The sequence below is a fragment of the Methylobacterium sp. Leaf113 genome, assembly GCF_001423325.1.
GTDB lineage: Bacteria > Pseudomonadota > Alphaproteobacteria > Rhizobiales > Beijerinckiaceae > Methylobacterium.
This window is the reverse complement of the sequence record NZ_LMNJ01000052.1, coordinates 1-113,126: the sequence shown is the minus strand read 5'-3', so window position 1 is coordinate 113,126 and position 113,126 is coordinate 1. Positions and strand designations below refer to the sequence as shown.

Annotated in this window: 102 protein-coding genes, 1 tRNA gene and 2 pseudogenes (1 of these 105 running past the window's edge); 51 read left to right on the top strand and 54 right to left on the bottom strand. The window is 66.7% G+C overall.

The features are described from left to right. The 3 genes from rpoD to ASF60_RS21280 all read right to left on the bottom strand — a co-directional run. On the bottom strand, nt 1-1,806 hold the 5' portion of the coding sequence (gene rpoD, locus ASF60_RS21290; protein WP_056189947.1) for an RNA polymerase sigma factor RpoD. Its footprint begins 189 nt before the window's first position; 1,806 of the gene's 1,995 nt are visible here — the first part of the coding sequence; it begins with the start codon at nt 1,804-1,806; its stop codon lies beyond the left edge, outside the window. 198 nt (nt 1,807-2,004) lie between these two features. Continuing rightward, nucleotides 2,005-3,927, bottom strand: a complete 1,923-nt coding sequence (gene dnaG, locus ASF60_RS21285) for a DNA primase (protein ID WP_056189943.1) — start codon at nt 3,925-3,927, stop codon at nt 2,005-2,007. 89 nt (nt 3,928-4,016) lie between these two features. Further along, a complete protein-coding gene (locus ASF60_RS21280) occupies nt 4,017-4,478 on the bottom strand; it encodes a GatB/YqeY domain-containing protein (RefSeq protein ID WP_056189940.1) in 462 nt (153 codons plus the stop codon). A 208-nt stretch (nt 4,479-4,686) separates the two neighbouring features. On the opposite strand from ASF60_RS21280, the gene carA reads away from it, so the two are divergent. From carA to ASF60_RS21240, 8 genes are all read left to right on the top strand, one after another. After that, entirely contained in the window at nt 4,687-5,928 is a 1,242-nt protein-coding gene (gene carA / locus ASF60_RS21275) for a glutamine-hydrolyzing carbamoyl-phosphate synthase small subunit (protein ID WP_056189939.1), read from the top strand. Between the two features lie 216 nt (nt 5,929-6,144). Continuing rightward, on the top strand, nt 6,145-6,522 hold the full coding sequence (locus ASF60_RS21270) for a hypothetical protein (protein WP_056189936.1): 378 nt from the start codon (nt 6,145-6,147) through the stop codon (nt 6,520-6,522). Nucleotides 6,523-6,685: 163 nt separating this feature from the next. Further along, on the top strand, nt 6,686-10,171 hold the full coding sequence (gene carB, locus ASF60_RS21265) for a carbamoyl-phosphate synthase large subunit (protein ID WP_056189934.1): 3,486 nt from the start codon (nt 6,686-6,688) through the stop codon (nt 10,169-10,171). Nucleotides 10,172-10,297: 126 nt separating this feature from the next. Continuing rightward, complete coding sequence (gene greA / locus ASF60_RS21260) at nt 10,298-10,774, top strand: transcription elongation factor GreA (RefSeq protein WP_200935803.1); 477 nt, start codon at nt 10,298-10,300, stop codon at nt 10,772-10,774. Between the two features lie 7 nt (nt 10,775-10,781). Further along, nucleotides 10,782-11,306, top strand: coding sequence for a hypothetical protein (locus ASF60_RS21255; RefSeq protein WP_056189928.1), 525 nt, complete (start codon nt 10,782-10,784; stop codon nt 11,304-11,306). Between the two features lie 49 nt (nt 11,307-11,355). Further along, nucleotides 11,356-12,381 carry a mitochondrial fission ELM1 family protein gene (locus ASF60_RS21250; protein ID WP_056189925.1) on the top strand — a complete coding sequence of 342 codons (1,026 nt, stop codon included), beginning with the start codon at nt 11,356-11,358 and terminating at the stop codon, nt 12,379-12,381. 14 nt (nt 12,382-12,395) lie between these two features. Beyond that, nucleotides 12,396-13,370: a thioredoxin-disulfide reductase gene (gene trxB / locus ASF60_RS21245; RefSeq protein WP_056189922.1), complete on the top strand. Its 975-nt coding sequence runs from the start codon at nt 12,396-12,398 to the stop codon at nt 13,368-13,370. A 258-nt stretch (nt 13,371-13,628) separates the two neighbouring features. After that, nucleotides 13,629-14,519: a LysR family transcriptional regulator gene (locus ASF60_RS21240; protein ID WP_056190100.1), complete on the top strand. Its 891-nt coding sequence runs from the start codon at nt 13,629-13,631 to the stop codon at nt 14,517-14,519. A 58-nt stretch (nt 14,520-14,577) separates the two neighbouring features. On the opposite strand, the gene msrP is transcribed toward ASF60_RS21240, so the two are convergent. The 4 genes from msrP to ASF60_RS21220 all read right to left on the bottom strand — a co-directional run bounded on the left by msrP (nt 14,578) and on the right by ASF60_RS21220 (nt 19,696). Beyond that, nucleotides 14,578-15,534, bottom strand: coding sequence for a protein-methionine-sulfoxide reductase catalytic subunit MsrP (msrP, locus tag ASF60_RS21235; RefSeq protein WP_056189920.1), 957 nt, complete (start codon nt 15,532-15,534; stop codon nt 14,578-14,580). Between the two features lie 193 nt (nt 15,535-15,727). Then, complete coding sequence (locus ASF60_RS21230; protein WP_056189915.1) at nt 15,728-17,422, bottom strand: AMP-binding protein; 1,695 nt, start codon at nt 17,420-17,422, stop codon at nt 15,728-15,730. 85 nt (nt 17,423-17,507) lie between these two features. Beyond that, nucleotides 17,508-18,194, bottom strand: coding sequence for a hypothetical protein (locus ASF60_RS21225; RefSeq protein WP_200941011.1), 687 nt, complete (start codon nt 18,192-18,194; stop codon nt 17,508-17,510). A 5-nt stretch (nt 18,195-18,199) separates the two neighbouring features. Next, nucleotides 18,200-19,696 (bottom strand): leucyl aminopeptidase, encoded by a 1,497-nt coding sequence (locus ASF60_RS21220; protein WP_056189913.1) that lies wholly within the window; start codon nt 19,694-19,696, stop codon nt 18,200-18,202. 309 nt (nt 19,697-20,005) lie between these two features. Between ASF60_RS21220 and lptF the strand changes: the two genes are divergently transcribed. The 5 genes from lptF to rsmA are packed head-to-tail and all read left to right on the top strand — an operon-like array spanning nt 20,006 to nt 26,860. Continuing rightward, a complete protein-coding gene (gene lptF / locus ASF60_RS21215; protein WP_056189911.1) occupies nt 20,006-21,178 on the top strand; it encodes an LPS export ABC transporter permease LptF in 1,173 nt (390 codons plus the stop codon). 13 nt (nt 21,179-21,191) lie between these two features. Then, nucleotides 21,192-22,280, top strand: coding sequence for an LPS export ABC transporter permease LptG (gene lptG, locus ASF60_RS21210; RefSeq protein WP_056190096.1), 1,089 nt, complete (start codon nt 21,192-21,194; stop codon nt 22,278-22,280). 56 nt (nt 22,281-22,336) lie between these two features. Next, nucleotides 22,337-24,946, top strand: coding sequence for an LPS-assembly protein LptD (locus tag ASF60_RS21205; protein ID WP_156375935.1), 2,610 nt, complete (start codon nt 22,337-22,339; stop codon nt 24,944-24,946). A 34-nt stretch (nt 24,947-24,980) separates the two neighbouring features. Continuing rightward, nucleotides 24,981-26,003 carry a 4-hydroxythreonine-4-phosphate dehydrogenase PdxA gene (pdxA, locus tag ASF60_RS21200; protein WP_056189908.1) on the top strand — a complete coding sequence of 341 codons (1,023 nt, stop codon included), beginning with the start codon at nt 24,981-24,983 and terminating at the stop codon, nt 26,001-26,003. Next, on the top strand, nt 26,000-26,860 hold the full coding sequence (rsmA, locus tag ASF60_RS21195; RefSeq protein ID WP_056189904.1) for a 16S rRNA (adenine(1518)-N(6)/adenine(1519)-N(6))-dimethyltransferase RsmA: 861 nt from the start codon (nt 26,000-26,002) through the stop codon (nt 26,858-26,860). The genes pdxA and rsmA overlap by 4 nt, the downstream gene beginning before the upstream one ends. A gap of 90 nt (nt 26,861-26,950) precedes the next feature. Here the strand turns inward: rsmA and ASF60_RS21190 are convergent, their stop codons facing one another. From ASF60_RS21190 to ASF60_RS21180, 3 genes are all read right to left on the bottom strand, one after another. Continuing rightward, nucleotides 26,951-27,949: a Tim44 domain-containing protein gene (locus tag ASF60_RS21190; protein ID WP_056190093.1), complete on the bottom strand. Its 999-nt coding sequence runs from the start codon at nt 27,947-27,949 to the stop codon at nt 26,951-26,953. Between the two features lie 138 nt (nt 27,950-28,087). Then, nucleotides 28,088-29,215, bottom strand: a complete 1,128-nt coding sequence (locus ASF60_RS21185; protein ID WP_056189901.1) for an ATP-binding protein — start codon at nt 29,213-29,215, stop codon at nt 28,088-28,090. 88 nt (nt 29,216-29,303) lie between these two features. Next, a complete protein-coding gene (locus ASF60_RS21180) occupies nt 29,304-29,936 on the bottom strand; it encodes a S24 family peptidase (RefSeq protein ID WP_056189898.1) in 633 nt (210 codons plus the stop codon). Between the two features lie 219 nt (nt 29,937-30,155). On the opposite strand from ASF60_RS21180, the gene ASF60_RS21175 reads away from it, so the two are divergent. Both ASF60_RS21175 and ASF60_RS21170 read left to right on the top strand, forming a co-directional pair. Beyond that, nucleotides 30,156-30,530 carry a DUF952 domain-containing protein gene (locus ASF60_RS21175; RefSeq protein ID WP_056189896.1) on the top strand — a complete coding sequence of 125 codons (375 nt, stop codon included), beginning with the start codon at nt 30,156-30,158 and terminating at the stop codon, nt 30,528-30,530. Beyond that, nucleotides 30,527-31,606: a quinone-dependent dihydroorotate dehydrogenase gene (locus ASF60_RS21170; protein WP_056189893.1), complete on the top strand. Its 1,080-nt coding sequence runs from the start codon at nt 30,527-30,529 to the stop codon at nt 31,604-31,606. Before ASF60_RS21175 ends, ASF60_RS21170 begins: the two co-directional genes overlap by 4 nt. Nucleotides 31,607-31,656: 50 nt before the next feature. On the opposite strand, the gene ASF60_RS21165 is transcribed toward ASF60_RS21170, so the two are convergent. After that, nucleotides 31,657-31,944 (bottom strand): hypothetical protein, encoded by a 288-nt coding sequence (locus ASF60_RS21165; RefSeq protein WP_056189890.1) that lies wholly within the window; start codon nt 31,942-31,944, stop codon nt 31,657-31,659. 341 nt (nt 31,945-32,285) lie between these two features. On the opposite strand from ASF60_RS21165, the gene ASF60_RS21160 reads away from it, so the two are divergent. Beyond that, nucleotides 32,286-34,583 carry an FdhF/YdeP family oxidoreductase gene (locus tag ASF60_RS21160; RefSeq protein ID WP_056189887.1) on the top strand — a complete coding sequence of 766 codons (2,298 nt, stop codon included), beginning with the start codon at nt 32,286-32,288 and terminating at the stop codon, nt 34,581-34,583. Next, complete coding sequence (locus ASF60_RS21155; protein ID WP_056189885.1) at nt 34,580-34,885, top strand: hypothetical protein; 306 nt, start codon at nt 34,580-34,582, stop codon at nt 34,883-34,885. Before ASF60_RS21160 ends, ASF60_RS21155 begins: the two co-directional genes overlap by 4 nt. A 368-nt stretch (nt 34,886-35,253) precedes the next feature. Here ASF60_RS21155 and ASF60_RS21150 read toward each other — a convergent pair whose 3' ends face one another. From ASF60_RS21150 to ASF60_RS21140, 3 genes are all read right to left on the bottom strand, one after another. Further along, entirely contained in the window at nt 35,254-36,360 is a 1,107-nt protein-coding gene (locus tag ASF60_RS21150) for an alkene reductase (RefSeq protein ID WP_056189882.1), read from the bottom strand. 190 nt (nt 36,361-36,550) lie between these two features. Further along, entirely contained in the window at nt 36,551-37,069 is a 519-nt protein-coding gene (locus ASF60_RS21145; protein WP_056189877.1) for a hypothetical protein, read from the bottom strand. An 82-nt stretch (nt 37,070-37,151) separates the two neighbouring features. After that, complete coding sequence (locus ASF60_RS21140; RefSeq protein ID WP_056189874.1) at nt 37,152-38,036, bottom strand: HpcH/HpaI aldolase/citrate lyase family protein; 885 nt, start codon at nt 38,034-38,036, stop codon at nt 37,152-37,154. A 200-nt stretch (nt 38,037-38,236) separates the two neighbouring features. Between ASF60_RS21140 and ASF60_RS21135 the strand changes: the two genes are divergently transcribed. Beyond that, the gene (locus ASF60_RS21135) at nt 38,237-38,566 is read left to right on the top strand and encodes a DUF167 domain-containing protein (protein ID WP_056189871.1); all 330 of its coding nucleotides are present in this window, start codon (nt 38,237-38,239) and stop codon (nt 38,564-38,566) included. Between the two features lie 13 nt (nt 38,567-38,579). On the opposite strand, the gene ASF60_RS21130 is transcribed toward ASF60_RS21135, so the two are convergent. From ASF60_RS21130 to ASF60_RS21095, 8 genes are all read right to left on the bottom strand, one after another. Continuing rightward, nucleotides 38,580-38,918 (bottom strand): hypothetical protein, encoded by a 339-nt coding sequence (locus ASF60_RS21130; protein WP_056189868.1) that lies wholly within the window; start codon nt 38,916-38,918, stop codon nt 38,580-38,582. Between the two features lie 58 nt (nt 38,919-38,976). Beyond that, entirely contained in the window at nt 38,977-39,348 is a 372-nt protein-coding gene (locus ASF60_RS21125) for a tRNA-binding protein (RefSeq protein WP_056189865.1), read from the bottom strand. A gap of 6 nt (nt 39,349-39,354) precedes the next feature. After that, complete coding sequence (locus tag ASF60_RS21120; RefSeq protein WP_056189861.1) at nt 39,355-40,179, bottom strand: FTR1 family iron permease; 825 nt, start codon at nt 40,177-40,179, stop codon at nt 39,355-39,357. Nucleotides 40,180-40,225: 46 nt separating this feature from the next. Further along, nucleotides 40,226-41,653 (bottom strand): 4Fe-4S binding protein, encoded by a 1,428-nt coding sequence (locus tag ASF60_RS21115; RefSeq protein ID WP_056189857.1) that lies wholly within the window; start codon nt 41,651-41,653, stop codon nt 40,226-40,228. Between the two features lie 134 nt (nt 41,654-41,787). After that, nucleotides 41,788-42,126 (bottom strand): cupredoxin domain-containing protein, encoded by a 339-nt coding sequence (locus ASF60_RS21110; RefSeq protein ID WP_056189854.1) that lies wholly within the window; start codon nt 42,124-42,126, stop codon nt 41,788-41,790. A gap of 5 nt (nt 42,127-42,131) precedes the next feature. Continuing rightward, nucleotides 42,132-42,704: an iron transporter gene (locus ASF60_RS21105; RefSeq protein WP_056190091.1), complete on the bottom strand. Its 573-nt coding sequence runs from the start codon at nt 42,702-42,704 to the stop codon at nt 42,132-42,134. 197 nt (nt 42,705-42,901) lie between these two features. Further along, nucleotides 42,902-44,275, bottom strand: a complete 1,374-nt coding sequence (locus ASF60_RS21100; protein ID WP_056189851.1) for an MATE family efflux transporter — start codon at nt 44,273-44,275, stop codon at nt 42,902-42,904. 63 nt (nt 44,276-44,338) lie between these two features. After that, a complete protein-coding gene (locus ASF60_RS21095; protein WP_056189848.1) occupies nt 44,339-44,812 on the bottom strand; it encodes a gamma-butyrobetaine hydroxylase-like domain-containing protein in 474 nt (157 codons plus the stop codon). Nucleotides 44,813-44,972: 160 nt separating this feature from the next. Between ASF60_RS21095 and moaA the strand changes: the two genes are divergently transcribed. Continuing rightward, nucleotides 44,973-46,010, top strand: a complete 1,038-nt coding sequence (moaA, locus tag ASF60_RS21090) for a GTP 3',8-cyclase MoaA (protein ID WP_056189845.1) — start codon at nt 44,973-44,975, stop codon at nt 46,008-46,010. 76 nt (nt 46,011-46,086) lie between these two features. Further along, on the top strand, nt 46,087-46,953 hold the full coding sequence (locus ASF60_RS21085) for an NAD(P)-dependent oxidoreductase (RefSeq protein ID WP_056190089.1): 867 nt from the start codon (nt 46,087-46,089) through the stop codon (nt 46,951-46,953). On the opposite strand, the gene miaA is transcribed toward ASF60_RS21085, so the two are convergent. Beyond that, nucleotides 46,931-47,893, bottom strand: coding sequence for a tRNA (adenosine(37)-N6)-dimethylallyltransferase MiaA (gene miaA / locus ASF60_RS21080; RefSeq protein ID WP_244478535.1), 963 nt, complete (start codon nt 47,891-47,893; stop codon nt 46,931-46,933). The two genes, ASF60_RS21085 and miaA, sit on opposite strands and share 23 nt — an antisense overlap. Before the next feature lie 19 nt (nt 47,894-47,912). On the opposite strand from miaA, the gene serB reads away from it, so the two are divergent. Then, nucleotides 47,913-48,809 (top strand): phosphoserine phosphatase SerB, encoded by an 897-nt coding sequence (gene serB / locus ASF60_RS21075; protein WP_056189844.1) that lies wholly within the window; start codon nt 47,913-47,915, stop codon nt 48,807-48,809. A gap of 174 nt (nt 48,810-48,983) precedes the next feature. Here serB and ASF60_RS21070 read toward each other — a convergent pair whose 3' ends face one another. The 6 genes from ASF60_RS21070 to ASF60_RS24105 form a co-directional block, all read right to left on the bottom strand. Continuing rightward, the gene (locus ASF60_RS21070; protein WP_056189840.1) at nt 48,984-50,525 is read right to left on the bottom strand and encodes a DegQ family serine endoprotease; all 1,542 of its coding nucleotides are present in this window, start codon (nt 50,523-50,525) and stop codon (nt 48,984-48,986) included. 134 nt (nt 50,526-50,659) lie between these two features. After that, entirely contained in the window at nt 50,660-51,622 is a 963-nt protein-coding gene (gene hflC, locus ASF60_RS21065; protein WP_056189839.1) for a protease modulator HflC, read from the bottom strand. After that, complete coding sequence (gene hflK, locus ASF60_RS21060; protein WP_056189837.1) at nt 51,619-52,791, bottom strand: FtsH protease activity modulator HflK; 1,173 nt, start codon at nt 52,789-52,791, stop codon at nt 51,619-51,621. Before hflK ends, hflC begins: the two co-directional genes overlap by 4 nt. A 275-nt stretch (nt 52,792-53,066) precedes the next feature. Then, nucleotides 53,067-53,564, bottom strand: coding sequence for a dihydrofolate reductase (locus tag ASF60_RS21055; protein ID WP_056189834.1), 498 nt, complete (start codon nt 53,562-53,564; stop codon nt 53,067-53,069). Next, the gene (locus ASF60_RS21050; protein ID WP_056189831.1) at nt 53,564-54,358 is read right to left on the bottom strand and encodes a thymidylate synthase; all 795 of its coding nucleotides are present in this window, start codon (nt 54,356-54,358) and stop codon (nt 53,564-53,566) included. Before ASF60_RS21050 ends, ASF60_RS21055 begins: the two co-directional genes overlap by 1 nt. Nucleotides 54,359-54,452: 94 nt before the next feature. Next, entirely contained in the window at nt 54,453-55,310 is an 858-nt protein-coding gene (locus ASF60_RS24105; protein WP_244478534.1) for a CPBP family intramembrane glutamic endopeptidase, read from the bottom strand. 386 nt (nt 55,311-55,696) lie between these two features. Here ASF60_RS24105 and ASF60_RS21040 point away from each other — a divergent pair, with 386 nt between their 5' ends. Beyond that, entirely contained in the window at nt 55,697-56,362 is a 666-nt protein-coding gene (locus tag ASF60_RS21040) for an SspB family protein (protein ID WP_056189828.1), read from the top strand. Between the two features lie 210 nt (nt 56,363-56,572). Here the strand turns inward: ASF60_RS21040 and ASF60_RS21035 are convergent, their stop codons facing one another. Beyond that, nucleotides 56,573-57,946: a cytochrome P450 gene (locus ASF60_RS21035; RefSeq protein ID WP_056190082.1), complete on the bottom strand. Its 1,374-nt coding sequence runs from the start codon at nt 57,944-57,946 to the stop codon at nt 56,573-56,575. Between the two features lie 306 nt (nt 57,947-58,252). Here ASF60_RS21035 and fumC point away from each other — a divergent pair, with 306 nt between their 5' ends. The 3 genes from fumC (at nt 58,253) to ASF60_RS21020 (ending at nt 60,490) form a co-directional block, all read left to right on the top strand. Further along, nucleotides 58,253-59,665 (top strand): class II fumarate hydratase, encoded by a 1,413-nt coding sequence (gene fumC, locus ASF60_RS21030; protein ID WP_056189826.1) that lies wholly within the window; start codon nt 58,253-58,255, stop codon nt 59,663-59,665. Nucleotides 59,666-59,679: 14 nt separating this feature from the next. Beyond that, nucleotides 59,680-59,871, top strand: a complete 192-nt coding sequence (locus ASF60_RS21025; protein WP_056190080.1) for a DUF4169 family protein — start codon at nt 59,680-59,682, stop codon at nt 59,869-59,871. Nucleotides 59,872-60,271: 400 nt separating this feature from the next. Beyond that, complete coding sequence (locus tag ASF60_RS21020) at nt 60,272-60,490, top strand: ribbon-helix-helix domain-containing protein (protein ID WP_056189823.1); 219 nt, start codon at nt 60,272-60,274, stop codon at nt 60,488-60,490. Here ASF60_RS21020 and ASF60_RS21015 read toward each other — a convergent pair. Beyond that, on the bottom strand, nt 60,440-61,228 hold the full coding sequence (locus ASF60_RS21015; RefSeq protein WP_244478533.1) for a helix-turn-helix domain-containing protein: 789 nt from the start codon (nt 61,226-61,228) through the stop codon (nt 60,440-60,442). The two genes, ASF60_RS21020 and ASF60_RS21015, sit on opposite strands and share 51 nt — an antisense overlap. Before the next feature lie 164 nt (nt 61,229-61,392). On the opposite strand from ASF60_RS21015, the gene ASF60_RS21010 reads away from it, so the two are divergent. Next, on the top strand, nt 61,393-62,364 hold the full coding sequence (locus ASF60_RS21010) for an MBL fold metallo-hydrolase (RefSeq protein WP_082508119.1): 972 nt from the start codon (nt 61,393-61,395) through the stop codon (nt 62,362-62,364). 5 nt (nt 62,365-62,369) lie between these two features. Here ASF60_RS21010 and ASF60_RS21005 read toward each other — a convergent pair whose 3' ends face one another. From ASF60_RS21005 to ASF60_RS20990, 4 genes are all read right to left on the bottom strand, one after another. Then, nucleotides 62,370-63,752: a heterodisulfide reductase-related iron-sulfur binding cluster gene (locus ASF60_RS21005; RefSeq protein ID WP_056189818.1), complete on the bottom strand. Its 1,383-nt coding sequence runs from the start codon at nt 63,750-63,752 to the stop codon at nt 62,370-62,372. Between the two features lie 144 nt (nt 63,753-63,896). Beyond that, nucleotides 63,897-65,084, bottom strand: coding sequence for an FAD-binding protein (locus tag ASF60_RS21000; RefSeq protein WP_056189815.1), 1,188 nt, complete (start codon nt 65,082-65,084; stop codon nt 63,897-63,899). 120 nt (nt 65,085-65,204) lie between these two features. After that, on the bottom strand, nt 65,205-66,677 hold the full coding sequence (locus tag ASF60_RS20995) for a polysaccharide biosynthesis C-terminal domain-containing protein (RefSeq protein WP_056189812.1): 1,473 nt from the start codon (nt 66,675-66,677) through the stop codon (nt 65,205-65,207). A gap of 92 nt (nt 66,678-66,769) precedes the next feature. Then, entirely contained in the window at nt 66,770-67,774 is a 1,005-nt protein-coding gene (locus ASF60_RS20990; RefSeq protein WP_056189809.1) for a magnesium transporter CorA family protein, read from the bottom strand. A gap of 213 nt (nt 67,775-67,987) precedes the next feature. Here ASF60_RS20990 and groES point away from each other — a divergent pair, with 213 nt between their 5' ends. Continuing rightward, complete coding sequence (groES, locus tag ASF60_RS20985; protein ID WP_055886789.1) at nt 67,988-68,275, top strand: co-chaperone GroES; 288 nt, start codon at nt 67,988-67,990, stop codon at nt 68,273-68,275. A gap of 19 nt (nt 68,276-68,294) precedes the next feature. Here the strand turns inward: groES and ASF60_RS26320 are convergent, their stop codons facing one another. Then, nucleotides 68,295-68,354: a hypothetical protein gene (locus tag ASF60_RS26320; protein WP_443136789.1), complete on the bottom strand. Its 60-nt coding sequence runs from the start codon at nt 68,352-68,354 to the stop codon at nt 68,295-68,297. An 18-nt stretch (nt 68,355-68,372) separates the two neighbouring features. Between ASF60_RS26320 and groL the strand changes: the two genes are divergently transcribed. Further along, nucleotides 68,373-70,025 carry a chaperonin GroEL gene (gene groL / locus ASF60_RS20980; RefSeq protein WP_056189806.1) on the top strand — a complete coding sequence of 551 codons (1,653 nt, stop codon included), beginning with the start codon at nt 68,373-68,375 and terminating at the stop codon, nt 70,023-70,025. Nucleotides 70,026-70,145: 120 nt separating this feature from the next. On the opposite strand, the gene ASF60_RS20975 is transcribed toward groL, so the two are convergent. From ASF60_RS20975 to ASF60_RS20965, 3 genes are all read right to left on the bottom strand, one after another. Further along, nucleotides 70,146-71,333, bottom strand: a complete 1,188-nt coding sequence (locus ASF60_RS20975; RefSeq protein WP_056189803.1) for a DUF1501 domain-containing protein — start codon at nt 71,331-71,333, stop codon at nt 70,146-70,148. Between the two features lie 12 nt (nt 71,334-71,345). Next, nucleotides 71,346-72,872, bottom strand: a complete 1,527-nt coding sequence (locus ASF60_RS20970) for a DUF1800 domain-containing protein (protein WP_056189801.1) — start codon at nt 72,870-72,872, stop codon at nt 71,346-71,348. Between the two features lie 176 nt (nt 72,873-73,048). After that, nucleotides 73,049-73,681 (bottom strand): 2OG-Fe(II) oxygenase, encoded by a 633-nt coding sequence (locus ASF60_RS20965; RefSeq protein WP_056189799.1) that lies wholly within the window; start codon nt 73,679-73,681, stop codon nt 73,049-73,051. A gap of 188 nt (nt 73,682-73,869) precedes the next feature. Here ASF60_RS20965 and ASF60_RS25875 point away from each other — a divergent pair, with 188 nt between their 5' ends. Both ASF60_RS25875 and ASF60_RS20960 read left to right on the top strand, forming a co-directional pair. After that, nucleotides 73,870-74,169 carry a hypothetical protein gene (locus tag ASF60_RS25875; protein ID WP_443136788.1) on the top strand — a complete coding sequence of 100 codons (300 nt, stop codon included), beginning with the start codon at nt 73,870-73,872 and terminating at the stop codon, nt 74,167-74,169. Between the two features lie 144 nt (nt 74,170-74,313). Beyond that, nucleotides 74,314-76,425, top strand: a complete 2,112-nt coding sequence (locus tag ASF60_RS20960) for an ABC transporter ATP-binding protein/permease (protein ID WP_056189796.1) — start codon at nt 74,314-74,316, stop codon at nt 76,423-76,425. Nucleotides 76,426-76,428: 3 nt separating this feature from the next. Here ASF60_RS20960 and ASF60_RS20955 read toward each other — a convergent pair whose 3' ends face one another. From ASF60_RS20955 to ASF60_RS24095, 3 genes are read right to left on the bottom strand one after another with little or no spacing between them, the layout of a single operon-like run. After that, the gene (locus tag ASF60_RS20955; protein WP_056189794.1) at nt 76,429-77,145 is read right to left on the bottom strand and encodes an LrgB family protein; all 717 of its coding nucleotides are present in this window, start codon (nt 77,143-77,145) and stop codon (nt 76,429-76,431) included. After that, on the bottom strand, nt 77,142-77,540 hold the full coding sequence (locus tag ASF60_RS20950) for a CidA/LrgA family protein (RefSeq protein WP_056189791.1): 399 nt from the start codon (nt 77,538-77,540) through the stop codon (nt 77,142-77,144). The genes ASF60_RS20955 and ASF60_RS20950 overlap by 4 nt, the downstream gene beginning before the upstream one ends. Before the next feature lie 13 nt (nt 77,541-77,553). Then, the gene (locus ASF60_RS24095) at nt 77,554-78,027 is read right to left on the bottom strand and encodes a tellurite resistance TerB family protein (protein WP_082508128.1); all 474 of its coding nucleotides are present in this window, start codon (nt 78,025-78,027) and stop codon (nt 77,554-77,556) included. 223 nt (nt 78,028-78,250) lie between these two features. On the opposite strand from ASF60_RS24095, the gene ASF60_RS20940 reads away from it, so the two are divergent. After that, nucleotides 78,251-78,326, top strand: a tRNA-Thr gene (locus ASF60_RS20940). Between the two features lie 172 nt (nt 78,327-78,498). On the opposite strand, the gene dps is transcribed toward ASF60_RS20940, so the two are convergent. Further along, the gene (gene dps, locus ASF60_RS20935; protein ID WP_056189785.1) at nt 78,499-79,053 is read right to left on the bottom strand and encodes a DNA starvation/stationary phase protection protein Dps; all 555 of its coding nucleotides are present in this window, start codon (nt 79,051-79,053) and stop codon (nt 78,499-78,501) included. A 562-nt stretch (nt 79,054-79,615) separates the two neighbouring features. Between dps and ASF60_RS20930 the strand changes: the two genes are divergently transcribed. Both ASF60_RS20930 and ASF60_RS24090 read left to right on the top strand, forming a co-directional pair. Then, nucleotides 79,616-80,881, top strand: a complete 1,266-nt coding sequence (locus tag ASF60_RS20930) for a glycosyltransferase family 4 protein (RefSeq protein WP_244478532.1) — start codon at nt 79,616-79,618, stop codon at nt 80,879-80,881. Then, nucleotides 80,878-81,696, top strand: coding sequence for a WecB/TagA/CpsF family glycosyltransferase (locus ASF60_RS24090; protein WP_082508117.1), 819 nt, complete (start codon nt 80,878-80,880; stop codon nt 81,694-81,696). The genes ASF60_RS20930 and ASF60_RS24090 overlap by 4 nt, the downstream gene beginning before the upstream one ends. A 64-nt stretch (nt 81,697-81,760) precedes the next feature. Here the strand turns inward: ASF60_RS24090 and ASF60_RS20920 are convergent, their stop codons facing one another. Both ASF60_RS20920 and ASF60_RS20915 read right to left on the bottom strand, forming a co-directional pair. Continuing rightward, nucleotides 81,761-82,906, bottom strand: a complete 1,146-nt coding sequence (locus ASF60_RS20920) for a glycosyltransferase family 4 protein (protein WP_056189779.1) — start codon at nt 82,904-82,906, stop codon at nt 81,761-81,763. After that, the gene (locus ASF60_RS20915) at nt 82,903-83,688 is read right to left on the bottom strand and encodes a polysaccharide deacetylase family protein (RefSeq protein WP_056189778.1); all 786 of its coding nucleotides are present in this window, start codon (nt 83,686-83,688) and stop codon (nt 82,903-82,905) included. The genes ASF60_RS20920 and ASF60_RS20915 overlap by 4 nt, the downstream gene beginning before the upstream one ends. 197 nt (nt 83,689-83,885) lie before the next feature. Between ASF60_RS20915 and ASF60_RS20910 the strand changes: the two genes are divergently transcribed. The 4 genes from ASF60_RS20910 (at nt 83,886) to ASF60_RS20895 (ending at nt 90,067) form a co-directional block, all read left to right on the top strand. Continuing rightward, a complete protein-coding gene (locus tag ASF60_RS20910) occupies nt 83,886-84,887 on the top strand; it encodes a lipid II:glycine glycyltransferase FemX (protein ID WP_056189774.1) in 1,002 nt (333 codons plus the stop codon). 39 nt (nt 84,888-84,926) lie between these two features. Next, nucleotides 84,927-86,234, top strand: coding sequence for a lipopolysaccharide biosynthesis protein (locus ASF60_RS20905; protein ID WP_162241340.1), 1,308 nt, complete (start codon nt 84,927-84,929; stop codon nt 86,232-86,234). A gap of 186 nt (nt 86,235-86,420) precedes the next feature. Then, complete coding sequence (locus ASF60_RS20900) at nt 86,421-87,800, top strand: hypothetical protein (protein ID WP_056189769.1); 1,380 nt, start codon at nt 86,421-86,423, stop codon at nt 87,798-87,800. A 155-nt stretch (nt 87,801-87,955) separates the two neighbouring features. Beyond that, nucleotides 87,956-90,067 carry a GumC family protein gene (locus ASF60_RS20895; protein WP_056189767.1) on the top strand — a complete coding sequence of 704 codons (2,112 nt, stop codon included), beginning with the start codon at nt 87,956-87,958 and terminating at the stop codon, nt 90,065-90,067. A 19-nt stretch (nt 90,068-90,086) separates the two neighbouring features. Here ASF60_RS20895 and ASF60_RS20890 read toward each other — a convergent pair whose 3' ends face one another. The 5 genes from ASF60_RS20890 to ASF60_RS20870 form a co-directional block, all read right to left on the bottom strand. Further along, nucleotides 90,087-91,052: a UDP-glucuronic acid decarboxylase family protein gene (locus ASF60_RS20890; protein ID WP_056189764.1), complete on the bottom strand. Its 966-nt coding sequence runs from the start codon at nt 91,050-91,052 to the stop codon at nt 90,087-90,089. Between the two features lie 22 nt (nt 91,053-91,074). Next, entirely contained in the window at nt 91,075-92,421 is a 1,347-nt protein-coding gene (locus tag ASF60_RS20885; protein WP_056189762.1) for a UDP-glucose dehydrogenase family protein, read from the bottom strand. 325 nt (nt 92,422-92,746) lie between these two features. Continuing rightward, the gene (locus tag ASF60_RS20880) at nt 92,747-94,459 is read right to left on the bottom strand and encodes a right-handed parallel beta-helix repeat-containing protein (RefSeq protein ID WP_156634345.1); all 1,713 of its coding nucleotides are present in this window, start codon (nt 94,457-94,459) and stop codon (nt 92,747-92,749) included. A 455-nt stretch (nt 94,460-94,914) separates the two neighbouring features. After that, nucleotides 94,915-95,124, bottom strand: a complete 210-nt coding sequence (locus ASF60_RS20875) for a hypothetical protein (protein ID WP_056189755.1) — start codon at nt 95,122-95,124, stop codon at nt 94,915-94,917. A gap of 322 nt (nt 95,125-95,446) precedes the next feature. Then, nucleotides 95,447-97,318, bottom strand: a complete 1,872-nt coding sequence (locus tag ASF60_RS20870) for an ABC transporter ATP-binding protein (RefSeq protein WP_056189752.1) — start codon at nt 97,316-97,318, stop codon at nt 95,447-95,449. Nucleotides 97,319-97,422: 104 nt separating this feature from the next. On the opposite strand from ASF60_RS20870, the pseudogene ASF60_RS20865 reads away from it, so the two are divergent. Both ASF60_RS20865 and ASF60_RS24830 read left to right on the top strand, forming a co-directional pair. Beyond that, nucleotides 97,423-97,611: pseudogene (locus ASF60_RS20865) on the top strand (tRNA (cytidine(34)-2'-O)-methyltransferase); the annotation flags it as partial. Nucleotides 97,612-97,960: 349 nt separating this feature from the next. After that, complete coding sequence (locus tag ASF60_RS24830) at nt 97,961-98,371, top strand: hypothetical protein (protein WP_156634343.1); 411 nt, start codon at nt 97,961-97,963, stop codon at nt 98,369-98,371. Nucleotides 98,372-98,640: 269 nt separating this feature from the next. On the opposite strand, the gene ASF60_RS20860 is transcribed toward ASF60_RS24830, so the two are convergent. After that, complete coding sequence (locus ASF60_RS20860; RefSeq protein ID WP_056189750.1) at nt 98,641-98,835, bottom strand: hypothetical protein; 195 nt, start codon at nt 98,833-98,835, stop codon at nt 98,641-98,643. A gap of 68 nt (nt 98,836-98,903) precedes the next feature. On the opposite strand from ASF60_RS20860, the gene ASF60_RS20855 reads away from it, so the two are divergent. From ASF60_RS20855 to hslU, 10 genes are all read left to right on the top strand, one after another. Continuing rightward, the gene (locus ASF60_RS20855; protein WP_056189747.1) at nt 98,904-99,371 is read left to right on the top strand and encodes a tRNA (cytidine(34)-2'-O)-methyltransferase; all 468 of its coding nucleotides are present in this window, start codon (nt 98,904-98,906) and stop codon (nt 99,369-99,371) included. Between the two features lie 84 nt (nt 99,372-99,455). Beyond that, nucleotides 99,456-100,145, top strand: coding sequence for a PspA/IM30 family protein (locus ASF60_RS20850; RefSeq protein ID WP_056189744.1), 690 nt, complete (start codon nt 99,456-99,458; stop codon nt 100,143-100,145). Between the two features lie 280 nt (nt 100,146-100,425). Further along, the gene (locus ASF60_RS20845) at nt 100,426-100,695 is read left to right on the top strand and encodes a YiaA/YiaB family inner membrane protein (RefSeq protein WP_056189740.1); all 270 of its coding nucleotides are present in this window, start codon (nt 100,426-100,428) and stop codon (nt 100,693-100,695) included. Between the two features lie 50 nt (nt 100,696-100,745). Continuing rightward, a complete protein-coding gene (gene hemF, locus ASF60_RS20840) occupies nt 100,746-101,672 on the top strand; it encodes an oxygen-dependent coproporphyrinogen oxidase (RefSeq protein ID WP_056190075.1) in 927 nt (308 codons plus the stop codon). After that, on the top strand, nt 101,669-102,256 hold the full coding sequence (locus ASF60_RS20835) for a suppressor of fused domain protein (RefSeq protein WP_056189737.1): 588 nt from the start codon (nt 101,669-101,671) through the stop codon (nt 102,254-102,256). The genes hemF and ASF60_RS20835 overlap by 4 nt, the downstream gene beginning before the upstream one ends. Next, on the top strand, nt 102,256-103,377 hold the full coding sequence (locus ASF60_RS20830) for an ATP-dependent DNA helicase (RefSeq protein ID WP_056189732.1): 1,122 nt from the start codon (nt 102,256-102,258) through the stop codon (nt 103,375-103,377). The genes ASF60_RS20835 and ASF60_RS20830 overlap by 1 nt, the downstream gene beginning before the upstream one ends. A 97-nt stretch (nt 103,378-103,474) precedes the next feature. Then, on the top strand, nt 103,475-104,011 hold the full coding sequence (gene hslV, locus ASF60_RS20825) for an ATP-dependent protease subunit HslV (protein WP_056190072.1): 537 nt from the start codon (nt 103,475-103,477) through the stop codon (nt 104,009-104,011). A gap of 78 nt (nt 104,012-104,089) precedes the next feature. Then, nucleotides 104,090-105,760, top strand: a complete 1,671-nt coding sequence (locus tag ASF60_RS20820; protein WP_056189730.1) for a methyl-accepting chemotaxis protein — start codon at nt 104,090-104,092, stop codon at nt 105,758-105,760. 171 nt (nt 105,761-105,931) lie between these two features. Further along, on the top strand, nt 105,932-107,002 hold the full coding sequence (locus ASF60_RS20815; RefSeq protein WP_056189727.1) for a hypothetical protein: 1,071 nt from the start codon (nt 105,932-105,934) through the stop codon (nt 107,000-107,002). After that, nucleotides 107,002-108,315: an ATP-dependent protease ATPase subunit HslU gene (hslU, locus tag ASF60_RS20810; RefSeq protein ID WP_056189724.1), complete on the top strand. Its 1,314-nt coding sequence runs from the start codon at nt 107,002-107,004 to the stop codon at nt 108,313-108,315. The genes ASF60_RS20815 and hslU overlap by 1 nt, the downstream gene beginning before the upstream one ends. Nucleotides 108,316-108,379: 64 nt before the next feature. Here hslU and ASF60_RS20805 read toward each other — a convergent pair whose 3' ends face one another. From ASF60_RS20805 to ASF60_RS20795, 3 genes are all read right to left on the bottom strand, one after another. After that, nucleotides 108,380-109,456 (bottom strand): MBL fold metallo-hydrolase, encoded by a 1,077-nt coding sequence (locus ASF60_RS20805; RefSeq protein WP_056189722.1) that lies wholly within the window; start codon nt 109,454-109,456, stop codon nt 108,380-108,382. Nucleotides 109,457-109,536: 80 nt separating this feature from the next. Beyond that, nucleotides 109,537-110,634, bottom strand: coding sequence for an aromatic ring-hydroxylating oxygenase subunit alpha (locus ASF60_RS20800; protein WP_056190070.1), 1,098 nt, complete (start codon nt 110,632-110,634; stop codon nt 109,537-109,539). A 426-nt stretch (nt 110,635-111,060) separates the two neighbouring features. Further along, nucleotides 111,061-111,633 carry a hypothetical protein gene (locus ASF60_RS20795; protein WP_082508115.1) on the bottom strand — a complete coding sequence of 191 codons (573 nt, stop codon included), beginning with the start codon at nt 111,631-111,633 and terminating at the stop codon, nt 111,061-111,063. A 168-nt stretch (nt 111,634-111,801) separates the two neighbouring features. Here ASF60_RS20795 and pgeF point away from each other — a divergent pair, with 168 nt between their 5' ends. Both pgeF and ASF60_RS20785 read left to right on the top strand, forming a co-directional pair. Further along, on the top strand, nt 111,802-112,659 hold the full coding sequence (pgeF, locus tag ASF60_RS20790) for a peptidoglycan editing factor PgeF (protein WP_056189719.1): 858 nt from the start codon (nt 111,802-111,804) through the stop codon (nt 112,657-112,659). A 226-nt stretch (nt 112,660-112,885) separates the two neighbouring features. After that, nucleotides 112,886-113,126 (top strand): annotated as a pseudogene (locus ASF60_RS20785) (porin family protein); the annotation flags it as partial.

Here is a 113,126-nt window from a genome sequence, read left to right as displayed (position 1 = left end):
CAGCGAGGCGAGGACACGTGTCGTCGTCTCACGAAGATTGCTCTGAATCGCCGCGTCGATGGGCAGGACGACGTTCTTGTCCTCGATGAAGTCGCCGAGGTGGCTGTCCTCCTCGTCGCCGATGGGCGTTTCGAGGGAGATCGGCTCCTTGGCAATCTTGAGGACCTTGCGGACCTTTTCCAACGGCATGGCCAGCTTCTCGGCCAGTTCCTCCGGCGTCGGCTCGCGGCCGATCTCGTGCAGCATCTGGCGCGAGGTGCGGACGATCTTGTTGATCGTCTCGATCATGTGCACCGGGATGCGGATGGTGCGGGCCTGATCGGCGATCGAGCGGGTGATCGCCTGACGAATCCACCAGGTGGCGTAGGTGGAGAACTTGTAGCCGCGGCGATACTCGAACTTATCGACCGCCTTCATCAGGCCGATATTGCCCTCCTGGATCAGGTCCAGGAACTGCAGGCCGCGGTTGGTGTACTTCTTGGCGATCGAGATCACGAGGCGCAGGTTCGCCTCGATCATCTCCTTCTTGGCCTGCCGGGCTTCGCGCTCGCCCTTCTGGACCATGTTGACGATCTTGCGGTACTCGCCGATCTCCAGGCCCGTCTCGGAGGCGAGGGTCAGAATCTGCTCGCGCAGGCGGGCGACCTCGCCCGAGCCCTTCTCGACGAGATTCTTCCAGCCGCGGCCGCCGAGGCTGCCGACGCGCTCCATCCAGTTAGGGTCAAGCTCCCAGCCCTGGTAGTGGCGCAGGAACTCGTCGCGGGCGACGCCGTGGCTCTCGGCGTAGCGCATCAGCCGGCCCTCATGGGAGATAAGGCGCTTGTTGATGTCGTAGAGCTGCTCGACGAGGGCCTCGATGCGGTTGGCATTGAGGGAGAGCGACTTCACGTCGGTGACGACGGCGTCCTTCAGCTCGTCCTGCTTGCGCTCCTGCGAATCGGTGCGGGTGCCGCCCGAGGCCTTGAGCTCGGCATGCTCGTTCTGCAGCTTGCGCAGCTTGCGGTAGTTGTTGGCGATGTTGTCGAACGTCTCGAGGACGCGCGGCTTGATCTCCGTCTCCATGGCGGCGAGGGAGACGTTGTTCTCCATGTCGTCGTCATCGTCGCCCTCGGGCGGCGTCGGAGTATCGGATTCGCCCTCTTCGGTCTCCTCGGCGCCGTCGGCGATCGCCATCGCGTTCTTCGCGTCGGGTCCCGCATAGGTGGCTTCGAGATCGATGATCTCGCGCAGGAGCACCCGGCCGTCGACGAGTTCGTCGCGCCAGATGATGATGGCCTGGAAGGTCAGCGGGCTCTCGCAGAGCCCGGCAATCATCGCCTCGCGACCGGCCTCGATGCGCTTGGCGATGGCGATCTCGCCCTCGCGGGACAGGAGTTCGACCGAACCCATCTCGCGCAGGTACATTCGCACGGGATCATCCGTGCGGTCGGTCGGCTCCTTGGTGGTCTCGGCGCGCAGGGCGACGGGCTTCGTCGGCGCGATCTCGGCGACCTCGGTTCCCTCGGCGCCGTCCTCGTCCTCGGATTCGCCGCTGGCCTTGGTCTCCGTCGTCTCCTCGGTCTCTTCCGCCTCGACGACGTTGATGCCCATCTCGGACAGCTGGGACAGCACGTCCTCGATCTGATCGGGATCGGACTGGCCGTCGGGCAGAACCTCGTTGATCTCCTCGTAGGTGATGTAGCCGCGCTTCTTCGCGAGCTTCACCATCCGCTTGACGGAGGCATCCGTCAGATCGAGAAGCGGCCCGTCGGTCTGTTGCTCCGGAGCAGCATCCGTTTCGTCCCGTTCCGTTGCCTTCGTCGCCATGGTCCGCCTATGGTTGTCGTGTCAGTGTCGCGCGGGAGCGTGTCGCCCACTCCGCGTCATCGACGCTGCAATGCATGTGATGTGCGGACCGTCGAAGTGACAGCCGCGTCGATGTCAGATCCCGGTATGCAAGCGAGACGCTTGACCGATTGTTAACCATAGCCGCCAAGAGCGGCCGAATTCGTTCGCGACGGATGATCAGGATGCGGACGCCTCATCCGCGTCCGGCACCACTTCATCCGCCTCCGCACCCGCGATGACTGCCATACGGGCCTTCACGTCGCACAGCCAAGCGAAGTTCGCCTCCGTCTCGTCCTCGACCAGCGCCCGTTCCGCCAGGCGGAGTTCGCTATTTAGCGCGCCAGCCTTGCGGTGCAAGATCACGGCCTGACGCAATGCGTCTTCGAGACGCACAGGATCGGCATGCGCGTCAAGGGTCCATCGGTCTCCGGGGCGAACATGGCTGGCCAGGCGGGCGGCGGCTTCGATCAGTCCGGCCCGCTTCAAGCGGCTCTCCAGCACCTCGACGCCGGGCTGATCCGCATCCGCATGGCTGTCGAGCAAGAGAGATCGCAGCGCCTGCGCGTCCGGGTCGCCGAGTTCGAGTTCTGCCAGATCCTCCGCCTCGATCCCGAGCAGTTCCGGGTGGACCAGAAGGCTGGACACGATCATCGCCTCGCGATCCCGGTACGCGACCGGCCCCGAAGCGCTGGTCTCCCCGGCAAAGAGCGGGTTGAACTTGGTGGTGATTCGCGGCGAGGGCGGCGGGTCGCCGGGTCGCGGCGTCCGCTGGAAGGCGGGGCGTGCGGACGCGGTGCGCGGCTCCCAGGGCCCGCGCCGTCCCTGGCTCGCCTGGGGCGACAAGGCCCGAAGCCGGCCCTCGATCTCGTCGCGATAGAACCCGCGCACGGTCTCGTCGCGAATCGAGGCAACCATCTCGCGCACCGATTTGGCGAGGCCGGCTCGGCGCTCCGGGGTGTCGAGGGGCGCCCCGTCCGTGGCGCGCGACCACAGCATCTCGACCAGGGGGCGCGCCCCCTCCAGGACCCGATCGATCGCCCCCTTGCCCTCGGAGCGCAGGAGATCGTCCGGGTCCTGGCCCTCGGGCAGCATGGCGAAGCGCAGGGACTTGCCCGGCGTGAGCCCCGGCAGGGCCACGTCGAGGGCCTTGAAAGCGGCGCGCTGACCGGCCCCGTCACCGTCGAAGCACAGAATCGGCTCATCGGCATTGCGCCACAGCAGACCGATCTGCTCCTCGGTCAGAGCCGTGCCGAGGCCCGCCACGGCATTGGGATGACCCGCCATGGTCATCGCGATGACGTCGACGTAGCCCTCGACGGCGATGATCACGCCCCGGTCATGCGCCGGCTTGCGGGCATTGTGCAGGTTGTAGAGCAGCTGCCCCTTGTGGAAGAGCGGCGTCTCCGGCGAATTCATGTACTTCGCCTTGGCATCCTTCTGCAGCGCCCGGCCGCCGAAGGCGATGACGCGCCCACGTGAATCCGTGATCGGAAACATCACCCGGTCGCGGAACTTGTCGTACGGAACCTTGATGTCGTCGCCCGAGCTCAGCAAACCGACCTCGGCCATCAGATCCTTGTCCACGCCCTTCGCGGCGAGGAAGTCGCGCAGGGCATAACGGTCGCCGGGCGCGTAGCCGAGGCGGAAGCGCGACCGGATTTCCGGCCCGAGCTGGCGCCGATCGAGATAGGCGCGCGCCTCGATGCCGGCGCGGCCCGCCAGCTGCTCCTCGAAGAAGGCGGCCGCCATCTCCATGACGTCGAGCGCTCCGGCGCGCTTGGTCTCCTGCTCTCGGGCATCGGCGCTGGGCGCCGGCAGGGACACGCCCGCCTCCGCCGCCAGACGCTCGACCGCCTCGGGAAAGCTCAGGCCCTCCGTCTCCATCAGGAAGGTGAAGACGTCGCCGTGCTTGCCCGAAGAGAAGCAGTGATAGAACTGCTTCTGGTCGTTGACGTAGAAGGATGGCGACTTCTCGGCATTGAACGGCGACAGGCCGCGCCACTCGCGACCGGCTTTCTTCAGCCGGACGCGCCGCCCCACGATGTCGGATGCGGGCAGGCGCGCACGGATCTCTTCGAGGATGTGGGGCGGGTAACGCACGGCAGGAACCGAACCTCTGCGACTGTGCATCTTAGCAGCCCCGGCTTAAGGAGTCCCCAACGCCCGGAAACGGCGTTGGGCGACCGGCCTTACGCCTTGGCGTTCAGCGCATCCTTCACGAGTCCGCTGGCCTTGCCGAAATCCATGCGGCCCGCATAGGCGCCCTTCAGGGCGGCAATGACCTTGCCCATGTCTTTCGGACCGGAAGCGCCGGTCTCGGACACCGCCTTGTCGATGGCCGCGCGGGTCTCGGCCTCGTCCATCTGCTGCGGAAGGAAGCCCTGGATAATCGCGACCTCGTTGCGCTCGTTCTCGGCGAGTTCGGGCCGGCCGCCCTGATCGTAGACCGCGGCCGATTCGTTGCGCTGCTTGATCATCTTCTGCAGGAGCGCGAGGATCTCCTCCTCGGAAGCCGGCTCCTTGCCGAGGCCGCGCGCCTCGATGTCCTTATCCTTGAGGGCGGCCTGCATCATCCGGACGGTGGCGAGCTTCGCCTTGTCGCCGGCCTTCATGGCTTCCTTCATCTCGGTGGTGAGACGGGCGCGCAGCATCGTGTGACTCCTGAAAAATGAACCCGGGGTAGCGAATCGACGGCGTGGTCTGCGAATTGCTGCGCGAACCGGGGTTCTTGAGACGCGCCGACGCGAGGGCCACATTGACCCTAACGCGGCACGCTCGCTATGAGCGCCGCACGACAAGCCGCCCGCATGCGCCGCTCTACGGCGCCGGGATCGGCCGGACATAAGCGAGATCACGCCGATGCTGCAAGATGAAGGCGTCCACACGCCTGCCGTGCCCGCGCCCCCCGCTCCCTGGGCCGAACCCATCGCCACCGCCCTCCTGGTCCTGGCCGACGGCACCGTGCTGGAGGGATTTGGCATCGGCCAGACCGGGATCGCCGATGGTGAAGTCTGCTTCAACACCGCGATGACGGGCTATCAGGAGATTCTGACCGACCCGTCCTACGCGGGCCAGATCGTCACCTTCACCTTCCCGCATATCGGCAACACCGGCACCAACGACGAGGATCTCGAGAGCCTCGACGCGGCACCGGCCTCCGGGGTGCGGGGCACCGTGATCGCGTCGGCCGTGACCAACCCGTCGAACTGGCGCTCGTCGAGCCATCTCGACGCCTGGCTGAAGGCCCGCGGCATCGTCGGCATCACCGGTGTCGACACTAGGGCGCTCACCGCACTGATCCGCGACCACGGCATGCCGAACGCGATCATCGCCAACGATCCGGAGGGTCGCTTCGACCGCGAGGCCCTGAAGGCGCGGGCAGCCGCCCTCGCCCCGATGGAAGGCCTCGACCTCGTGCCGCCGGTGACCAGTCGGGAGCGTTCGGAATGGTCCCAGACCATCTGGGACGTGAAGGCCGGTTACGGTGATCGCAAGCCCGGCACAGGCCTCAAGGTCGTCGCCATCGATTACGGCGTGAAACGCAACATCCTCCGGCTTCTGGCCGAAGCCGGCTGCGACGTGACCGTGGTGCCCGCCACCACCACCGCCGCTGAGATCATGGCGATGAAGCCCGACGGCGTGTTCCTGTCGAACGGCCCCGGTGATCCGGCCGCCACCGGCGAATACGCGGTCCCGGTGATCCGGGCGCTGCTTGAGGAAAAAGTGCCGACCTTCGGCATCTGCCTCGGGCACCAGCTCATGGGCTTGGCGTTGGGCGGCCGCACCGTGAAGATGGCGCAGGGCCACCACGGCGCGAACCATCCGGTAAAGGACAAGACCACCGGAAAGGTCGAGATCGTGTCGATGAACCACGGCTTCGCGGTGGATCCGGCGAGCCTGCCCGAGACGGCGCTGGAGACCCACGTCTCGCTCTTCGACGGCTCGAATTGCGGCCTCACCCTCACCGACCGACCGGCCTTCTCGGTGCAGCACCACCCGGAGGCCTCGCCGGGCCCGCGCGACAGCCACTACCTGTTCGAGCGCTTCGTCGCCCTGATGAAGGCCGGAAAGCCCGAAACGCTGGTCACCACCGCGGACTAACGGGGGCCGGGCGGAGTCCGCCCGGCCCTTGCCACGTCTGCATGCTTGAATTGCATCTTAAGCCAAAAACACCCGAGGCGGGAATCGCAGAATGGTTCCCGCCGCGTCATAAAAAACCCGGCATTTTGGGGCATCCCCGCGCCGTTAACGACGCGCTAACGACGTCCGTCGAGGATCGTGGCGTGATCGCATCCGGTTCTGGACGGGGATTTCCACATGACGTTCGACGACGCGCGCGACGACTTCTCGCGCCTGCATCGCCTCTTCACGTTCCATCTCGGCGTGGCCGTCGGCCTCGCGTGGATGACCGCCCTCTACTCCGCCTGCTACGCCCCCTGGGTCCGCAACATCCGGGCGCTGATCGATCCGTCGACCGGCCTCGACCGGGTCGAGAGCACCTGGTCGTTCCTGTTCGCCCTGCCGGTGGTGATGACGCTCGCCTGGATCGGCTTGTATTTCGGCCGCGAGATGCTGCGCCGCAGCCAGACCCTCTCGAATGCCGCTCTTGAATTCGCCGCCGCCGCAATCGTGGCCTTCGGGGTGTTTTATCTCTCCATCGACCGCGCGGTGTCGGTTCTTTACCTCGGCTTCTGAGCCGCAACGGCGCTTCACCTTCAACGCGCGCCCTTCCAATGGCGACGGGCTGCGTGTAAGTGCCAGGATCAACGACAATCCACGCCGCTAGCGCCCCCAGGCCCGTGCCGCCGATCCGGCACCGTGCATGGCTGGGCGCGCGTGCCTGCAGCCAAGGCGCCCGATGCCGAAACGCACCGACATTTCCTCGATCCTGATCATCGGTGCGGGGCCGATCGTCATCGGTCAGGCTTGCGAGTTCGATTATTCCGGGACCCAGGCCTGCAAGGCCCTCCGCGAGGAGGGCTACCGGATCGTGCTGGTGAATTCGAACCCGGCCACGATCATGACCGACCCGGACATGGCGGATGCGACCTATGTCGAGCCGATCACGCCCGAGATCGTCGCCAAGATCATCGAGAAGGAGCGCTACGCCATCCCGGGCGGCTTTGCGCTGCTGCCCACCATGGGCGGCCAGACGGCGCTGAACTGCGCCCTCTCCCTCAAGAAGATGGGCGTGCTCGAAAAATTCGACGTCCAGATGATCGGCGCCACCACCGAGGCGATCGACAAGGCCGAGGACCGTCACCTCTTCCGCGACGCGATGACCAAGATCGGCCTGGAGACGCCGAAATCCGCCCTCGCCAACGCCTCCGCGGCGAAGAAGGCTGACCGCGCGAAGTACCTCGCCGAGATCGCCCGCATCGAGGCCGCGAACGAGGGCGAAGCCCGCACCACCGCCCTTGCCGCCTTCGAGAAGACCTGGCACCGGGGCGAGTCGGAGCGGCGCAAGCGCTACGGTGAGCACGCGATCGGGCAGGCGCTGATCGCGCTGGCCGAGGTCGGCCTTCCGGCCATCATCCGCCCGTCCTTCACCATGGGCGGCACCGGCGGTGGCATCGCCTACAACCGGGAAGAGTTCCTGGACATCGTCGAGCGCGGCATCGACGCGTCGCCGACCAACGAAGTCCTGATCGAGGAGAGCGTTCTCGGCTGGAAAGAATATGAGATGGAGGTCGTTCGCGACAGAAACGACAACTGCATCATCGTCTGCTCCATCGAGAACATCGACCCGATGGGCGTCCATACCGGCGATTCCATCACCGTCGCGCCGGCCCTGACGCTGACCGACAAGGAATATCAGGTGATGCGCGACGCATCCCTGGCCGTGCTGCGCGAGATCGGCGTGGAGACCGGCGGCTCGAACGTGCAGTTCGCCATCGACCCGGCCACCGGCCGGATGATCGTCATCGAGATGAACCCGCGCGTCTCGCGCTCCTCCGCCCTGGCCTCGAAGGCCACCGGCTTCCCGATCGCCAAGGTCGCGGCCAAGCTCGCCGTCGGCTACACCCTCGACGAAATCGCCAACGACATCACGGGCGGCGCGACGCCGGCCTCGTTCGAGCCGTCGATCGACTACGTCGTCACCAAGATCCCGCGCTTCGCCTTCGAGAAGTTCCCCGGCGCCGAGCCGACGCTGACCACTGCGATGAAGTCGGTGGGCGAGGCCATGGCGATCGGCCGCTGCTTTGCCGAATCGCTCCAGAAGGCTCTGCGCTCCCTCGAGACCGGCCTCACCGGCCTCGACGAGATCGAGATCGAGGGACTGGGCAAGGGCGACGATCACAACGCCATCAAGGCCGCCCTCGGCACCCCGACGCCGGATCGCCTCCTCAAGGTCGGTCAAGCGTTGCGCCTCGGCGTGAGCCACGAGGAGGTCCATGCCTCCTGCAAGATCGATCCGTGGTTCCTGGAGCAGCTCCAGGCGATCATCGACCTGGAGAACCGGGTCAAGGCGCACGGCATCCCGAACACCCCCGGGGCGCTGCGTCAGCTCAAGGCGGCCGGCTTCTCCGACGCTCGCCTCGCCGTGCTCGCCAAGACCGACGAGGACAGCGTGCGGGCGGCGCGCCGGGCGCTGGGCGTACGCCCGGTGTTCAAGCGCATCGACACCTGTGCGGCCGAGTTCCAGGCGCCCACCGCCTACATGTACTCGACCTATGTAGCGCCCTTCGCCGGCACGGTGGTGGACGAGGCACGTCCCACCGACGCCAAGAAGGTCATCATCCTCGGTGGCGGTCCGAACCGGATCGGCCAGGGCATCGAGTTCGATTATTGCTGCTGTCACGCCTGCTTCGCGCTGTCGGAAGCCGGGTACGAGACCATCATGGTCAACTGCAACCCGGAGACGGTCTCGACCGATTACGACACCTCGGACCGCCTCTATTTCGAGCCGCTGACCCAGGAAGACGTCCTGGAGATCATCGAGACCGAACGCCAGGCCGGAACCCTGCACGGGGTCATCGTCCAGTTTGGCGGCCAGACCCCGCTGAAGCTGGCCCGCGCTCTGGAGGCCGCCGGTGTGCCGATCCTCGGCACCTCGCCTGACGCCATCGATCTGGCCGAGGACCGCGACCAGTTCAAGCGCCTCCTCGACAAGCTCGGGATGAAGCAGCCCAAGAACGGCATCGCCTACTCGGTGGAGCAGAGCCGGCTGATCGCCTCCGATCTCGGCCTGCCCTTCGTGGTGCGGCCGAGCTACGTTCTGGGCGGCCGCGCCATGGCGATCATTCGCGACGAGGCGCAGTTCGCGGACTACCTCCTCGATACCCTGCCGAGCCTGATCCCCTCCGACGTGAAGGCGCGCTACCCCAACGACAAGACGGGGCAGATCAACACGGTGCTGGGCAAGAACCCGCTCCTGTTCGATCGCTACCTGTCCGACGCCACCGAGATCGACGTCGACGCGATCTGCGACGGCAAGGACGTCTTCATCGCCGGCATCATGGAGCACATCGAGGAGGCGGGCATCCACTCGGGCGATTCCGCCTGCTCGCTGCCCTCGCGCTCGCTTTCGCCGGAGATCATCGCGGAACTGGAGCGCCAGACCCGCGCGATGGCGCTGGCCCTGCAGGTCGGCGGCCTGATGAACGTGCAATACGCGATCAAGGACGGCGTAATCTACGTGCTGGAGGTCAATCCGCGCGCTTCCCGCACCGTGCCGTTCGTCGCCAAGGTGATCGGCGATCCGATCGCCAAGATCGCCGCCCGGGTCATGGCCGGCGAATCGCTCGCGAGCTTCGATCTGAAGCCGAAGGTGCTCGACCACATCGCAGTCAAGGAAGCGGTGTTCCCCTTCGCGCGCTTTCCCGGTGTCGACGTGCTGCTCGGACCGGAGATGCGCTCGACCGGCGAGGTCATCGGGCTCGATTCGAGCTTCGGCGTCGCCTTCGCCAAAAGCCAGCTCGGCTCCGGCACCCTGGTGCCGAAGGGCGGCGCGGTGTTCGTGTCGGTGCGCGATGCCGACAAGGAGCGCATCCTGCCGGCCATCCGGCTCCTGTCGGAGCTCGGCTTCACCATCGTCGCCACCAGCGGCACCCAGCGCTACCTCGCCGACCAGGGCGTTCCGACAGAGCGGGTGAACAAGGTTCTGGAAGGCCGGCCGCACGTGGTCGACTCGATCAAGAACGGCGACATCCAACTGGTGTTCAACACCACGGAGGGCGCCGGCGCCCTCTCGGACTCGCGCTCGCTCCGGCGCGCTGCCCTCTTGCATAAAGTGCCGTACTACACCACTCTTGCGGGGGCGATGGCGGCGGCCGAAGGGATCAAGGCCTATCTCGGAGGCGATCTCAAGGTCCGCGCCTTGCAGGAATACTTCGCGGCCTGAATTGACGCGCGGCTTCCGTCTTGATCGGGAGCCGTGTCGTTTGCGGTTCAGGACTTTCTTACTCTGGCCCGGAGGGAGCACAGTGCTCCTGGCCGGGCCTATTCATTGTGGCGCGAGACGATGACGATAGACAAGGTTCCGATGACGGTGCGCGGTTACGCAGCGCTGGAGGAGGAGTTGAAGCACCGCCAGCAAGTGGAGCGCCAGCGCATCATCCAGGCGATTGCTGAGGCGCGCGCACTCGGCGACCTTTCGGAGAATGCCGAATACCATGCCGCCAAGGAGGCCCAGTCCCACAACGAGGGCCGTGTCCTCGAACTCGAGAGCATGATCTCGCGGGCCGAGGTGATCGACGTCACCAAGCTGTCGGGCACCAAGATCAAGTTCGGCGCGACCGTGAAGCTCCTCGACGAAGACACCGAGGAGGAGAAGACTTACCAGCTCGTCGGCGAGCCGGAGGCGGATGTGCGCTCGGGCCTCGTCTCGATCACCTCCCCGATCGCCCGCGCGCTGATCGGCAAGGGCGTCGGCGACACCGTCGAGGTGACGACCCCGGGCGGTGGCAAGTCATACGAGGTCGTCGCTGTCCAGTACGGCGTCTGAGTCGGGGATGCGGCGCGGCCCCTTTCGCGCGGTGGCCGCATCCCTCGTCCTCCTGCTGGGGGCCGCCCTTCTTCCGGGTCTCGCCCGGGCGGCGGGCCTCCCCAGCCTCGGCGGCGAGCGCCTGTCCGGCGTACGGGTCGACGTGCAACCGCTGCTCGCGAAGGGCGGCGGAGTTCCGGCGGAGGATCTCCGCGATGACCTGCTCGCCGCTCTCCGGACGGAGTTCGCCCGCCAGCTCGGCGGCCGCGGGCCGGTTCTGGTGGTGCGGATCACGGGTCTGTCGCTCAACCCCTACGCGGGCGGCGATGGCGGGCGTGGGCGGCTCGGCGGCGGAACCCAGAGCGACTACCTCGAAGGCGAGGCCCTGCTTGTCGGGCGGCGGGGCGAGATTCTGGCCCGTCATCCTCAGCTCTCTGCCGTCCCGGCCAGTTCGGGGGGAGCCTGGTACGATCCCGCTTCCGAGCGGCGGCGGGTGACGGCTCTCGCCGCGCATTACGCCGGCTGGCTGCGGCGCGCCCTCCCCGAGGATTAGGTGGACGAGGCGCCCCCGGCGACGCCCAAGGATTGACCTGGATCACCTGATGTCGGCAGCGTCCGCGATGCCCTCCCCCAACGCGGCCCCTGCGCCGCTCCCCGACCTGTCGCAGGCCCGGACCTGGATCGTCACCGACGGCAAGGCGGGTGACGAGAACCAGTGCGTGGGACTGGCCGAAACCCTCGATCTCCCCTTCGAGGTCCGGCGGGTTTCACCCCGTCCCCCCTTCGGCTGGATGGCGCCCTGGGGACCCGTCGATCCGCGCGACCAGCCCGGCGACAGGCGTGGGAGCCTCGCCGGACCCCTGCCCGATCTGCTGATCGCCTCCGGTCGCCGATCCGTGCCATACCTGCGCGCCGTCCGCGAGGCGTCGCAGGGCCGGACCTTCACGGCGTTCCTGAAGGATCCGCGTACGGGCCACGACACCGCGAACTTCGTCTGGGTGCCGGATTACGACGATCTGCGCGGCCCCAACGTGTTCACCACCCTGACGCCGCCGCATCAGGTCACCCCGGAGCGCCTGGACGAGGCGCGTAGACATCCGGACCCACGCCTCGCCGCCCTGCCCTGGCCCCGCATCGCGGTGCTGATCGGGGGCGACAGCCGCCATCTGAGCTACCGTCCGGCCGACATGCGCCGGCTCCTGCGCGATCTCACCAAGCTGACCGATGGCGGGTGCAGCCTGATGGTGACGGTGTCGCGGCGCACCCCGCAGAACCTGCGCGACGCGTTGCGAACCCTGGTCGTCACCAAGGGTGGTTTCTACTGGGATGGCGCCAGCTCGAACCCCTATGTTCCGATGCTGGCGATCGCCGACGCGATCGTGGTCACCTCGGATTCCGCCAACATGGTCGGCGAGTCCGTCAGCACCGGCGCGCCGGTCCTCCTGTTCGACCTGCCGAAGACCTATATCCGTCACAGGCGGCTCTTCGCGGGCCTAGCGATGGCAGGGGCCCTGAAGCCCTTCGTCGGTCGCCTGGAGGCATTGCAATACACACCCCTGGATGCGACCCCCGTCATCGCGCAGGCGATGGCCAAGGCCTATGCCGACCACCGCGCGCGATGGGCCTGAAGGAGACGAGAGCGATGGCGCACACCCATTCCAAACTCATCATCATCGGCTCCGGCCCCGCCGGCTACAGCGCCGCAATCTATGCCGCCCGCGCCATGGTCGAGCCGCTGATGATCTCCGGCTTCCAGCCCGGCGGCCAGCTCATGATCACCACCGACGTCGAGAACTATCCGGGCTTCGCCGAGGCCATCCAGGGTCCCTGGCTGATGGAGCAGATGCGGCTCCAGGCCGAGCATGTCGGCACCCGGATCGTGTCCGAGTACATCACCAAGGTCGACCTCAAGGTCCGCCCCTTCCAGTTGGAGGCGGATTCGGGCGAAACCTATTCGGCCGATGCGCTGATCATCGCCACCGGCGCCCAGGCGAAGTGGCTCGGTCTGCCGTCGGAAGCCAAGTTCCAGGGCTTCGGCGTCTCCGCCTGCGCCACCTGTGACGGCTTCTTCTTTCGCGGCAAGGAGGTCGTGGTGGTCGGCGGTGGCAACACCGCCGTCGAGGAGGCGCTCTACCTGGCCAACCTCGCGTCCAAGGTCATCGTCGTGCACCGCCGGGGCGAGTTCCGGGCCGAGCGCATCCTGCAGGAGCGCCTGTTCAAGCACCCCAACGTCGAGGTGGTGTGGCACCATGCCATCGAGGAGATCTGCGGCAGCGAGAAGCCGCCCTCGGTGACGCATGTCCGCCTCAAGGATACCCGCACCGGGGAGATCACCGAGCGCAGGACCGACGGCGTGTTCATCGCCATCGGCCACCAGCCGGCGACGGGAGTCTTCGAGGGCCAACTCGCCATGCGCGACGGCGGCTACATCGATACCGCGCCGGGCACGACCCACACGGCGATCCCCGGTGTCTATGCCGCCGGCGACGTGACCGACGACGTCTATCGCCAGGCGATCACCGCCGCCGGCATGGGGTGCATGGCTGCGCTCGACGCCGAGAAGTACCTCGCGGCCCTCGATGTCGGCGAAACACCGCAGCAAGCGGCCGCAGAATAGGAAGATTTCGGCGGACGAAGGCTCTGGGCGTCTTGCGTGCGGCATCAAGACAATCGCAAGGTCGTCCCCCTAACCTAAGCGCTGACGGCATGCGCCGTCGGCGTCACCCGCATGACTGAGATCGCCCCGTCCCGCGTGTCCGGCACGCATCGGGAGATGTCGGTCGCTCGGGCCTATCATGGATATCCGGATCGCCAATCGGCGCGGATCGGGGAGGCATGATCAGCCGGCGTCGGGTTGCGTACGGGAGTGGACGCCTTGGACTGGGATAAGATCCGCATCTTCCTCAATGTGGCGGAAGCCGGCAGCTTCACGCGGGCGGGCGACGACATCGGCTTGAGCCAGTCGGCCGTGAGCCGCCAGATCAGCGCCCTGGAGCGCGAATTGAAGGCGCCGCTGTTCCATCGCCACGCCCGGGGCCTGATCCTCACCGAACAGGGCGATCTCCTGTTCCGGGCAGCGCGCGACATGAAGCTGCGCCTGGAAAACACCAAGGCGCGCCTCGTCGAGACCAGCGAGCGCCCGACCGGCGACCTCAAGGTCACCACCACGGTCGGCCTCGGCACCGCGTGGCTCGCCCAAAGGGTGGCGGAATTCCTCGACCTCTACCCGGATGTCCGGGTCGAACTCATCCTCACCAACGAGGAACTCGACCTCGCCATGCGCGAGGCCGACGTGGCCATCCGGATGCGGCGCCCGGCCCAGCCGGACCTGATCCAGCGACGCCTGTTCACGGTGCATTACCACGCCTTCGCGTCGCAGGATTACGTGAAGCGCTTCGGCGAGCCGAAGACGATCGCCGATCTCGACAATCACAGGCTCGTCTCGTTCGGCGGCAACGAGCCGTCCTACCTGCTGGCCACCCACTGGCTCGCCACGGTGGGCCGCGAGGGCCAGGAGCGCCGGACCATCCATTTCACGGTCAACAACATCACTGCCCTGCAGCACGCGATCGAAACCGGTGCCGGCATCGGCATCCTGCCGGACTACGCGGCGGAGGGGCAGGCCGGCCTGGTTCAGGTGATGCGCGAGACCGAGATGCCCCACATGGAGAGCTATCTCGTCTACGCCGAGGAGATGCGGACCGTCGCCCGCGTCCAGGCATTCCGCGACTTCCTCGTCGCGAAGGCCCAGCGCTGGACCTATTGAGGACCGCAGGGACCGACGGACGCGGGCGGGGCAGAGGGCTGCCCCGCCGCCGCGCCGGTCAGACGAACAGCCGTTCCTTCTCCAACCCCTTGTAGAGGCCGGCGACCTGCTCGCCGTAGCCGTTGTAGATCAGGGTCGGCACGCGCTGGTCGGTGCCCAGCACCCGCTCGGTCGCCTGGCTCCAGCGCGGATGCGACACGGCCGGGTTCACGTTCGCCCAGAAACCGTACTCGGCCGATTGCAGCCCTTCCCAGAAGGTCTTCGGCCGCTCGGCCACGAACGAGATCTTGGTGATCGATTTCACCGACTTGAAGCCGTACTTCCAAGGCACCACGAGCCGGATCGGAGCGCCGAACTGGTTGGCGAGCGGCTTGCCGTAAACGCCGGTTGCGACGAAGGCGAGATCGTTGCCGGCCTCCTCCAGGGTCAACCCTTCGGTATAGGGCCACGGATACAGGAACGACTTCTGGCCCGGCGCCATGGACCGGTCGAGGAAGGTCTGCATCTGAATGTACTTGGCCCCGGCGCTGGGCTTGGCCAGGGCCAACAGCTTCGAGAGCGGGAACCCGGTCCAGGGCACAGACATCGACCACGCCTCGACGCAGCGGTGGCGATACAGGCGCTCCTCCAAGGGCATTTTCCGGATCAGATCGTCGATGCCCAGCGTCATCGGCTTCTCGACGAGTCCGTCGATGGCGACGGTCCAAGGCCGGGTCTTCAGCGCATTGGCCGCCGGCAGGACCGATTTCGAGGTGCCGTATTCGTAGAAGTTGTTGTAGTCCGCGCTGTACTTCTCGGGCGTCAGGTCGCGGTCGAGGGTATAGGCCTCGTTGCGCTTGGCCGGATAGAGGTCGGCGGTGGGATCGGCTGCGGCCTCGGCCCGCGCGATGCCGACCAGCGATGCGGCGGCGAGGCCGGCGGCACCGCCGAGCAGGCTGCGGCGATCGAGGAAAACGCTCTCCGGCGTCGCCAGATGTTCGGGCATCTCCCATACCCGCGTGCGCTTGATCAGCATGTCGATCCCTCCCGTGCGGCACATCCAGAGATGCGCCGGCGTGTTGCCCTGATCCGCGTGCCGTGACCCTTGCGTCACGACTGTCGAGACGAGACATCGTGCGGCGCGGACCGACCGGCAAGCCGTCCCGATGTCACTCCTTCGAAGTTACTTCTTCGATGTCGGACCGCGGGAGGTTACGCGGACGCGCAGGTTACGCCGTGGGCGGTTCGTCGCGGAGTGCACGCCGTAGCACCTTGCCGACGTTGGTCTTGGGCAGGGCGTCGTGGAAGACCACCTGCCGCGGCACCTTATAGCCGGTGAGCTGCGTGCGCGCGTAGGTCCTCAGCGCCTCCGTGGTGATGGCCGGGTCGCGGCGCACCACGTGGGCGACCACCATCTCGCCGGTGTCGTCGCTGAGGGCGCCGACCACGGCGCATTCGCGGACCGCCGGATGGCTCGCGAGCACATCCTCGATCTCGTTCGGATAGACGTTGAAGCCGGAGACCAGGATCATGTCCTTCATCCGGTCGACGATCCTGACCTGTCCGTCCTCCTGGAGCACCGCCACGTCGCCGGTTCGGAAGTAGCCGTCCGGCGTCGTCGCGCGCGCGGTCTCGTCCGGGCGCTTCCAGTAGCCGGCCATGACCTGGGGTCCGCGGACGCAGAGTTCGCCCGGGTGGCCCATGCCGACGTCGCGGCCATCCAAACCCCGGACCGCCACATCCGTCGAAGGCAGCGGATAGCCGATCGTCCCGCTCCATTCCGGAAGGTCGAGCGGGTTGACGCAGACCACCGGCGACGTCTCGGACAGGCCGTAGCCCTCGACGATCGCCTGTCCGGTGATCGCCTTCCACTTCTGGGCGACGGTGGCCTGAACCGCCATGCCACCGGCGATGACGAAATCGAGCTTCGAAAAGTCGACCTCGGTAATTCTGGGGTGATTGATCAGGAGATTGAACAGGGTGTTCACGCCGGAGAAGTGGGTGAAGCGCGTACTCTTCAGGGTCTTGATGAAGCCGTCCGCGTCGCGCGGGTTGAGGATCAGCAGACAGCAGGCACCGATCTTCATGAAGAAGAAGAAGCAGCAGGTGAGCGCGAAGATGTGGTACAGCGGCAGCGCCGTGACCATCACCTTGCCCTCGCCGTACTCGGCCGAGACGCGGAACCAGGCTCGGCTCTGCTCGACGTTGGCCATGATGTTGCGGTGGGTCAGCATCGCCGCCTTGGCGATGCCGGTGGTGCCACCCGTGTACTGTAGGAAGGCCAGGTCGTTCGGCCCGATATCGGCGCGGATCTTGGGCTTGCCGGTCCCGGCATTGATCACCGCATCGAAGCGGAGCGCGAGACCAGCGGGGAAGCGGTAGGCCGGCACCGCCTTCTTGATGTGCCGCGACGCCAGGGTGATCAGCCGACCCTTGAGACCGAGGCCGTCGCCGGGGCCGGCAACGACCACCCGGTCGAGGCTGAGATCCGGCAGGGCCTCCACCACCGTGTGGGCGAAGTTTTCCAGGACGAAGAGGATACGGGCGCCCGAATCGTTCAGCTGCGCCGTCAATTCGCGGGGCGTGTAGAGCGGATTGACGTTGACGACGGTGCAGCCAGCGAGCAGCGCGCCGAAGATCGTCGCCGGATAGGCCACGACGTTGGGCATCATGATCGCGACGCGGTCGCCCTTGACGAGACCCTGATCGGCGAGCCAGGCCGCCACGGCTTCGGCTGTGTCTCCGAGCGCCGCGTAGGAGATGCGGGTTCCGAAGCTCTCAAGCGCCGGACGCGATGCGGATTGCGTCATGCACTCTTCGAACAGGTCGACCAGCGTTCCGAGACGGGGGATATCGAGTTCCGCCGGAATACCCGGCGGATACGCCGACAGCCACGGCCGCCCGGCGCTTCGGGATTCGAACATGTGTTTCCTCCCTGCGATGCGACTCGGCCGCTTCCTGCGTCCTTAGTTCACATCTAAACTATCCTCCGCCATCCCGGCTTCGGGATCAAGCGGCGGCCTGTGCAGGCTGGGAACGATCCCGCCGGGTCGTCAGTCGCACGCAGCTAAGGTGCGGTAGGAAGGCGATGCAGGCCAGGGCGGCGGCTAACACGGCATCCTCCCCTGTCATGGCCCGGCGCGGCCAGTTCCCGAAGCCCGCCGCATGGGCCAGGCCGAGCACCGCGAGGGCGAACCACAGCGCGAGATAGCGCAGAACGATCGCGAGGCCGGCGCGCAGCCAGGTCCGGGGGCGTGCCGGCGCGTTTCCGATCAGCAGCGCACCGAAAGCCAGGGCCGTGGCGAAGACCATCGCGGCGAGTGCCGAGCCGAGGGCATAGGCGGCGGACATCGCCTGCTGCGTGAGGAAGGCGGTGCCGCCGCTGGCAAACGCGAGGCGCAGGGTGACGCCGCCGAAGGTCGGATGGAGGCAGACCGCCAGGAACACCGCGAACGCGAGGGTTCCGCCGATCAGCCGACGCGGCCAGCCGGCCGGGCCGGGTCGCAGGATGCGCAGGCCGAGGCGCGCCAGCCCATACACGATCGCCACGGTGAAGAGCGGGTAGCGATCGAGGAAGAAGCCGTAGAACCGCGCCTCCAGTTGGGGCGGCAGAACCGTCCGCTGGTCGAATCCCGTGGCGAAGGCGACCCCGATCGCCAGGAGCGCGGCCGCCAGCGGGATGACGGCCGCCCGCACGCGGCTCAGGCCTCGTAGTTGTCGCGCACCAGCCGGTCGAGCAGGCGCACGCCCCAGCCCGCGCCCCAACTCCGATTGATCTCGCTCGGCGAGGACGACATCGCCACGCCGGCGATGTCGAGATGGGCCCATGGCACGTCGTTGACGTAGCGCTTCAGGAACGAGGCGGCGGTGGCGGCGCCGCCGTGGCGGCCGCCGGAGTTCTTCATGTCGGCGAACTTGGAATCGATCGCCTTGTCGTAGGCCGGGATCAGCGGCATCCGCCACACGGCCTCGCCCGTCGCTTCGCCGGCGGCGGTGATCTTCGCCGAAAGGGCATCGTCGTTCGAGAACAGGCCGGCGATATCCTGGCCGAGGGCCACGATGATGGCGCCCGTCAGGGTGGCGAGATCGATCATGAACTTCGGCTTGTAGGCGCTCTGGATGTGCCACAGTACGTCGGCAAGGACGAGACGTCCCTCCGCATCGGTGTTGATGATCTCGATGGTCTGGCCCGACATCGAGGTGACGATGTCGCTCGGGCGCATGGCGTTGCCGTCCGGCATGTTCTCGACGATGCCGATGGCGCCCACCACGTTGACCCGAGCCTTGCGGCGCGCCAGCGCATGCATCGTGCCCACGACGCAGGCGGCGCCGCCCATGTCGCCCTTCATGTCCTCCATGCCGCCGGCGGACTTGATCGAGACGCCGCCGGAATCGAAGCAGACGCCCTTGCCGATGAAGGCGATCGGCGCGTCCGACGCGTCATCCGCCCCGTTCCAGCGCATCACCACGACGCGGGCCTCCCGGGCCGAACCCTGGGCCACCGCCAGCAGAGCGCCCATGCCGAGCGCTTCGAGCTTGCCGGGGCCAAGCACCTCGACCTCGACCCCGAGGTCGGTCAGCGCCTCGGCGCGACGGGCGAACTCCTCCGGAAACAGGACGTTCGGCGGCTCGTTGATGAGTTCGCGGGCCAGGACGACGCCGTCCGCGACCGCCTCGGACGCCTGGGCGGCCGCTTCGGCGGCGGACACATCCGCCACCATCAGGGTCAGGGACGTGCCCTTCGCGTCATCGCCCTCAGGCTTCTTCTTGGTCTTGTAGCGATCGAAGCTGTAGTGCCGCAGACGGGCGCCGAGGGCGAAATCGGCGGCATTCTCGGCCGAGACGTCGAGGCCGGCGAGGATCAGGGCGGCGTGGGCGCTCCGACCCGCGACCTTGCTGGCGGTGTAGCCGCCGAGCGCGGTCCAATCGATCTTGGCGCGATCCTTCTCCGAGCCGAGGCCGATCACCACGAGGCGGTCGGCATCGAGGCCGGCGGGAGCCGGCAGCGCCAGGGCCGACAGGGACTTGCCCTTGAAGCGCTCGCTGGCGGCCGCGCGCGCGACGAGATCGGCGACTCCGCCGCCGATGGCCTGGGCCACGGCCGGTGCCAGGGCGAGATCGTCGCCGACGAAGAGGACGACGTCGCCCCGGCCCACCGAGCCGAGAGGCCCGAACGTGATCGAAATTCCGTCCGCCATGACGCTAGCTTTCCGAAGGATTGGGCTCGAACGAGAGGCGCGTTCGAAGTGATGCGCGCAGGATGTGCGGAGGAACACGGGCTTCGACGTGCCCCTCCCAAGGCTTCTGTGTACCCGTTGAGGCAGAGAACGCAACGCGACCGGACGGCCGTGAAAGCGCCCGAATTGGCGCGCCCGGATCGGGCTGGCCGGTCGGGGGGCGGGACAGGTCGAAACGCGCGGGTGGAATCCCGCCGGGTGAGGCGGGATCGGTCCATGAGGGTCGATCCACCGGAACCTGACTCACGAGAACCCGATCCACGAGATTCGATGCCGCAGATCGAGCGCTACATCTTCAGACTCGCGCTCGGGGCGTTCCTGGCCTGCCTCGTCGGCCTCACGGGCACGATCTGGGTGACGCAGGCCCTGCGCGAACTCGACCTGATTACCGCGAAGGGCCAGACGCTGGTCATCTTCTTCCTGATCACCGGGCTGTCGCTGCCGACCCTGATCACCGTCATCGCCCCGGTCGCCCTGTTCATCGCCGTCGTCCACACCCTGAACAAGCTGAACGGCGATTCCGAGCTGATCGTGATGTCGGCCGCCGGGATGCGACCGCGACAGATCCTGCGTCCGTTCCTCAGCCTCGGTCTCGCCGTCAGCCTCGCGGTGGCCTTCCTGACGATCCAGGTCATGCCGTCCTCCTTCCAGGAGCTGCGTGACGTGCTGACCCGCGTGCGGGGGGACTTCATCGCCAACGTGGTCAAGGAAGGGCAGTTCACCAGCCTCGACAGCGGCATCACCTTCCATTTCCGCGAGCGCGGACCCGGCGGCGCCCTGCTCGGCCTGTTCATCCAGGACAAGCGGGAAGCCGGCAAGTCGGTGGTCTATCTCGCCGAGCGCGGCCAAGCGCTCGAATATGGCGGTCAGAGCTATCTCGCCCTGGAGAAGGGCAGCATCCACCGGCAGCAAAAGGACTCCCGCGACGCCTCGATCATCACCTTCGAGCGCTACACCGTCGATCTCGCGGCCTTCACTCCGCCCGATGCGGAGCTGGTCTACAAGCCTCGCGAGCGCGCCACCGCGCAGCTGCTGTTCCCAGACACCGGCGAGACCTACTACAAGCAGCAGAAGGGGCGCTTTCGGGCGGAACTGCACGACCGGCTCTCGTCCTGGCTCTACCCGCTGGCCCTGACCTTCATCGCCTTCGCGGCACTGGGCGATCCGCGCACCACGCGTCAGGGGCGCGGCCTCGCGGTCGCGGCTGCGGTGATCGCCGTGGTGGTCGTGCGCATCGGCGGCTTTGCCGCGTCGAGCGCCGCCGCGCGCAGCCAGGGCGCCGTGATCGCGGTCTACGCCGTGCCCCTCCTGGCCATCCTCGTTTCGGCGCTGCTGATCTTCCAGGGCGCCGCCATGCGGGACTGGAACGCGCGGACGAGGCGGGCCCTGGGCCGGTTCGCAGGCCGCCTCCTGGGACGGCGTCCCCGCCTCGGGGTGAGCTGAGGCGCGCATGTCCATCCTGATCGGCGCCACCCTCGGCCGCTACTTCGCCTTGCGCTTCGTGCGCACGATCCTGGGGGTGTTCCTCACGGTCTTCACGCTGGTCTACACCCTCGATTTCGTCGAGCTGCTGCGGCGCGCCGGCGACGCGGAGGGTGCATCCCCAGGCCTGATGGCGCAGCTCTCGCTCTACCGCACCCCCGCCGTGGCCGAGGGCGTGCTGCCCTTCGCCATCCTGTTCGGGTCCATGGCCGCGCTGCTCCAGCTCTCGCGCAAGCTCGAACTCGTGGTGGCGCGGGCGGCCGGCATCTCCGCCTGGCAGTTCCTCCAGCCCGGCGTGTTCGTGGCGCTCGCCATCGGGGTCTTCGCGGTAGGCGTCTACAATCCGGTCTCGGCGCTGATGAAGCAGCGCTCCACCGAAATCGAGGCGAAGATCTTCGCCCGCTCCAGCAAGGCCAATTCCGGCAAGGACCTGTGGATCCGCCAGCGCAGCCTCGACGGGCAGGCGATCATCCGGGCCGATACGGCGGTGGAGGGCACCACCGCCCTCGCGGGGGTCTCGGTCTTCACCTTCGACGAGGCGGGCGTGTTCACCGCGCAGATCGAGGCGGCGCGGGCCAGCCTGCATGATGGCTACTGGGAGCTGAGCCAGGCCCGCGTGGTGGCGCCAGGCCAGCCGGCCGAGACCTACGACACCTACCTGATCGCCTCGACCCTGGTGCCGTCCCAGGTGCGCCAGCGCTTCACGCCGCCGGAATCCGTGCCTTTCTGGCAACTGCCGGAAACCATCGCACGCTCCGAACGAGCGGGCCTCGATGCCACGCGCTACCGTCTTCAATACGATGTGCTGCTCGCGAGACCTGTCCTGTTCTTGGCCATGGTGCTGGTGGCGGCCAGCGTTTCCTTAAGGTTCTTCCGCTTTGGTGGTGTAGGAAAGCTGGTGCTGGGCGGCGTCGCGGCGGGGTTCGTGCTGTACGTCGCCCGACAGGTGCTGGAAGGCCTCGGTGCCTCGGGAATCGTGACGCCGGCTGTGGCGGCCTGGTTCCCGGCCGTGGTAGGGAGTCTCCTCGGTACGCTCACGCTTCTCTATCAGGAGGACGGCTGATGTCGGACTCGGCGATGGGGATGGGTCAGGGGCCTTGGCAGGAGTTGGGACTGGCGTTGCGTAAGGTCGCCGACATCGCGTTGGCCACGGGGTTCGTGGCACTGCTCACCGTCGTCGCACCCGCGCCGCTCGGAGGGTCGGCCCGCGCGCAGGCCGCGCCGAAAACCGCCGCCGGAAAACCCGAATCCAACAGAGTCGAATCCGGTAAACCCGTCGAGCGCCTCCTCGTGGAGGCCGCCGAGCTGATCTACGACAACGATCGCAACACCGTGACGGCGCGCGGCAATGCCGAGCTGCATTACGGCCCGCGCGTCTTGCAGGCCGACCGGGTCATCTACGATCGCAAGGCCAGCCGGGTCTTCGCCGAGGGCAACGTGCGCCTCACTGAAGCCTCGGGCGACGTCGTCACCGGCGCCAAGATGGAGCTGACCGACGATTTCCGGAACGGCTTCATCGATGCGCTGCGGGTGCAGCAGAACGTCGAGCTGAACGGCCAGACCGTGCGGACCCGGTTCTCGGCGCCCCGCGCCGAGCGGATCGAGGGCGACAGCACCAGCTTCGAATACGGCACCTACACCGCCTGCGAGCCGTGCAAGAACAACCCGGAAACGCCGCCGCTCTGGCAGATCCGCGCCACCAAGATCGTCCACAACAACGAGACCCACACCGTCGCCTTCGAGGAATCGACCCTCGAGATCGGCGGCATCCCGATCGCCTATCTGCCGTATTTCGAGACCGCCGACCCGACGGTCAAGCGCAAGACCGGCTTCCTGACGCCACGCTTCCTCACCTCCACGGCGCTCGGCTCCGGACTCGCGACGCCGTTCTTCGTCAATCTGGCGCCGAACTACGATCTCACGCTCTCACCCGCCTTCCTGAGCAACCAGGGCGTACTCGGTCAGGCCGAGTTCCGGCATCGGCTGGAATCCGGCTCGTACAACCTGCGCCTGTCCGGCATCTTCCAGACCACGCCGAGCGCCTTTCTGCCCGGACCGCTCGGCGCCGGAGACCGTGACTTCCGCGGCTCGGTGGAGACCAAGGGCCAGTTCTACATCAACGACCGCTGGCGCACGGGCTGGGACATCGTCGGCGTCACCGACAAGTGGTTCCTCGACAATTACCGCATCCGCAACCAGAGCATCACGACGGATTACTTCCGTGAGGCGGTGTCGACCGCCTACCTGATCGGTCAGGGCGACCGCTCGTGGTTCGAGGCGCGGGGCTACTACTTCAAGGGCCTGTCGAGCTTCGACTGGCAGAAGGAGCAGCCCTTCGTCGCGCCGGTGATCGACTACGACAAGCGCATCAACGGGCCGGGCTTCCTCGGCGGCGAGGTCCGCTTCGAGGCCAATATCACCAGCCTGAACCGGCAGGCGACCGACTTCCAGGCCATCGGAACGCCGACCGCCTACCTGCAGACTCCGACCATCAACGGCCGGACCTACTACCTCTATGAGACCTGCACGTCGTTCTCGCGCGGCCAGTGCGTCATCCGGGGCCTTGCCGGAACCAACACCCGCGGGTCGGCCCAGCTCTCCTGGCGCCGCAGCTTCATCGACGATGTCGGCCAGGTCTTCACGCCCTTCGCCTACCTGCGCACCGACGCGTTCTTCGTCGATCCGCGCAATTCGGGCTACCAGAACGCCCTGTCGACGAACATCGCGACGCAGGATTCTGACTTCTCCGGCCGGGTCCTGCCGGCGGTCGGCCTCGATTACCGCTATCCGTTCGTCAGCAATTTCGGCCCCCTCGGCGTCCACACCCTGGAGCCGATCGCCCAGGTCATCGCCCGCCCGAGCGAGACCCGGATCGGCCGTCTGCCCAACGAAGACGCCCAGAGCCTGATCTTCGACGACACCTCGTTGTTCGAGTGGGACAAGTTCTCGGGCTACGACCGGGTCGAAGGGGGTGTCCGCACCAATCTCGGCGCGCAATACTCCGTCGTGACCCCGGCCGGCTGGTACGCGAACGTGATGTTCGGCGAGTCGATCCAGATCGCTGGCGTCAACTCGTTCCGCCGCGGCGACATCGCCAATGTGGGCCTCGATTCCGGCCTCGACAGCCGGGCCTCCGATTTCGTCGGCCGGTTCCAGCTCTCGCCGAACCAGAACATCACCTTCATCACGCGCGGGCGCTTCGATCACGCCGACCTCGGGGTGAACCGGGTCGAGACCGGCGTGATCGCCCGACTGGCGCCGTTCGCGCCGATCGACCTCTCGGCGTTCTATTCCTACTACCGGGCCCAGCCGGCCCTCGGCTTTGCCAATCGGCGCGAGGGCGTGACCGCCTCGGCCACCTACCACGTCACGCCGAACTGGTTCGTCACCGGCTCGGCCCTGGTCGACCTGTCGCACTATCTCGACGTGCGCGACAACTTCCAGACAGCCTATGCGTCCTACCTTGCCAACCCGGTCGGGGACGCGCCGGTCTATCGGAATCCCGGCCGCGCCTACCTGTCGGGCATGAGCATCGGCGGGGGCTACCAGGACGAGTGCACCACCATCTCGGTCAACTACATCGTCTCGCCGGTCGCCGCCTCCCTCGGCACCAGCGAGCGCAACCGGACGGTGCTGCTGCGGCTGGAGCTGAAGACGCTCGGCGAGGCGGATTTCCGCCAGAACCTGAATACGGCCATCACGGCCGATGGCATCTCGACGGTCCGTTGAGGCGGACAGCCGTCCGAACCCGGAGCGTATCGCGATGAGCAGCCTGCATGGGCCCATCGCCCTCACGCTCGGAGACCCCGCCGGGATCGGCCCTGAAATCGCCCTGATGGCCTGGCGCCTGCGCGACGCCGGGGCGGGGCTGCCGCCGTTCTTCCTCGTCGGCGATCCGGCCTTCATCGAGCGGCGGGCGAGCGAGCTGAACCTGCAGGTGCCGATCGCCGATGTGGGACCGGATCTCGCCACGGAAGTGTTCGGCCGTGCCCTGCCGGTGATGGCCCTGCCGAGCGGCGCGGCCGTCCACGCCGAGGCCGGACGCCCCGATGCCGCCAATGCCGGCGCGATTCTGGAATCGATCACCACGGCGGTAGAGCTCGTCCGCTCCGGGGCCGCCACCGCCCTCGTCACCAATCCGATCGCCAAATACGTCCTGACCCAGGTCGGCTTCGCGCATCCGGGCCATACCGAGTTCCTGGCCGCCTGCGCGGTGCCCCCCGGCGAGACCCCGCCGCTGCCCGTGATGATGCTGTGGAGCGAGACCCTGGCGGTGGTGCCGGTCACCATCCACGTCGCCCTCCGGCGGGTGCCGGACCTGCTGACGCAGGACCTCGTGATGCGCACCGCCCGCATCGTCGATCACGACCTGCGCCGGCGCTTCGGCCTTGCCCGGCCCCGTCTCGTCCTGTCCGGGCTCAACCCGCATGCGGGGGAGAACGCCACCATGGGCACCGAGGACCGCGACGTGCTGGAGCCGGCGGTGCTTCAGCTGCAGGCCGAGGGCATCGACATCCGGGGGCCTCTTCCGGCCGACACCCTGTTCCACGCGCGGGCGCGGGCGAATTACGATGTCGCGCTGACGCCGACCCACGACCAGGCCCTCATCCCGATCAAGACCCTCGCGTTCGACGAGGGCGTCAACGTCACCCTGGGCCTGCCGTTCATCCGCACCTCGCCGGACCACGGCACCGCCTTCGACATCGCTGGCAAGGGCATCGCGCGGCCCGACAGCCTGATGGCGGCCCTGCAGCTCGCCGCGCGCCTCGTGAAGGCCGGCGCGTGAGCGAGGACGGAAGCACCAGCAGCGACGGTCTGCCGCCCCTGCGGGAGGTGGTGCGCAAGCACGGCCTCGAGCCGAAGAAGGCGCTTGGCCAGAACTTCCTGTTCGACCTCAACCTGACTGGGCGGATCGCCCGCTCGGCCGGGCCGCTCGACGGCGTCACCGTGGTCGAGATCGGCCCCGGTCCCGGCGGCCTCACCCGGGCGCTCCTGGCAGAGGGGGCCGCCCGGGTCATCGCCATCGAGCGCGATCCCCGTGCGCTTCCGGCGCTGGCCGAGATCGCCGCCCATTATCCCGGTCGCCTCGACGTGGTCGATGCCGATGCCCTCGCCTTCGACCCGGTGCCGCTGATCGGGTCCGGGCCGGCGCGGATAATTGCCAACCTGCCTTACAATATCGGCACGCCCCTACTGGTGGGCTGGCTCGCCGGTGCGGCCTGGCCGCCCTGGTGGAATTCCCTGACGCTGATGTTCCAACGCGAAGTCGCCGAACGCATCGTGGCGGACGAGAACGACCGCGCCAATTACGGCCGCCTCGGTGTCCTCTGCGGCTGGCGGACGGAGGCGCACATCCTGTTCGACGTGGCGCCGTCGGCCTTCGTGCCGCCGCCGAAGGTGACGTCGTCGGTCGTGCGGCTCACACCCCGGCGCGCGCCCCTGCCCTGCTCGGTCCAGGCTCTCGAGGCGATCACCCGGGCGGCCTTCGGGCAGCGCCGAAAGATGCTGCGCCAGAGTCTGAAGGCGGCAGTTCCCGATCCGGCCCGGCTGCTGGACGCGGCCGGCGTTCCCGAGACCGCACGGGCCGAGGAGGTTCCGGTCTCGGCCTTCGTGGCGATGGCGCAGGCCTACAGGCCGACCTGATCACCGCCTTCTGAAACGCGAAAGGCCCCCGCGCGGATGTCTCCGCGCGGGGGCCTTTCGTTCACAGGCTCGCTTTCGAAGCCGGTCGCTTCAGCGACCCTGCTGGATCGCCGAGAGGATCCAGCGGCCGCCGCGCTCGCGCACGAAGGTCCACAGCTCCACCGCCTCGGGCTCGCCGGTCTCGACGACCCGCTGCGTCTTGCGGTCGAAGGTCACGTCCTTGATGGCGTAGCGCATCGCCACCGTGGCGTACTCGGCATTGCCCTCGCCCCAGCTCTCGGACAGGTCACCCTGGAGGAGCTTGACGTCGGAGATCCGGTTGACGACGCCGCGCGCCTCGTTGGCCCGCAGTTCCTCGATGAAGTAGCCGGCCATTTCCGGGGTGGCGAGGTTGCGGAGTGCGGCCACATCCTCACGCCCATAGGCGGCCTGCACGTCGTTGAGGTTAATCTCGAAGCTCTCGAAATCGCCCGGTCCGATCTGGACCGGACGCGCCTGAACCGGCTGGACCGGAGCGGGACCGCGCTGGGCGTTGCCGTAGCCGCCACCCAGAGGACCACCACCCAGAGAACCGCCCGCCATCGGGCCGGGGTTCATGCCGCCACCGTCGAGATTCTGGCGAGCGTGACCGGCGGCGGCGGGCTGGCCCTGGCGCCGGCGGAACCAGCGTACCGCGAAGGAGACGAGCAGGACCACGAGGCCGACCTGCAGGATCAAACCGAGGAACGAGGCGATGCCGCCGAGGCCCCCGAAAAAGCCGCCGCCCAGGAGTGCGCCGAGCAGGCCCGCGCCGAGCAGGCCGGCCATGAAGCCGCCGCCGAAGCGCCGGCCGGGCTGCGCGGCGGTGTTCATCCCGGGATTGCCCATGGCGGGACCGGGCTGGGTCTGCGAACGCTGGATCGGAGCCGGAGCGCCGGGAGCCGTGGTGGTCGCCGACGGGGGTGCGTAGGTGCGCGACCCGCGCGAGCCCATGCCACCGCTGCTGCCGCTTCCGGGACGCGCCTCGACGACCGGCGCAGCGAGCGCCAGCGTCGCGGCGAGCGCGAGGATGGACGCCGCGCGCTTACGGCGAGTGGTGGAGGTGAGCATGAAAACGCCTCTGATGAACATCACGGAAGTCTCGGCGCGAACGCCGCTCCTGATATGGTGACGTTCGCGCCGGAGTTTTAGTCCGTTGATCTTCGGGAATTCCAACGGAGATGTCCGCTCGCTCCGCCCTGAGCGTGCTCAGAGGGCGGCGGGGAAGACCATCCGGACCGTGGCGCCCTCCCCGGGCTTCGAGTCGATCGTCACCGTGCCGTTCTGGCGCTTGACCAGGCCATGCACGATCGCCAGCCCCGTGCCGCGGCCGGCCTCGCGGCTGGTGACGAAGGGGGCGAGCGCCCGGGCTGCCATCTCGGGCGACATGCCCTGCCCCTCGTCGGTCACCGTGATCCCGACCGCGCCGTCGCCCGGACGCTGGAGCGCCCGATCCCCGGGCGGAACCGAGAAGGTCGCCACGGTGATGCGGCCCGCGGCGGGCATCGCCTCGCAGGCATTGGCGACGATATGGCTGAGCGCCAGCTCGATCTGGTTCGGATTGCTCAGGCCGCAGGCGAGACCCGGAATGGTGCGGATCTCCAGGGTGATGCGCGTGGGCAGCGTCGGGCCGATGCGGGCGCCGAACACCTCGATCAGGCGGTTCAGGTCCACGGGGCGGACATCCGGGGCGATGCGGCGCGAGAACGCCAGCAGCTGGCGGGTGAGGATCGTGGCGCGCTCGGCGGCATCGGTCGAGCGAAGGATCGCCCGCTGGATGAAGGGCTCCTCCCGGTCCCCGAGGCGACGTTTCAGGCCATCGATGTAGCCGATGAGAATCTGCAGGAAGTTGTTGAACTCGTGGGCCACGCTGTTGGTGAGCAGTCCCAGCGCCTCGCGCTGACGTGAGAGCGCCAACGCGCCCTCGGCGTCGCGCCGGCGGGTCACGTCGATGATCTGAGCGAGACGATACGGAGTTCCGGGGATGGGCACGACGAAGACCTCAGCCCAGAAGGCCGCGCCCCCGGCGGGGCGGACCAGCACCTCGACGCCGTCCGGGCAGCGATCGGACAAAACAGGGTCGAGGGGGGTCGCCGCCGCCCGGTCCGCATCGAAGCCGAGGAGCGCCCGCAGGTCGCCATCGAGGGGCGCGTCCGATGCGCGTTGGGCAAGTGCGTGAAGGGCTCGGTTGGCGGCGACGATGCGGCCGCCGGCTTCCTCAGAGGCCAGGAGAGCGGTCGGCACAGCCGAAGCGGCCACGCAAGCCGCAATCCCGGCCTCGACCGCGCCGGCCGTCTCTTCGACCGCCGCATCCTCGTCCGTTCGGGGCGATGCCATGGCCTGTCCGCCGCTGCGAGGCACGCGGCCCCTGTGGCCGACAGGCATAGCCGTAACGGCAGGGGCGGCAAAGCCGCGGGTGGTCGGGCTACTGCCGCACCCACATCACCCGGCCGATCCAGGCGATATCGCTCACATTCACCACCCGGTCCTCATGATCGGGATTGAGGGAGGCCAGCTCGATGGTCCGCGCCGTCTTGCGCTTCAGCTCCTTGGCCAGGACCTCGCCGGCGGCGAGGCGCACCACGACGCGGTCGCCCTTGCGCACGCCGGCGGTGGGCGACACGATGAGCACGTCGCCGTCGCGGTAGAGCGGCGCCATCGAGTCGCCCTGCACCTCCAGGGCGAAGGCGCGGTCGTCGCCGAGGTCCGGAAACTCGATCTCCTCCCAGCCGGGACCGCCGGTCGGCATGCCCTCGTCGGTGAACAGACGCCCCGCCCCCGCCTGCGTCATGCCCACGAGGGGGATCATGGTGCGCGCCGGCCCCTCCCGAACCTCGATCAGCCTCAGGAATTCATCGAGGCTGGCGCCGGTGGCGGACAGGACCTTCGAGACCGATTCGGTGGAGGGCCAGCGCTTTCGCCCGTCGGGTCCGATGCGCTTCGACCGGTTGAAGCTCGTCGCGTCGAGGCCGGCCCGCCGCGCCAGACCAGATGCGGAAAATCCGTGACGTTCCGCCAAGCGGTCGATCGCGGTCCAGATCTGTTCGTGAGACAGCATCGAAAGCTCAACGCGTGCTACGGCTAAGACGTCCAGCCTAGTGATAGGAAAGTAGAACTAATTCGTTTAGATAGCAATCTCGTGAGCAATGCAAATGCGGCCGGATGTCCGCGCCCGATAACCCTGACAACCCATCCGGTTAACTTGGTCGGTGAGGTTGCGGTTTCGCCGCCCGGAACGTGGTTTGATCGCCTCCCGGAAACCCGTTAGGGAGCGGGCATGTCGATCGTCTACAAGCTCTCTCCACGGGATCTCTGGCGCCGGGCCGAAGCGGCGGGCCGCTTCGAGGGGGCTCCGATCGACCTGGCCGATGGCTACATCCATTTTTCCACTGCCGCTCAGGTGATCGAGACCGCCGCGCGCCATTTCGCCGGCGTCGACGACCTCCTGCTCGTGGCCGTCGACGCCGAAACCCTGGGCGACGCCCTGCGATACGAACCTTCGCGAGGGGGCGACTTGTTCCCGCATCTGTACGGGCCCCTCGATCTCGGCGCGGTCCGCTCCGTGGTCGACCTGCCGCTCGGCGCCGATGGCCGGCACGTCTTCCCGGGCGATCTGAGTTCCGAAGCCGTGAATCCGGGCGCACGGGCATGATCGGCGCGCTGTTTCCGCTGGCGAAACCCCTCCTGCACCGGCTCGACGCCGAGACCGCGCACAATCTCACATTGCGTGGCCTGTCCGCCCTGCCGGCTCTCGGCCCGAGGGCCGACGATCCGCGCCTCGGAATCGAGGTTCTGGGCCGACGTTTTCCGAATCCGGTCGGTCTCGCGGCGGGGTTCGACAAAGGAGCCGAGGTGCCGGATGCGCTGCTCGGTCTCGGCTTCGGGTTCGTCGAGGTCGGCGGCGTCGTCCCGAAGGCGCAGCCGGGCAATCCCCGCCCGCGCGTCTTCCGGCTGACGCGGGACGGCGCGGTCATCAACCGCTACGGCCTGAACAGCGAGGGTCTCGACGTGGTGCGCGTGCGCCTCGCCGCCCGCCAGGGACGGCCCGGCCGCATCGGCGTCAACATCGGCGCCAACAAGGACTCGACCAACCGCCTCGCCGATTACGTGACCTGCACCCGCGCCCTGGCGCCGCTGGTCGACTTCGTCACCGTCAACGTCTCGTCGCCGAACACGCCGGGCCTGCGCGATCTCCAGGGCGAGGCCTTCCTGGACGAGCTTCTGGCCCGGGTCGTCGAGGCCCGCGACGCCGCCCATCCGGCCACCGCCATCCTGCTCAAGATTGCCCCCGACATCACCCTGGCGAGCCTAGACGCCATGACCGCCACGGCGCAGCGGCGCGGCGTATCGGGCCTCGTGGTGTCGAACACCACGATCGCTCGCCCCGAGAGCCTGCGGGACACCGCCCTCGCCCGGGAGACAGGCGGTTTGTCGGGCCGGCCGCTCTTCGCCGCGTCGACCCGCCTTCTGGCCGAGACCTACCTGCGGGTCGGAGCGAGCCTGCCCCTGATCGGCGTCGGCGGCATCGACTCCGCCGAGACCGCCTGGACCAAGATCCGGGCGGGCGCCAGCTTGGTGCAACTCTATTCGAGCCTCGTCTATGCCGGGCCGGGGCTCATCCCCGAGATCAAGCGCGGCCTCGTTGCCCATCTCAAGGCCGACCACGCGACGAGCCTCGCCTCCGTCGTCGGCCGCGATGCCTCCAGCCTTGCGACCATGGCGGGCTGACGCCTGCGTCGGCCGGGCACCGATCGCGGGGCGCGACCCATTCAGGCCGCTCAGCGCGGCCGACGTCGCCCCGTGCCGGCCAGAACCGCCCCTCCGGCCGCGAGGCCGAGCAGGATCCACTTCAGCGGCAGGCGTCCCGCCGCCTCGCTCGGCAGCGGCTCGGTCACCATCCGCCCCGGCGCGATCTCGACGCCCGGCTTGCCGTAGGCCTGGGCATCGGCGATCTGCTCGCGGGAGACGGCCCACTCGGCCCCGATCTGGCGATCATGCGCCATCACCGCTACCCCGACGGCGATGGCGGTGGCCAGGGCGGCAAAGACCCGAACGGGCGTCCTCATGATGTCGGCTTTCGCAGCTGCGATCTCATCGGCGTGTCGGGTGTCCCGGAGACCACGGCCTCGTTGCGCGGATTTTGCTCAAAAACCGTGCCCGCCAGATTTGCCCGTTATTCCGGCCCGCTCTCCATGCCCGAGACCCATGCGTCCTGCATAGCCGGAACGGCGTTGCGGTTTCGAATGAGTTTAACCTCTCGGAGAGCCGCCCTGCACGAAACGCATGGCACCCCTAAGCGCAGGACTGGCCTGCGTTTTTGCATCGTTGAGCCCTTCCGGTGCACTGCGATATCGGGAGCAGCGTTCTCGTCTCTTCGATAGCACCCGTGTCTCAGCCAGGACCCTCGATGGATCATCCGGTCGCGTCCCCCAAGCGTTCCTCCGCCGCCGGCGGATGGGGCGCGTTGAAAAGCTGCGGCAAGCATCTCCTGGGGAGCCGGGCGCCGCTCTCGGGTGCGCGGGCGATGCTCAAGGCCAACCAGCCGGACGGCTTCGACTGCCCGGGCTGCGCCTGGGGCGATCCGGAGCACGGCTCCTCCTTCGAGTTCTGCGAGAACGGCGTGAAGGCGGTCTCGTGGGAGGCCACCGACAAGCGCACCCCGCCGAAGTTCTTCGCCAAGCACACCGTGACCGAGCTGCGCGGCTGGACCGACTATGCCCTGGAGGGCGAGGGCCGCCTGACGCATCCGATGCGCTACGACGCGGCTGCCGACCGCTACGTCGTCACCACCTGGGATGCCGCTTTCGCGGAGATCGGCGCCACTCTGCGCGGCCTCGCCTCGCCGGATCAGGCCGAGTTCTACACCTCCGGCCGCGCCTCGAACGAGGCCGCCTACCTGTATCAGCTCTTCGCTCGCCATTTCGGCACCAACAACTTCCCCGACTGCTCCAACATGTGCCACGAGGCGAGCGGCATCGCCCTGCAGGCGGCGATCGGCGTCGGCAAGGGCACCGTCCTGCTCGAGGATTTCGAGAAGGCCGATGCGATCTTCGTCGTCGGGCAGAATCCCGGCACCAACCATCCCCGCATGCTCGGCGACCTGCGGCGTGCCGCCCAGCGCGGCGCCAAAGTGGTGGTGTTCAACCCTGTGCGCGAGCGCGGCCTGGAGCGCTTCGCCGATCCGCAGAACACCGTGGAGATGCTGCGCGGCGCGAGCGCGCCCGTGGCGAGCCACTATTACCAACCGCGCCTCGGCGGCGACATGGCGGCCTTCCGGGGCATCGCGAAAGCCGTGTTCGCGGCCGATGACGCGGCGCTCGCCGCGGGCAAGCCGTCGCTGCTCGATCGCAGCTTCCTGCGCAACCACACCGCCGATTACGAGGCCTACCGGGCCGTCGTCGACGCCACCACCTGGGACGCGATCGAGGATCAGTCCGGTCTGTCCCGTGCCGATATCGAGGTGGCGGCCGGGGTCTACCTCGCCGCCGACAAGGTGATCTGCACCTGGGCGATGGGCGTGACCCAGCACCGGCACTCGGTGGCCACCGTCCGCGAACTCGCGAACGTCATGCTGCTGCGCGGCCATGTCGGGCGCCCCGGCACCGGCCTGTGCCCCGTGCGCGGCCATTCCAACGTGCAGGGCGACCGCACGGTGGGCATCAACGAGAAGCCACCCGCGAGCCTCCTCGACGCCCTTGAGCAGGAGTTCGGCTTCGCGGCGCCGCGCAAGCACGGCCACAACGTGCTCGCCGCCATCGGGGCGATGCTCGATGGCTCGTCGAAGGCCTTCATCGGTCTCGGTGGCAATTTCGCCCGGGCGACGCCGGACACCACCCTGGTGGCCAAGGCCCTGGCCTCGTGCGACCTCACCGTCCACATCGCCACGAAGCTCAATCACTCCCACCTCGTGCCGGGCCGCGTCGCCTACCTGCTCCCCTGCCTCGGCCGCACCGAGATCGACCGCAACTCGAAGGGCAAGACCCAGATCGTCACGGTCGAGGATTCGATGAGCATGGTCCACGGCTCGGGTGGCATCAACAAGCCGGCCTCGCCCGAACTGCGCTCGGAGATCGGCATCATCGCCGGGATGGCGGCGGCGACGGTCGGATCGGAGCGGGTCGACTGGGCGGCTCTGGCCGACGATTACGACGGCATCCGCACCCTGGTCGAGCGCACGATCCCGGGCTTCACCGGCTACAACCTGCGCGTCCGGCGCCCGCGCGGCTTCATGCTGCGCAATCTGGCGGCCGAGCGGAACTTCGAGACGCCGACCGGCCGGGCCAACTTCGCCGCCCATCCGTTGCCGGAGAGCACGGAGCACCAGCAGGCGAAGCGCGATCCGGGCACCTTCGTGCTTCAGACCTTCCGCAGCCACGACCAGTACAACACCACGATCTACGGCCTCGACGACCGCTATCGTGGCGTCTACGGCGAGCGCCGGGTGGTCTTCGCCCATCCGGACGACCTCGCCGAAATCCGCGCTCTGACCGGCGACCGGGTCGACATCGTCGGCACCCATGCGGACGGCGTCACCCGTGTGGCCGAGAACTTCCGCCTCGTGCCCTTCGACATGCCGCGCGGCTCGCTCGCCGGGTACTATCCGGAACTCAACGTGCTCGTTCCACTCTCGACCTTCGGCGCGGAGAGCGACACGCCGACCTCGAAGTCGGTCCTGGTTCGCCTGCGCGCCCCGCTGGCCGCATGAGTGAACCGCCCGCGGACGCAGAGACCTTCCTGGCGGCTACCGACTCGGTGACCGCGCTTCAGCCCGGGCTCACGACCCTGGAGGCGGGCATCCTCGCCGGCCTCCACCTCCGGCTCGCCGACGACAGCCGCAGCTTCGCCCGGGTGTTCGGCATCGAGCACGCCCTGGTGCTACGGGCGGTCGAGACCCTGGCGAGCGATGCGGGCCTGCTGACACTGACCGAGCGAAACGCCCGGACCCAGCGCACGCGCTACGCGCTCAACGCGGCCGGCGACGCTGTGCTGGCCCACCTGCACGGGTGAGCAGAACCGCTCCGAGCTGGGAAGTTCCGGCCAACGCCGCGATGTCGATCCTTTCCCGGTATGGAAGGAAATGACATTCGCTGATGTGCGTGCCGAAAGATCAATTTTACCACCGAGTCATCCCGGGGCCGCGCAGCGGAGCCCGGGACCCAGAAACGCAGGTGGCGCAAGACGTTGCACCGTCAGCGGCTCTGGATTCCGGGCTCGCCTGCGGCGCCCCGGAATGACCCTGAGGTTCAATTTGCGATCACCTGCCCACGTGGGAAGGGTCACGAGACAGGTGACTCCGCCAGCCTCCACGACTGAAAGGTCACTCAGCGAAGCCCCAACTCTTGCTCCCTCCCTGCGGGGGAGACGAAATCGGCGGATCAGCGCTTGATCGCCACCGGCCCGTTCATCCCCGGCCAGTCCGAGTAACCGTTGGCGCCGCCGCCGTACCAGTATGGCTTCGGGGCCTCGGCCAGGGGGGCGCCGGTTTCGAGGCGCTGCACCAGATCCGGATTGGCGATGTAGGGGCGCCCGAAGCTGAAGAGGTCGGCCCGGCCCTCCGCCAGGTCCTTCTCGGCCAGCTCCAGGGTGTATTGGTTGTTACCGATATAGGCGCCCTTGAAGCGCTCGCGGATCTGCCCGAAATCGACCGAATCCGGCACGTCGCGGGTCTGCTGCGTCACCCCCTCGATCGTGTGCACGTAGAGCAGGTCGAACGCGTTCAGGGCCTCGACATAGGCGCCGAAGGTCGCCTTCGGGTCGCTGTCGAGCGGCGTCTTGCCGGGCTCCGTGGTGGCGGGCGAGAGCCGGATGCCGACGCGATGGCCGCCGCCCCAGACCTCGGTCACCGCCTTCACCACGGCGAGCGGGAAGCGCAGGCGGTTCTCGATCGAGCCGCCATACTGGTCGGTGCGGCGGTTGGTGGAATCGCGCACGAATTGTTCGAGCAGGTAATTGTTGGCCGAGTGGATCTCGACTCCGTCGAAGCCCGCGCGCTTGGCGTTCTCGGCAGCCCGGCGGTAATCCTCGACGATGCCGGGGATCTCGTCGGTCTCCAGGGCACGCGGCGTGACGTGCGGCTGCATGCCGGATTCCGTGAAGGCCGTCCCCTCGGGCTTCAGCGCCGAGGGCGCCACGGGCAGTTGCCCATCCCGCTGGACGTCCGGGTGCGAGATCCGGCCGGTGTGCCAGAGCTGGAGGAAGATCAGACCGCCATTGGCATGGACCCCGGCGGTGACGGGCTTCCAGGCTTCGACCTGCGCGTCGCTCCAGATTCCCGGCGTGTAGGCGTAGCCCACCGCCTGGGGCGAGATGTTGGTGGCCTCGCTGATGATGAGGCCAGCATTCGCGCGCTGCGCATAGTAATCCACCGCGAAATCCGGCGGCACCCCGGCGGTCGAGGACCGGCTGCGGGTCAGCGGCGCCATCACGACGCGGTTCTTGAGCGTCAGATCGCCCAGGGTGAAGGGTTGGAGGATCGGGCTCATGCGGTCGGCTCTGTCCTGGATGGAGCGGGCGCGCGGTGGCGCCCGGTTTCAGCCGGGACAAGCACCGACGCCCGAGGGTGTTCCACTCCCGGTTGCCGCTACGAGAACGGAGGCGGTCCGCGCTCCACGGTCCCGCCATGCGTGCGCACCAGAGCGAGCGCGGTCTGGCCGAGCACGTGCGGCCGGACGGTCAGGCGGCTGAGACCGACGCGAACCTGATCCGCCGACCGACGCCCGAGGAAGCTGTTGCTGCCCCGATCGAACAGGGGGCGCGGTTGGATGGGGTGCGCAGGGTAAGCCGAAGACCGGTCTCGTTCCGGCCCGATACGATCCGCGCGGCAGCGATGTCCGTCCACGGTATGGTGAGACCGCCCCGGCGATCCGTGATGCCATCGGCGTCGAGGATCAGGGTCGGTCCGGCCCGGGTGAAATCCTCCAGACCGAAGAGAGCGATCGGCATGAAAGTCAGCAGCAGGAACGCCAGGGCACCGAGAGTCAGCACCACGTCCCCTGGATTGGCGACCCCCGACGCGTACCACAGCAGCATCAAGAACAGCACTAGCGTGGGCATCATGAAGCACCACCCGATGATGGTGATCGCGGCCTGCGCGAAGGTACGGGCCCGGGCCGTCAGGGGGATTTGCACCGCGATCGGCGGGATGTTGTAGGTCCGCGAGAACGTGATCTCACCCGGGATTTGGATGATCATCGAAGTCGCCCCGTCGTTGGTCGCGCCCCAGACGGGCGATCCCCAGCTGGAAGGTCGCGGATCATTGAGGCCGGACCGGGTCTCAATAACCCTTGGCGGCAATCGCCTCGCGCCAGTTCACCGCGCGGCGGGCCATGCTGATATGCTGGCGCTCGTACATGCGGCCCTCGATCTTGATGGCGCCGCGCTTGGCGTTCTCCGCCTTCTCGAAGGCCTCGATCACCAGCCGGGCGCGGCGGACCTCCTCGTCCGAGGGGGCGAAGCAGGTATTGGCCGGCTCGAGCTGGTTGGGGTGGATCAAGGTCTTGCCGTCGAAGCCGAGGTCGCGGGCCTGCTGGCACTCGGCCCGGCAGCCATCCACGTCCTCGATGTCGTTCCACACGCCGTCGAGGATGGTCAGCCCCTCGGAGCGGGCGGCCGCCAGGGTGAACATCATCCAGGGCAGCATCGGCACCCGGCCGGGCACGAGCTGCGCCCAGGTGTCCTTCGCCAGATCGTTCGTGCCGAGCACGAAGCAGGTCAGCCGAGTGCGCCGGTCGCGCTGCGCCTTGGCGATCTCCTGGATATTCAGAATCGCCGCCGGGGTCTCGATCATCGCCCAGACGGCGATGCTCTCATGGGCGTCGAGGGCTTCGAGATGATTGGCGATGCTCTCCAGCACCGCCGGCGAGGACACCTTCGGCATTAGGATCGCGTCGGGCCGCGCCTCGATGGCGGCCTTGAGGTCGGCTTCGCCCCAGGGCGTCTGCGGCGCGTTCACCCGGATGATGATCTCGCGCGTGCCGTAGCCGCCGCCCTTCACCGCCGCGCAGACCTGCTCGCGCGCCAGATCCTTGGCGTCCGGCGCCACCGCATCCTCCAGGTCGAGGATCAGCGAATCGGCGGACAGGGTCTTGGCCTTATCGAGCGCCCTCTGGTTCGAACCGGGCATATAGAGCACGCTGCGGCGCAGGCGGAGGTCGGACATCGGGGCTTCCTGTGGTTTTCCCGGAAGCTTAGTGCAGCACGCCGGCCAGGACACCCCGGGACGGCCGGATTAGCGTGGCATTCCACCGAATTTGTTGCAGCGCACCGCGCGATCACCGAGGGATGTCCGGCTCCGGGCGAGACGAGACAAGTCGAGACCGAGACATGGATAGACCGGATACGATCCCGCATCGGTGACGGATGGACGAGCCCTATCAACAGATCCCCGAGGGTCTCCGCCTCGCCGTACGGCTGACCCCGCGGGCGAGCCGCAACGGGTTGGACGGTCTGGTGGCGGATGCGGAGGGGCGGATCGCCCTGCAGCTCCGGGTGGCCGCGCCGCCCGTGGAGGGCGCGGCCAACGCGGCGCTGATCGCGTATCTGGCCAAGACCCTGAAGCTCCGTCGATCCGACATCCGGATCGCCTCCGGCGAAACCGCCCGCCTCAAGATCGTCGTCCTCTCCGGCGACGGACCGTCCCTCGCCGCCCGGCTGGCCGACTGGACGCATGGAGCCGCCCTGCGTCGCTAGAAGCGGGCGCCCGTCAGTGACGAAGCGGGGCCGTGAGGCTGAAGATCACCGTATAGTCCGGGTTCTCGACCACCGGATCCTCGGGCGAAAGCTGGTACGAACCGGGATCGGCCGGCTCGATGGCCTCCAGGATCGGCACCATCGTGAACGACGCGGCGCCGTCGAAGGGCTGGATCGTGATTCCGGCCTCGGCATCCACCGTCTCGACCCGGCCGAAGACCTGCTGGCGGCGGATCAGGGTTCCATCGTGGTCGAGATAGGTGACGCCGACGAACAGCGTGGCGCCGACCAGTTCGGCAGCGAACCCGTCGTCCCACTCGATGCCGGATTCGTCGTCGTCGCGGTCGCTCATCGGACAGGGATGGCGAAAAACCGCGCTCCGGGCAAGCGGCCCTCCGAACGCTTTGTCCTCAGAACAGGCGGCTGCCGTCCGGCACCGGCTGATCGGGGCGGAACAGCACCACGGCACCGTCGGCATCGGCGAAACCGAGGGTCAGCACCTCCGACAGGAACCTGCCGATCTGGCGGGGCGGAAAGTTCACCACGGCGGCGACCTGCCGGCCGGGCAGATCCTCGGCCCGGTAATGCTCGGTGATCTGGGCGCTCGAGCGCTTCCGGCCGATCACCGGCCCGAAATCGATGACGAGCTTGAGGGCGGGCTTGCGCGCCTCCAGGAATGGCTCGGCCGAGACGACCGTCCCGACGCGGATGTCGACCGCCAGGAAGGCATCGAAACCGATGGCGGGGCTGGCCGGCGCGTCGGGGGCGTGGCTGACGTGCATCGGCGGTCAGGCGGTGCGGAGCTGGCGGCGCTTGCCGGCAGAGGACACCTGCATCAGCGCGACCATGACCAGGATAGTGCCGAGATAGACCAGCACCTGCATGGCGCTCGGCCGGTCGGTGTAGCCGACCAGGGCGTGGAGCACGCGGCCGACCATGCTGTCCTCGCGCAGGACAGAGGAGGTGTTCCACAGTGGCCGGTCGAGCACGGTGATCAGACCCGCATTGGTGAGGAACTGCGCGGCCTGTGCGGCGAGCCCGGCGGCGAGCAGGACGATGAGGCCGCTCGTCACCGAGAAGACGTAGCGGGTCGGGATCGCCGCGAGGCCGAAGTAGCTCACCGCGGAGGTGGCGGCGCCGACCGCGACGCCGGCCAAGGCGCCGAACTGGATGTCGGGCCCGGAGGTGCCGGAGGCGACGAGTCCGTAGAGGAACAGCACGAGTTCGGCGCCCTCGCGCAGGATGGCGGCGCCGACCACCAGGGCGAGGCCGGCGGCGGTGCTCTGACCGGTGCGGACCGCCTCGCCGGCCGCGCGCAGCTCGCCGGCCAGTTCGCGCCCGTGCTTGGCCATCCAGGTGTTGTGCCAGATCAGCATCAGCACGGCGACGATGAGCACGGCGGCGTTCAGGATTTCCTGGCCGGCGCCCTCGAAGGCATCGGAGATCCTTTCGGCGAACAGGGCCACCAGGGCCGCGCCCGCGAGGCCGCCGACCACGCCGAGGCCGATCCAGCGGCCGCGCCCGGCGATGCCGCGCGTCGCCGCGAGCACGATGCCGATGATGAGGCCCGCCTCGATGACTTCGCGGAAGGCGATGACGAAGGCTCCGATCATGCGGAGGATTCCTTATGTGTTGGCACGCGCGACCGAACCGGTCGCCCTACCAGATCCAGAACAGCAGCGCCCAGCCGTAGACCGAGAGCGAGCAGGCCGCCGCGATGCCGAGGGTCGCGCCGAGGCGGCGCAGCCCCCCGGCCGAGAGGCCCGCCACCGACCAGGCGAGCCAGACGCTCCACAGGCTGGTGCCCAGGAGGAGCGTGGCCCTCATTTCCGAGACGTAGGGAATGTGGATGCCGTCGCCGCGCAGGAACGTCACCGTCAGGGCCGAGAGGCCGAGGAAGACGCCGCAGCCCGCCACCGGGATCAGGGTCTGGGTGAGATGGTGGAAGCGACGCAGGGACCAGCCGCCGAGCGACAGGGTCGCGAGCCCGACCAGGGCCGAGAGCGAGACGCCCAGCACGACCGCGGCGGCGGCGATGTAGCCCAGCAGCAGCCCGCCATCGAGCAGGCTGAGCACGTCGTTGTGCTCGGGGTAGTTGGTCAGGATGAACCAGGGCAGCGTGGTCTCGAGGGGCCAGGTGACGCCGTGCTCGATCAACCAGGTGGCGAGCGCCTGCTTGGCGTCGATGTACCAGGGGCTCGACGACCACTGGAAGGCGCCGACCGCGAGGCCCATCATGCCGAACAGGATCAGCACGGTCTGGTCCAGGCTCGGCTCGGAGCCGGCCACGTGGACGATCTCGTGGGTGGGCGAGCGCCGCGCGAGGCGCACGGCGCCGCGATAGCCGGAGCAGCGCCCGCACATATGGCAGGCGCCGGCGCCGTTCATGGTCTTCACCGGCACCAGGGGCGCGCAGTTGAAGCTCTCGCTTTTCTGGTTCGGGGATGATTTCGGTTTCGGCGAGGTGGCCCAGGCGGCGTGGTCGACCTGGAAGCTCACCGGCGCCAGCTTGGCCAGCACCGCGAAGACCCCGTTGACGGGACAGAGATAGCGGCACCAGACCCGCTTGTTGCGGCCGTAGAGCAGCCCGACGACGATCGCCGCCACGGTGGAGCCGCCGAGCACCGCCAGCACCGGCTTCGGATAGCCGTAGACGCTGACCATCTGGCCGTAGACCGTGGTGCCGGCGAAGGCCACGAAGGGCCAGCCGCCCCAGGTGATCCAGCGCGGCACGGCGCGCCCCAGGCTCCAGCGACTGGCGAATTCCGTCAGAGCGCCCTCGGGGCAGAGAATGCCGCACCAGGCCCGTCCGACCACCACCATGCTGACCAGCACGAAGGGCCACCAGATGCCCCAGAAGGCGAATTGGGCGAAGACCGTGAGATTGTTCCAGAGATGGGCGCTGCGATCGGGCAGCGGCAGGAAGGCCGGCACGGCGACCAGCACGAGGTAGACCGCCACCACGCCCCACTGGATGGTGCGGATGGTGCCGCCATGGCGCTGCAGCCACTGCCCGAGATCGGCGAGCTTCGCGTCGATCCAGGCATCTCGGGCGTCGCGCGGCGTGAGGGAAGTCGAGGCCGCCATTCCGGTTCGATTCACCAGGGGTTCTGTGCCGGGGTCGGAGTTCACCGGGGTCGGAGTTCGCCGGGATTAGAGTTCAACATCGAAGCGGCCCCCGGAGGCTCACTTCGTCACGCGCTTCAGGGGGGTGCAGCGATTCACTTCGCCACCAGGGTCGCTTTCGCGTTCGGATGGAAGTCGTCGAACACGTCGTAGGTGCCGGGATCGACGGTGCGGAACACGATGGACGAGGTCGCCCCCGCCGCCAGCGCCTTCTCGCGCTTCAGTTCCAGGCTCTCGAACTCCACCGGACTGGTACCCGTGTTGGTGATCTCGAGCTTGAAACGGGTGTTGGCCGGAACCTCGATGACGTTCGGGGTGATGGCCCCATCCTTCATCTCGACCTTGATGACCGGCAGATCCTCGGCCCGCGCCGGGGCGGTGGCAAGGAGGCCGGCCGCGAGGGCTGCGAAAAGGGTTCGGTGCAGAACGGCCATGGGGCTCAATAGGCTCCCTTCTTGCCGATTCCCGCGAAGGTGAAATCCTGAATCAGGTCGAACGGCTTGAACCATTCGGCGACGCCGGTCTCCTTGTCGACGTGGCGACCGAAATGGCTTTTGGCGCCGGGCGGGGCCACGGTCAGCTTCAGGCGGTAGCGCCCGGGGCCGGACAGCTTGACGTTGTCGCCGTAATGCGGGCCGTCATTGGCGACCATCGGCATCAGCGAACCGGCGACCTTCGGCCCGGTGGCGGCCTCGCCCTCGAGCTTGGTGATCTCGAAATTCACCACCAGGGCGGGCACCCAGTCACCCTCGGCGAAGCCGTTGCGGTTGTCCTTGGCGGCATGGATGTCCGCCTCCAGGTGGATGTCGGACTGCGCGGCGGCGCGCATCATGTCCGGCGGGTCCATCTCGATCGGCTGCAGGTAGACGGCGCCGACCTCGATCCCGTTCTGGGTCACGTGGGGACCGATCGGCGTCTCCTTCGCCTCGACGCGCCCGCTGAACGCGGCGCCTCCGACGATCAGGGTGGCGGCCAAGGTGGCGGAGAGAAGGGAGGAAAGAATCTTGCGCATCGTGGCTAGCGCGTAGACCAGCGAACATAACAAGCAAAGAGGCTTTTTCGTCACGTTCCTTAATCAGAACCATTCCAAACTGAGGCAGAGCATGAACAGGCAAGTAGATCGATGATGATCCGACAGTTCATACCCGCTTCGCATGTGGACAAATCCTGTTCGTACGACGGGAATTCAACCCGCATCGCGAAATGGTGTCAGGCCGGCGTGAAATCCGACACGCGTTTATCCAGAGGCGTCGCGTCGCGCCCGGCGAAGGTCCGGCGCACCAGTCCGGGATAGGCCAGCGCCTGGCTGATCCCGCGCCCGGCCAGGAGAATCAGGAACGAGAGCCACAGCCCGCCATTGCCGAGGCCGGCCGCGTGGGCGGTCAACAGGGCGACGCCGTAGAGCGCGCTCGCGGCGAGCATCAGGTTGCGCATGGCCCGCGTCCAGGTGGCGCCGATATAGATGCCGTCGAAGGCGAAGGGCACGGCCGCCATCAGGGGCGCCAGGGCCGCCGGCAGCAAGTAGAGCCGGGCCATGGCCCGCACCTCCGGGCTGGTGGTCACCGCGTCGATGAAGAGGTTGCCGGCCAGAAGAAAGCCGACCGCGATGGCGCCACCGAAGGCTAGGCACCAGAGCAGGCTCAAGGCGGCGGCGCGGCGAAACCGAGCCTCGTCCCGGGCGCCCACGGCCTGCCCGCACAGGGTCTCGGCGGCGGTGGCGAACCCGTCGAGAAAGAAGCCGCCGATCATGAAGAGATTCCACAGGACGGCGTTGGCGGCGAGCACCACGTCGCCCGAGCGTGCGCCGAGCGCGGAGAACAGGGTGATGCAGCCGACCAGCAGCAGGGTCCGGATCATCACGTCGGCATTGACGCTGAGCATCCGGGCCAGCGCCAGGGGATCGCGCACCACCCGGAACGGCACCGCGAAGGGGCGCGAGCCGAGCCGGGCCAGCAGGATCAGGCCGAGACCCGCGCCGGCCGCCTCGGCGATCAGGGTGGCGAGCCCGGCCCCGGCCACGCTCATGTCCGCCCCAAGGACGAACGCCAGGGTGAGCGCGATGTTGGTGAGATTGATGGCGACCTGCAGCATCAGGCCGAGATCGGTCCGCCCGCGCCCCAGCACCGAGCCGAGAATGGCATAGTTCGCGAGGGTGAAGGGCGCGGCGAAGATGCGGATGTGGAAGTAGGCCGACAGGCCGGCGATCACCGCCGGGCTGGCGCCGCTGAGGGAGAAGGCGGCCCGGCCGATCGGACCCTGCAGCGCCACGATCGCCAGGCCGACGAGCACGGCCGCCGCCAGGGCGCGGGCCAGCGTGCGGTCCACCTCGGCCGAATCGCGGGCGCCCACCGCCTGCGCGGTCAGCCCGGCGGTGGCCATGCGCAGCGAGCCGAACGACCAGAAGATCGCGTCGAAGATCACGGCGCCCAGCGCCATCGCCCCGAGGAGCGCCGCGTCGCCCAGCCGGCCGATCACGGTGGCGCCGACGAAGCCGAGCAGCGGCGTCGTGACGTTGGCGAGCGTCATCGGAAGCGCGAGCGCGAGGACGCGCCGGCTCGTCGCCGGCTGGGTCGAGGGCGTCATGCGGACGGCATCATCGGACGGCTTTCGGGGTCGGCTTTCGGGATCGGGGCGCGGATCAGGCGGTCAGTGGCAACCGCAGCCGCTGCCGCAGCTTCCGCTCCCCTCGCTCGAGGGCGCGGCCGGCTTCGGCGCCCGGCGCACGGGTTCGCGGCTGAGGCCCCGGTCCTGCAATTCGGACAGGTAGGTCGCCCAGCGGTTCCGGTACTCGCGCCCGAGATCGTAGAGGTAGCCCCAGCCGAACAGGCCGGTATCGTGCATGTCGTCGAAGGTCAGCTTCACCGCGTAGTTGCCGATGGGCTCGACCTTGAGGATCGCCACGTCCTGCTTGCCGCCGATGACCTTGCGCTCGGAGGGCGAGTGCCCCTGGACCTCGGCCGACGGGCTCGACACCCGCAGGTACTCCGCCGGCAGGGCGAAGCGACCGCCATCCTCGAAGGCGACGTTCAGGGTGCGCTTGTCGCCCGAGAGGCGGATCTCGGTCGGCCAGCGCTCGGGAGCGGCCGGGGCCGCATGCGGGTCGACAGCCTGTTGATTCATGGTCGCATCCTTCCGCCGGGTCGCCCGACTGCCTTGCACGGGTGCTGCGCCCCGCGCAAACTTGCCCCTGGCCGTACGAACCCTCATATGTCTCGTCATGTTAGGATCGTCACGCGACCGCGCCAACGTTTCCGCACCCCAACAGAGCACAGAATCCCGCATGTGGGGTCCCCGCGCCACCGACGATGCCGCTCCGATCGCGCCAGCGCCGCTGATCGACCCGTTTCAACGGGCGATTACCTATCTGCGGATTTCGGTGACCGACCGCTGCGATCTGCGTTGCGTCTACTGCATGTCCGACGACATGCAGTTTCTGCCGAAGCGCGACCTGCTGTCTCTGGAAGAACTGGACCGGCTTTGCGCCGTTTTTATCCAGCGCGGCGTCAGAAAGTTGCGCATCACCGGCGGCGAACCGCTGGTGCGCCGCGACATCATGCATCTCTTCCGGCGCCTGTCCCGCCATCTCGATACGGGCGCCCTCGAAGAGCTGACGATGACGACGAACGGCACCCAACTCGGCCGCTTCGCACCGGAGCTGGCCAATCTCGGCGTGCGCCGCGTCAACGTCTCCCTCGATACCCTCGACCCCGAGAAATTCCGCGCGGTGACCCGCCGGGGCGACCTCAAGGTGGTGCTCGACGGCATCGAGACGGCCCGCAAGGCCGGCATCAAGGTCAAGATCAACGCCGTGGCGCTGAAGGGCGTCAACGAGGACGAGATCGCCGACATGATCGCCTGGGCCCATGGCGACGGCATGGACATGACCCTCATCGAGGTCATGCCGCTCGGCGAGATCGAGGGCGACCGCACCGACCAGTTCCTGCCTCTTTCAGTGGCGCGCGCCCGGCTCGAACAGCGCTACACCATGACGCCCCTGCCCGACCGCACCGGCGGCCCGGCCCGCTATGTCCGCATCGCCGAGACCGGCGGTCGCCTCGGCTTCATCACGCCGCTGACCCATAATTTCTGCGAGAGCTGCAATCGCGTTCGCCTCACCTGCACCGGCAAGCTCTACATGTGCCTCGGTCAGGAGGACGCGGCGGATCTGCGCGCGGCCCTGCGCGCTTCCCCCGACGACGCCCTGGTGACCCAGGCGGTGATCGACGCCATCGCGCGCAAGCCCAAGGGCCACGACTTCGTCATCGAGCGCGCGCGCCCGGCCGCCGTGCCGCGCCACATGAGCGTCACCGGCGGCTAAGCGTTCGCGAACGTTTGACGCTCGCCAGCATCGCTCCTAGACCCCGATCGTATTCAGGATACGAACGGGGATGATGATGGCGAAGGTCGCGTTTCTGGGGCTCGGCGTGATGGGCGGCCCGATGGCCCGCCACCTCGCCGCCAAGGGCCACGAGGTCACGGTCTACAACCGCACCACCGCCAAGGCCGAGGCCTGGGTCGCCGCGCAGGGCGGCGCCTTCGCCGCGACCCCGCGCAAGGCCGCCCAAGGCAAGGCCATCGTGTTCGCCTGCGTCGGCAACGACGCCGATCTGCGCAGCGTCACCCTCGGCGACGATGGCGCCTTCGCCGGCATGGAACCGGGCGCGATCTTCGTCGACCACACCACCGCCTCGGCCGAGGTCGCCCGCGAACTCGCCGATGCCGCCAAGACCGCCGGCCTCGGCTTCATCGATGCGCCCGTCTCGGGCGGACAGGCCGGGGCCGAGAACGCGGCGCTCACCGTGATGTGCGGCGGCGAGCCTGAGACCTACGCGAAGGTCGAATCCGCGATCCTGTGCTTTGCCCGCGCCAGCCGCCTGATGGGTCCGTCGGGCTCCGGCCAGCTCACCAAGATGGTCAACCAGATCGCCATCGCGGGCCTCGTCCAGGGCCTGTCCGAGGCGGTGCACTTCGCCAAGCGGGCGGACCTCGATGTCGAGGCCGTGCTGGAGGTCATATCGAAAGGCGCCGCCGGCTCCTGGCAGATGGAGAACCGCGGCAAGACCATGAACGCGGGCACGTTCGATTTCGGCTTCGCCGTCGACTGGATGCGCAAGGACCTCGGCATCCTGCTCGCCGAAGCCCGCCGCAACGGCGCGCAATTGCCCGTCACCGCCCTCGTCGACCAGTTCTACGCCGACGTGCAGGCCATGGGGGGCAATCGCTGGGACACTTCGTCCCTCATCGCACGCCTGGAGACGTGAGCAGCGCCCGCGCCCGCCCGAGGGCCTCCTCGGGTGGGGTCCAGAGCCAGTCGGCCCCCATCTGGTGGCGGAACCAGGTGAACTGCCGCTTGGCATAGCGCCGGGTGTCGCCCTGCCCGCGCCGGATCGCCTCCTCACGAATCAGCACGCCGTCGAGATGGGCGATCAGGCCCGGCACGCCGTGGGCGCGCATGATCGGCAGCATCGGGTCGAGGCGGCGGTCGCGCAGGGCCGCGACCTCGTCGAGCGCCCCCCCGGCGATCATCGCCTCGAACCGCCTATCGATGGCTCGCCGCAGGGTCTCGCGCTCGGGCGCCAGGAACAGCTTGAGCAGGGGCAGGCCGGCGAGCGGTCCGGGTTGGCGTGCCCCGTGAAAATCGGCGATGGGCCGGCCGGTGGCCGCGAAGACCTCCAGGGCGCGCATCACCCGCGCCCGGTCGCTGGGGCGAAGCCCGAGCGCGCCGGCCGGATCGCAGAGCGCGAGTTCGGCATGCAGGTCTTCGGTCGCCCGTCCCTCGGCCCGGGCCCGCACGGCCGACCGGACCGCATCCGGCACCGGAGGCAGCTCGGACAGCCCCTCCTCCAGCGCCCGGAAGTACAGGCCGGTGCCGCCGACGAAGACCGGCAGGCGGCCCTCGCCGCGCAGCGATTTGATCAGCGGCTCGGCCTCGCGGGCGAAGTGTCCGGCCGAGTAATTCACCGCTCCGTCGACGTGGCCGTAGAGCCGGTGCGGGGCCAGCGCTTCCTCCTCCGCGCTCGGGCGGGCGGACAGGCGGCGCAGATCGGCATAGACCTGCATCGAGTCGGTGTTGATCACCACCCCGTCGAGATCGCGCGCGAGCGCCAGCGCCAGGCCCGACTTGCCCGAGGCGGTCGGCCCTGCGATGAGGATCGCCGCCGGCAGAACCTGCGCGTGTGGGCGTTGTAGGACCGGCGACACTGGCGTGGAAAGCTCCCGGATGACCCTCGTCGCGATCCTGATAGCAAACGAGAGCCGCCCCGCCATCACCGATGCGGTGCTGGCCGAGACCCGCGCGGTGATGCGCACCGAACATCAGCCCCGCATCCTGCACGGCGAGGTCGCCGCCGAGGTGCTGCTGCCGGGCGCGCCCGCCGATGCGCCGGCCCTGGCCCGGCGCCTGCGCGCGGCCCTGGCCTCCGAGCCGATCGACGTGGCGGTGATCGAGGCCGGCCCGCACCGGCGCAAGCGCCTGTTCCTGGCCGACATGGATTCGACCATGATCGAGCAGGAATGCATCGACGAACTCGCCGAGACCATCGGCCTCAAGGATCGCGTCGCGGCGATCACCGAGCGGGCGATGCAGGGTGAGATCGCGTTCGGCCCGGCCCTGCGCGAGCGGGTCGCGCTCCTGCGCGACGTGCCCGTGGGCCGGATCGATGCGCTGATCGCCGAGCGCATCACCCTCACGCCCGGCGGCCGCACGCTGGTGCAGACCATGAAGGCGCACGGCACCCACACCTGCCTGATCTCGGGCGGCTTCACCCTGTTCACCGGACCGGTCTCTGCGCAGATCGGGTTCGACGAGGCCCACGCCACCACCCTCGGCGTACGGGACGGGCACCTCACCGGCGAGGTGATCGAGCCGATCGTCGACAAGGAGACGAAGCGTGCGACGCTGATCAACCTTCGCACGCGCTTCGGTCTCGATCGGTCCGAGACCCTTGCGGTGGGCGACGGCGCCAACGACCTCGACATGCTGCAAGAGGCGGGCCTCGGCGTCGCCTTCCGGGCCAAGCCGAAGGTGGCCGGCGCCGCCCAGGTCCGCATCGACCACGGCGACCTGACGGCGCTGCTGTATCTGCAGGGCTATGCGTCGGCCGAGTTCGTGGGCTGAGCGCAGCGGGCACCGCTCCGTCATTCCGGGGTCGCCTTCGGCGCCCCGGAATGACGGTGTAATGCCATCGACAATCGCCCTTCCCCTAACAGGGAGGGGAAGCGCTCCCCTGGACAAGACAAAACCGCCGCCCTCTCGGGCGGCGGCTTGGTATCCACAGAGTCGTTTCGACGATCAGTCGATCCCAAGCGCCACGAAGCGGACGTCACCGCTCGCGCTGGCGACCAGGAGCAGGACGGACTTGCGGCCATCCTTCTTGAGCTGGTCGATGCGCTTGGTCACGTCGGCTGGGGCGCTGACCGCCTCCTGGCCGACCTCGACGATGACTTCGCCGGGCTTGATCTGCTTGTCGGCCGCCGTCGAGTTCGGGTCGACGCGGGTGACGAGCACGCCCTTCAGGCTGTCCTTCAGGCTGAAGCGCTTGCGCGCCTCGTCGGTGATGCCGGACAGGTTGAGCCCGAGCACCTGACGGACGGCGCTCTCCGCCTCGGGCTGCTTGACGCTGGCGAGCGTCGGCTTCTCCGTATCCTCCAGGCGGCCCAGGGTGACGGACTTCGTCGTCTCGGCGCCCTTGCGGATGACCAGCACGTCCACCGTCTTGCCGACCGGCGTCGAGGCGACGATGCGCGGCAGGTCGCTCGACGACTTCACGGCCGTGCCGTTGAACTTGACGATGACGTCGCCGATCTCGAGACCCGCCGCCTTGGCGGGGCCCTTCTCGTCGACGCCGGCCACGAGCGCGCCTTTGACGCCGTCCTTCATGTCGAGGGCCTCGGCCGTCGTCTCGTCAACGTTTTGGATACGGACGCCGAGCCAGCCGCGACGGACCTCCCCGAACTCCCGCAGCTGGTCGATGACCTGCGCGGCGTTGTTCGAGGGCACCGCGAAGCCGATCCCGACCGAGCCGCCGGTGGGCGACAGGATGGCGGTGTTGATGCCGATGACTTCACCGTTCATGTTGAACAGCGGTCCGCCGGAATTGCCCTTGTTGATGGCCGCATCCGTCTGGATGTAGTTGTCGTACGGGCCGGATTCGATGTTGCGGCCGCGCGCCGAGACGATGCCGGCCGAGACCGAGCCACCGAGGCCGAACGGGTTGCCGATGGCGATGACCCAGTCGCCCGGGCGCATCTTCTCCGAATCACCGAACGGGACCGCCTTCAGGGGCTTGTTCGGCTCCGGCTTCACCCGCAGCACCGCCAGATCGATCTTGGCATCCTTGCCGATGATCTCGGCCTTCAGCTTGGTGCCGTTGTGGAGGATGACCTGGATGTCGTTGGCGTCGCCGATGACGTGGTTGTTGGTCACCACGATGCCGGAGGCATCGATGATGAAGCCCGAGCCGAGGGAATTCGACTTGCGCTGCTGCGGCTTCGGCCGGTCGGCCTCGCTGCGGTCGCCGCCGCCGCCACGCTGACCGCGCTTGTTGAAGAATTCCTCGAACAGGTCCTCGAACGGCGTGCCCTGCGGCAGCTGGGGACCCGAGCGGGTGTTGGGTCGGGCGTCGACGGTGGTCGAGGCCGAGATGTTCACCACCGCGTCGGTGACCTGATCGGCGAGATCGGCCAGCGATTCCGGTCCCTTGGCGTAGGCGGGGGCGGCGAGGCCCATGACCGAGACGGAGGTCGCCAGCGTGGCGGCCATCAGGACCGAGCGCAGGCTGCGGTGGAGCGCTCGGGAACGGGGCGCCCGGACGGCGCTCGCAACGGGGACCATGGTCGACCTCATCTCTCTCGGGACGTTCTTAGATCGTCCCCACCGTCCGCCGATCAAGAGTCCGGCGGCGGACCAAAGGCCGCCGCCGGACATGTCGCACCAGGGGTCGTTTCGGCAGGATCACTCCACCCACTTCAGCGGGTGGCGCCCGTCGAACCGGTGGTACCGGGCTCGGCCGGAGCGCGGGTGCGCGCCGCCGGGCTCGCCGGGGTCCTGCCCTGCGGATCGCTGAAGTAGCGGAAGAAGTCCGAGGACGGGCTGATCACCAATCGGGTGTCGGAGCCCTTCAGACCGGTCTCGTAGGCCTGCATGGAGCGGAAGAAGCTGAAGAAATCCGCGTCCTTGCCGTAGGCTTCCGCCAGGATGCGGTTCTTGTCGGCGTCGCCCTGACCACGCAGGGTCTCGGCAGTCTGGTTGGCCTCCGAGAGCAGCACCGTCACGTCACGGTCGGCCTTGGCCTTGATGGTGACCGCCGCCTGCTCGCCGGTGGCGCGGATGTCGGCCGCCTCGCGCTGGCGCTCCGTCGTCATGCGCTTGTAGACCGCCGAGCTGTTCTGAGCCGGCAGATCGACGCGGGTCATGCGCAGATCGACGATCTCGACGCCGAGTTCCTTCGCCTGCCGGTTCACGTCGGCCTGGATCTGGTTCATCAGCTCGGCGCGCTGCGTCCGCACGATGGCGTCACGGGTGGAGCGGGCGAGCAGGTTGCGCAGGGCCGAGTTGGTGAAGCTCGCCAGCAGGGTGTTGGCGCGGGCGATGTTGTTGGCCGACTGGTAGAACTTCAGCGGATCGATGATCCGGTAGCGCGCGAAGGCGTCCACCTCGAGGTTCTGGCGGTCGGTGGTGAGCAGGGTCTGGACCGGCAGATCGAGGTCGAGCACCCGCTTGTCGAACAGCACCACGTTCTCGAAGAACGGAAGCTTGAAGTAGAGGCCGGGCTTGTCGGTGCCGGTCTGGTTCAGGACGGCGCGGACGCCGCCGAAGCGCAGCACCAGGGCCTGCTGCATCTGGCCGACGGTGAAGACCGACGCGTAGAGGCCGACCACCAGGGCGGCGGCGGCGATCATCAGGCCGGTGCGGAGGGTCTGATTGTTCATCGGGCCACTCCACCGGCAGCGTTGCGGGGACCGAACTCGGTCAGCGGAAGCACCGGCAGGACGCCGGCGGCGCTGGCGCCCGTACCGGCGCCGGCCCCGTTCTGATCGATGATCACCTTGTTGACCGAGCCCAGGACCCGCTCCATCGTTTCGAGGAAGATGCGCTCGCGGCTGATCACCGGGGCGACCTTGTAGGACTCGTAGACCTGCGTGAAGCGGGCGGCCTGACCGGTCGCGTCGGCGGTCGACTGCGTCTTGTAGGCTTCCGCCGCCTGGATGATCTTCTGCGCCTCACCCTTGGCGAGCGGCACCTTCTGGCTCTCGTAGGTCCGCGCGTCGTTCTTGGCGCGCTCGGCATCCTGCTGCGCCGCGTTCACGTCGAAGAAGGCGGGCCGCACTTCCGGCGGAGGCTGGACACTGACGAGCTGGACGAGTTCGATGCGTACGCCGGCGCCGTATTCGTCGAGGGCCTTCTGGGTGATCTCCCGGACCTCCTGGGCGACGCTCGACTGTTCGTTGGTCAGGATCGGCTGGATGTTGCGCCGGCCGACGACCTCGCGCATCGCGCTCTCGGCGATGGCCTTGATCGTGCCCTCGGGGTTCTCGAGGTTGAAGACGAAGTCGGACGCCTTCAGGGGGTTGATCCGCCACTGCACTTCGAAGTCGAGGTCGACGATGTTCTCGTCACCCGTGAGCATCAGGCTCTCCTCGGGCTTGTCGACGGTGCGGGTCTGATTGCCGAAGCCGGCGCGGTAGCCAATCTGCACGCTGTTGACCTGACCGACATTAGGCTTGGTCACGGCGCCGATCGGGGCCGGGAAGTTGTAGTTCAGGCCCTGGCCGGTGGTGCTGAGATAGCGACCGAACACCGTCTCGATGCCGACCTGCTGCGGTGCCACGGTGTAGAACCCGGTGAGAAGCCAGCCCGCGACCAGGAGGCCGCCGATCACCAGCAGGCCGCGCCCGCCACCGAAGGACCCGCCGGGGAGCACGCCGCGCAGCCGGTCCTGGCTGCGGCGCAGCAGGTCCTCGAGGTCGGGTGGGGTCTTGCCGCCACCGCCGCCGCCATTCCCCCACGGGCCACCCCCGCCGCCATTGCCGCCGCCGCCTCGGCCCCAGGGCCCTCCCCCGTTGCCGCTACCGCCGCCGCTCTGATTGCTCCAAGGCATGCTCGCCGATCTCTCCTGTTCCAGCAGCGTCTGCGCCGCGCACGAAGCCCACCCGCGCTCTCCGTCCCGGCCTCCTCAGGAGGCGGGCCGGATCTCCCCCGCGTGGACAAGAGTATTGATCTCGTCGTGACCCGACCCTGGCACCTGCCTGGGCGCACCGAATCCTGTCAAGATTGCCACTTGGGCATCGGACCGCCGAAAGACAACCGCATGGGAACCCGATGCGCAATGGGTCGCGCCGGAATGGTTTACGGGACCGGCCCGGGTCGCGTCCCTCACCCGGCTCGCTCCAGATCGACGAAGCTGAAGCCGCAGGCGTCATGCTCCCCCGGCGGATGGGCCTCGCGGTGGGTCTCGCGATAGCGCGCGCGATCGAAGGTCGGGAACACCGTATCGCCCTCCGGCGCCAGATCGACCTCGGTGAGGTGGATGCGGTCGGCATGCGGCAGCGCCAGCGCGTAGATCTCGCCGCCGCCGGCCACCATCAGCTCGTCCGCGCCCTCGGCCGCCGCGAGCGCGCCCGTCCAGTCATGGGCGACGGCGACGTCCGGCGCCGCGAAGCCGGTATCCCGGGTCAGCACGATGGTGCGCCGCCCGGGCAATGGACGACCGATCGACGCGAAGGTCTTGCGCCCCATCAGGAGGGGCTTGCCCATGGTCAGGGCCTTGAACCGGCGCAGGTCGCTGCGCAGGCGCCAGATCAGGTCGTTGTCGCGGCCGATGATGCCGTTGCGGGCGACCGCCGCGATGAGGGTGATGCGGGGCGCGGCCATCAGACCGCCACCGGAGCGCGGATGGCGGCATGCGGCGCATAGCCCTCCACGGCGATGTCCTCGAAGCGGAAATCGGACAGCGCGGTCACGGCGGGGTTGAGTACGAGCCGGGGCAGCGGGCGATGCTCGCGCGTGAGCTGCAGCCGGGCCTGCTCCAGGTGGTTCACGTAGAGGTGCGCATCGCCGAGGGTGTGGATGAAATCGCCGGGGATCAACCCGGACACCTGCGCGATCATCGCGGTGAGGAGGGCGTAGCTGGCGATGTTGAAGGGCACGCCCAGGAACACGTCGGCCGAGCGCTGATAGAGCTGGCACGAGAGCCGCCCCTCCGCCACGTAGAACTGGAATAGGCAGTGGCACGGCGCCAGGGCCATCCGGTCGAGATCGGCCGGGTTCCAGGCGGAGACGATGAGGCGGCGCGAATCCGGGTTGCGGCGGATCTCGTCGAGCACCCAGGCGATCTGGTCGACGCTGCCGCCGTCGGGTTTCACCCAGGACCGCCATTGCTGGCCGTAGACCGGGCCGAGGTCGCCGTTCGCGTCGGCCCATTCATCCCAAATGCTGACGCCGTTGGCCTGGAGCGCCCGCACGTTGGTATCGCCGGTGAGGAACCACAGCAATTCGTGGATGATCGAGCGCAGGTGGAGCTGCTTCGTCGTGACCAGGGGAAAGCCCTGCCCGAGGTCGAAGCGCATCTGGTGCCCGAACACCGAGAGCGTGCCGGTGCCGGTCCGGTCGTCCTTGCGCACCCCCTCCCGGAGGATGCGTTCGAGAAGCTGGTGATAGGCGTGCATCGCGGCTCCGGGGCGGGGCGCTTGGAATACCTCGTCGCGCCGGAGCTGGCGAGATCGGCAACCGGCGCGTCAACACCTTCATGCCGGCGCCCGCTCAGCCGATGGCCGGCCCGAGCACATACAGGATCATCGCGAAGTTGCTCCAGGCGTGGAGCACGATGCCGGGCCACAGCCAGCCGCTGCGCCAGCGCACCCAGCCGAGCATCAGGGCAAGCGGGATCAGCGAGACCGGCCGGGCGAAGCCGGCGGGCGTGAGATGGGCGCCGGCGAACAGCAGCGCCGTCACCAGGATGGCGCCTGGCGGGGCGAAGTGTTCGCGCGCGCGGGCGAACAAAGCACCCCGCATCAGCAACTCCTCGGCCAGCGGCGCCAGCACCAGCACGTAGGTGAACCATAGGGCCGCCGCCCCGGCGGTCAGGCTCGGGGACAGCGCCGTGTGCCGGCCGATCGGCATCCGGAACAGCTCCGCGCTGCCGGTCACCCAGGTGATGTGGATCAGCGGCCAGGCCAGCAGGATCAGGGCGAAGCGCCCGGGCGACAGGCCGGGCGCGCCCCAGGGCGGCGGTCCCGGCGGCGCAAGCGCCAGGGTCCGGCGCCAGGCGGCGCCGTGGCGCCAGCGCACCGCCCCGACGACGAGGACGGCCAGGATCACCTGGCGGATCACGTCGAGGGCCAGCTCCCGCATGGCGACCTGTCGCGGATGCAGGCGCGGCCGCTCCCCGCCGAAGGGCGCCACGCCGTCGAGCCAGTCGCCGCCGACCCGCACGATCACCAGGGCGAGGACGCTCGCCGCCACCAGCGCGAGGCACGCCGCGAAGGCCAGACCGACGACGGCCCGCGCGCGGCCCAGAACGGTCCGGCCGGGGAACGCACGCGCCCCCGGAGGCTCGGTCGTTGCCCGGATGACATCCGCCCGCGCTTCGGGCAGCGGCGCCCCATCATCGGGCTTCAAAAGCGGCGGCACTCCCACTATAATCAAAGTGTTGGCCGAGAGGCTCGGCGAGGACGGAAATCCGGCATCGCCGGGTCGGGTTTCGCGGTCGGGCGAATGGTGCGACCGGAGGGTAACCCGGCAGCGCCTCTCCGGACCACGGGCTTTTGGACGCAAGGACCCGAGGCTCGACAGGCCGCAGGTTTTGGCGGAAGCTCGGACGCGCGGCAGATCACGGCGCAGGCCGCGATGTCCTGTTTCGTCCGGGAGAGATCCTGTCGGCCCCGAGCCGTTCAGGCGAGGTTCTGGGAGGGCCGGGCACCGGCGCTCCCCATCGATTTTCATCCGACCCGGGGCGCCCTCACGGCGCGCGACGGCGGGCAGTGACCGGGCATAAGCGACCGCAGATGGCAGACGACCTGATCCGCTACGATCTCCTGGTGCAGGACGCCCTGCGCGGCGTGGTGCGCAAGGTGCTGACCGACGCGGCCCGCGAGGGCCTCGCGGGCGAGCACCATTTCTACGTCTCGTTCCGCACCGAGGCGCCGGGCGTGCGGATGTCGCAGCGCCTGCGCGAAAAATACCCGCAGGACATGACCATCGTGCTCCAGCACCAGTTCTGGGACCTCGGCGTCAACGAGCACACCTTCGAGGTGGGCCTGTCCTTCTCGGGCGTTCCCGAGCGGCTGCTCGTGCCTTTCGACGCCCTGACGGGCTTCTTCGATCCCTCGGTGCAGTTCGGGCTGAAATTCGACCTGACCGAAGGCACGGAGGAGACGGCCGCAGAGGCGACCGACGACGAGTCGGCGGCCGACAATGGCAAGGGCGCACCGCGCGGCGCCGCCTCGGAGCCCACCGAGATGAAGCCGAAGAGCACCGGCCTCGCCACCATCGGCAGCACCGTGCCGAAGCTGATCCCGGCCGCCCCCGGCACCGCCGCGGCGACGGCCAAGGCCGATTCGGACGCGAAGCCCGCCGCCAAGAAATCCGAGGACGGCGCCAAGAAGTCCGAGGACGGCCAGGAAACCAGCGCCGAGGTCGTCAGCCTGGACGCCTTCCGCAAGAAGAGCTGACGGGACGAAAAATTTCGGGGTGAAGAGCTCCGGGATCGAGATCTCCGGGATCAAGAGGCGAGAGGCCGCCTGATCACCCCGTCATCCCGGGGGGCCGCGCAGCGGAACCCGGGATCCAGAAACACGGGTGGCCCGAGGTCTTCCTCGGTCGGCGCCCCGGACTGACAGCGCGCAAGGATCTGCGCGTGTCCCACCTCCGTCGTCCAGGCCTCACCCCCGCGGGTGCACCGTCATGTGCAGCCCGTGCTCCGGCCGCAGGGTCACGCGATGGAGCGGGGTCACCGGCGCGTGGTCGTCGGCGAGCGTAAAACGGGCGGCACGGGCGATGTGGGCCAGCACCACCACGGCTTCTTGCATCGAGAAGCTCTGGCCGATGCAGACGCGGGGACCTGCCCCGAACGGCAGGTAGGCGAAGCGCGGGATCGCCGCGCGGGCTTCGGGCAGGAAGCGCTCGGGCATGAACGCCTCCGGCTCCGGCCACAGGGTCTTGTGGCGGTGGAGCACGTAGGGCGCCACCATCACCAGGGAGCCCTTGGGGATCTTGATCCGGCCGATGCGATCCTCCGCGATGGCCTGGCGGCTCAGGAACGGCACCGGCGGAAACAACCGCATGGTCTCCTCCATCACCGCCCGGGTAAAGGGCAGCGCGTCGGCATCGAAATCCTGGTCCGCCGGGACGGCATCGACCTCCGCCTCGACCCGGGCCTGGGCGGCCGGGTCCTGCGACAGGCAGTACAGCGCCCAGGTCAGGGCGTTCGCCGTGGTCTCGTGACCGGCGGCGATGAAGGTGACGATGTTGGCCTTGACCTCCAGGTCGGTCAGCCCCCTGCCCGTCTCCGGGTCCTGCGCCTTGAGCAGCAGCGTCAGCAGGTCGTCGGGCGCCGCCCCTTTGGCGATCCAGGCGCGGCGGCGGTCGATCAGTTCATCCACCACTTCGGCGAAGAACCGGATCGCGGGGCGTGCCCGCAGGCGACCGATGCGCGGCACGAAGCCCGGCACCCCGAACACGTCGAGGGGATCGATCGGCCCGACCGATTCGAGGAAGCGGGTGATCGCCCGGCCCAGCGCATCGGGATCGCTCGCGAGGCCATGGGTGAAGATCGTCCGCTCCAGCACGTCGAGGGTGACGCGGGTCATCTCCAGGGCCACGTCGATGCGGGTACCGTCGCGGCGCGCCAGTCGACGGGCCATGCGGGCGCCGGCCGCGTTCATCGCCGCGTTGAAGCCGAGCACGTGGCGGGCGGAGAAGATCGGCGCCAGGGTGCGGCGCTGGAGCTTCCACTCGTCGCCCTCGGCGGTGAGCAATCCGTTGCCGAGCCCGGGGGCGAGGACGCGCCGCTGCAGGTCGTCCTTGCGATAATTGGCGGCGTTCTCGACGTAGAGGTAGCGGATCAGGGCCGGGTCGCTGACCACCGTGACGCGCCCGAGAGCGCCGTCGGCGGCCACCACCGGTTTCTCGAAATGGACGTCGAGCCAGGTGGTGAGAGGGTTGGCGCGCGCCGCCTTCAGGAATCCGAACAGGCCCGGCTGCTGGCGCAACGGCTTGGGCACCGCCGGCCGGAAGCGGATCGGGGCTTCTGAGATGACCGGGGCTTTGGAAGAGAGCGGAGCTTGGGAAGAGACCTGGGCTTCAGAAAAGACCTGGGCTTGGGAAGAGACCTGGGCTTGGGGGGAGACCTGGGCTTGGGGGGAGACCTGGGCTTGGGGGGAGACCTGGGCGGCGGCAGGCGACATCGAGGACAACTCCGGGCCCGGCGAAGGGCTGGCAGGGTATGGCTGGGGAGCCATGACATTTCGGCGCCGGGCACACGGCCCGCTCGCGATGCGGCATCGCGGTTTGCTGGCGTGCAGTTTAAGTAGGGTCCGGATTGATCAGACGAAGAGGCCACGATGTCGCCCACCGAGACGCCCGCCACCCGCACCGAGTCCGACACCTTCGGCCCGATCGAGGTCCCGGCGCATCGCTACTGGGGTGCGCAGACGCAGCGCTCGATCCAGAATTTCAAGATCGGCACCGAGAAGATGCCGGCGCCCCTCGTCCACGCGCTCGGCATGGTCAAGCAGGCCGCCGCCCTGGTCAACCAGGACCTCGGTGCCCTCGACCCGAAGGTGGCCCAGGCCGTCGCGGCCTCGGCGGCCGAGGTGGTCTCCGGCGAGCACGACCAGGAATTTCCCCTGGCGGTCTGGCAGACGGGGTCCGGCACCCAGTCGAACATGAATGCCAACGAGGTCATCGCCAGCCTTGCCAACGAGCTGCTCGGCGGCAAGCGCGGCGGCAAGTCGCCGGTCCATCCCAACGACCACGTCAATCGCGGCCAGTCGTCCAACGACGTGTTCCCGACCGCCATGCACATCGCGGTCTCGCGCGAGATCAACGACCGGCTGCTGCCGGCCCTGCAGCACCTGCACGACGCCCTTCAGGCGAAGTCGGAGGCGTTCGCCTCCATCGTCAAGATCGGCCGCACCCACCTGCAGGACGCGACCCCGATCTCCCTCGGCCAGGAATTTTCCGGCTACGTCGCGCAGGTGGCTCTGGGCACCGAGCGCGTGAAGGCGACGCTGCCCGGCGTGCTGGCTCTGGCCCAGGGCGGCACGGCGGTCGGCACCGGCCTCAACGCGCATCCCGACTTCGCCGAGAAGTTCGCCGCGAAAGTCGCCGAGCTGACCGGCCTGCCCTTCACCTCGGCCGCCAACAAGTTCGAGGCCCTGGCGACCCACGACGCCCTGGTGTTCACCCAAGGGGCGCTCACGGCCCTGGCCTCGGGCCTGTTCAAGATCGCACAGGACATCCGCTTCCTTGGCTCCGGCCCGCGCTCGGGCCTCGGCGAGCTGTCGCTGCCAGAGAACGAGCCGGGTTCGTCGATCATGCCCGGCAAGGTCAACCCGACCCAGTGCGAGGCCCTGACGATGGTCTGCGCCCAGGTGATCGGCAACGGCACCACCGTGAGCTTCGCCGGCAGCCAGGGCAATTTCGAGCTGAACGTGTTCAAGCCCGTCATCGCCAACGCGGTGCTGCAGTCGATCCGCATCCTCGCCGACGCGGCGGTGAGCTTCACCGACAATTGCGTCGTCGGCATCAAGGCCAACGAGGACAAGATCGCCGACCTGATGAGCCGCTCGCTGATGCTGGTCACGGCGCTCGCGCCCTCGATCGGCTATGACAAGGCGGCCGAGATCGCCAAGACCGCGCACAAGAACGGCACCACCCTGAAGGAGGAGGCCCTGCGCCTCGGCTACGTCACGGCGGAGGCGTTCGAGCGCGTGGTGCGCCCCGAGACGATGCTGGCGCCCAGCGCCGAATGAGGGAGACCACCGGCATGGCGGAGATCATCAACCTGCGCCAGGCCCGCAAGGACCGGGCGCGGGGGGAACGGGCGGCGAAAGCGGCGGACAATCGCATCGCCTTCGGTCGCCCGAAGAAGGCCAAGACCCTGGCCGAGGCCAAGAAGGCCATCGAGGTCTCGCGCCACGAGGGGCACAAATTGGTGGGGCCGGATTCGGAGGAGTGATGCGAGGAGAATGGTTCTCGTATTCCGCAAAGCTTCGGGATTCCACTTCGAGACAAGTGCGCGCCGCGCACCCCCACGGCGGGCCAATCCCATCGGCCCCTCTGCACGCCGAAGAACCTCGTGGAGCACCCCGTCATCCCGGGGCCGCGCAGCGGAGCCCAGGATCCAGAAACACAGGTGGTGCAGAACGTTACACCGTCGGTGGCTCTGGATTCCGGGCTCGCATACGGCGCCCCGGAATGACGGCGCGGTGCCGTCCGCGATGGCTCTGCCGTCCCTTGCTCCACACGCTTGACGGATGTTGGGTAAGCCCGAAATCAGCCGAGGAGAATGACTGGCTCTCAGGGACAAGGGGCCATTTCAGGAAGCCCGTCACACCATCAGGGAGGGTTTGCTGGCGATGACCACCGGGGTCACCAAGCGCTCCGTGATGATCGCCGGCCATCGCACCAGCGTATCCCTGGAGGACCCGTTCTGGGAGGCGCTGCGCAGGATCGCGGCCGCGCGCGACCTGTCGGTCCAGGCCCTGATTGGCACCATCGACGCCGGCCGCGACGGCCAGAACCTGTCATCGGCGATTCGGGTGTTCGTGCTGGCGAACGCGCGCGCCGGCTCCTGATGGCGGCGACGCGGTCGGCGTGCGCAGTCCCAACAAGCTGCGCGAGGCCGGAGCGCCGAAGGTCCGGCGGAAGGCGTTGGCGAAATGCGCCTGATCCGCAAAACCGGCTTCGTGGGCCGCCCCCGTGAAGTTGGCACCGCGAACGACGGCCTCGATCGCCGAGCGCATACGCAGCCAGCCGCGGTAGCGTCGGAACGGGACACCGACGGCGTCGCTGAATAGGTGTTGCATCCGGGAGGAGGACAGCGTCGCGGACGCAGCGAGCCGGCCCGCACTCATCTGCACATCCTGGCACCCGCGCAGCTCGGCGAGAATGCGGGCGATCCGCCCGTCCATCGGTCGATCGTCGCGCTTCGCGGCGAAGTCCGACAGGTCCGCGATGGCCTCGCCGGCCCAGTCGCAGGCATCGCGGCATTCGAAGAGGGCGCGCAGCGCAAAGATGTCGCCCGCCCGGGACACCAGGGCACCCTCGACTCCGTCCGCCATCTCCATCAACCCAGTCAGGACCCGCGCGCCGGCATCGGGCTCGCGGTAAAGCACGCCGATCGGGTCGCCGCCGCAATCGAGTTCATGGGCCAAGCCGGCGGGAACGAAGGCCGTTCGGCAGCTTATCCAGGCGCCGGGTTGGAAACGGATGCGGAAGGCGCCGTACAGGCCCGCGAGGTAGACCGGGGCTCCGTGCTGGTGGCTCGCATTGTAGGCGAGCCGCCCAGCGAAGAGCGTGTGCGCTCCAGCCACGTGCCAGATCGGACCGAGCGGAGCATCAGGCGCAGCACGTTCGTACAAGCTCGGCCTCCCCTCGCGGCGCTAGATCGTCGGCGTCCGGTCCCGAGACCATCCTGACGGAGCCGGGCTTCCCGGGACATCCCTCACCCGGACTTCCTCGCTAGGAACGTTCTCCCATGACCGATCTTACCCGCCGTCATCTTGCCGCAACCGCGATCGCCGGCCTGACTCTGCCGGGTCCGGCCATCGCGCAGACGCCACGGACCTGCGAGGCGGCGACCCTGAGACAGGTCCGTCTTGGCGCTTTTACCGTCACCACCCTGCTGGATGCCGACCTGATGATCGACGGTCCCTGGCCGATCGTTGGCGAGAACCGTGAAGCCTCGGACATGGCGGCGCTGATGCGCGAGAACTGCCTGCCGGAGGCGCGATTCAAGCCCGGATTCACGCCGACCCTCGTCCAGACCGGCCGCCAGACGATCCTCTTCGACACCGGGAACGGCGACGTGGGCTTCATCCCGCGTCCGGCGGGCGGACGACTCGCGCATCTTCTCGGTCAGGCTGGCCTATCCCCTGAGGCGATCGATCTCGTGGTGCTTTCGCACTGCCACACCGATCATATCGGCGGCCTCCTGGACGGAGGGAAACGGCTCTTCCCGAAGGCCGGTTACGTCGTTGGTGCGCGGGAATACGCCTTCTGGAGCGACGACACCCGCCTCGCCGCGCCGGAGGCCGGCAACGAATACAAGTCGGCCCGCGTCTTTCGCAGCCATCTGCAGCCTCTGGAAGAACGCATCCGCTTCGTAAAGCCAGGCGATTCGGTGGCGCCCGGAATCAAGGTGCTGGCGGCCTTCGGCCATACGCCGGGACATCTCGCCTTCCACGTCGAGAGCGAGGGCCAGCGGCTTCTGATCTGGGGTGACTGCGCCCATCACGAGATCGCCTCGCTGGCGCGGCCCGACTGGCATGCCCTGTTCGACATGGACAAGGCCGCGGGGGCTGCCACCCGGCGGACCATGTACAACCTGGCCGCGACGGACCGTATCCTGGTCGCCGGTTATCACACCTCGTTCCCATCGCTGGGTTACGTGATCCGCGACGGCCTCGGCTACCGGTGGATTCCGCTCACCTACCAGCTCGATGGCTGAAGCACCTATTCCGCCGCCAGCAGCGCCCGTTCGCGGATCCCCTCCAAGGCCGCCGGCTTCGGGCCGCCGGTGGCCCAGTCGAGCAGTTCCGCCGTGTGGACGATCGGGATCGCCGTGCCCTTCCCGATCTGGGTGGCGCAGCCGATGTTGCCGGTGGCGATGACGTCGGGGCGCATGCGCTCGATGTTGGCGACCTTGCGGTCGCGCAGGCGGTTCGCGATCTCGGGCTGAAGGATGTTGTAGGTTCCGGCCGAGCCGCAGCAGATATGGCCCTCGGGCACGTCCTTCACGGTGAAGCCCGCCGTCTTCAGCAGGTTCTTGGGCTCGGTGCGGATGCCCTGGCCGTGCTGCATCGAGCAGGCCGAGTGGTAGGCGACCACGAGGTCGGTCTCCACGATCGGGGGCATCAGGCCGATGGCGGCCACGTACTCCGTGACGTCCTTGGCAATCGCCGAAACCCGCTTCGCCTTTTCGGCATAGGTCGGGTCGTCGCGGAACATGAAGCCGTAATCCTTGATCGTCGTGCCGCAGCCGGAGGCGGTGACCAGGATCGCGTCGAGGCCGGCGCCGTCCATTTCGGCGATCCAGGCGTCGATGGTGCGCTTGGCCTGGGCATGCGACGCGTCGGCCTTGCCCATGTGGTGGGTCAGGGCACCGCAGCAGCCCTCCCCCGCGGCCTGGACCACCTCGACCCCGTGCCGGGTCAGAAGGCGGATCGCCGCCTCGTTGAAATCGGGGCGCAGCACGCTCTGGGCGCATCCCCGCAGCAACGCGACGCGACCTCGACGCGACGGCGTGGCATACCCATGCAACGCATCGCTGGCCTCGAGGGCTCGCGTATCGGCCGGAAAGGTGCCCGGACGGTCGGTGGGGTTGCGGTTCGGCAGTTGCGCCGGGGCGAGGTCTAGCATCGCCGCGAGGCGGTTGCCGACGCGCGGCAGGCGCGCCACCAGGGGCCGGAACGGCGCACCGATCTTCGCCCCGAGGAGCGCCAGCCGGAAGCGATTCGGATAGGGCAGGACGAAGGCCAGGACGGCCCGCAGCAGCCGGTCGCTCAGCGGACGACGATAGGTTTCCTCGATATGCGCCCGGGCATGATCGACAAGGTGCATGTAATGCACCCCCGACGGGCATGTCGTCATGCAGGACAGACAGGACAAACACCGGTCGACGTGCTTGACCACCTCCGGCACGGCCGGCTTTCCACCTTCCAGCATATCCTTGATCAGGTAGATCCGCCCCCGCGGAGAATCGAGTTCATCACCGAGCAGGAGGTAAGTCGGGCAAGTCGCGGTGCAGAACCCGCAATGGACGCAGGTCCGCAGGATCTTCTCGGACGCCGCCATGGCCGGATCGGCGAGCTGCGTCAGGCTGAAATTGGTCTGCACGGCGTGTCCTCGGATCCACCCTCGCGCCGTCGATCGGGCCGGCGTCGCAGCCCGGCCCGTGTCGGCATCGTCGTTCTTCCGGCGTCAGTTTAAAGACAATCGCGCCGGATTCCGAGCCTTGGAATCGCTCTCAACAGCGCAGCCTCAGAGGCCGGCATACATCCGACCCGGATTGAACAACCCCTGGGGATCATGCGCCGCCTTGATACCGGCGGTGATCCGCATCAGAGCCTCCGACAGCGGCTCGAATACGGCGACCGCCGCCCGGACAGCTTCCGGCGCCCGCACAAGGGTGGCGTGTCCGCCCTCGGCTCGAACGGCCGCGCGGACGATCTCCGCTCCGGCATCTCCCGCCGCGTCCGTCGCAAGCCAGATCAGGCCGCCGCCCCAGTCGTAGAACCAGCGGGCCTCACGGCGCGACGCGATCGCCGCCGTCACGGCCGGCGCATGGGTCGGGGCGGTCGCGATGCGCCAGATCGCGGCCTCGCGCGGCTCGGACAGCGCCACGACATCGCGAATCCCGGTCCATAGCTCGGCGCCTGGATCGCCCTCGACGACCTCCGGCTCGCCGAAGCGCTTGAGCAGCCTGCGCAATTCGCCGAGCCGATAGTCGATCGATTCCGAAAAACCCTCGAGTCGCATCAGCGTCCGCGCGGTTCCACCCGCGATTCCGGCGGGCAGATGGGCGGCCCCGGTCAATTCGAACGGGGAGCCGAGGGCAGCGGACAGCGCCCCGATGGCACGGACATCGTCGAGGTCCGGGAAGGCCAGGGTCGCCACCCGCTCCTGCCGCGGCAGCACCTTAAAGGTCACCTCGGTCAGCAAGCCCAGGGTTCCCCAAGACCCCGCCATCAGCTTCACGAGGTCGAGCCCGGTCACGTTCTTCATCACACGCCCGCCGGACTTGATCGCCTCGCCGCGCCCATTGATGAAGCGCACGCCGATCAAACTGTCGCGCGCCGCGCCGGCATTGATCCGCCGTGGGCCGGAATTGTTGGTGGCCGCCACGGCTCCGAAACTGGGCTCGCCGGTCGTCCCCATCAGGGTACGATGGTCCATCGGCTCGAAGGGTAGCATCTGGCCGCGCTCCGTGAGCAGGGCCTGAACCTCCGCCAGCGGCGTTCCAGCCCGGGCCGAGACGACCATCTCGGCGGGTTCGTAGAGGGTGATGCCGGAGAGACGGACGCTGGATAGCGTCACCTCGTCTTGGGCCGGGCGCCCAATTGCGCTCTTGGTCGCGCCACCGACGAGGCGAAGCCGCTCGGGACCGCTGGCCGCTGCCCGAACAACCTCGGCCGCCGCGCCCTCATCGTGAGGCTCATATGAACGCATCGATTCCTGCCCGATTCGGAGCGTTCTACGGCGCCCTCGATCCTGTCTGCCGTCGATCACCTTAAAGGAGGATCACGGCGATGACAGCCAGTCGAGGCCGTCTATTCCGCCGAGTCCGTCCTATTCTACCGAGGCCGGCTCGGTGGGGCGGGGCGATCCGGGAAGGCTGCGGGAAAGACGCGCCATCGCGTGGCCCCTCAACCCGGCAATGTCGAAGAACCAGACCAGGGCGCCGTAGACCGCGATGCCGAGCGGTACGCCGAGGGCGAGGGCGCGGGTCGGTTCGATGTGGCGCAACGGCAGGAGGCAGAGCGCCATGGCCATGGAGGCGACACAGGCCGCCAGGATCTCCCACCAGGGCAGGCGCAGCCGATCCGGGCCGGTCAGTGCGCGAATTCCCAGCAACAGCGTCGCGGTAGCCAGCCCTAGGGTCTGCGCGACCGCGACGCCCTCGGGACCCAGCAGGGGTGGGAGGAACCATAACCCGGCGGCGTTGAGACCCAATCCAACGCAGGCAGCCGCGATGACCGGGCGAGTCCGTCTGCGGATCTGGAAGATCGGATTGAGCGCGAAATTCATCATCGCCAGACAGAAGAAGCCTGGCACCATCACGCCGGCATAGGCGGAAAAGGGACCACGGTAAGCTTCTGGCACCACCAGTGTCTCCAGAGCGGGAAGCACGGCCCAGAACCCGACGGCGCAGGGCAGAAGCAAGGTGACGACAACGCCGACGTTCAGTCCGACCTGGCGCTCGGCCGCGGCACGGCCCTCCTGCTCCTCCACCCGGACGGCTAGTTGAAACAACAGTAGGTCGAGGGCAGTGCCGAGGGTACCGATACTCCGGGTGGTGACATCGGCAGCCAATGCAAAGTAGCCGGCTTCGGCAAGACCCGCATGGGCCGCGATGCTACCCCGATTGAGAAATGGAAGGAGCTGATAGATCGCATTCGCGGCAATCAGCGGCAGACCATAGGCGACGAAGAGCCGCCAAGTCTCCCGGACGCGGGCCTGCAGGCGCGGCACGACCGGGTCGCGCATCGGACCGTAGAGAAGCAGGACAGCAACGGCCTGGCTGATACCGGCCGCCACCAGAACCCAGACCGGTTGCGGAAAGTACCAGGCGGCCCCCGCCATCAGAACGAAGGCGAGGGCATTCTTGACCGCGACGAGGTTGAAGTAGAGCGCACCGTCAAAGCGCGCGCGGACGAGCGCGGCATGATAGTCGAAAACCCCGATGCCCAGCGCGGCCACCGCAGCACCGGCCGTGATCGCGAAATGGCTGTCCGCACTCGGCTGAAGCGAGACGCCGAACACGGCACAGAGCAAAGCCGCAGCGAACAGGGCCAGCGCCAGAAACGCGTAGGCATGGTCGAGCCCGTGGCGGATCCAAGGCTCATCGACGCGCACCCGAACGGAATAGAAGCGCGTCGCCGACAGGCGAAGCCATTCGAACAGGATGGTGTTTGCGACGATCGCACCGGCGGTCGCCAAAGCGAACAGGCCGAAATCGGCGGGCCCGAGCAGCTTGGCGATCAGGAGCCCGAGGACGAAGTTCAGACCTGCATTGAGGACGAAGGCAGCGATCACGGCCATGGCGCGGACACTTCATCCTCGAAGGCTGCTTGGACGGGCAGCGATGCAACCGGGTTGGTTTCGCACGCGCGACCGAACAATTCGTCACGCCCTCAGATCCAGCCCCGAATCCGAAAGAAAACGACCGGAATGATGGCGCTGAGCGCGATCAGGGTCAGGCCGTAAGGATAGCCGTAGAGCCAGTCGAGTTCCGGCATGTGCTTGAAGTTCATGCCGTACATCGAGGCGATCAGCGTCGGCGGGATACCCACCACGGAAGCCACGGTGAGAACCCGGAAGGTGTTGTTCTGCTCGATGCTGATGAGGCCCAGCGTGGCGTCGAGGAGGAACTGCACGTTCTCCGACAGGCGAATTTCGAACTCGTCGAGGGAGGCGATGTCCCGGCGCATCGCCTCGAATCTCGGCACCTGCTCCTCCCCGAGGATATGCTCGCATTCGTTTGCGACGAACGGCACGATCCGCTCCAGTCCGAGGAGACTGGAGCGGATCTTCCCGAGCGCCTTTCCGCGTCGACCGATGCCGCGCAGGATACGGCGAAGGGCCAGGTCGCGCCGGCGGGGGTTCTGGTGCGGGACCCTGATGTCCCCGGTGGCGGCGCTGCTGCGGACATCGAAATCGAAGATCCGCGTCGAGAGGGCGTCGAGGTCCGCGCCCATGTCCTCGAGGGCGTCTGCGAGACTGTCGACCAGTTCCTCCACCAGCAGAAGGAAGATCTCCGTGCTGGTGGTGCCCGGTCCGTCTCCGGCATCGATCCGCCTCTTGACCTCCGCGAAGGCCCGCAGATCGTGGAAGCGGACGGTGAGCAGGCGATCCTTCGTCAGGACGAAGCCGAGGGGTTTGAGCTGAGAATCCAGTTTGTCGAAGGTGATCATCGGCGTGGAGAGCGTGAAACCGCTCTTCATCCGGCGCAGACGGCTCGAATTCTCGACCTCGCTCAGCGCTTTGCGCGACGGTACGCTGATGCCGGTGGCAAGTTGGACCCGCTCTGCCTCGGCACTGCTCGGATCCTTGAGGTCGATCCAGACGGCATGGGAGGGATAGGCGCTATCTGGCGCCGCAGGCTCGACCGCACCCTGCGGTCCATGAAGCTCGATCATCCGCGAAGGACTTTCCGTCGGGGTGTGAAATGAAGGAAGGATCCTGTCGTCGGAACGTCGTCGGACCCTGCGACAGTCTTGACTCGACGGAGCCACGCGCCTAACTCGGCGCCATCGTTAGCACTCACCTAGAGAGAGTGCTAACGGCCTGGGTTGAGCGCGCTGCCGCGCCGCATCAACGCCATCCACGAATTTGAAGCAAGAGGGCAGCTCATGAAGTTCCGTCCGCTGCACGACCGTGTCGTCGTCCGCCGCATCGAAGGCGAAGAGAAGACCAAGGGGGGCATCATCATCCCCGATACCGCCAAGGAGAAGCCGCAAGAGGGCGAGATCGTCGCCGTCGGCCCCGGCGCCCGCGACGAGGCGGGCCGTATCAACGCGCTCGACGTCAAGGCCGGCGACCGCGTCCTGTTCGGCAAGTGGTCCGGCACCGAAGTCAAGATCGATGGTCAGGACCTCCTGATCATGAAGGAATCCGACATCATGGGCGTCGTCGCCTAAAGCGCGGCCCGCCTTCTTCCTACGATCCTAGCTGAGTCCTTCGAGCGCGCTCTCGTTTCGAGCGCCTCAGGGCTCTCAACAACTTAAGGATTTGAACATGGCAGCAAAAGAAGTCCGTTTCGGCTCCGATGCCCGCGAGAAGATGCTCCGCGGCGTCGACATCCTCGCTGACGCCGTCAAGGTGACGCTCGGTCCCAAGGGCCGCAACGTCGTCATCGAGAAGTCCTTCGGCGCTCCGCGCATCACCAAGGACGGCGTCACCGTCGCCAAGGAGATCGAGCTCTCCGACAAGTTCGAGAACATGGGCGCCCAGATGGTGCGCGAAGTGGCCTCGAAGACCAACGACATCGCTGGCGACGGCACTACCACCGCCACCGTCCTGGCCCAGGCCATCGTCCGCGAAGGCGCCAAGTACGTCGCCGCCGGCATGAACCCGATGGACCTGAAGCGCGGCATCGACCTCGCCACCACCGCTGCCGTGAAGGACATCACGAGCCGCGCCAAGAAGGTCGCCTCGTCCGAGGAAGTCGCCCAGGTCGGCACCATCTCGGCCAATGGCGACAAGGAAATCGGCGAGATGATCGCCCACGCCATGCAGAAGGTCGGCAACGAGGGTGTCATCACCGTCGAGGAAGCCAAGACCGCCGAGACCGAGCTCGACGTCGTTGAGGGCATGCAGTTCGATCGCGGTTACCTTTCCCCGTACTTCATCACGAATGCGGAGAAGATGGTCGCCGAGCTCGAGGACCCCTACATCCTCATCCACGAGAAGAAGCTCTCGTCGCTCCAGGCGATGCTGCCGGTTCTCGAGGCCGTGGTGCAGACCGGCAAGCCGCTCGTCATCATCGCCGAGGACATCGAGGGTGAGGCGCTCGCCACGCTCGTCGTGAACAAGCTGCGCGGTGGCCTTAAGGTCGCGGCCGTCAAGGCTCCCGGCTTCGGCGATCGCCGCAAGGCCATGCTCGAGGACATCGCGATCCTGACCCAGGGTCAGATGATCGCCGAGGACCTCGGCATCAAGCTCGAGAACGTCACCCTCCCGATGCTCGGCCGCGCCAAGCGCATCCGCATCGAGAAGGAGACCACCACGATCATCGACGGTCTCGGCGAAAAGGCGGACATCGAAGCCCGCGTCGGCCAGATCAAGGCGCAGATCGAGGAGACCACCTCGGACTACGACCGTGAGAAGCTCCAGGAGCGCCTGGCCAAGCTCGCCGGCGGCGTCGCGGTCATCCGCGTCGGCGGCGCGACTGAGGTTGAGGTCAAGGAGAAGAAGGACCGCGTCGACGACGCGCTCAATGCCACCCGCGCTGCGGTGGAAGAGGGTATCGTCCCCGGCGGCGGCACCGCCCTCCTCCGTGCCCGCGAGGCCGTCCGCGCCCTCACCAGCGACAACCCGGACGTCCAGGCCGGCATCAAGATCGTGCTGAAGGCCCTTGAGGCGCCGATCCGCCAGATCGCCGCCAATTCCGGCGTCGAGGGCTCGATCGTGGTCGGCAAGATCACTGACAACACCTCTTCGATCACCTTCGGCTTCAACGCCCAGACCGAAGAGTACGTTGACATGATCCAGGCCGGTATCGTCGACCCGGCCAAGGTCGTGCGCACCGCCCTTCAGGATGCGTCCTCGATCGCCGGCCTCCTCGTCACCACCGAGGCCATGATCGCCGATGCTCCGAAGAAGGACAGCGGCGCCCCCATGGGCGGCGGCGGCGGCATGGGCGGCGGCATGGGTGGCATGGACTTCTGATACGTCCAAGACATCTGAACACCGTAAACAAGGGGGTCGCCGAAAGGCGGCCCCTTTTTTCATGTTGTGACCGGACGAAAACGCGCGCACCGACGACGCAGCGCGCGGAGGTCTACGGGCTCAGACCAGCCCGAGATCGCTTGGGGAGACGTCCGGGAAGATGCGACCGAGACTGGCTGCATCGAGTCCGTAGATGCGCTGCAACAGACCACTCAGCATCGCCCGATAATCGGTGAGCACCGGATAGTCCCTGTTCTGGAACAGATGAGCTTCGTCGGCCCGAACCTGCGGACCGGCGATCCGGCCGCCCCGTACCCCGCCCCCGAGCACCCAGTAGACGCTACCGTGACCATGATCGGTGCCGCGATTACCGTTCTCGCGGAAGGTCCGACCGAACTCGGAAACCACGACCACGACAGTATCGGTCCAGCCGGCGCCGATCTCCTGGACGAAGCCGGAAAGGCCACGGCCAAGTTCTCCGATGCGGTCGGCGAGATAGCCGGTTGCACCGCCCTGGTTCACATGCGTATCCCACCCACCGACATCGACGAAGCCGAGGTTGAACTGGTCCCGCATCAGGCGGCCGATGCGACGGGCGGCCAATTCGAACCCCTTGGGCGAAACCGCGCCGCGATCCGCCTGTGCTTGGTGATCGGAGATTGTCCGATAGACCTCATCTCGGACCCGAAAGCCCTCGTTCACCGCGCTCGCCAGGGGGCCGCCCGCGTACATAGCCCGGATCAGAGCAGCCTGCCTCTCGTCGATCCCCGGCTTGCCGATCCCGTGGATCGCGATGTTGGGCACGGGATCGGGTCCCCGGAAGATCAGGGGTGATTGCTCGGTGAAGGCGATCGGGCGCACCCGCGTCAATTCCACGGCGAGGCGCGCCATGAACCCGGATTGGTAATTTCGCGAATCACCGACCGGCTGTCCGAGTTCGATCGTGTCCTGCGTCTCGAAGTGGCTGCGGGTGAGGTCGTTCGTACCGGCGAACGGCACGAAGGCCGCCTCTCCTTTCGCGTAGAGCGGCAGGATCGTCTCGCGCAGCGCCGGATGAAGGCTCCAGTCGGCATCGAGCGGGAGGGCTGCCGCCGGGTTCGCCGGATCGGGTCGAGCCACCGCCAGATTCGGCCGGGCTCGATAGTAGAAGTCGCTGCCGGTCGGGATTACCACATTGGCGGCGTCGTAAGCCCCCCGCAGGAAGACGACGAGAAGGCGGGCATCGGCTTTGGGCGCCGCCCACACCCGGCCCGCGACGGTGCTGGCACCGAAGGCGGCGGCAGCGCGGATGAGATCGCGTCTGTTCATCGATCCGCCTCCTCAATGCATGAACTCGGGGGAGGACAGGAACAACGTGTTCCAATCCTGGGGCGAGACCGCCCGACGCAAGGCGTCCCTCGTCCGCGGCGTGAGGGTCGCCATCAGCGGCCCGAAATAGAGACCATTCTGCAGGAGCGGAAAGGCAGGTTCCTCGACCGCATCGAGGGCGCCAGACTTGAACAGCCCCGCCGAGCCGGAGCCGATCTGGCGCGCGATCTCGAAGCGCATCGTGAGCTGGCCTGGGCCGCTCCAGGCAGCGGCGTCGAGCGGATACCCGTCGGGTGTCGAGCGATTGAAGAGGCCCTCTCCGAGGCGGTTCAACCAGTTCTGGACTGGGGTCGTATTCAGAATGACCCGGTCGTCATAGGCCAGCCGCAGGGCCGAAAAAACATAGCGGACCGGATCCTTGAAGCCCGAGCCGGCCGCGTCCACGAATTCCGGAGAGTGGACGAGCGCGCCCAGCACTGCCGCGGTATCGCCGTCCGTTCGAGTGAAGACCGCGGCGAGCCGATCGACGAGAGCATTCGAGGGCGAACGCCCCATCAGATAGAGGGCCATTGCCCGGGAGACGTTGCGGGCGGTTGCGGGATGCCGGGCCAGAACGTCGAGCGCCTCCTCGATCTCGGCATAGCCACGACTGTGGATGGTATGACCAAGCAGAACCTTGCTGCCGTAATCGTGCCGGGCCGGGTTGAACAGGAAGAGCCCCTTTCGGACGAGATCGCCCTGAAGCTCTGGCTTCACCCTGGGGTTTTCGGGCCGCGAATCGATACCGGCCCCCGTGAGAATACGAGCCAATTCCTCCACGTCGTGCTGCGCGTACCCCCCTCCGACGCCGAGGGTGTGAAGTTCCATGAGTTCGCGGGCGTAGTTCTCGTTGAGCCGACCAGCAGCATTCTCGACGTTATCGAGGTAGCGCAGCATCGCCGGGTGCTCGAGCGTCGCAGTCAGGAGATCGCGGAATCGCCCAAGGGCATTGGGGCGGATGGCAGTGTCGAGAAAGTCGCCGACGAGGACGCGCAGATTGGCCTTGCCCTGATGCACGTTGAAGCGGTTGAACCAGAACCAAGTCATCCGCTCCCGAACCTGATCCGGCGCATAGAGCGCTCGCAGGATCGTGGCGGTCAGTGATTGCCGGTAGGCGTCGTTCAAGGCGCCCTGATAGGCGGATTGAGCCGCCTTCTTGGCGTTCAGATCGGCGAGCCCATTCGCGGCCTTGGCTTGTGCGTCGAAAGCGACGACGCGATCGATCAAGGCGCCCTGTGGCTGGATCGAATGGATTTGGGCCTGAGCCACGGGCGGGAGTGCCATCGCGTGGGACGGCCGCAGTTGCGCCGACAGCCAGGCTTCCCGCCCTTGCGCCCGCAGCGCGGAGAAACTCGTCGGCGTCGCTCCCCAGGTCAGCGCGTCGAGAAGCGCGAGGTCCGACGACGGTGACCCGACGGGCGCTGCAAATACCGGCCCACAGGTCAGGATGGCCCAAACGAGAGCGGTCCGAACGATCGCCGCGCCACACAACCTCGACATGAGTCGCCCCCTCCGGCTTATCCGTAAGGTGCAACTCGCCGAGGAAACATGGCGGTGGAATGTCGGGGAGAAGGCAGGCGCGGCGGAGAAACCGACCGGAAACCAGATTGTGGCCCACCGCCTGCCACCTGTCGCCCCCCCTTCGAACTTGGACCCGCCCCTTCGGGACGGTGCCCTTACCGGCCGAAGATGCCCTTCAGGAACTGGGCGGTACGATTACGCTTTTTCTTGCGCTCGAGTTCGTTCGCATCCTTGACCCAGGCCACCTGCACAACGCGACGCTCGCCCGCGAAAGGCTCGTGGCCGTGCCAGGAATTGTCAGCGCGAAGGAACGCGAACATCGTGCCCATGGTGGGAGGGACCTCGACCGCGAAGGGTTCATAGTTCTTGCCGTCATAAAGTACCCGCAGGCGCCCGGCCGCCGGAGCGTCCCAGGCGTCGTTCATGTAGATCAGCATCGTCATCACCTTGGACGGGCCATCGGTGTGGATCGAGCCGTATTTCAGCTGACTGCGCTTCATGATGGTGGTGAGGCGCGGACATGAGACGAGATCGATGCCGAACTTCTCACCCATGATCCGCGAGAAGGCGTCGCTTTCCAGTTCTTCGATCAGCGCTTTGAAGCGGCCCTTCAAGGCGACCTCGTCGACGGTGAGATAGCCGGGCTTGGCGATCGCCGGAAAATCCTGGCGGATCTCATCGACGGCTTCCGGCTTCAGAACGTCGTTTCCGAGAAAGAAGCTGTAGGGCTCCCGCGATACGGGAGCGGCACGCACGGCATCGAGATTGAGGATCGACAGTCCCGTCATGGCTCAGACGTTCGTCCATTCCGGCGGACCGAACCGTCAGCCGGTGGTCGCGCGCTGGGTTAAGCGCCCGCGGGGCGCAATCTCGGTGGATAGAGCGCGCGATTGCGGCAAGCGGACGGCAACCCCTTTCCGCGTCACACGGAAACTGCCATGCTTGGCCGCATCGAAACAGAGGAACGGCGCCGCGTATCGTGACGAGATGCCTCGCACTCGCCCTCTGCGCCATCCTGGTGACGCCGGCCAGTGCTCAGAATCCCCTCCCCTCGACCCAGCGCTTGACCTGCGCCGATGCCATGGCTTTGGTGAGGGACAGAAGATCGCTTTGGATCAACCCCGGCAACGCAGCCGCTGAGCGCTTCGTGCGGGACCGCAGTCAGTGCAATCTGACGGAGATTGCAGAACTGCGCTTCGTTCCGACACGCGATAACCCGGAATGTCCCATCGGCTATCGTTGCCGCGAGCCCGACTTCGGTGACTGGGACTGGTAGCGGTTCCGTCGACGCGGGCGGAAGCCGAGTTGCCGGAGGTCGCAGGGCAGCGCCACGATCTCGCCACGACCGGACGGCAATGCCACCGGCAATCCGTGCCGTCTCGGCATCCAGCCATAAGAACAATGACAAGGGGAGGCGCACGTGCCCGCATTGAGGACAGGCCTCGGCCTGCAAGCCGGGATCACGGCGCTCTTCGCTCTCGCTCTTCTGATCCTGCCGGGCGTGTCCACGCCGCTGTATGTCAGCCTCAGCGGCTTCGCCATGGCGGCGATCCTCATCGCGTCCGGCAAACTCTCCGACTACCTGAAGGTTTTCGTGTCGGTCTACGGGATCGGCTACGTGCTGCTCGCGGGTTCGAAAACGCTGGCCACCATGGGCAGCCTGCCCGCCGTCGTGGCGGCACTGCTGCCCCCAGCCTTCGCTGCCACGGGCGCCGTGGTCTTCGCCGGCGTGGTCCTCGCCATCTCACATTGGAAACCGGTCCGCGACATCACCCTGATCGCCGACCCGTATTTTGCAAACCGAGACAAGCCAACCAAGGAGATCGGCCTGTTCCGCTGGTTCGGGCGCACGGAGGGTCAAATCGGCCAGCGGCTCGTCGCGCTGTCGATCTTCGTCAATTTTGCGGACGTCGCGCTGACGCTGCGGTTCAACTTTTTTTATCGTGACCTCTACAACTCCATCCAGGAATACGACCAGCAGGCTTTCTGGTATCAGCTGGCCTGGATCTTCGTCCCGCTGGCCCTCCTGAACATCGCCATCGGCATGTTCGACCTGTTCGTCGATTCCTCGTTGCACATCCGCTGGCGCACCTGGCTGACCCACAGCCTCTACGAGCGCTGGCTCGGCGCCGGTACGCACTACCGTATTCCCTTCACCGACGAAGATGCCGACAATCCGGATCAGCGTATCCAATCCGACGTGAACGCCTTCATCCAGCAGACAGCTGGTGTATCAATTCGCCTGTTGTCCCAGGCTGCTCAGCTCGTCTCATTTATCGTCGTGCTCTGGACCCTGAGCCGCGATTTCGTCCTGCCCTTCACCGACATGGTGATCCCGGGCTTCCTGGTCTGGCTGGTGATCGCCTATGCGTTGGTCGGAACATGGCTCACCCATCTGATCGGGCGTCCCCTCATCGGGCTTAACTTCCGCCAGGAGCAGGTCGAGGCGGATTTCCGCTTCTCGCTCGCTCGAAACCGCATCTACTCCGAGCAGATCGCGCTGCTGCGCGGCGAGCGGGCTGAGAGCACGCGGCTCGCCACCCTGTTTCATGCAATCATCGACAACTACATCGGCATCATCTTCCGACGCATCAAGCTGATCGCCTTCACCTTCAGCTATCGACAAGCCAGCGCGATCTTCCCGCTGGTCATTGCCGCTCCGTCGTTCTTCGCCAAGAAGATCACCCTCGGCGCTTTGCAGCAGACGTCCAGCGCCTTTGGAAGCGTGCAGGAATCGCTGAACTTCTTCATCACCTCCTATCTGACGCTGGCTTCCTACAGGGCGAATACGATTCGTCTTGGCTCGTTCAAACGGGCAATGACGAAAGCGGAGGCCCTTTCAGCGGCGGGCTATGGCCTCGTGCAAGGCAACGAAACCACCGGTGAGGTGGTCGCCCGGAACCTCACGCTCGCCCTTCCGGACAACCGCGAAATCGTTACGGCGGAACGGCTGACGCTCCAACGGGGGAAAGCGACGCTGGTCACCGGCCCATCCGGCTCCGGCAAATCGACGCTGTTCCGCGCGATCGCTGGGGTTTGGCCCTTCGGTCGAGGTCGGGTCGACGTCCCGGCTGGCCAGTCAGCCCTCGTCCTGCCACAGCGGCCCTACCTCCCGCTCGGTACGTTACGTGGAGCGGTGGTCTACCCGAACACAACGGATCAATTCACGGATGCGGCAATCCAAGACGCCCTGATCGCGGCCCAGCTTCCGCAATTCGCCGACCGGCTCGACGAAGTGGATAGCTGGGACCGGCGCCTGTCCGGTGGTGAGCAGCAGCGCCTCGCTATCGCCCGGGCTGTCCTGACCAAACCGGATTGGCTGTTCCTCGATGAAGCCACGGCCGCCCTTGATGAGCCCAATGAAGCTGCGATCTATCGCATGCTGCGGGAGCGACTTCCTGGCACAACAATCGTGTCCATCGGGCATCGCTCGACCCTTCATGCCCTCCACGACCGGCGCATCGACATGCAACCGGTCGACGACGGCCGGTTCACTCCTCGGGAGGTTTCCTCGACTGTCGTCGCTCAGTAGAGGTCAGCGCAGAAAGGTCAGTGCAATCGGTGCCAGGATCGCAGTGAGGAAGGCATTCAAGCCAAGGGCAATACCCGCGAAGGCGCCGGCAACCTCGTTGACCTGAAAAGCACGTGCCGTTCCAACCCCATGCGCAGCAAGGCCCGCCGCGAAGCCGCGAGCGCGCATGTCCCGAATGCGCAGAACGTTCATCAGCGGCGTGACCAGGATACCGCCCGTCATTCCGGTCAGCATGACGATCACGGCCGCCAAGGTCGGGTCGCCCCCCAAAGTCTGGGCGATCCCCATGGCCACCCCAGTGGTCACCGACTTCGGCGCGAGCGAAATGATGACCTCGCGAGGAATGCCGAACGCTTGGCCAAGAAGCAGAGTCGAGCCCAGAGCCACTACGGAGCCGACGATGAGGGCCGCCGCCATTGGAGCGAGCGAACGCAGCACGGTGGCGCGATATTCATAGAGCGGAATCGCCAGGGCAACCGTCGCAGGCCCCAGCAGGAAATGCACGAACTGAGCGCCATCGAAATAGGTGGCGTAGGGTGTGCCGGTCGTCTCCAGAACCGTCGCCGTGAGGGCTATGGCGATCAATACGGGATTGGCCAACGGATGACGGTTGGTTGCCTGAGCGATCCGATCGGCCACGACGTAGGCCAGTAGCGTCACCGTCAGCCAAAGCAGTGGCGTACGCGAGAGATAGACCCAGACAGCAAAATCCGGGGTCACGGGTGCGCCTTCGGTTTCGCCAACGCGTACGAGACAGCGACGAACGTGACCGCAGTGGCTGCCAATGTTGCCACCGTCGAGATTAGTACGATCGCACCGAGGGCCACGCCCTGTGCGGCAAGGACGTCAAGGCGCCCGACAATGCCGGCTCCCGCCGGCACGAACATCAGCGAGAGATTGGCCAGGAGCCCCTTCCCGGTCCCCTCCAGGCGGCCATCGATCAGCGGGAGCGCTAACAGGCGTGGACCCAATCGTGGTGCCCGATCTCTTAGGATCAAAAACAACAGGAGCAGCGCCATTCCGATCAGGGGTCCCGGCACCGGTAACCCGGTGGCATGGGCCAGGGCCTCCCCGCAAAGTTGCGCGAAAAGAATCAGGGTCAAGCAGAGGATCATCGCAGCAACCCAGTCAATTCAGGGCAAGTGGCCCTTCCGCGGCAGCGCGCCGCGTATCGGCTATGGCAGCCTCGTCGAAACCGAGCAGAACGCCCAGGCGGTGCACGAGCGCCTCTTCGAATTCGTGAACAACGCCGTCCGCACCTGCAACGGACCAAGCCATCGCCAGCAGCCGCCCTCTCCGCTCCTTGTCGACGGCGTGGCCGATCATCTCGACCAGTTGCGCCATATCCCGGGTTTCGGCGTCGAAATCGGCGGCACGAGCGATCAAGACCTCGGCTTCGCTCCGGGTCTCGGTGAAACGACCTTCGACAAGGCGGGCAAGCCGTTCCGTCTCTTCCGGAGCCAGGACGCCATCGGCGCGCGCGACGTGAACAAGGAGTGCGATCGCAGCGAGGCGCTCATCGGCCTCACCGCCAGCGTGCGTAGGGTCTTTGAGACCGAGTGTATCGACGGCGTAGGCACGAAGGCGGGCGATCAGGGACATCATGAACCTCAAACGTCGCTGGAAGCCTTCGGGGGCAGCTAATGAGCCGTCAAGCATCCGCTCAGACGTATCGGACAATGCCCTACGACCGTGTCAGAGATGCATCGTTTCCCGCCCTTTCACCCTCACAGCAGGATTCAGAAAGCTTGCCATCCGCTGCGCCGCCCGATATGACCCTCCACCACACGGTTCGCCTTGGCTTCGACAGGCGACGCGGAACCGAGCCGCAATAGCTCAGCTGGTAGAGCACCTCATTCGTAATGAGGGGGTCGGGGGTTCGAATCCCTCTTGCGGCACCACATACCTCATTCGTTTCGAAGTCGTATGTGATAGCGCGAGCAGGCATCTGCCCTTACATTCGCAATACATTGGGACTGAATTCCCGGCCTCTTAGACGACCGGGAGCACGACGTGAAAAGGGGAAGCGACAAGTAGCGCTCCCCCGTTTTCGTCTAGGCCGCTCTCGTTGCCTTAGCGCTGGCCAGCGTGATCGCCGTCGCGCATGTTGCCAGTCGGCTCCTGCACGTGGGCCTCGAGGAACCAAAGCTGCTTGTCGACCCCGCGCGAAACTTCGGTCAGGAGATCGGACGTGCCAGCATCACCGGCCTCATCCGTGTCATCGATGTTCTGGCGCACTGCGTTGGCATAAACGCCATAGCGGTCGATGAGCGCCGCAAGATGATCAGCGACGGCATAGGCATCGAGGGGATAGGGCGCGAGCTGCGATCCTGAGGCCACGGATGTGGCTGTGCCACGTGCCGTCCCGCCGAGTTGGGTGATTCGCTCGGCCACTTTGTCATTGTAGTCATCGAGTTCCGTGCGGAAGCCATCGAGCATCTCGTGAATGCCGATGAATTGAGGTCCTTTCAGGTTCCAGTGAGCCTGTTTGACATCAAGGGCTAGATCGATCCCATCTGAGAGACGGGCGTTCAGCACATCGATCGACACCTTCTTCGCGTTGGACTTCGTACCGTTCTGGGTCTCATGGAGACGCTGATTACCGGCTTGGGACTTGGAATCGGCCATTCGGATGGTCCTTCAGTTTCGTAAAGAGCACACGACCAAACTCAGATCCCGAGCGCATGATGCGACGATGCCTCGAATTTGGCTGAACGTGATCACGATTGGGCAGCGATCAGCGCCTCCCGTTCGATCAGTCTGCCATTCAACGACAGGCTCTCGCCCATGTTCCTAACTATGCACAGAGCGCATGGATCATCCCCGCAAGACGGCGTCTCTTGCGTTCAGCCCGATGACTCCCGGCGAGCCTTGTCGAACAACGACATAGATATCCGATTGAAAACGCCCTCGCGCCCAGTTGTAATCACTAACTTTCGAGATACACGATAGATTTATCGAATTCTAAGTGAATTTAAGCTGAAAGGCTCAGCGCGGACACTGGGAATCTCTCTGGGATTTGTCAGCATGGGCGAGCCTCCTAGGCGTCTGCTCTGCGCATGTGTAATTCAAATGACCGCGACTGCGTGGCAAAAGGCCGAAAGCAGTGACGTTTCTTTAGAGAATTACCCTCATTCCTTCTCGAGATCCGGTAGCTAGAGCGCCGCCGTCGGAAGCATGGCGTCTTGTGATGACAAAGGCAGCAGTCGATTTCGACCAGTCCGACGAAGGACCTTTCGATCCTATCGCCGAGCCTGTCACCGAGACGGGATTACCCAAGTTGCGGATCCTTGTGATTCACAATCGCTATCAGGTTCGCGGCGGTGAAGATTCAGTGGTGGCGCAGGAAGTCGATAGCCTCCGGCGCTCGGGGCAACGCGTAGAGACTTTGTTCTTCGACAACGCTGGCATCCGAACAGGGTGGGACCGTCTCCGAACCGCCTATGAGGCGCCCTACGCCCAGCGTGGGATCGCCACGGTGGTCGACGCGGTCCGAGCGTTCAGGCCGGATGTCGTACACGCCCATAATGTTTTTCCGCAGATATCCCCTGGCGTGCACCAAGCGATACGGGCGGAAGGCGTAGCAACAGTTCAGACGCTTCACAATTTTCGCGTGACCTGTGCGAACGGTATTTTCATGCGCGAGGGGCGCCCGTGCGAAGATTGCATCGATGGCTCTCCGTATCAGGCAGTAAGGCACGCTTGCTACCGGGGGTCTCGTTTGGGTTCGCTTGCGGTAGCGCGAATGATCGACGTGCATCGACGCTCCGGGACGTGGACGCACGACGTCGATCGTTTCATCGCACTCACACCGTTTGCGCGAACGCGCTTCCTCGCAGCCGGTCTTCCGGGCCATCGAATCCGGATCAAACCCAACGGGCTTGCGGACCCAGGCTTCGATAGGGAAGCTCCGCGCAACGGCGTCCTGTTTGTCGGACGTTTGGTTCCAGAGAAGGGTGTCGCTACTCTCGCAGAGGCGGCTCGTGCCTGCCGAATTCCTATCACTCTGATCGGCGAAGGGCCTCTCGAAGGCCGGCTGCGAGATACGCCTGGAGTAACTCTTCTCGGCCCACAGCCCCCTACTACCGTCCAGGCCATGATGGCCCGAGCTGAAGCTCTCGTGGTGCCGTCACAGTGGTACGAAGGTATGCCGATGGTGATCGCCGAGGCGTTCAGCCTCGGCACGCCCGTTGTCGCATCGCGGATCGGAGCGCTCGCCGACCTGATCGTCGATGGGAGAACAGGTTTGCATGTCGAGCCTGGCGATCCCGTGAGCCTCGCTCGCGCACTCAACCAAATCGCCGACGCACCGGTTGCCACGCGGGACATGGGGCGCGCAGCCCGTCGGGTCTACGAACAAGAATGGACCGCTGACGTCGTCACCGCCCGTGCCCTGCTGATTTATCGCGAAGCGATCGCCAGTCGCGAAGACACCGCCGCTCGAGACGCAGCATGACCGGCCCCATTGCGCGAACCAGCCAGCCATCTTCCTACGCTTGGGGACATGATCCGGATGTTCCTCATTTCAACCTCGGCGGCGTTCCGATCTCCATTACGGATATGAACGGCCTCGTATCCGCCATTCGGCGTCGCTTGGCCCGCAGGTCGGCCGCTCCGGGAACCTTCGTGGTGTTTCGTGATGCACATGGGATCGTCCGGGCACAGGACGAGCCGTCCGTCAAAGCGGCGCACGACGCTGCCCTCCTGGTCTGTGCGGATGGCCGCCCCCTGGCCTGGGTAGGCTGGCTCCGCGGACACAGGGGCATCGATCAAGTACCAGGAATCGAATCTGTCGAGGTCGTCTGTCGAGCTGGTGTTGAAGCGGGGTGGCGCCACTTCTTCCTCGGAGGAGGTCCCGGGGTCGCCGAGCGTTTGGCCGCGGAGATGCGCGATCGGGCACCGGGGTTAATCATAGCCGGAGCAGAAACTCTTCCGTATCGGCCGCTGACCGAACCGGAATCGCAGGATCTGCATCAAAGGCTGTTGAGCGCCGGAACCCAGATCCTCTGGATTGGGCTCAGCACGCCGAAACAGGAGCTCTTCCTCCACACCCACACCCCCTTCCTTCCGGGGGTTATCGGCATGGGCGTCGGGGCGGCTTTCGACGTCAACACCGGAGCGATCGCACGAGCGCCTCGCATGATGACGCGATGGGGGTTGGAGTGGCTCTATCGCCTGATCCGTGAGCCCCGCCGTCTCAGATCACGCTACGCGCAGGTCGTCCCTCGGTTCCTAGCGATCGTGGCCTTCAATCGTGCAGGACGCGGCTAAGGTCTATTCGCCTCGAATGGAGCAGATCCCCCCGACCGTGACTGGTCAGCACACGAATCATCGCTCAATCTGGAGAATTGGTCAGTACTTTGCGGTAGGCAGCGGTTGCAGCAGCGAGGGAAAAGCGCTTGAGCGCCGGCACAGCCAGGTGACGCAGATTTGTGCGTCGCTCTGGATCGTCAAGCAGATCCAGGGCCGCCGAAACCCACCCGTTGACGGTCATCGGGCGGACAACGCCACAGGCATAGGCGTCGAGAAGTTCGCGAGCGCTCCCCGAATGCGGTGAGGCCAGCACGGCCGTTCCACATTGGAGCGCCTCCTGGATGACGATACCCCAGACATCACCACGGCTCGGGAAGAGGAAGAGCCGCGCCGACGCATAGATCGCGTTCAGGCCCTGTTGCTGAACAAAGCCGTCGAAGTGCGCATTCACCCCCGCCTCTGCGAAGCGTGATTGCATCTCGCCGCGCAATGGGCCGTCCCCAGCGACTCGGATCCGCAGTTCCCGGCCGCGCCCGTGGCAGGCAAGGACGACTTCCGTGAAGAAGCGCGCGCCTTTTACTTCTTCGTTGAGGATCCCGCAAAAGAGGATGTCATACGGTCGATCGCGGTCGGACTGCATTGCGCCCTCAAGACCTTCTGGCTCCCAGGCGGGAAACAGTGGGGCGAGGGCGAGACGCTCGGCAGCCAAACTATAGCCTTCTAGCAACCGCAAACTTCCGTCACTCGCTCCGAGACCGAACCGAGCCTTCGGTACCAGCAGACGGCGCATCGTTCGATGTGACCACGAACGTTGTCCGGGATCAGTATCGGGCACGCCATCGGTGCGCAGACCATAGGGAATGGCGAGCAAGCGGGCCGTCACAGCGGCCATCAGCATGGTCGGAGCGAAGTCGTTGACGACGATCAAGCTTGGGCGGAGCGTGATGATGCGGGGTACGATGTACGGGTTGATGTAGAGGTTGCTGACCGCGCTCCGATACCAGCGTAAGCCCGGGATCACTTCAAAGCGATAGGCTTTGGGATCGGGCAACTCCCACTGGCGCGCGGCCTCCCGTGCACTGCACGCCAGAACATGGAGCGGCCGGTCCAGTTCCGAGCCCAGACGCTCGTAGAGCCGATGCATGTAGGGCGCGCGTGCACCGATAATGATCGCGATAGGGCGGCTGCGATCGCTGTTTCGCGATCGAATGGCCTGATTGGCATTCATCGAGCGTCACGAGCCCGTCCACCCATCAGGGCGTCGACCTGATAGAGTCCCCAATTCGGCTCTAACACGTGGCGTGGCATGAGCATGAGATCGTCCGGCCCAAGCGCGACACCACGCCTTGTCGTATAAAACGTCCGATAGCCCGCGCGACGTGCGAGAGTAATGTCGCGCGCCGGGTCGAAGTCGACGTTGGCAACCCCCCATGGGCAGGCGAAGTGCCGGATGGCTACGCCGGTCATCGCCTCCAAGTCCCGGCGCGATCGACCGAGTTCATCCGTAACCTCTGTCTCGCTAAGGTGGCGGAGATTTCTGTGCGTCGCAGAGTGTGACCCGACATCAAGACCGGCGGACTGCCAAGCAGCGACGGCTGAACGATCCATATAACTCGCACCATACCTGTTTGCCTTCGGAGGAGCATCAATCCAATCGCTGACAAGGAACAGGATGGCGGGTGTGGAAGAGGCCTTGAGGACTGGGAGAGCTACCGAAAGGTTGTCGAGATAGCCATCATCGAAACTGACGAGAAAGTAGCGACGATCAAGGGTGGCGCCACTCTTCACAAGATCGGCCGCCCGATCCGCCGTAACAAAATCGCCGAGTTCGCTTAGGTAGTCCAGTTGTCGAGCAAAAGACTTCTGCTGCTCGGGTAGCACATGGTGATAGCAAAGGGTGTAGAGGCCAGGGGACGAGTTAGCGATCGAATAAGTGAGCGCACGTACCCGCAAGGCCATCTCGCGCAGAAGCGGCGTGTCGCGGATGAATGTTTTGAGCGCTTTCACCATGAAGGCATCCTACTACCTCCGTTCAAATTTTTCAGCCAACTGCCGGATCGCCTCAACTCGGATTGCGCATATCGTTAAATTAAGGATCCCTGGTGTCTTTCTTGGAAATGCATTCCCACACGGGAGGCGATATCGATTGTTTCGACGTACGACGTTCCGAACTTACGTTCATAGGCCGGTCGAAGGCATAAAAATCGATGAGTACGACGTTAGCAATTGGTGCCTGCCTGGTACCCGAAATTTGGGACGACACCCTCTGGTCGCTGCCCAAGTGCAACATCTTTTCGTCGTGGATGTGGGGGGCTTACAAGGCGCGAGTCGGCTGGACCGTAACCCGACTCATAGTGCGCAACACTGAGGGCCTTCCCGTCGCACTGATCCAGTATCAAGTGAAGCGACGTGGGTTTCTCCGCTTCATCCTAGTCCAGGGGGGGCCACTCCTGACGGAGCAGGGCGAGAAGCATGCTGAGGCAGCGATTAATCTCTTTCTGGACCACCTTGCACTCAGTCGCTTCGATCTGCTTGCCGTCAGCTTCGAACACTTTCAGAGCGACGCCGTCATTGTGGCCCTGCTTCAAAACCGATTTGTACCTATCCAGTCGGCTAAATATTTTACCCTGGAAATCGATGTGTCAGGGGGTACCGAGATCATTTTGCAGAGAATGGACCAGCGCTGGCGAAAGGCTTTGAAAAAGGCCCAACGCAATCCTGACGTGACCACGCATTTCCTGACCGATCCGAATGATCGCCTGGCGGCATTCGACACGTTCTGGACGATGTACAGTGCTCTTCAGGCAAGAAAGGGGTTCCGGGACAGCCTTAACGGTCCAGCTATCCGCGATCTCATTGCGCATGATCCACATCACCGCATTCTTGAAGTCCGAGAAAACGGCGAGCCGGTGCTGATTCGGATCGCCCATGTCTCTGACACACGCTTTACGGACTTCTACACCGCCTCCAACGATCGAGCGCGTGCCTGCGCGGCACCCACGTTGGCCGTGTGGCGCTTCGTCGAGCAAGCTCACGCGGAAGGTCGGCAAACATTCGATTTCGGTGGGATAGACCCGGCCGACAACCGAGGTGTTTTCGATTTTAAGCATGGATTGACCAAAAAGGTGGCCCTCAGCGGCCCGCGCTGGATCTATGGCCGTACCCCGAGGCTGCGGGACGCTGCCGCTGCGTTCCTTGCCTATCGCTGATCTGCGATTCCGCTTCATACGATGAGCCACGGAGTCCCTGTGATCGAACCAGTGCGCGATAACGAACTGGTCGTCGCTCGGATGAAACGCTTCGTCCGGCGTCCAGCCCTGGCCTCCGTGCTGGATCAGGCTGCCGTCAGCGGCTTCGGTTTCCTCAGCGGTATCGCTGTTGCACGCCTTGTCGGCATCGAGGAATTTGGCCTCTTCGTACTGGTCCTGATCATCACGGCTTTCGCACAGGGGCTGCACAACGCCCTGGTGACGGCACCGATGATGACGCTTGTCGCACGTGGGCGCCGGGCAGCCTCCACATACGAGGCCACCGTCCTAGCCAGCGCCATGCTGGTCTCGCTGGTTGCAGCGACCGGGACAGCGCTGGCGCTCGTCGCCATCTTCGCCCTGCGACACCATCCCGTCGAGTTCGACATCGTCGTCTCGGGCGCGGCCCTGACAGTCGCGCAGAATCTGCAACTCACGGTACGCAGAATCCTGTTCATCCGTGGACGCGGTCTCCTCGCCTTCGCGATGGATAGCGTTCGAGCCTTAGTTTTTTCCTTTGCGATCGTGGCAGTGTGGTGGAGCGGACTCGTCCTCAATGCGGCGTCAGCCACCGCACTCCTGGCGGCAACTGCCCTCATCACTGTGGTTCCCCTTGCTTACGGTATCTGGCGGACACCTCGACGTGGACTACGCTTTCGGCCTGTCGCTCACCGACATTGGGGGATCGGGCGCTGGATGTTCCCTTTGGTCTTCGTCACGTTCGGACAGGAACAACTAGCTTGGATCATCGCCGGTGTCGTGTTGGGTGACGAAGCGATCGGTGGTCTGCGCGCAGCGCAGTACCTCGTCGGCTTCGTCATCATCCTTCTGACTGCAACCGAGAATATCCTGCCGACCGCAGCGGCACGAGCGTTCGAGACTGGCGGCGAGCAAGGCCTGCGCACCTATCTGAAGCGAATGGCGTTGAAGCTCGGTCCCATGATTGGCCTGCTTCTCGTCACCATCGCGCTCCCAGCCGGGACGTGGCTCACCCTCGTCTTCGGGCCAGCCTTCGCAGCCTATGCTACCAGTGTCCGCGTTCTGGCAGTCGCAGTCGCCTGCATTTTCATTCGTGATATGGTAACCCAATACTTTCGGGCGATCGAGGATACTGGGCCGGTCTTTCAAGCGTTTGTGATCAGCCTCATGGTCTCACTCGTGATCATGTACCCGATGATTGTCTATGCCGGGATCACCGGCGCTGCGTTCGTCATCACGATCGGGCACGCAATGTCGGCGGCGCACCTCATGCTAATCATGCGACAACGATCGGCAAACTACAGCCGATCAGCGATGCCCGCCGGTTAATCGCCAATTGGCAAAAATGCTGGGCGCATCCAATCCGCGTGACCCGGCATCGTCGGACTCATTTTACCGGCCTTTACGATAATGTCGAAGTCCTAACACGATTCCGGGGCTATTCACGTCGCTGAAACGCTTCTGGAGGGAAGTGTCGAGATCGGCATATGCGCGAGCATCGAGGGAGGAACACGCTTGCTGAACCTGTTTCTTGTGCTGGCAATCCCAGTTTGGTTCACGATGCTGTATCCGCTTGCCCGCCGCAACCTCGCGGTGGCGGTACGTCCGCTTGATGCCCGACTTGTCCTGCCAATGGTGCTGGTCTGCACCTTTGCCTTCATGCCCCTCGTTTTCACGGTCCCCCGCGAGGACGGAAACGCGGTGCTGGAGGAAGGGCTCAGCGCTTCGAACATCATCACCCTGGTGCTCACTGGGCTTACCGGGCTTTACCTTCTTGGCAAGATCGGTCTCGACCGCCGCATCGCATTGTTGCCCTTCGCAATGCCTTATCTTCCCTTTACTCTCATGATCGGCATGGACGGACTGAGCACAGCTTGGTCGATTGTACCACCCTATACACTTTATCGTAGCGTAGAGCTGCTGATCTTTTATCACGCCTCGATTGTAATATTCGATCAAAGCGATATTGAATACCGTTTCGCCGATATTTTGGCCATTATAATTCTATCTTGGCTCGCTGCTGTACTGCCGATCATCCTTGAGAGTTTAGCGCACGGAATTATCTTCTCGGCAGCAAAAAACAATATGATGCCATACGTTTGTGCGATGCTGGGCTTCCTGGTCATCTTCCGGCCGCCCCAAAGGCGGCGGGGCGCCTATCTTGGCCTGGCCCTTATTGGCTTCGTCGTCGCCGGGTCGGCGGCCAGCACGGGGGCACTCGTTGCAGTCGGCCCGGCCATGTTGATGTCGTCGCGTCATGTGGTCCTGCGTAACTTCGGTATTTTCGGAGCGCTCGCGGCCATCGCGGGTTTCGTCCTATTGATGCTCGACCTTGCGGCATTCCCGGCTCTCCTCGACCTCCTCGCCACCATCCTGCAGAAGCCGGCTGTCGAATTGGCGAATGGTACAGGACGGTCGACCTTCTGGCCCACCTTCATCGCTGCGACGCAGGATCGGCTCGCAGGTTCGGGATTCTCGGCCGGCGACCGGTTCATTCAGCTCCTGATCCCGACTACGACACTTGCTGAAACCTTGGGCCGGGAAGACGTGTTCATCACGAGTTCGCACAACATGTTTCTCAGCGCCTGGGCCGGCACGGGCATGATCGGCCTCGGCTTCTCCTTTGTCGTCCTGTTCACGACGCTGTCCTGGGGCATGAAGCTTGATCTGGGGGGACGCCGCTTCGTCGCATCATGCGTGCTGATGCTGGTGCTGAACGGCATGACCACGCCTGGAATTTACCAGGACTGGAACGTCAATGTTCTGGCGCTTGCGGGACTGCTCGCCTTCATTCGCGTTCAGCTGCCTCCGGATGGTCGGGCCGACCGGCCTGCACCCATCTCGACCGATCTGCGTCCCGAAGCGGCGGTCGCAAACGCGTGGCGCATTTCGTGAAAGCACTTCAAACACAGGCTGCTTCCGCCGCAACTTGTTCCGAAATCGGCCGGATCGAACAATCAGACCGGGACTCGCTGGGTCTCGGTGTCCCGGTGCAGGATATTATCCAGCAGGTGGCCTGCCCACCGCCGACTGCGTAACGGAAAGCGTCCATGGCTGTCATCGAACGCGCCCCACCCGTAATCCTTAAGCACTTCGGTGCCGATACCGAGGTATCGAGCGCGCCCCTCCCCTGGTTCCTGGAGATGAGCGAGGTCGGCCGTATTTTACGCCGCCGCTGGGTCACCGTAATCCTTCCGGTTCTCCTTTTATCGGCTCTCGCGGTTGGATATCTGGCGCTGCCAGCGCAGTACGCGGCAACGACCCAACTCATCATCGACCCACGTGGCCTCGCTGTTCTGAAGGACGAGGCCAATCCGCAAAGTCAGGCGAACGAATCGACCCTGCTTCTGGTCGATAGTCAGTTGCGCGTGCTTCAGTCGGACGACGTCCTGCGCAGGGTGGTGCTTTCACAGAAGCTTGCCAGTGATCAGGACTTTGTAGAGCCCAGCGCCATCGATCGACTCCGGACGTGGGTTGGGCATCTGGTAGGCCGAGCGTCGGAGCCGGAATCCGACCCGACCCTCACAGCCCTGCGAGCCTTGCGCGACCGAATGTCGGCCAGACGCCTTGAACGGAGTTTTGCCGTCGACGTTTCCGTTTCGACCAACGACCGGGAAAAGTCCGCCCGCCTTGCTCAGAGTATTGCGGAGACCTACCTCTCGACGGAAATCAGCAATCGGTCCGAAGCGATACGACGAGCTCGGGAGGGCCTCAACAGCCGTCTCGGAGAACTGCGCGACAGCGTTCAGCAGGCCGAGAATGCTGCACAGGCGTTCCGCAACAAGAACAATCTGGTAGGCACGCGGACCCAACTCGTCAGCGAGCAGCAGCTTGGCCAGTTGAGTGATCAACTCGGCGCTGCCCGGGCCAAAGCAGCTGAGCAGCAGGCGAAGCTGCGCCAGATCGAAAGCGTGAGCAGCAGCGATCCGGCCAAGCTGGATTCGATCCAGGAGGTTCTCCAGTCGCAGACCATTGGGCAGTTGCGCGGACAACTCGCACAGGTCGAGCGCCAGCGGGCCGATGCGGCGGCGAGCCTCGGCGAGCGGCACCCGGCAATGAACGCATCCGACGTGCAGCTACGTAGCGCCCGCAACCAGCTCGAAGCCGAGGTAAAGCGCATCGCCGCCGCGATTCGTAACGAATATCGAGCGAACATGGCGAATGTAGTCGAACTCTCGCAGGCCCTGGAGAAGCGCAAGGCGGACGCCCTCAACGTCGGCGACAGCTTCATAAAGCTGCGAGAGTTAGAGCGACAGGTCGATGCCCGGCGGGGCGTCTATGAAGCTTTTCTCGTGCGCACCCGTGAGCTGCAAGAGCAGCAGCAGCTCGACACTTCAACTTCACGCATCATTTCTCCGGCTCTTCCGCCGACCCGACGCCAGGGTCCGCCAGCACCCCTCGTCCTCGCGGCCGCCCTGCTTGCAGGCCTGGGGCTTGGCATCGGCGGAAGCCTGACGGTCGAGCAGTTCAGCGGACGCGTCCGGTCCCGGAAGCGCCTTGAGGCGCGGACGCAGCGTCTCGTGCTCGGCCTCCTGCCGACGCTGCGCCGCGGCATCGCGAATGGAACGGACCGTCTCAGCGGCGGCCCTTACGAGGTAGCGATCACCCGGCTGCGGAACCGTCTTCGCCGCGATCTGCCGGCCAAGCGTCCGCACGTCATCCTGGTGACGTCCGCCGACGATATCGTTGGTCGCTCACGTCTGGCCCTCGACTACGCTGCCTCGGCTGCCCAGGAGAACGAGCGGGTGCTTCTCGTCGACGCATCGGCTGACGGCACCGTTACCCGCGAAATTGGTCTGCCGCCGCGTCATGGCGGAACCTCAATGCCACGGCGGGCCGACCTTTCGGATGTCCTTGTGCGGCACAGCTCGGGTCTCGCCTTGATTCCACAGGATGGCCAGACTGCGCGCAGCGAAATGCGTGTCTATGTCGACAGCATCCTGGGCGCTCAGGACTCTTACGACCTCGTCGTGATCCATGCCGGACTGATCGGCTCGGATGCCACAGCGGAGCGGCTCGCGGCTGACCCTCGTGTGACGGCAGTTTTGATTACCGTCCGGAACGGCGAGAGTCGCTATGCGATCCTGGACAAGGCTCTGGCAGCGATAGGTGGACGCCCATACGTCGGAATGGTCCTCACCGACGCGGAGGCACTGGACTGATTGGACTGGGGTGCCCTTGTCAGGCGGGCACATTCGCTCCGAGATTGCGGTCGAAGTGACCGATGGTCCGCATCAAGCCTTCACGCAGGGAGACGGTTGGCTCCCAGTCGAGGATGGCCTTGGCCTTATCGATGTTCGGCCGGCGCTGGCGCGGATCGTCGGGCGGCAGCGGGCGCGCAACGATTCGAGAGCGGGAGCCAGTCAATTCAATGACGAGGTCGGCGAGTTCCCGGATCGAAAACTCACCGGGATTCCCGAGGTTGATTGGCCCCGTCACCTCAGGATCGGTTCGCATCAGGCGCAAAAAGCCCTCGATCAGATCGTCGACGTAGCAGAATGCCCGGGTTTGCGAGCCATCGCCGTAGATGGTGATGTCCTCGTTGCGTAGGGCCTGCACGACAAGATTCGACACCACGCGGCCGTCATTTGGATGCATGCGCGGCCCGTAGGTATTGAAGATGCGTGCGACCTTGATCGAGAGGTTATGCTGGCGGTGATAATCGAAAAACAACGTCTCGGCGCAGCGTTTGCCTTCATCGTAGCAGGACCGATATCCGATCGGATTGACCTTGCCCCAATATTCCTCCGGCTGCGGATGGACCTCGGGGTCCCCATAAACTTCGCTGGTCGACGCCTGAAAGATCTTGATCTTCAAACGCTTGGCGAGACCTAACATGTTGATCGCGCCGATGACGCTGGTCTTGGCCGTCTGGACCGGATCGAATTGGTAGTGCACTGGCGAGGCCGGGCAGGCGAGATTGTAGATCTCGTCGACCTCGACATAGAGTGGAAACGTCACGTCGTGGCGCATGAACTCGAACCGCGGGTGATCGAGAAGGGCGGCGATGTTACGGCGTGATCCGGTAAACATATTGTCGACGCAGAGAACTTCGTGACCCTGCTCCAGCAGGCGCTCACAGAGATGGGAGCCCAGGAAACCTGCCCCACCGGTGACCAAAATCGTCTTCGTCTCGCCGTCTCTCATGCCTGACCCGAACCTGTTCGCATTACACGGTGGCGTGTTCGTCGTCCGGGGTCGGCGACAGACTGTGCGCCTGTCCAACACCGGTGTAGCGGAAGCCGCGGCGCTTCAGGTCCTCGGCCTTATAGACGTTGCGCAGATCGACCATCACCGGTGCAGTCATCACTGCGCGCAGACGGACGAAGTCGAGCGCCCGGAAGGCATTCCACTCGGTAACGATCACCACTGCGTCGGCCCCGGTGGCACATTCGTAGGCGTCCCCGGCGTAGGTGACGTTCGACAGAAGCGCGCGAGAAGCTTCCATTCCCTCCGGATCATAGGCGCGAATCTTCGCGCCACCGTCTTGCAGGCCAGTGATGATCGAGAGCGAAGGCGCATCGCGCATGTCGTCGGTGTTGGGTTTGAAGGTCAGTCCCAGAATGGCAATCGTCTTTTCACGCACCGATCCGCCGCAGGCGAGGATCACTTTGCGGGCCATGGCGCGCTTGCGCTGGTCGTTCACCGAGACCACCGTCTCGACGAGGCGAACCGGGGTGCCGGCGTCCTGCGCCGTCTTCACAAGAGCGAGGGTATCCTTTGGGAAGCATGAGCCACCGTAGCCGGGGCCTGCATGCAGAAATTTCGAGCCGATGCGGTTATCGAGCCCGATGCCGCGGGCGACTTGCTGAACATTCGCCCCCACCTGCTCGCAGAGATCGGCGATTTCGTTGATAAAAGTGATCTTGGTGGCGAGGAACGCGTTCGCGGCGTACTTTGTCAGCTCCGCGGTGCGCCGGTCCGTGTAGAGGATTGGCGCCTGATTGAGATAGAGCGGGCGGTAGATCTCAGCCATGATGGCCGCGCCGCGTTCGCTGTCTGCACCGATAACGATGCGGTCGGGCCGCTTAAAGTCCTCGATGGCGGCGCCTTCGCGTAGGAACTCGGGATTCGAGACGACCGCAACCTCGGCGTCGGGCCTGGCGTTTCGGATGATGCGCTCCACCTCATCGCCGGTTCCGACAGGCACGGTAGACTTCGTCACCACAACGGTGAAACCCTTCAGCGCGTGCGCGATCTCGCGCGCGGCGGCATGCACGTAGGAGAGATCAGCGAAGCCATCACCGCGGCGGGACGGCGTACCGACAGCGATGAACACGGCGTCCGCAGCAGCGACTGCGCTGGCGAGATCGGTCGAGAATCTCAATCGCCCATGACGAACATTCTCGGCCACCAGGGCTTCCAGCCCCGGCTCATAGATCGGCATGCGCCCGGCATTCAGAAGATCAATCTTACCCGCGTCGTTGTCTACGCAGGTCACCTGGTGGCCAAAATCCGCAAAGCAGGTGCCTGAGACGAGGCCGACATAGCCGGACCCAACCATCACGATGTGCATGACAAGCCTTTCCTTGCCGGTGCGCATGCCCGGCAACCGACGTCTCCGCGATCCGTGGCGCCTAGCAGCCCAGGATGCGATGATCCATCACGGAATCGGTCGGCGCGGCTCGGAAACAGCCCATGAAGGCCGCCGGGATGCTGCGGCAGGGTGATCTCAATGAGACTTCGCCAAGTATTCAAAAATCGGACATGCCTATCGTTCGTCGCTGCCCCTATTGATAGCAGGTGCCGCCAAGAACGCTTCAACATACGCTAACGATGTTACGCTCAGTCCCATCTTAGCTTAGAAAAATTCACGAAATTGGCAGGGAACAATGGGAAATCTACGGGTGACCTGGTCGATTGTCTTCGAAGGGCTTGAGTAGGATCGAACGTTCCATCCGATCGTAGTCTCTCCGGCGCACCAAGGCGTTCGTGGCATCCAGCACGTTTTCAAATTGCTTTACGCTCTCTTTCCGTGAAGCGACCTGTTCGTCGCTGCGAGTCAGGGGCGCCAGACGAAGGCCGGCTGGACCGATGTTGCGCGTGAGGTTCTGCTCGCCGGAACGGGCCAAATCCCCAAAACGGAACGGCTCGCTGTTAAGAAAGACATTGTCCGTCAGGCTGTTGCGAGCGGCGGCCGGATCGTCAGCCAGGATCGTCGCCAAACCTGGATAGCGCTTACGCCACAGCTTCCCGCCGACCGGCATCGCCGCGTAGGCGGCCCGCAATTCCGATAGCGGGTCCGTGATTGCATCCTGGGCCCAGGTCCGGCCGCGTGCATCGACGTGGATCGCAGGGCTTGAATCCACGAAGAGGTTTTCGATGATGCGATTGTCGCGACCACCGCCGAGGAAGATTGGCTGATCGACCCGAACGAACAGGTTGTCCCGGACGGTGATGCCGCTCGCCATATCGTCGAGATAGATCCCCTTGATCTCGAAGCCCGGTGCTGCGCGAATATCGTGCAGGTAGTTGTGCTCGATCACCGAACCCCGGGCGGACCAGTCGCGACCCGAATAGATCACTCCACTATCCGTTGATTCCGAAAGGATACGAGTGATCTCGTTCCAGGCGACTCGGTGTTCGTTACCGCGCAAATGAATTGCGTACTCGTCGGTATCGTGAATGTAGTTGCCCTCGACGGTCTGACCCACGCCATCGACCATGATCGCCGGGCTTTGAGTTCGCGCCGACTGGGCGTAATCGCTGATGCGACAATCCCGGACGAAGAGCCCGGCCGGAATCAGGCTGGGTCGATCGCCACCCGACAGACGGACGCCGCCAATTCCGGTTTCCGCAACGGTGCTGCGTTCGAGGCCGCTGGCGGTCGATCGCTCAATTGACAGGGCCCGACCGGCGGACCGCCGCAACCGTGAGCCGGAAATGACCACGTCGGCCGCATCGCTGATCCGAACCAGATCGCCCTGAGCCTGTTCCAGGGTCAGGGCCTGGATACGGAGATGTGACGCGCCTTCCACGTTCAGCAGGGTGTCGGTAACGGCCACCTCGACGGCGTCGGAGGGATCGCGCGGCCAGAGAAGGACGACGCCCCAGCCGGCGTCGCGCCACCACTCGCCGGGCGCGTCGAGTTCGCTGAGGGCGTGGACGATCCGGAAGCGGGCGCCCGAGGCGATGCCCTCGTAGGGTGTGGCCTCCAGGGTGAGGTGGTCGGGTGCCACGGCGGCGACCGGAAAGGTTTCGAACAGCCAGTTCCAGCGCCAGTAGCCCTCGGCCCAGAGCTCCGGCTCGCGCCGCCAGCGCGCGGAGCGGCCATCCGCGAGGGCGAAACTGGCCTTAGTTTCGTTGTGGGATGAGACACTTACGTCGGAGGCGGTCCTGGCCCAGCCGGTGTTCGGCCAGCGCGCCGGCCACAGGGCACCGGCGCGATCGAACAGCGCGAGGTGGACCGGGGCATCGCGCCGCGCGAGGGTGCGGGGCTCCTGGATGCGCTGGCCGGTGACCGCGGCGGGCAGGCGATAGACACGCAATTTTGCGCCTCGGTCGACCAAGAGGGTCGCGTCGAGGTCACGGGGAATTCCGTCCGGCGCAGGCACGAGCGGAACGGATCCGACGAGGCGCGTCGAACCGTCTGCGGCTCCGTATACCACCAGGGGAATCGCGGCTGTGCCGCTATCTTCGCGGCCGAACCGGACCGGCTCGGACAGACGATGAACGCCCGGAGCGAGCGCGATCGAAATCGCTTGACGCGGATCGGCGCGGCGCCAGCGTCGGCGCAAGGCCAGTGCCTCGGGAAGACTGGCGACCCGGACCTGGTCGACTGCTCGCTTCGGCGGCGTTCCGACGGCCTGAGGGTCGACCGTGATGACGAGGGGATCGGCGGCGCAGGCCGGCGAGACGAGGCTGGACGACGAGACTAGGCAGGAGCCGACGATCGCCAGCAGCGCCCATCGACGACGAGGAAGACCGGCGCCATGTCGCCACCAGGATCTCAATCGCCGCCCCCGCCCCTGCCCGTTGCCGCACCGGGAGGATGCGGCAGCGAGGCAGTTTAGGCGGTCGGGTAGGAGAACACACCCACCGACTTGTGGAAGTGTCCGGTCTCGCGCGCCCGATGCCGGCGGGCCTTGTCGAGCAGGCGGCTATCGAGGCGCTCACCGCCGATATCGGCGAATTGCTGGTCGGTGAGATCGGCGATCTGACGAACAGATGCGCTCTCCTTCCAGGAGGACAGAAGATGGGTGAGGATTGCGTGTACCATGAGAGAGAACGTCCAAACGTGTCGGTGCGGCGGGTCTGTGTGATCCCGTCGCCATGACCGGAATGTAGGCTTTGCCGCAGCGCAGCACGAGGGAGGATGCGGATGGGCTGCCATGCAGAGTGGGCATGAAACAGGCAGCGTTTGATTAACCTCTGAGCATATCCCTGCTAACCCTCTCCACGCACACGCGTTATTTCCGCCCCGATGCCGCCCACTTGAACGGAAAAGCGCAATGCGGCGCCATTCAGGGCTGAACCGATGTGCGACGCAGCACGCCGGCCTCGAGACCTGATTCCAATGGGGCGCCTGCCCAGCTGCAACCCTATTCCGCAGCGGCCTCGTAGGTCCGAGCCGTCGCACCGTCACCGAGGAAACCGCCGGACTGGCGCTCCCACAGGCGGGCATAGAGACCGCCGCTGGCGATCAATTCGGCATGGGTGCCTTCCTCGATGATGCGGCCGGCATCGAGGACGATCAGCCGGTCCAGGGCCGCGATGGTCGAGAGCCGATGGGCGATGGCCAGCACCGTCTTGCCCTGCATCAGGGTGTCGAGGCTTTCCTGAATCGCCGCCTCCACCTGCGAGTCGAGGGCAGAGGTCGCCTCGTCGAGAATCAGGATCGGGGCGTCCTTCAGGATCACCCGGGCGATGGCGATGCGCTGACGCTGGCCGCCCGAGAGCTTGACGCCACGCTCTCCAACCTGGGCGTCGTAGCCGGTGCGACCCTTGTGATCGACGAGGTCGCGGATGAAGCCGTCGGCCTGGGCCAGCCGCGCGGCGCGCTCCACATCCGCCATCGTGGCATCGGGGCGGCCATACGCGATGTTGTCGCGGATGGAGCGGTGCAGCAGCGATGTATCCTGGGTCACCATCGCGATGGCGCTGCGCAGCGAGGCTTGCGTGACGCCTGCGATGTCCTGCCCGTCCACCAGGATGCGGCCGCTCTCCAGGTCGTGCAGGCGCAGGAGCAGGGAGGTGATGGTGGTCTTGCCGGCACCGCTGACGCCGACGAGCCCGACTTTCTCGCCCGCCCGGATATGCAGGTTCAGGTTCTCGATGATCGAGGCATCGTCGCGGCCGTAGTGGAAGCCGACCTTGTCGAAGCGGATATCGCCGCCGGCGACCGCCAGGGTCCCGGCATCGGGCCGGTCGGTGATGGCGTGCGGGCGCGCGATGGTCTGCATGCTCTCCTGGATCACGCCGACATTCTCGAAGATGCCGCGCACGGTCTGCATGACCCAGCCCGACATCGCCATCAGGCGCAGCACCAAGGCGAGGCCGGCCGAGGCTTCACCGGTGGTCATGCCGCCGCGCTGCCACAGGACCACGCAGACGGCGGCCGTCGACAGGATCAACAGGCTGTTGAGAAGGCCGAGCAGGGTCGTGGTGCTGCTCACCAGCCGGAACTGATGCAGGTAGGCCTTGGTGTGGATGTCGACAGCGTCACGCACCGCCGCCCGCTCCTCGCGATCTCGGGCGAAGAGCTTCACCGTGAGAATGTTGGTGTAGCTGTCGACGATGCGCCCGATCAGGGCCGAGCGGGTGTCGGCGGTGACCAGCGATCGGGCGCGGGCGCGGGGCACGAACCAGCGGGTCAGCAGGGCGTAGGCGGCGATCCACACCACCACCGGGAGTGCGAGCCACAGGGAGATCGAGCCGAACAGGCCGACCGCCGTGACAGCGTAGATCGCCACGTAGAGCAGCGTGTCGATGAACACGACGGCGAGTTCGCGGACCGCCGGTCCGACCTGCACCACTCGGTTGGCGAGGCGCCCGGCGAAATCCGCCTGGAAATACGAGAGCGAGTGCCCGAGGGTGTAGAGGTGGGTGCGCCAGCGAATCTGGTTGGTGGATTGCGGCACCAGAAGCTGGTTCGACAGGATCTCGTGCAGCCAGATGGTGATCGGCCGGACCACGATCAGAAGACCGGCCGCCAGCATCAGAGCAGTGCCGTGCTCCTGCCAGAGGGTGGCGCGGTCCGCCTTGTTCAGGAGGTCGATGAACCAGCCCATCAAGATGTAGAGCGAGGCCTCGACGGTCCCGGCCACGATCGCCACCACGAACAGGACGATCAGCGCCGACCGGACCGGGCGCAGGTAGAACCCGGCGAAGCCCATCACCGTCTTCGGCGGCATGCGCCCGTCGTCGAACGGCGCGAAGGTATCGATTCGGCGTTCGAGCCAATCGAGAAACATGAGATCATCCGGTCGTTGCAGCGCTCCTTAGCTAAGCCGTCTTGACCGCCTGCCAACCGGGGGGCGATGCCGCACGGCCCAATCCGCTCGATGTGTCCGCCACCATGCTCCGCCTCGCCCTGTACCAACCCGACATCCCGCAGAACACCGGCACCCTCCTGCGCATGGCCGCCTGCCTCGGGGCCACCGTCGAGATCATCGAGCCGGCCGGCTTCGACGTCTCCGACCGGCACCTGCGCCGCTCGGGGCTGGACTACCTCGACCACGTGGCGGTGACCCGCCACCGCTCGTGGACGCGTTCTGGGAGGGGAACCTGCGGACAATATCCGCCCCATGATCGCCAAATACCGCCGAGCGAACGGGACTGTTATTACAATTTTAAAGCGAATCTTTTTGACTGGTTTTGCAGCACAACCAAGTTTTCCTGACGGAGCGTAGAAATCAGACCTGCTTGCCCGCAGATCAATATCCCCAAATAAGACAGCATAAAATATTTCTGTACCGCCGATAAAAATTGATCTCCGTTCATCAATCAAGCAATAATTCGCCCTGTCTACTTTCAGTCAATGCTTTATCCACCTTAATCGCAGTGCACACCCTCAAAAAAATCCTTCATCCCTGTTCTTGAGAAAGAGATTGCAAATGAGCATCAACGCGATTCCGAGTGGCGTGCAGATCAAATCGCTTGCCGAACTCGGATCAGCAGTCAAACGCCGCGATAGCACACTCGATGCTGTCCTGAAGCAAAATGAGCCTCCACCCGTAGGCAGCGTCAACGCAGACAATGACCCGTCTAAACTGTATGCAACCATCCAAAAAAATGGTAAGTTGATCGGCACGTTCTATACAAGTGGATTATCCGTTACCCCCAACGATATGTCGCTTCCAAAGGATTACTCCATTCAGGGCAGCGGTATTTCTCTGGCTGACACGCGCATACAGCAACTGCTCGAACTGTATGGCGGTGAGGTAAATTATACCCGGCCAAGGCAAGACCCAAACATCACGATCAATGCAGCCACCTTGTTTGCAGCACAGCTTGCAGGCCAGTAAGCTGGCGGGCAACGGCATGGCACTCGGAAACCGGTCGCCCTCCCCTATATGCCCGGGCACCGTCCGTCCCGATCATCGGCATCTCTCCCATACCGGCACGGTGCCCCAGCACCTTGAATGGCATGGGGAGGCAGTTTGGATCGACCGTGATTCCGTGAGGAAGCCTGTGTCGCATGACCATTCTGCCGTCAGCCCCGTCGTTCGATCTGCCCGAACCTGTGATCGCAGACAGTGCAGCAGGCGCCTCGCGGCGTCACGGGCCAAACGCTTCAGGGTCGGGGCGCTCGGTGCGATCCGGTGGCCCGACCTGCACAAACGCGGTTGGCGAAGCGGTTGGCGAAGCGTCCGACGAAGTCCGAGCGTGAGTGATCGACGGTGTGGTGGTGGGTGCGCCAGCGGGTCTGGTTGGTGGATTTGAGAAACATCCGGTCGTTGATGCGCTCATTCTCGATGCCGTCCTCCATGCCGGCTTGACCGCCTGCCAACCGCGGGGCGATGCCAACGGCCCAGTCCGCTCTTTGCATCCGTCACCATGCTCCGCCTCGCCCTGTACCAACCCGACATCCCGCAGAACACCGGCACCCTCCTGCGCATGGCCGCCTGCCTCGGGGCCGCCGTTGAGATCATCGAGCCGGCCGGCTTCGACGTCTCCGACCGGCACCTGCGCCGCTCGGGACTCGACTACCTCGACCACGTGGCGGTGACCCGCCACCGCTCGTGGCAGGCATTTTCGGATTGGCGCCGGGCCGAGAACATCCGGCTCGTTCTCGCCACGACCCAGGGGGCCCTGCCCTATACCGACTTCGCCTACCGGCCCGGCGACTGCCTGCTGATGGGCCGGGAATCGGCGGGGGTGCCCGATGCGGTCCACGCGGCCGCCGACGCGCGGGTCGTGGTGCCGATCCGTCCAGACCTGCGCTCGCTCAACGTCGCGGTGTGCGCCGCCATGATCCTCGGGGAGGCCCTGCGCCAGACCGGCGGCTTTCCGACGGCATATTGAACGGCGTGCAATACCGCACTTGAACGCTGTTCAAATCGTGCGACATCCGGGTGGTGGACAGCGTCCCCGCACCCGGAGGCCATCATGCTCAGACTGTTTCGCACCCTCGCCCGCGGCGCCGCCGTCAAGGCCGAAGAGGACCTTTTCGACCGCAACGCCCTCCTGATCCTGGATCAGCAGATCCGTGAGACCCGGGCGGCCCTGGAACGCAGCCGGCAGGCCCTGGCGGCCTCGATGGCCGGGGACCGGGCCGAGGAACGCCGCCTCGCTGCGGTCGAGACCCGCGCCGCCGACCTGGAAACCCGCGCCGTGGCGGCGCTCCATGCGGGACGCGACGACCTCGCGGGGGAAGCCGCCGAGGCGATCGCCGAACTCGAATCGGAGCGCGACGCCATCCGCGCAGCCCGGACCCGGTTCGCCGTCGAAATGGCCCGCATCCGCGCCGTGGTGGCCGACGCCACGCGGCGGCAGGCGGAGTTGGAACGAGGCCGGCGCCTCGCCGCCGCGGCCGAGACAGCCCGGCGCCTGCGGGTCGCCTCCGCGCCGCAGGACCGCGCCACACTGACCGAAGCGGAGGCGACGCTGGCGCGCCTGCGCACCCTCCAGGCGGAGGCCGAGGACACCGAGGCGGCCTTACGCGCGGTCGAGCCCGGGATCGACATGGCCGCACGGATGGAGCGCGCGGGCTTTGGCTCGAGCACCCGCCCGAGCCCGTCGGCGATCCTCGACCGCCTGCGCTCGAGGGCCGAGGCGGCCCGAGCCCACGCGGGCTGACGTCCTCCGACCGCGCGTTGTCTGGCACCACCCGTGTTTCTCGATCTCGGGCTCCGCGGCGCGGTTCCCGAACGACAAAGCGTGCCGGGATGGTCGACGCCCCCAAACGTCTGCTGCGGTCGCTCGGCACCGCAAAATATCCGGCACCGCAAAAATATCCGGCACCACAAGAATCGCCCGGCACAGCAGGAAATGGGAAGCCCGGCGACCTTCGTCGTACCCAACCCGAAATCCGCTTTTCCCGCTCCCCGAAACGACACCCTCTCCAAGGAACATCATCATGACCAACGAGACCACGCAGCATTCCGGCGCCTGGGTTGCCTTCACCTACGCGTCGTTCATCGGCTCCGCCGCGATGGTGAGCCTCGGCATCCTGTTCATGCCCATCGACATCTGGATCAAGGGCTACCTCGCCATGGGCACGATCATGCTGGTGCAGTCCTGCATCACCGCCACCAAGACCCTCCGCGACGTCCACGAGGGCCGGCGCATGGTCAACCGCATCGAAGACGCCAAGACGGAGCGGCTGCTGATGTCCGTCAAGGATTGATGGCGATCTGGCGAATTGACGGGCGGGCGGCGGGATGGGACATCCCCCGCATGTCGATGCCAGATTCCAACGTCCCGCCCCTGCCCGAGGCTGAGCGCGACGCCCTCAAGGGCGCGGCGACGGCCTGGTTCACCACCCTGCGCGACCGGATCGTGACCGCCCTCGAGGCGATCGAAGCCGAGGCGACCGGGCCGTTCCATCCCGATGCCCCGATCGCGCCGGGACGCTTCGAGAAGACCCCCTGGCAGCGCACCGACCACACCGGCGCGCCGGGTGGCGGCGGCACCATGGCGATGATCAAGGGCCGCGTGTTCGAGAAGGCCGGCGTCCACGTCTCGGCCGTGCACGGGGAGTTCGCTCCGGAGTTCCGTGCCCAGATGCCGGGCGCGGCCGAGGACCCGCGCTTCTTCGCCACCGGCATCTCGCTGATCGCGCATCCGTGGAACCCGAACGTTCCGACCGTGCACATGAACACCCGCTTCGTGGTGACCACCAAGACGTGGTTCGGCGGCGGCGCCGACCTGACCCCGGTGCTCGATCGGCGACGGACACAGGACGATCCCGATTCGGTCACCTTCCACGCGGCCATGAAGGAAGCCTGCGACGCGCATGCGCCCGCCGCCGACTACGCCCGCTACAAGGCCTGGTGCGAGGAGTACTTCCACCTCAAGCACCGCAACGAGCCGCGGGGCATCGGCGGCATCTTCTACGATTACCACTGGACCGGCGACCCCCAGGCCGATCTCGCCTTCACCCGCGACGTCGGCGGCGCCTTCCTGAAGGCCTACCCGGCCATCGTGCGCGCCAATATGGGGACGCCCTGGACCGAGCAGGACCGGCTGGAGCAGCAGGTCCGACGCGGGCGCTACGTCGAGTTCAACCTGCTCTACGACCGCGGTACGATCTTCGGCCTGAAGACCGGCGGCAACGTCGCCTCGATCCTGTCGTCGCTGCCCCCGACGGTGCGCTGGCCGTGAGCGCCCCTCCGGCGGACATCACGGAGACCAACCGCGCCGTGGCCCGGATGCTGGCTGGGGCCTTCGGGGGGCGGCCCTCCGTCGCCCGCCACGCCGACGAGGCCGGGCGCAGCCACGTCGACATCCTGACCTGCCGCGAGGCGCCCCGCCCCGGCCTCACCGCCGGCGCGACGGTGACCCTGGCCAATCACCCGCTCTACCAGGACGGCGCGGAGTTTCCCGGGCGCTGCGAGATCCTCGGCGTCGGCACCGACCCGGATTTCGCGCGCATCCTGGCGGCCTGCGCCTTCCAGGTGATCAACGGGCGTTGGTTCCTCGCCCCCGGCATCGTCTTCCCGGGCGTCCTCGCGGGCACCGGCCTGTCGACCCTCCTCGCGCATGTGCTGTTCGTGCCGCCGGTGGCGTTCGAGGCCCGTCTGCAGGCGCTTCCCGCGCTCGACACGGCCCTCGCCTTCCTCCAGGCGGTACCGATCTCGGAAGCCGAGTACGCCTTCGCGCAAGAATCCGGCGGCGATGCCCTGGAAGACGTGTTCGATGGGCGCGGCACCGATCTGTTCGACCTCGGCCGGGCCTCGGTGTTCTGATGGCCGAGACCGATCTGCCGACCCGCTTCGCCCCCCAGCAGGACGCCGCCCTGAAGGCGATCGCGGAGTGGCGCAAATCGAGCGGCCAGCAGGTGTTTCGCTTGTTCGGCTATGCCGGCACCGGCAAGACCACCTTGGCCCGGCGCATCGCCGACGATGTCGAGGGCACGGTGGTGTTCGGGGCCTTCACCGGCAAGGCCGCCTCCGTGATGCGCCAGAAGGGCTGCCACGACGCGGCGACGATCCACAGCCTGATCTATCGCACCAAGGAAACCGAGGAGGGCGGCCCCGCCTTCACCCTGAACCGCACCGGGCCGGTCTCGAAGGCCGAACTCATCATCATCGACGAGTGCTCGATGGTGGATTCCGACCTCGGCAACGACCTCCTGTCCTTCGACAAGCCGGTGCTGGTGCTCGGCGACCCGGCCCAGCTGCCACCGGTGCGCGGCGGCGGCTTCTTCACGGAAGCCGAGCCCGACGTGATGCTCACCGACGTCCACCGGCAGGCTGCCGACGACCCGATCGTCCGCATGGCCATGACGGTGCGCGAGGGCGGGCGCCTCAGCCTCGGCGATTACGGCGAGAGCCGCATCGTCTCGCGCCGGTCGATCGATCCGGCCGTGGTGTTGCAGGCCGACCAGGTGCTGGTGGGCATGAACAAGACCCGGCGGCTCTACAACAACCGTCTGCGCGAGCTGGCCGGCCACACCGACCCGATGCCGGCGGTGGGCGAGAAGCTGGTCTGCCTGCGCAACGACCGCACCAAGGGCCTGCTCAACGGCTCGACCTGGACGGTGCATGCCCAGCGTTCCTCGCAACGCTCCGACACGGTGCGCCTCGACGTGGTGCCGGAGGACGATCCGGCCCTGCGCCGCCGCCCGGTCGACATCAAGGTCCTCAAGGCCGTGATGTCGGGCTCCGAGGAGGAGATCCCGGCCTTCCTGAAGCGCGAGACCGACGAGTTCACCTACGGCTACGCCCTCACGGTCCACAAGGCGCAGGGCTCGCAGTGGGACGACGTGGTCCTCTTCGACGAATCCTTCGCCTTCCGCGAGCACCGGGCGCGCTGGCTCTATACCGGGCTGACCCGGGCGGCGCGGCGCATCACCGTGGTGATGTAGGCCCGGTGGCATTCGGGCCCGGGCGCGCCTACCTGCCTCCCTACACAACCGAATTCAGGAGCCAGCCTTGGCGCACGATCAGAACGGCCCGCCGCAGATGCACGCCACCACGATCCTCATGGTCCGCAAGGGCGGCCGGGTGGTGATCGGCGGCGACGGGCAGGTCAGCCTCGGCCAGACCATCGTCAAGGGCAACGCCCGCAAGGTCCGGCGGCTGGCCAAGGGCGCGGTGATCGGTGGCTTCGCGGGCGCGACCGCCGACGCCTTCACCCTGTTCGAGCGGCTGGAGGCCAAGCTGGAACAATATCCGGGCCAGCTCACCCGGGCCTGCGTCGAGCTGACCAAGGACTGGCGCACGGACCGCTACCTGCGCCGCCTCGAGGCCATGATGCTGGTCGCCGACAAGGAGGTCAGCCTGCTGCTCTCGGGCGCCGGCGACGTGCTGGAGCCGGAGAGCGGTGTCATGGCGATCGGCTCGGGTGGCAATTACGCCCTGTCCGCCGCGCGCGCGCTCGAAGACAGCAGCCACGACGCCGAAGAAATTGTGCGCCGCGCCATGCGGATCGCGGCTGAAATCTGTGTCTATACCAATGACAGTCTCGTGATCGAGACGCTGGAAACGTCTGAAAACTAACCAAGCGCCACACGTTAACGGAAGTTTTCAGGAACCTGCCTAGCACCTTGGGTGCAAGGTTGGGGCGGGTTCTTGAAAATGACGATCAAGACGAAGATTCTGTTGTTCGTTCTCTCTTGCGGGGCGATCACCCTGCTGGTCGCCGGGATCGGGATCAGCACCCTCTCGGCCTTCAACGGGGCGATGGAGGAGTCCCGGATGGCGGCCCGCCGCGCCCTCGACGCCGCGAACGTCAACCGCCTCGTCACCAACGTCGTTCTCGAATCCCGGGGCGTCTACGCCGCCAAGGATACGGCCGATGCGCGGAAATACGCCGATCGGCTGCGCCAGAATCTGACGGCCATGAACCGCCTGCTCACCGAGTGGGGCGGCCGCATTCCGGCGGAGGAGCGGGCGCAGTTCGAGCGCATCGTCCAGGGCGCCGCCACCTTCACGACCCTGCGCCAGGAGATCGCCCGCCTCGGCACCGAGGTCGCCCCTGCGGCTGCGGCCGAGCAGGGCTTCAACGAGGCCAACCGGGCCAACCGGCAGGCCTTCCAGGATTCGATCGACGTGCTGGTGGCGAGCGGCCAGGTGCAGGTCACGGCCATCGACGCCGCCACCGACGCCCTCTACGCCAACCGCCTGACCCTCCTGTTCGCGCTGGCCATCGGCGGCACGCTGGCGAGCCTCGTGCTCGGCGGCCTGATCGGACATCACCAGATCGCAGCGCCGCTCGCCAGCGTCACGGCGGCGATCCGGCGCCTGTCCGGGGGCGACCTCGATCTGCCGTCGGTCAAGCCGAGCCGGGACGAGATCGGCGCGATCTGGTCGAGCATGCAGGTCTTCGCCCACTCGATGCGCGAGGCCGAGGCCCTGCGCCAGACCCGGGACGAAGCGGCCGGCCTCGCCTCCACCCGCCGCCGCGCCGAGCGCAGCGAACTCGCCGACCGGTTCCAGGGCAGCGTCGGCGCCCTGGTGGGCAACCTCTCGAACGCCGCCGCCGAGATGGAGGAGACCGCCCGGGCCATGTCGGCCAATGCCGAGCGCACCAACCGCCAGTCGGCGGCGGTGATGCAGGCCGCCGAGGACACCGCGCAGAACGTTCAGGCGGTCGCCGCCGCCACCGAGGAACTGGCCGCCACCGCCAACGAGATCGGCCATCAGGTGAGCCAGACCTCCGCCGCCGCGGCCAACGCCGTCGAGAGCACTCGTCTGACCAACACCCGGGTCGAGGCCCTGGCCCAGGGCGCCGCCCGCATCGGCGACGTGGTGGCGCTGATCTCCAGCATTGCCGGCCAGACCAATCTGCTGGCGCTGAACGCCACCATCGAGGCCGCCCGCGCGGGCGAGTCGGGCCGTGGCTTCGCCGTGGTCGCCTCCGAGGTGAAGACCCTGGCGGCTCAGACCGCCAAGGCCACCGACGAGATCACCGCCCAGATCACCATGATCCAGGCCGCCACCCGCGAGACCGTGGAGGCGATCCGCGAGATCGGCACCACCATCGGCAGCGTGCACAGCATCGCGGTCGGCGTCGCGGCAGCGGTGGAGGAGCAGCAGGTCGCCACCCAGGAGATCGCCCGCAGCGTCAGCGACGCCGCGCGGGGCACCCAGGACGTGACCCAGACCATGGCGGAGGTCCAGGGCGCGGCGGTGGAGGTCGGAGCCGGGGCCGCCCAGGTCCTCGCCTCGGCGGCCGAACTCGCCCGCCGTTCGAACACCCTCGACGCCGAGGTCACGCACTTCGTCGGGTCGATCCGCGCCGCGTGAGACGCCGGAACAACTGGACCCGGACGATCGAACCGCGATGAGGGGGCGGGCACGACTGGAAAGCACGGCGCCGGGCGCTTAAGTCCGGACCGTGCGCCAGCCCGACCCCTTTCCTGCCCGACGCGGCATCGCCCTTGCTCATCGCCGGGCGACCCTCCGCGAGGTTCCGTCGTGATCACCATCGACCACCTCCGCCGCGCCGTGGCCGAGGGCATCATCACCGATGTGCAGGCGAACGCTCTCGATCGCCTGGCCCGGTCGGGTGCGATGCCCCCACCCGGCCTCGAAGAGCCGCGCGACGACGAGCGCCTGCGCTTCGTCTCGGGCTTCGCCGACATCTTCGTCACCCTCGGGCTGTTCCTGTTCCTCGGCGCCTGCGCGCATTTCGGACTGTCGGCGCTGGGTCCGGCCGCGGGCTATGCCCTGATCGCCGTCCTGGCCTGGGGCCTTGCCGAATTCTTCACCCTCCGTCGCCGCATGGCCCTGCCCAGCATCGTGCTGCTGGTCCTGTTCGCCCTGGCGGTACAATCGTCGGTGGCCTTCGGGCTCGCCGGTTCCGGCCTTGCGGGGTCGAGCTGGCCGACGCTGTTCGACCTGATGACGGCTGACCGCCTCGGCCCGGCCCCGCTGATCGGCAGCGGGCTCGCGACCCTCGCGCTGGTGACCCTGCATTATCGACGCTTCGCCGTGCCGATCACCGTGGCGGCGGGTGCGGCGTCGCTCTGCGCCCTTCTCTTCGGAGTTCTGCTCGCCGTTGCGCCGGATCTGACCCTTGCGGCGCGCAAAGGCCTGTTCATCGCTGCCGGCCTCGGCGTCTTCGCCCTGGCCATGCGGTTCGACCTGTCCGACCCGGCCCGCGTCACCCGCCGCACCGATATCGCCTTCTGGCTCCACCTCCTGGCCGCGCCCCTGATCGTGCATCCGATCCTGGGCAACCTGACCGCCGGCGGCGGACAGGCGGCGACCCTCGGCGTGCTGGCGATCGTGCTCGGCCTCGCCGGCATCGCCCTTGCGGTGGACCGGCGCGCGCTGCTGGTCTCCGGCCTCGTCTATGCCGGGATCGCCCTCGGGTCGCTGGTGCGGGACGCCGGGTTCGCCGGCAGCACGATCCCGCTGAGCCTGCTCACGCTGGGGGCCTTCATCCTGGCGCTCAGCGCCGGATGGCACCCCTTGCGCGCCCTCCTGCTGCGCGCCCTCCCCCGCCCCCTGGCAGTCCGGCTGCCTCATCCGATCGGAGCGTGATGACCACCTTCTCTCCCCGCGAGATCGTCTCGGAACTCGACCGTTTCATCGTCGGACAGGGCGACGCCAAGCGCGCCGTCGCCATCGCGCTGCGCAACCGCTGGCGCCGGCAGCAGCTCACCGGCCCCCTGCGCGAGGAGGTCGCGCCGAAGAACATCCTGATGATCGGCCCCACGGGCTGCGGCAAGACCGAGATCGCCCGCCGCCTCGCGCGCCTCGCCGGCGCGCCCTTCCTCAAGATCGAGGCCACCAAGTTCACCGAAGTCGGCTATGTCGGCCGCGACGTGGAGCAGATCGTACGCGATCTCGTGGAGGTCGGCATCGGCCTCAAGCGCGAGGAGAAGCGCCGCTCGGTGAAGGCCAAGGCCGAGGCGGCCGCCGAGGCCCGCATCCTCGACGCCCTGGTCGGCCCGACCGCGAGCCAGGCCACCCGCGACAGCTTCCGCAAGAAGCTCCGAGCGAGCGAGCTGGACGACAAGGAGGTCGAGATCGAACTGGCCGGCGGATCGCCGGGCGGCCTGCCGATGTTCGAGATTCCCGGCATGCCGGGGGCCTCCATGGGCGCGGTCAATCTCGGAGACATGCTCGGCAAGGCGCTCGGCGGCCAGAAGGGCAAGCCGCGCCGGATGACGGTGAAGGACGCCTACGCCCCGCTGCTGGCCGAGGAGTCCGACAAGCTCGTGGATGCCGAATCCCTCACCCAGGAAGCGATCCGCGAAGTCGAGGACAACGGCATCGTCTTCCTCGACGAGATCGACAAGATCTGCGCCAAGGAAGGGCGCTCCTCGGCCGACGTCTCCCGCGAGGGGGTGCAGCGCGATCTGCTGCCCCTCATCGAGGGCACCACGGTCGCGACGAAGCACGGACCGGTGAAAACCGACCACATCCTGTTCATCGCCAGCGGCGCGTTCCACGTCTCCAAGCCGTCCGACCTGTTGCCGGAGCTGCAGGGCCGCCTGCCGATCCGGGTCGAGCTGCAACCGCTGACGGTGGAGGATTTCCGCCAGATCCTGACCTCGACGGAGGCGAGCCTGCTGAAGCAGACCGTGGCGCTGATGCAGACCGAGGGCGTCACCCTCGAATTCAGCGAGGACGCGGTGGATGCGCTCGCCCGCGTCGCCGTCGACGTGAACAACTCGGTGGAGAATATCGGCGCCCGCCGCCTCCAGACCGTGCTGGAGCGCGTCATCGACGAGATCTCCTTCACGGCCACCGACCGCTCCGGCGAGACCGTGCCGATCGATGCTGAGTACGTGCGGTCGCGGGTGGAGAGCCTGGCGGCGAACGCGGATCTGAGTCGCTTCATCCTGTAGCGGCAGGCTCGCGGAAAGCCGTCACGACGCGGCATTCCGGGCGGAGTTCGGGAGCCTGCGCCGTTCAGGCCTGCCAGACCTGCCCCGGCCGCATCGCGAGGAACCTTTCCGGCGCGAGGCCGGTCTCGGCGCAGGCGGCCGCGAGGGCCTCGACCGGCTGCTCGATACCCTCGTCGGTGAGCTGGAAGGTGCCCCAATGGTGGCCGAGCATCTGGTCGGCGCCGAGGAGCAGCCCGGCCTCGACCGCCTCGGCCGGGTTCATGTGCTGGTCCTTCATGAACCAGCGCGGCTCGTAGGCGCCGATCGGCAGGGTGGCGAGCCGCGGCGGGCCGAACCGATCCCGGGCCTCGCGAAAATTCGCCCCGTCGCGCAGGCCGGTATCGCCCGAATGGTAGTGGACGCCCACCGGCGTGGTGAGGACGAAGGAGCACCACAGGGCCATGCGCCGGTCGTTGACCCCGCGCGCCGACCAGTGGTTGGCGGGGGTGAGGTGAACCGTGAGACCGCCGCCGAGATCGACCGACTCGCCCCAGTCGCGCGTCTCCACATGCATGGTGTCGTCGTAGCCGCGCAGGATCGCGTCGTTGCCGAGCGGTGCGAGGATCAGCGGCTGATGGGCCTGCCAGAGCCGCGCCACCGTCGGCCCGTCGAGATGGTCGTAATGGTTGTGGGTGAGCAGCACCGCGTCGATCGGAGGGAGGTCGGCATAGGCGATCCCCGGCGGATTGACCCGCTTCGGTCCGGCGAAGCGCACCGGACTGGCGCGCCGGGCATAGACGGGATCGACCAGGATGTTCCGGCCGGCCACCTGGAACAGGTAGCTGGCGTGCCCGATCAGGGTAACGCGCAGGCCCGCATGGCGCTCGGGCGGGACGTCCGTCGCGAAGGGGCTCGGGTGGTAGGACGGCCATGCCTGACGCGGCGGGCTGTCGATGCCGCGCCGCGTGCGCCAGCGGGCGAGATCACCGAGGCTGGCATCAGCCGGCTGGTCGACGCCGTGGAAGCGCAGACCGTCGAAATGGTCGCTGCGGGGCCCCCGGTAATAGGGGTTGCGGCCCCGCCGGTGCGCGGCATAGCCGACCCCGCCGAGCGTCATCACGGTGGCGGCGCTCAACGCCTTGATCAAACTGTGCCGTTTCATTCCCCCGAGATGGCGGCTGCGGCGCCGCGATCAAGCGGCGCGGCCGAGCATCGCAGATTCAGGGGAACGTCGCGGCTCGATCACGAGCGCCAGCGCAGTTCCTGCGTGGCGAGCGGGGTGACAAAATCGCGGCCCTCACGGGCGGCCTGCAGGGCCTCGCGCTTCAGGCGGAAATACCATTGCGACGGCAGATCGCCCTGGCCGAACAGCACCATGGTGGGTTTGCGATCGAGGCCGGCCTGGGCGTGCTGGAGCACCTGCTGGTCCTGCGTCAGGAACTGGCGCATCAGCGGCTGGGCGATGGGCTTCAGCAGGTTCAGGGCCGGCATGTTCCAGTACAGCGCGTTGGTGAGCATCGTGCGGTTCTGGGTCAGGGGCGTGGCGAAGGTGTAGTTCGCGACCCGCTTGGTGCCCGCCTCGATCCGCTCCAGGCGCACCCCCGGCAGGCGGAATTCGATCTCGACGGAGGGCGCGCCGCCGAGCAGCCGGTAGACCGGGGAACTCGTGGTGGTGGCGTGGCTCGTCATGGTGAAGCCGTGCTGGGTCGGCGTGAAGGTCTTGACCTTCTCGCGCAGCTCCTTCGAGGGCCGGAACCACCAGGAATCGTGGACGAAGGCGACGTGGCCGGGATCGACGAGGCTCAGCGTCGTCAGGTCGAACGAGGCTTCGACCACCAGTTCCACCACCACGCAGCCAGCCGGCGTAAAGCCCAGTTCCGGCAGGGCGGCCGCGGGTGAGCCGGTCGGCGGCCCGAGATAGGGATTGACCCAGGCGAAGCCGGCGCTCTCCCGGATCGGGAAGCGCTGCACGGCGATGCGCGAGAAATCGGCGTTGTCGGAGGCCGACAGCGTCGGGACGTCGCGGCAGCGCCCGTCGGTGCCGAAGCGCCAGCCGTGGAACGGGCAGGTCAGGGCGTCGCCGTCGAAGCGGCCCTTCGACAGGGCCATGCCGCGATGGGGGCAGCGGTCGCGCAGCGCGAAGGGCGCGCCGGAGGCCTCACGGCCGAGGACAATCTGCTCGCCGTTCAGCTCGACGGCGCGCAACGCACCCGCCTTCAGAGCATCCGAGCGGCCGACGCAGTACCAAGCGTCGGGCAGCGGCTGACGCATGGCATCCGGATGCAAGGCGTCCGAGTGGATGGCGTCCGGGTCGAGCGCCGCCTCGTCGGGCGCCGGCATCCGCAGGGATGAGGACATGGGGTGGGGTCGGTCCGTGGCCGGTGGGCGACACACGGGGCCGCTCCACCCTGGGGAGAAGGCCTGACGCTTTAGACCTCCGGTGAAGCCGAGGCCAGCGCAGTGCTCGCCCGACCCGGACTGGGTCAGGAGGGGAGCGGCGGATGGGCGCGGCCGGGCCCCTTTTCAAACCCGCCGGGGCTCACTAGCTTTGGCTCACCCGCAACGAACGAAAGGAGGTGATCCAGTGTCTCATTGTCATCAGCCGCTCACCCCGGCCCCCCGGACCTGGACCGTCGCCTCCGGCGCAGCCTTCTAGCGCTCGACGCGAACGAGACAGTTTCGGCCGGACACGAGTGGTTCGGCAATGGAAGGGCCGCCCTGCGAGGGGCGGCCCTTCGGTGTTTCAGGCCCCCAAAACGGGTGGTCTCAGACCGCGCTGCGGTGCTGGAAGATCGGCTGGGCCAGAGCCTCGGCCCGCGCCGCCCACAGGTCGCGCTCGCTGCGCATCTCGCTGAAATTCGCCGCATCGGCGGTGATCCGGACGCGCAGATCGCGGATTTCCTGCTCGAACTCGGCCTGAAGCGCGACGAGATGGTCGCGCTCGCCCCGGACCGTCTCCAGATCGCGCATCTCCTCCTCGACATGGGCGCGCAGGCTGCGCAACTCGCGGGCGATGACGCCCTGGAGCGCGTCGTAGCGGTCGGTCTCGACCTTGAGCTTCGCCTTCAGCATGATGTTCTCCGCCATCAGGTCCGAGACGTCCGCATCTTCGGCACTGGCCGGTGCCGGCGTCACCACCCGTGGGGTCCACGACTTGTTGGTCTCGGGCGCCCGGGTTTCCGGGGCCGGTTCGGCGAGGCGGGCAGCCTCGCGGACGGGCGTCGCGGCGGCCGGCGTCTCGGTGACCGCCTTCATGGCCGCGAGCCAGTCGCGCAGCGGCCCGGGTTGAGGCCGGGCGGCCGGGTCGTACGGGGATGGGTGACGGGCGGCTTCCGACATCGGCTGGTCCTCGACTCTTGAGAATCATCCGACCAAAACATGCTTAACGAAGCGTAAAGAACGCCGCCGTCAGGGTGTGCCGAAGCGGATTTCACCCCGCTCCTGTCTGAGCGCCCAGGTCTCGGCTCCGGCGCCCCGTCCCCTTCCCTCTTCAGGACTGAAGACGCCATGACGCGCGACACCGCCGATGCCCTCGACTCCTCTGTCCTCGAATCCTCCGCTCTCGAATCTTCCGCGCTCGCCGGCCTGCCGGGTATCCGCCACGCCTTCTTCACCCGGCGCGGCGGCGTGTCCGAGGGACTCTATGCGGGGCTCAATGGCGGGCTCGGCTCCGATGATGCGCCCGCGCATGTGGCCGAGAACCGGCGCCGGATGTGCGCCCGCCTCGGCGTGGCGGAAGATCGGCTGATCAGCCTGTATCAGGTTCATTCCGCCGAGGTGGTGGTGGTCGAAGGGCCGATACCCCTGGATCAGCGCCCGAAAGCGGACGCGATGGTGACGCGCGTGCCCGGCCTGGCGCTCGGAATCGCCACGGCCGATTGCGGCCCGATCCTGTTCGCCGACGCGCAGAACCGCGTGGTCGGCGCCGCCCATGCGGGCTGGAAGGGTGCACTCACCGGGGTGATCGGTGCCACGGTCGACGCCATGGAGCGCCTCGGCGCCGAGCGCAGCCGCATCGTCGCGGTGCTGGGTCCGACGATCGGTCAGGCTTCGTACGAGGTCGGCCCGGATTTCATCGCGCGCTTCCATGCGGAAGCCCCGGGTTTCGAGCGCTTCCTGAGGCCAGGACCGCGCGCGGAGCACGCGCAGTTCGACCTGCCCGGCTTCATCGCCGCGCGCCTCGCCGAGACCGGAATCGGGACGGCCGGCGATCTCGGGCGCTGCACCTACGCGGACCCGGAGCTGTTCTACAGCTATCGCCGGACCACCCACCGCCGGGAACCGGATTACGGCCGCCTGATCTCGGCCGTCGCCCTCGCCGACGGATCCGACCAGCCCCCTGCGACAATCTGTCAGGGTCGTTAACGCGGAAAAGCGTGGCCGCAGATGAACCTTGGCCATTCGCGGACGTTCGGTGTTCACGGAGTGGGTAAGAATAAGACGAGCATCGCCACAAAGGGGCCGCGTTCACTGCGGCTGGCGTGTTCGTAACGCAACAGCTTCTTGCACGCTGCTGGATTAAAGACGGGGAACTGCAGCGGACGCCACCAGCAAAAGTGGTGCCGTTTTCCAACGGTTAGAGGACCAGACCATGAAATCCTTCCTTCGCGGCGCCACCGCGCTCGCCGGCATCGCACTCGCCGGTTCCGCTTTCGCTGCCGACCTGCCGCGTCGCCAAGCTCCGCCGCCGGTGTTCGTGCCGGTGCCGGTGTTCACCTGGACCGGCTTCTACGCTGGTTTCAACGCCGGTTACGGCTTCGACGCCTCCAGCCGCGACACCAACGTCTACAACAACGTGTTCCCGAACCTCGTGCGTGGCCCGAACGGCCTCG

What these genes read in the sequence shown, in the direction of transcription:
- ASF60_RS21280 (WP_056189940.1), bottom strand. Translation starts at nt 4,478, where the DNA reads ATGCTGCGCGCCCGTCTCACCACCGAGATGAAGGAAGCCATGAAGGCC.
- carA (WP_056189939.1), top strand. Translation starts at nt 4,687, where the DNA reads ATGCTGCAAGATGAAGGCGTCCACACGCCTGCCGTGCCCGCGCCCCCC.
- ASF60_RS21270 (WP_056189936.1), top strand. Translation starts at nt 6,145, where the DNA reads ATGACGTTCGACGACGCGCGCGACGACTTCTCGCGCCTGCATCGCCTC.
- carB (WP_056189934.1), top strand. Translation starts at nt 6,686, where the DNA reads ATGCCGAAACGCACCGACATTTCCTCGATCCTGATCATCGGTGCGGGG.
- ASF60_RS21255 (WP_056189928.1), top strand. Translation starts at nt 10,782, where the DNA reads ATGCGGCGCGGCCCCTTTCGCGCGGTGGCCGCATCCCTCGTCCTCCTG.
- ASF60_RS21250 (WP_056189925.1), top strand. Translation starts at nt 11,356, where the DNA reads ATGTCGGCAGCGTCCGCGATGCCCTCCCCCAACGCGGCCCCTGCGCCG.
- trxB (WP_056189922.1), top strand. Translation starts at nt 12,396, where the DNA reads ATGGCGCACACCCATTCCAAACTCATCATCATCGGCTCCGGCCCCGCC.
- msrP (WP_056189920.1), bottom strand. Translation starts at nt 15,534, where the DNA reads ATGCTGATCAAGCGCACGCGGGTATGGGAGATGCCCGAACATCTGGCG.
- ASF60_RS21230 (WP_056189915.1), bottom strand. Translation starts at nt 17,422, where the DNA reads ATGTTCGAATCCCGAAGCGCCGGGCGGCCGTGGCTGTCGGCGTATCCG.
- ASF60_RS21220 (WP_056189913.1), bottom strand. Translation starts at nt 19,696, where the DNA reads ATGGCGGACGGAATTTCGATCACGTTCGGGCCTCTCGGCTCGGTGGGC.
- lptF (WP_056189911.1), top strand. Translation starts at nt 20,006, where the DNA reads ATGCCGCAGATCGAGCGCTACATCTTCAGACTCGCGCTCGGGGCGTTC.
- pdxA (WP_056189908.1), top strand. Translation starts at nt 24,981, where the DNA reads ATGAGCAGCCTGCATGGGCCCATCGCCCTCACGCTCGGAGACCCCGCC.
- ASF60_RS21190 (WP_056190093.1), bottom strand. Translation starts at nt 27,949, where the DNA reads ATGCTCACCTCCACCACTCGCCGTAAGCGCGCGGCGTCCATCCTCGCG.
- ASF60_RS21185 (WP_056189901.1), bottom strand. Translation starts at nt 29,215, where the DNA reads ATGGCATCGCCCCGAACGGACGAGGATGCGGCGGTCGAAGAGACGGCC.
- ASF60_RS21180 (WP_056189898.1), bottom strand. Translation starts at nt 29,936, where the DNA reads ATGCTGTCTCACGAACAGATCTGGACCGCGATCGACCGCTTGGCGGAA.
- ASF60_RS21175 (WP_056189896.1), top strand. Translation starts at nt 30,156, where the DNA reads ATGTCGATCGTCTACAAGCTCTCTCCACGGGATCTCTGGCGCCGGGCC.
- ASF60_RS21170 (WP_056189893.1), top strand. Translation starts at nt 30,527, where the DNA reads ATGATCGGCGCGCTGTTTCCGCTGGCGAAACCCCTCCTGCACCGGCTC.
- ASF60_RS21165 (WP_056189890.1), bottom strand. Translation starts at nt 31,944, where the DNA reads ATGAGGACGCCCGTTCGGGTCTTTGCCGCCCTGGCCACCGCCATCGCC.
- ASF60_RS21160 (WP_056189887.1), top strand. Translation starts at nt 32,286, where the DNA reads ATGGATCATCCGGTCGCGTCCCCCAAGCGTTCCTCCGCCGCCGGCGGA.
- ASF60_RS21155 (WP_056189885.1), top strand. Translation starts at nt 34,580, where the DNA reads ATGAGTGAACCGCCCGCGGACGCAGAGACCTTCCTGGCGGCTACCGAC.
- ASF60_RS21150 (WP_056189882.1), bottom strand. Translation starts at nt 36,360, where the DNA reads ATGAGCCCGATCCTCCAACCCTTCACCCTGGGCGATCTGACGCTCAAG.
- ASF60_RS21145 (WP_056189877.1), bottom strand. Translation starts at nt 37,069, where the DNA reads ATGATCATCCAAATCCCGGGTGAGATCACGTTCTCGCGGACCTACAAC.
- ASF60_RS21140 (WP_056189874.1), bottom strand. Translation starts at nt 38,036, where the DNA reads ATGTCCGACCTCCGCCTGCGCCGCAGCGTGCTCTATATGCCCGGTTCG.
- ASF60_RS21135 (WP_056189871.1), top strand. Translation starts at nt 38,237, where the DNA reads ATGGACGAGCCCTATCAACAGATCCCCGAGGGTCTCCGCCTCGCCGTA.
- ASF60_RS21130 (WP_056189868.1), bottom strand. Translation starts at nt 38,918, where the DNA reads ATGAGCGACCGCGACGACGACGAATCCGGCATCGAGTGGGACGACGGG.
- ASF60_RS21125 (WP_056189865.1), bottom strand. Translation starts at nt 39,348, where the DNA reads ATGCACGTCAGCCACGCCCCCGACGCGCCGGCCAGCCCCGCCATCGGT.
- ASF60_RS21120 (WP_056189861.1), bottom strand. Translation starts at nt 40,179, where the DNA reads ATGATCGGAGCCTTCGTCATCGCCTTCCGCGAAGTCATCGAGGCGGGC.
- ASF60_RS21115 (WP_056189857.1), bottom strand. Translation starts at nt 41,653, where the DNA reads ATGGCGGCCTCGACTTCCCTCACGCCGCGCGACGCCCGAGATGCCTGG.
- ASF60_RS21110 (WP_056189854.1), bottom strand. Translation starts at nt 42,126, where the DNA reads ATGGCCGTTCTGCACCGAACCCTTTTCGCAGCCCTCGCGGCCGGCCTC.
- ASF60_RS21105 (WP_056190091.1), bottom strand. Translation starts at nt 42,704, where the DNA reads ATGCGCAAGATTCTTTCCTCCCTTCTCTCCGCCACCTTGGCCGCCACC.
- ASF60_RS21100 (WP_056189851.1), bottom strand. Translation starts at nt 44,275, where the DNA reads ATGACGCCCTCGACCCAGCCGGCGACGAGCCGGCGCGTCCTCGCGCTC.
- ASF60_RS21095 (WP_056189848.1), bottom strand. Translation starts at nt 44,812, where the DNA reads ATGAATCAACAGGCTGTCGACCCGCATGCGGCCCCGGCCGCTCCCGAG.
- moaA (WP_056189845.1), top strand. Translation starts at nt 44,973, where the DNA reads ATGTGGGGTCCCCGCGCCACCGACGATGCCGCTCCGATCGCGCCAGCG.
- ASF60_RS21085 (WP_056190089.1), top strand. Translation starts at nt 46,087, where the DNA reads ATGGCGAAGGTCGCGTTTCTGGGGCTCGGCGTGATGGGCGGCCCGATG.
- serB (WP_056189844.1), top strand. Translation starts at nt 47,913, where the DNA reads ATGACCCTCGTCGCGATCCTGATAGCAAACGAGAGCCGCCCCGCCATC.
- ASF60_RS21070 (WP_056189840.1), bottom strand. Translation starts at nt 50,525, where the DNA reads ATGGTCCCCGTTGCGAGCGCCGTCCGGGCGCCCCGTTCCCGAGCGCTC.
- hflC (WP_056189839.1), bottom strand. Translation starts at nt 51,622, where the DNA reads ATGAACAATCAGACCCTCCGCACCGGCCTGATGATCGCCGCCGCCGCC.
- hflK (WP_056189837.1), bottom strand. Translation starts at nt 52,791, where the DNA reads ATGCCTTGGAGCAATCAGAGCGGCGGCGGTAGCGGCAACGGGGGAGGG.
- ASF60_RS21055 (WP_056189834.1), bottom strand. Translation starts at nt 53,564, where the DNA reads ATGGCCGCGCCCCGCATCACCCTCATCGCGGCGGTCGCCCGCAACGGC.
- ASF60_RS21050 (WP_056189831.1), bottom strand. Translation starts at nt 54,358, where the DNA reads ATGCACGCCTATCACCAGCTTCTCGAACGCATCCTCCGGGAGGGGGTG.
- ASF60_RS21040 (WP_056189828.1), top strand. Translation starts at nt 55,697, where the DNA reads ATGGCAGACGACCTGATCCGCTACGATCTCCTGGTGCAGGACGCCCTG.
- fumC (WP_056189826.1), top strand. Translation starts at nt 58,253, where the DNA reads ATGTCGCCCACCGAGACGCCCGCCACCCGCACCGAGTCCGACACCTTC.
- ASF60_RS21025 (WP_056190080.1), top strand. Translation starts at nt 59,680, where the DNA reads ATGGCGGAGATCATCAACCTGCGCCAGGCCCGCAAGGACCGGGCGCGG.
- ASF60_RS21020 (WP_056189823.1), top strand. Translation starts at nt 60,272, where the DNA reads ATGACCACCGGGGTCACCAAGCGCTCCGTGATGATCGCCGGCCATCGC.
- ASF60_RS21010 (WP_082508119.1), top strand. Translation starts at nt 61,393, where the DNA reads ATGACCGATCTTACCCGCCGTCATCTTGCCGCAACCGCGATCGCCGGC.
- ASF60_RS21000 (WP_056189815.1), bottom strand. Translation starts at nt 65,084, where the DNA reads ATGCGTTCATATGAGCCTCACGATGAGGGCGCGGCGGCCGAGGTTGTT.
- ASF60_RS20995 (WP_056189812.1), bottom strand. Translation starts at nt 66,677, where the DNA reads ATGGCCGTGATCGCTGCCTTCGTCCTCAATGCAGGTCTGAACTTCGTC.
- ASF60_RS20990 (WP_056189809.1), bottom strand. Translation starts at nt 67,774, where the DNA reads ATGATCGAGCTTCATGGACCGCAGGGTGCGGTCGAGCCTGCGGCGCCA.
- groES (WP_055886789.1), top strand. Translation starts at nt 67,988, where the DNA reads ATGAAGTTCCGTCCGCTGCACGACCGTGTCGTCGTCCGCCGCATCGAA.
- groL (WP_056189806.1), top strand. Translation starts at nt 68,373, where the DNA reads ATGGCAGCAAAAGAAGTCCGTTTCGGCTCCGATGCCCGCGAGAAGATG.
- ASF60_RS20975 (WP_056189803.1), bottom strand. Translation starts at nt 71,333, where the DNA reads ATGAACAGACGCGATCTCATCCGCGCTGCCGCCGCCTTCGGTGCCAGC.
- ASF60_RS20970 (WP_056189801.1), bottom strand. Translation starts at nt 72,872, where the DNA reads ATGTCGAGGTTGTGTGGCGCGGCGATCGTTCGGACCGCTCTCGTTTGG.
- ASF60_RS20965 (WP_056189799.1), bottom strand. Translation starts at nt 73,681, where the DNA reads ATGACGGGACTGTCGATCCTCAATCTCGATGCCGTGCGTGCCGCTCCC.
- ASF60_RS20950 (WP_056189791.1), bottom strand. Translation starts at nt 77,540, where the DNA reads ATGATCCTCTGCTTGACCCTGATTCTTTTCGCGCAACTTTGCGGGGAG.
- ASF60_RS24095 (WP_082508128.1), bottom strand. Translation starts at nt 78,027, where the DNA reads ATGTCCCTGATCGCCCGCCTTCGTGCCTACGCCGTCGATACACTCGGT.
- dps (WP_056189785.1), bottom strand. Translation starts at nt 79,053, where the DNA reads ATGGCCGATTCCAAGTCCCAAGCCGGTAATCAGCGTCTCCATGAGACC.
- ASF60_RS20930 (WP_244478532.1), top strand. Translation starts at nt 79,616, where the DNA reads ATGACAAAGGCAGCAGTCGATTTCGACCAGTCCGACGAAGGACCTTTC.
- ASF60_RS24090 (WP_082508117.1), top strand. Translation starts at nt 80,878, where the DNA reads ATGACCGGCCCCATTGCGCGAACCAGCCAGCCATCTTCCTACGCTTGG.
- ASF60_RS20920 (WP_056189779.1), bottom strand. Translation starts at nt 82,906, where the DNA reads ATGAATGCCAATCAGGCCATTCGATCGCGAAACAGCGATCGCAGCCGC.
- ASF60_RS20915 (WP_056189778.1), bottom strand. Translation starts at nt 83,688, where the DNA reads ATGGTGAAAGCGCTCAAAACATTCATCCGCGACACGCCGCTTCTGCGC.
- ASF60_RS20910 (WP_056189774.1), top strand. Translation starts at nt 83,886, where the DNA reads ATGAGTACGACGTTAGCAATTGGTGCCTGCCTGGTACCCGAAATTTGG.
- ASF60_RS20895 (WP_056189767.1), top strand. Translation starts at nt 87,956, where the DNA reads ATGGCTGTCATCGAACGCGCCCCACCCGTAATCCTTAAGCACTTCGGT.
- ASF60_RS20890 (WP_056189764.1), bottom strand. Translation starts at nt 91,052, where the DNA reads ATGAGAGACGGCGAGACGAAGACGATTTTGGTCACCGGTGGGGCAGGT.
- ASF60_RS20885 (WP_056189762.1), bottom strand. Translation starts at nt 92,421, where the DNA reads ATGCACATCGTGATGGTTGGGTCCGGCTATGTCGGCCTCGTCTCAGGC.
- ASF60_RS20875 (WP_056189755.1), bottom strand. Translation starts at nt 95,124, where the DNA reads ATGGTACACGCAATCCTCACCCATCTTCTGTCCTCCTGGAAGGAGAGC.
- ASF60_RS20870 (WP_056189752.1), bottom strand. Translation starts at nt 97,318, where the DNA reads ATGTTTCTCGATTGGCTCGAACGCCGAATCGATACCTTCGCGCCGTTC.
- ASF60_RS24830 (WP_156634343.1), top strand. Translation starts at nt 97,961, where the DNA reads ATGAGCATCAACGCGATTCCGAGTGGCGTGCAGATCAAATCGCTTGCC.
- ASF60_RS20860 (WP_056189750.1), bottom strand. Translation starts at nt 98,835, where the DNA reads ATGGAGGACGGCATCGAGAATGAGCGCATCAACGACCGGATGTTTCTC.
- ASF60_RS20855 (WP_056189747.1), top strand. Translation starts at nt 98,904, where the DNA reads ATGCTCCGCCTCGCCCTGTACCAACCCGACATCCCGCAGAACACCGGC.
- ASF60_RS20850 (WP_056189744.1), top strand. Translation starts at nt 99,456, where the DNA reads ATGCTCAGACTGTTTCGCACCCTCGCCCGCGGCGCCGCCGTCAAGGCC.
- ASF60_RS20845 (WP_056189740.1), top strand. Translation starts at nt 100,426, where the DNA reads ATGACCAACGAGACCACGCAGCATTCCGGCGCCTGGGTTGCCTTCACC.
- hemF (WP_056190075.1), top strand. Translation starts at nt 100,746, where the DNA reads ATGTCGATGCCAGATTCCAACGTCCCGCCCCTGCCCGAGGCTGAGCGC.
- ASF60_RS20830 (WP_056189732.1), top strand. Translation starts at nt 102,256, where the DNA reads ATGGCCGAGACCGATCTGCCGACCCGCTTCGCCCCCCAGCAGGACGCC.
- hslV (WP_056190072.1), top strand. Translation starts at nt 103,475, where the DNA reads ATGCACGCCACCACGATCCTCATGGTCCGCAAGGGCGGCCGGGTGGTG.
- ASF60_RS20820 (WP_056189730.1), top strand. Translation starts at nt 104,090, where the DNA reads ATGACGATCAAGACGAAGATTCTGTTGTTCGTTCTCTCTTGCGGGGCG.
- hslU (WP_056189724.1), top strand. Translation starts at nt 107,002, where the DNA reads ATGACCACCTTCTCTCCCCGCGAGATCGTCTCGGAACTCGACCGTTTC.
- ASF60_RS20805 (WP_056189722.1), bottom strand. Translation starts at nt 109,456, where the DNA reads ATGAAACGGCACAGTTTGATCAAGGCGTTGAGCGCCGCCACCGTGATG.
- ASF60_RS20800 (WP_056190070.1), bottom strand. Translation starts at nt 110,634, where the DNA reads ATGCCGGCGCCCGACGAGGCGGCGCTCGACCCGGACGCCATCCACTCG.
- ASF60_RS20795 (WP_082508115.1), bottom strand. Translation starts at nt 111,633, where the DNA reads ATGTCGGAAGCCGCCCGTCACCCATCCCCGTACGACCCGGCCGCCCGG.
- pgeF (WP_056189719.1), top strand. Translation starts at nt 111,802, where the DNA reads ATGACGCGCGACACCGCCGATGCCCTCGACTCCTCTGTCCTCGAATCC.